This is a genomic window from Fundidesulfovibrio terrae, from assembly GCF_022808915.1.
Lineage (GTDB): Bacteria > Desulfobacterota > Desulfovibrionia > Desulfovibrionales > Desulfovibrionaceae > Fundidesulfovibrio > Fundidesulfovibrio terrae.
The window spans coordinates 754537-869879 of the sequence record NZ_JAKZFS010000001.1 but is presented as its reverse complement, the minus strand read 5'-3'; the positions used below and the strand labels follow the sequence as shown (position 1 = coordinate 869879).

The 115343-nt window shown below is 65.0% G+C and carries 98 protein-coding genes (1 of these 98 running past the window's edge); 45 read left to right on the top strand and 53 right to left on the bottom strand.

Annotated elements, in window-relative coordinates; all coding sequences use genetic code 11:
* Positions 1 to 583, bottom strand: the beginning of a protein-coding gene (locus ML540_RS04005; protein ID WP_243358678.1) for an SEL1-like repeat protein. 647 nt of this gene lie to the left of the window's left edge; only the first 583 of its 1230 coding nucleotides appear in the window; it begins with the start codon at positions 581 to 583; the stop codon falls past the left edge of the window.
* A 164-nt stretch (positions 584 to 747) separates the two neighbouring features.
* Between ML540_RS04005 and ML540_RS04000 the strand changes: the two genes are divergently transcribed.
* From ML540_RS04000 to ML540_RS18005, 8 genes are all read left to right on the top strand, one after another.
* Positions 748 to 1563 carry an AMIN domain-containing protein gene (locus ML540_RS04000; protein WP_243358676.1) on the top strand — a complete coding sequence of 272 codons (816 nt, stop codon included), beginning with the start codon at positions 748 to 750 and terminating at the stop codon, positions 1561 to 1563.
* 277 nt (positions 1564 to 1840) lie between these two features.
* On the top strand, positions 1841 to 2503 hold the full coding sequence (locus tag ML540_RS03995; protein ID WP_243358674.1) for a DUF3540 domain-containing protein: 663 nt from the start codon (positions 1841 to 1843) through the stop codon (positions 2501 to 2503).
* Between the two features lie 42 nt (positions 2504 to 2545).
* Entirely contained in the window at positions 2546 to 4801 is a 2256-nt protein-coding gene (locus ML540_RS03990) for a type VI secretion system Vgr family protein (protein WP_243358672.1), read from the top strand.
* A gap of 10 nt (positions 4802 to 4811) precedes the next feature.
* Positions 4812 to 8537 carry a DUF2169 domain-containing protein gene (locus ML540_RS03985; protein ID WP_243358670.1) on the top strand — a complete coding sequence of 1242 codons (3726 nt, stop codon included), beginning with the start codon at positions 4812 to 4814 and terminating at the stop codon, positions 8535 to 8537.
* Positions 8534 to 9595, top strand: coding sequence for a pentapeptide repeat-containing protein (locus ML540_RS03980; RefSeq protein ID WP_243358669.1), 1062 nt, complete (start codon positions 8534 to 8536; stop codon positions 9593 to 9595). Before ML540_RS03985 ends, ML540_RS03980 begins: the two co-directional genes overlap by 4 nt.
* Positions 9596 to 9606: 11 nt before the next feature.
* Positions 9607 to 10008 carry a DUF4150 domain-containing protein gene (locus ML540_RS03975; protein ID WP_243358668.1) on the top strand — a complete coding sequence of 134 codons (402 nt, stop codon included), beginning with the start codon at positions 9607 to 9609 and terminating at the stop codon, positions 10006 to 10008.
* Between the two features lie 50 nt (positions 10009 to 10058).
* A complete protein-coding gene (locus ML540_RS03970; protein ID WP_243358667.1) occupies positions 10059 to 10286 on the top strand; it encodes an avidin/streptavidin family protein in 228 nt (75 codons plus the stop codon).
* Positions 10228 to 10407: an avidin/streptavidin family protein gene (locus ML540_RS18005; RefSeq protein WP_423747874.1), complete on the top strand. Its 180-nt coding sequence runs from the start codon at positions 10228 to 10230 to the stop codon at positions 10405 to 10407. Before ML540_RS03970 ends, ML540_RS18005 begins: the two co-directional genes overlap by 59 nt.
* Positions 10408 to 10481: 74 nt before the next feature.
* On the opposite strand, the gene ML540_RS03965 is transcribed toward ML540_RS18005, so the two are convergent.
* Both ML540_RS03965 and ML540_RS03960 read right to left on the bottom strand, forming a co-directional pair.
* Positions 10482 to 11234, bottom strand: a complete 753-nt coding sequence (locus ML540_RS03965; RefSeq protein WP_243358666.1) for a hypothetical protein — start codon at positions 11232 to 11234, stop codon at positions 10482 to 10484.
* Entirely contained in the window at positions 11231 to 11800 is a 570-nt protein-coding gene (locus ML540_RS03960; RefSeq protein ID WP_243358665.1) for a C40 family peptidase, read from the bottom strand. Before ML540_RS03960 ends, ML540_RS03965 begins: the two co-directional genes overlap by 4 nt.
* 112 nt (positions 11801 to 11912) lie before the next feature.
* Here ML540_RS03960 and ML540_RS03955 point away from each other — a divergent pair, with 112 nt between their 5' ends.
* The 3 genes from ML540_RS03955 to ML540_RS03945 all read left to right on the top strand — a co-directional run bounded on the left by ML540_RS03955 (position 11913) and on the right by ML540_RS03945 (position 13292).
* The gene (locus ML540_RS03955; protein WP_243358664.1) at positions 11913 to 12689 is read left to right on the top strand and encodes a hypothetical protein; all 777 of its coding nucleotides are present in this window, start codon (positions 11913 to 11915) and stop codon (positions 12687 to 12689) included.
* Positions 12690 to 12734: 45 nt separating this feature from the next.
* Entirely contained in the window at positions 12735 to 12938 is a 204-nt protein-coding gene (locus tag ML540_RS03950) for a hypothetical protein (RefSeq protein ID WP_243358663.1), read from the top strand.
* A 138-nt stretch (positions 12939 to 13076) separates the two neighbouring features.
* Positions 13077 to 13292: a hypothetical protein gene (locus tag ML540_RS03945; RefSeq protein WP_243358661.1), complete on the top strand. Its 216-nt coding sequence runs from the start codon at positions 13077 to 13079 to the stop codon at positions 13290 to 13292.
* Positions 13293 to 13393: 101 nt separating this feature from the next.
* On the opposite strand, the gene ML540_RS03940 is transcribed toward ML540_RS03945, so the two are convergent.
* Entirely contained in the window at positions 13394 to 14971 is a 1578-nt protein-coding gene (locus ML540_RS03940; RefSeq protein WP_243358660.1) for a type VI secretion system contractile sheath domain-containing protein, read from the bottom strand.
* 145 nt (positions 14972 to 15116) lie between these two features.
* Here ML540_RS03940 and ML540_RS03935 point away from each other — a divergent pair, with 145 nt between their 5' ends.
* Positions 15117 to 16043 (top strand): hypothetical protein, encoded by a 927-nt coding sequence (locus ML540_RS03935; protein WP_243358659.1) that lies wholly within the window; start codon positions 15117 to 15119, stop codon positions 16041 to 16043.
* 199 nt (positions 16044 to 16242) lie between these two features.
* Here ML540_RS03935 and ML540_RS03930 read toward each other — a convergent pair whose 3' ends face one another.
* From ML540_RS03930 to asnB (ML540_RS03825), 22 genes are all read right to left on the bottom strand, one after another.
* On the bottom strand, positions 16243 to 18486 hold the full coding sequence (locus tag ML540_RS03930; RefSeq protein WP_243358658.1) for a glycosyltransferase: 2244 nt from the start codon (positions 18484 to 18486) through the stop codon (positions 16243 to 16245).
* Between the two features lie 17 nt (positions 18487 to 18503).
* Positions 18504 to 19247 carry a class I SAM-dependent methyltransferase gene (locus ML540_RS03925; protein WP_243358657.1) on the bottom strand — a complete coding sequence of 248 codons (744 nt, stop codon included), beginning with the start codon at positions 19245 to 19247 and terminating at the stop codon, positions 18504 to 18506.
* 42 nt (positions 19248 to 19289) lie between these two features.
* Positions 19290 to 20273, bottom strand: a complete 984-nt coding sequence (locus ML540_RS03920; protein ID WP_243358656.1) for a radical SAM protein — start codon at positions 20271 to 20273, stop codon at positions 19290 to 19292.
* Entirely contained in the window at positions 20263 to 21288 is a 1026-nt protein-coding gene (locus ML540_RS03915; protein WP_243358655.1) for a TylF/MycF/NovP-related O-methyltransferase, read from the bottom strand. Before ML540_RS03915 ends, ML540_RS03920 begins: the two co-directional genes overlap by 11 nt.
* Before the next feature lie 95 nt (positions 21289 to 21383).
* The gene (locus ML540_RS03910; protein WP_243358654.1) at positions 21384 to 22067 is read right to left on the bottom strand and encodes a methyltransferase domain-containing protein; all 684 of its coding nucleotides are present in this window, start codon (positions 22065 to 22067) and stop codon (positions 21384 to 21386) included.
* 123 nt (positions 22068 to 22190) lie between these two features.
* Positions 22191 to 22874 (bottom strand): DapH/DapD/GlmU-related protein, encoded by a 684-nt coding sequence (locus ML540_RS03905; protein WP_243358653.1) that lies wholly within the window; start codon positions 22872 to 22874, stop codon positions 22191 to 22193.
* Between the two features lie 38 nt (positions 22875 to 22912).
* On the bottom strand, positions 22913 to 23782 hold the full coding sequence (locus tag ML540_RS03900) for a glycosyltransferase (RefSeq protein ID WP_243358651.1): 870 nt from the start codon (positions 23780 to 23782) through the stop codon (positions 22913 to 22915).
* Between the two features lie 3 nt (positions 23783 to 23785).
* Positions 23786 to 25561: an asparagine synthase (glutamine-hydrolyzing) gene (asnB, locus tag ML540_RS03895; protein WP_243358650.1), complete on the bottom strand. Its 1776-nt coding sequence runs from the start codon at positions 25559 to 25561 to the stop codon at positions 23786 to 23788.
* Positions 25562 to 25640: 79 nt separating this feature from the next.
* On the bottom strand, positions 25641 to 27692 hold the full coding sequence (locus ML540_RS03890; protein WP_279343224.1) for a glycosyltransferase: 2052 nt from the start codon (positions 27690 to 27692) through the stop codon (positions 25641 to 25643).
* Positions 27689 to 28378: an adenylyl-sulfate kinase gene (cysC, locus tag ML540_RS03885; protein WP_279343287.1), complete on the bottom strand. Its 690-nt coding sequence runs from the start codon at positions 28376 to 28378 to the stop codon at positions 27689 to 27691. The genes ML540_RS03890 and cysC overlap by 4 nt, the downstream gene beginning before the upstream one ends.
* A 75-nt stretch (positions 28379 to 28453) precedes the next feature.
* A complete protein-coding gene (locus ML540_RS03880; RefSeq protein WP_243358647.1) occupies positions 28454 to 31066 on the bottom strand; it encodes a glycosyltransferase family protein in 2613 nt (870 codons plus the stop codon).
* A 29-nt stretch (positions 31067 to 31095) separates the two neighbouring features.
* Complete coding sequence (locus tag ML540_RS03875) at positions 31096 to 31782, bottom strand: acylneuraminate cytidylyltransferase family protein (RefSeq protein WP_243358646.1); 687 nt, start codon at positions 31780 to 31782, stop codon at positions 31096 to 31098.
* 105 nt (positions 31783 to 31887) lie between these two features.
* Positions 31888 to 33888 (bottom strand): hypothetical protein, encoded by a 2001-nt coding sequence (locus ML540_RS03870; protein WP_243358645.1) that lies wholly within the window; start codon positions 33886 to 33888, stop codon positions 31888 to 31890.
* Positions 33889 to 33972: 84 nt separating this feature from the next.
* Positions 33973 to 35082, bottom strand: a complete 1110-nt coding sequence (locus ML540_RS03865) for a DegT/DnrJ/EryC1/StrS family aminotransferase (RefSeq protein WP_243358642.1) — start codon at positions 35080 to 35082, stop codon at positions 33973 to 33975.
* A gap of 18 nt (positions 35083 to 35100) precedes the next feature.
* On the bottom strand, positions 35101 to 36564 hold the full coding sequence (locus ML540_RS03860; RefSeq protein ID WP_243358640.1) for a B12-binding domain-containing radical SAM protein: 1464 nt from the start codon (positions 36562 to 36564) through the stop codon (positions 35101 to 35103).
* 35 nt (positions 36565 to 36599) lie between these two features.
* A complete protein-coding gene (locus ML540_RS03855; RefSeq protein ID WP_243358639.1) occupies positions 36600 to 37331 on the bottom strand; it encodes a class I SAM-dependent methyltransferase in 732 nt (243 codons plus the stop codon).
* A 2-nt stretch (positions 37332 to 37333) separates the two neighbouring features.
* Complete coding sequence (locus ML540_RS03850) at positions 37334 to 38035, bottom strand: FkbM family methyltransferase (RefSeq protein WP_243358637.1); 702 nt, start codon at positions 38033 to 38035, stop codon at positions 37334 to 37336.
* Between the two features lie 4 nt (positions 38036 to 38039).
* On the bottom strand, positions 38040 to 39074 hold the full coding sequence (locus ML540_RS03845) for a GNAT family N-acetyltransferase (RefSeq protein ID WP_243358635.1): 1035 nt from the start codon (positions 39072 to 39074) through the stop codon (positions 38040 to 38042).
* The gene (locus ML540_RS03840) at positions 39062 to 40123 is read right to left on the bottom strand and encodes a Gfo/Idh/MocA family protein (protein WP_243358633.1); all 1062 of its coding nucleotides are present in this window, start codon (positions 40121 to 40123) and stop codon (positions 39062 to 39064) included. Before ML540_RS03840 ends, ML540_RS03845 begins: the two co-directional genes overlap by 13 nt.
* A 26-nt stretch (positions 40124 to 40149) precedes the next feature.
* Positions 40150 to 41598 (bottom strand): glycosyltransferase family protein, encoded by a 1449-nt coding sequence (locus tag ML540_RS03835; RefSeq protein ID WP_243358632.1) that lies wholly within the window; start codon positions 41596 to 41598, stop codon positions 40150 to 40152.
* Positions 41599 to 41638: 40 nt separating this feature from the next.
* Complete coding sequence (locus ML540_RS03830; protein WP_243358631.1) at positions 41639 to 43135, bottom strand: glycosyltransferase family protein; 1497 nt, start codon at positions 43133 to 43135, stop codon at positions 41639 to 41641.
* The gene (gene asnB, locus ML540_RS03825) at positions 43045 to 44748 is read right to left on the bottom strand and encodes an asparagine synthase (glutamine-hydrolyzing) (protein ID WP_279343220.1); all 1704 of its coding nucleotides are present in this window, start codon (positions 44746 to 44748) and stop codon (positions 43045 to 43047) included. The genes ML540_RS03830 and asnB (ML540_RS03825) overlap by 91 nt, the downstream gene beginning before the upstream one ends.
* Positions 44749 to 45392: 644 nt before the next feature.
* Between asnB (ML540_RS03825) and ML540_RS03820 the strand changes: the two genes are divergently transcribed.
* The 6 genes from ML540_RS03820 to ML540_RS03800 are packed head-to-tail and all read left to right on the top strand — an operon-like array spanning position 45393 to position 51026.
* Complete coding sequence (locus tag ML540_RS03820) at positions 45393 to 46244, top strand: sulfotransferase family protein (protein ID WP_341482621.1); 852 nt, start codon at positions 45393 to 45395, stop codon at positions 46242 to 46244.
* A 37-nt stretch (positions 46245 to 46281) separates the two neighbouring features.
* Positions 46282 to 46413: a hypothetical protein gene (locus ML540_RS17750; protein ID WP_279343219.1), complete on the top strand. Its 132-nt coding sequence runs from the start codon at positions 46282 to 46284 to the stop codon at positions 46411 to 46413.
* A gap of 57 nt (positions 46414 to 46470) precedes the next feature.
* Entirely contained in the window at positions 46471 to 47352 is an 882-nt protein-coding gene (locus tag ML540_RS03815; RefSeq protein ID WP_243358628.1) for a radical SAM protein, read from the top strand.
* Between the two features lie 14 nt (positions 47353 to 47366).
* Positions 47367 to 48563, top strand: a complete 1197-nt coding sequence (locus ML540_RS03810; RefSeq protein WP_243358627.1) for a radical SAM protein — start codon at positions 47367 to 47369, stop codon at positions 48561 to 48563.
* A 28-nt stretch (positions 48564 to 48591) separates the two neighbouring features.
* Positions 48592 to 49947, top strand: a complete 1356-nt coding sequence (locus ML540_RS17915) for a radical SAM protein (protein WP_243358625.1) — start codon at positions 48592 to 48594, stop codon at positions 49945 to 49947.
* Complete coding sequence (locus ML540_RS03800; protein ID WP_243358624.1) at positions 49944 to 51026, top strand: glycosyltransferase; 1083 nt, start codon at positions 49944 to 49946, stop codon at positions 51024 to 51026. The genes ML540_RS17915 and ML540_RS03800 overlap by 4 nt, the downstream gene beginning before the upstream one ends.
* Positions 51027 to 51041: 15 nt before the next feature.
* On the opposite strand, the gene ML540_RS03795 is transcribed toward ML540_RS03800, so the two are convergent.
* Together ML540_RS03795 and ML540_RS03790 are read right to left on the bottom strand one after the other, a co-directional pair.
* A complete protein-coding gene (locus ML540_RS03795) occupies positions 51042 to 52235 on the bottom strand; it encodes a radical SAM protein (protein WP_243358623.1) in 1194 nt (397 codons plus the stop codon).
* Complete coding sequence (locus ML540_RS03790) at positions 52232 to 53041, bottom strand: glycosyltransferase family 2 protein (protein WP_243358622.1); 810 nt, start codon at positions 53039 to 53041, stop codon at positions 52232 to 52234. The genes ML540_RS03795 and ML540_RS03790 overlap by 4 nt, the downstream gene beginning before the upstream one ends.
* Before the next feature lie 184 nt (positions 53042 to 53225).
* Between ML540_RS03790 and ML540_RS03785 the strand changes: the two genes are divergently transcribed.
* Both ML540_RS03785 and ML540_RS03780 read left to right on the top strand, forming a co-directional pair.
* Positions 53226 to 55019: a motility associated factor glycosyltransferase family protein gene (locus ML540_RS03785; protein ID WP_243358621.1), complete on the top strand. Its 1794-nt coding sequence runs from the start codon at positions 53226 to 53228 to the stop codon at positions 55017 to 55019.
* Positions 55020 to 55030: 11 nt separating this feature from the next.
* The gene (locus tag ML540_RS03780) at positions 55031 to 56083 is read left to right on the top strand and encodes an FkbM family methyltransferase (protein ID WP_243358620.1); all 1053 of its coding nucleotides are present in this window, start codon (positions 55031 to 55033) and stop codon (positions 56081 to 56083) included.
* Between the two features lie 6 nt (positions 56084 to 56089).
* Here the strand turns inward: ML540_RS03780 and ML540_RS03775 are convergent, their stop codons facing one another.
* The 3 genes from ML540_RS03775 to ML540_RS03765 form a co-directional block, all read right to left on the bottom strand.
* Positions 56090 to 58030, bottom strand: a complete 1941-nt coding sequence (locus ML540_RS03775; protein ID WP_243358619.1) for a hypothetical protein — start codon at positions 58028 to 58030, stop codon at positions 56090 to 56092.
* A 176-nt stretch (positions 58031 to 58206) separates the two neighbouring features.
* Positions 58207 to 58791 carry a CHRD domain-containing protein gene (locus tag ML540_RS03770; RefSeq protein WP_243358618.1) on the bottom strand — a complete coding sequence of 195 codons (585 nt, stop codon included), beginning with the start codon at positions 58789 to 58791 and terminating at the stop codon, positions 58207 to 58209.
* A 377-nt stretch (positions 58792 to 59168) separates the two neighbouring features.
* Complete coding sequence (locus tag ML540_RS03765) at positions 59169 to 62648, bottom strand: DUF748 domain-containing protein (RefSeq protein WP_243358617.1); 3480 nt, start codon at positions 62646 to 62648, stop codon at positions 59169 to 59171.
* Positions 62649 to 62736: 88 nt separating this feature from the next.
* Here ML540_RS03765 and lhgO point away from each other — a divergent pair, with 88 nt between their 5' ends.
* Positions 62737 to 63933 (top strand): L-2-hydroxyglutarate oxidase, encoded by a 1197-nt coding sequence (gene lhgO, locus ML540_RS03760; protein WP_243358616.1) that lies wholly within the window; start codon positions 62737 to 62739, stop codon positions 63931 to 63933.
* A 16-nt stretch (positions 63934 to 63949) separates the two neighbouring features.
* On the opposite strand, the gene ML540_RS03755 is transcribed toward lhgO, so the two are convergent.
* From ML540_RS03755 to ML540_RS03675, 17 genes are all read right to left on the bottom strand, one after another.
* Positions 63950 to 65116: a hypothetical protein gene (locus ML540_RS03755; RefSeq protein ID WP_243358615.1), complete on the bottom strand. Its 1167-nt coding sequence runs from the start codon at positions 65114 to 65116 to the stop codon at positions 63950 to 63952.
* 60 nt (positions 65117 to 65176) lie between these two features.
* Positions 65177 to 65695, bottom strand: coding sequence for a hypothetical protein (locus tag ML540_RS03750; protein ID WP_243358614.1), 519 nt, complete (start codon positions 65693 to 65695; stop codon positions 65177 to 65179).
* 9 nt (positions 65696 to 65704) lie between these two features.
* Positions 65705 to 66934 carry a hypothetical protein gene (locus ML540_RS03745; protein WP_243358613.1) on the bottom strand — a complete coding sequence of 410 codons (1230 nt, stop codon included), beginning with the start codon at positions 66932 to 66934 and terminating at the stop codon, positions 65705 to 65707.
* On the bottom strand, positions 66934 to 68154 hold the full coding sequence (locus ML540_RS03740; protein ID WP_243358612.1) for a hypothetical protein: 1221 nt from the start codon (positions 68152 to 68154) through the stop codon (positions 66934 to 66936). The genes ML540_RS03745 and ML540_RS03740 overlap by 1 nt, the downstream gene beginning before the upstream one ends.
* Entirely contained in the window at positions 68151 to 68546 is a 396-nt protein-coding gene (locus ML540_RS03735; protein ID WP_243358611.1) for a hypothetical protein, read from the bottom strand. The genes ML540_RS03740 and ML540_RS03735 overlap by 4 nt, the downstream gene beginning before the upstream one ends.
* 11 nt (positions 68547 to 68557) lie before the next feature.
* Positions 68558 to 69346 (bottom strand): hypothetical protein, encoded by a 789-nt coding sequence (locus ML540_RS03730; RefSeq protein ID WP_243358610.1) that lies wholly within the window; start codon positions 69344 to 69346, stop codon positions 68558 to 68560.
* Positions 69343 to 69675: a hypothetical protein gene (locus ML540_RS03725; RefSeq protein WP_243358609.1), complete on the bottom strand. Its 333-nt coding sequence runs from the start codon at positions 69673 to 69675 to the stop codon at positions 69343 to 69345. The genes ML540_RS03730 and ML540_RS03725 overlap by 4 nt, the downstream gene beginning before the upstream one ends.
* Before the next feature lie 3 nt (positions 69676 to 69678).
* Positions 69679 to 70206: a tail fiber assembly protein gene (locus ML540_RS03720; RefSeq protein WP_243358608.1), complete on the bottom strand. Its 528-nt coding sequence runs from the start codon at positions 70204 to 70206 to the stop codon at positions 69679 to 69681.
* Positions 70207 to 70211: 5 nt separating this feature from the next.
* Entirely contained in the window at positions 70212 to 70958 is a 747-nt protein-coding gene (locus ML540_RS03715; RefSeq protein WP_243358607.1) for a phage tail protein, read from the bottom strand.
* Between the two features lie 142 nt (positions 70959 to 71100).
* On the bottom strand, positions 71101 to 71883 hold the full coding sequence (locus ML540_RS03710; protein ID WP_243358606.1) for a hypothetical protein: 783 nt from the start codon (positions 71881 to 71883) through the stop codon (positions 71101 to 71103).
* Complete coding sequence (locus tag ML540_RS03705; protein WP_243358605.1) at positions 71880 to 72737, bottom strand: hypothetical protein; 858 nt, start codon at positions 72735 to 72737, stop codon at positions 71880 to 71882. Before ML540_RS03705 ends, ML540_RS03710 begins: the two co-directional genes overlap by 4 nt.
* A gap of 106 nt (positions 72738 to 72843) precedes the next feature.
* Positions 72844 to 73761: a hypothetical protein gene (locus tag ML540_RS03700; RefSeq protein WP_243358604.1), complete on the bottom strand. Its 918-nt coding sequence runs from the start codon at positions 73759 to 73761 to the stop codon at positions 72844 to 72846.
* A gap of 93 nt (positions 73762 to 73854) precedes the next feature.
* Positions 73855 to 74241: a hypothetical protein gene (locus ML540_RS03695; RefSeq protein WP_243358603.1), complete on the bottom strand. Its 387-nt coding sequence runs from the start codon at positions 74239 to 74241 to the stop codon at positions 73855 to 73857.
* A gap of 8 nt (positions 74242 to 74249) precedes the next feature.
* Complete coding sequence (locus ML540_RS03690) at positions 74250 to 74528, bottom strand: hypothetical protein (RefSeq protein ID WP_243358602.1); 279 nt, start codon at positions 74526 to 74528, stop codon at positions 74250 to 74252.
* Positions 74525 to 75115: an RNA polymerase sigma factor gene (locus ML540_RS03685; protein WP_243359643.1), complete on the bottom strand. Its 591-nt coding sequence runs from the start codon at positions 75113 to 75115 to the stop codon at positions 74525 to 74527. The genes ML540_RS03690 and ML540_RS03685 overlap by 4 nt, the downstream gene beginning before the upstream one ends.
* Before the next feature lie 89 nt (positions 75116 to 75204).
* Positions 75205 to 77529: a mechanosensitive ion channel domain-containing protein gene (locus tag ML540_RS03680; protein WP_243358601.1), complete on the bottom strand. Its 2325-nt coding sequence runs from the start codon at positions 77527 to 77529 to the stop codon at positions 75205 to 75207.
* Between the two features lie 2 nt (positions 77530 to 77531).
* Positions 77532 to 80573 carry a glycosyltransferase family 39 protein gene (locus tag ML540_RS03675; RefSeq protein WP_243358600.1) on the bottom strand — a complete coding sequence of 1014 codons (3042 nt, stop codon included), beginning with the start codon at positions 80571 to 80573 and terminating at the stop codon, positions 77532 to 77534.
* A gap of 116 nt (positions 80574 to 80689) precedes the next feature.
* On the opposite strand from ML540_RS03675, the gene ML540_RS03670 reads away from it, so the two are divergent.
* The 22 genes from ML540_RS03670 to ML540_RS03565 all read left to right on the top strand — a co-directional run bounded on the left by ML540_RS03670 (position 80690) and on the right by ML540_RS03565 (position 110325).
* On the top strand, positions 80690 to 83941 hold the full coding sequence (locus tag ML540_RS03670) for a PAS domain S-box protein (protein WP_243358599.1): 3252 nt from the start codon (positions 80690 to 80692) through the stop codon (positions 83939 to 83941).
* 385 nt (positions 83942 to 84326) lie between these two features.
* Complete coding sequence (gene dctA / locus ML540_RS03665; RefSeq protein ID WP_243358598.1) at positions 84327 to 85679, top strand: C4-dicarboxylate transporter DctA; 1353 nt, start codon at positions 84327 to 84329, stop codon at positions 85677 to 85679.
* Between the two features lie 453 nt (positions 85680 to 86132).
* Positions 86133 to 87464, top strand: coding sequence for a dicarboxylate/amino acid:cation symporter (locus tag ML540_RS03660; RefSeq protein ID WP_243358597.1), 1332 nt, complete (start codon positions 86133 to 86135; stop codon positions 87462 to 87464).
* 20 nt (positions 87465 to 87484) lie between these two features.
* Complete coding sequence (locus tag ML540_RS03655; protein WP_243358596.1) at positions 87485 to 88144, top strand: succinate dehydrogenase/fumarate reductase transmembrane subunit; 660 nt, start codon at positions 87485 to 87487, stop codon at positions 88142 to 88144.
* Positions 88145 to 88154: 10 nt separating this feature from the next.
* Positions 88155 to 90014, top strand: coding sequence for a fumarate reductase flavoprotein subunit (locus ML540_RS03650; protein WP_243358595.1), 1860 nt, complete (start codon positions 88155 to 88157; stop codon positions 90012 to 90014).
* Positions 90015 to 90033: 19 nt separating this feature from the next.
* Complete coding sequence (locus ML540_RS03645; RefSeq protein WP_243358594.1) at positions 90034 to 90795, top strand: fumarate reductase iron-sulfur subunit; 762 nt, start codon at positions 90034 to 90036, stop codon at positions 90793 to 90795.
* Positions 90796 to 90972: 177 nt separating this feature from the next.
* Entirely contained in the window at positions 90973 to 91812 is an 840-nt protein-coding gene (locus ML540_RS03640) for a fumarate hydratase (protein ID WP_243358593.1), read from the top strand.
* Positions 91812 to 92369, top strand: a complete 558-nt coding sequence (locus ML540_RS03635; RefSeq protein ID WP_243358592.1) for a Fe-S-containing hydro-lyase — start codon at positions 91812 to 91814, stop codon at positions 92367 to 92369. The genes ML540_RS03640 and ML540_RS03635 overlap by 1 nt, the downstream gene beginning before the upstream one ends.
* A 389-nt stretch (positions 92370 to 92758) precedes the next feature.
* Entirely contained in the window at positions 92759 to 93616 is an 858-nt protein-coding gene (locus tag ML540_RS03630; protein ID WP_243358591.1) for a sulfide/dihydroorotate dehydrogenase-like FAD/NAD-binding protein, read from the top strand.
* Positions 93591 to 95021, top strand: a complete 1431-nt coding sequence (gene gltA, locus ML540_RS03625; RefSeq protein ID WP_243358590.1) for an NADPH-dependent glutamate synthase — start codon at positions 93591 to 93593, stop codon at positions 95019 to 95021. Before ML540_RS03630 ends, gltA begins: the two co-directional genes overlap by 26 nt.
* 298 nt (positions 95022 to 95319) lie before the next feature.
* Positions 95320 to 95880: a 4Fe-4S dicluster domain-containing protein gene (locus ML540_RS03620; protein WP_243358589.1), complete on the top strand. Its 561-nt coding sequence runs from the start codon at positions 95320 to 95322 to the stop codon at positions 95878 to 95880.
* Entirely contained in the window at positions 95877 to 96779 is a 903-nt protein-coding gene (locus ML540_RS03615) for a CoB--CoM heterodisulfide reductase iron-sulfur subunit B family protein (protein WP_243358588.1), read from the top strand. The genes ML540_RS03620 and ML540_RS03615 overlap by 4 nt, the downstream gene beginning before the upstream one ends.
* 136 nt (positions 96780 to 96915) lie before the next feature.
* Entirely contained in the window at positions 96916 to 98889 is a 1974-nt protein-coding gene (locus ML540_RS03610; protein ID WP_243358586.1) for a CoB--CoM heterodisulfide reductase iron-sulfur subunit A family protein, read from the top strand.
* Positions 98890 to 98891: 2 nt separating this feature from the next.
* On the top strand, positions 98892 to 99359 hold the full coding sequence (locus ML540_RS03605) for a hydrogenase iron-sulfur subunit (RefSeq protein ID WP_243358584.1): 468 nt from the start codon (positions 98892 to 98894) through the stop codon (positions 99357 to 99359).
* Between the two features lie 12 nt (positions 99360 to 99371).
* Entirely contained in the window at positions 99372 to 100340 is a 969-nt protein-coding gene (locus ML540_RS03600; protein ID WP_243358582.1) for a 4Fe-4S dicluster domain-containing protein, read from the top strand.
* Positions 100337 to 101401, top strand: a complete 1065-nt coding sequence (locus tag ML540_RS03595; protein ID WP_243358581.1) for a 4Fe-4S dicluster domain-containing protein — start codon at positions 100337 to 100339, stop codon at positions 101399 to 101401. Before ML540_RS03600 ends, ML540_RS03595 begins: the two co-directional genes overlap by 4 nt.
* A gap of 13 nt (positions 101402 to 101414) precedes the next feature.
* Positions 101415 to 102245, top strand: coding sequence for an FAD/NAD(P)-binding protein (locus ML540_RS03590; RefSeq protein WP_243358580.1), 831 nt, complete (start codon positions 101415 to 101417; stop codon positions 102243 to 102245).
* Positions 102246 to 102560: 315 nt separating this feature from the next.
* Positions 102561 to 104612, top strand: a complete 2052-nt coding sequence (locus ML540_RS03585; RefSeq protein WP_243358579.1) for a methyl-accepting chemotaxis protein — start codon at positions 102561 to 102563, stop codon at positions 104610 to 104612.
* Positions 104613 to 104618: 6 nt separating this feature from the next.
* Positions 104619 to 105380 carry a hypothetical protein gene (locus ML540_RS03580; RefSeq protein ID WP_243358578.1) on the top strand — a complete coding sequence of 254 codons (762 nt, stop codon included), beginning with the start codon at positions 104619 to 104621 and terminating at the stop codon, positions 105378 to 105380.
* Positions 105381 to 105471: 91 nt separating this feature from the next.
* Positions 105472 to 106974 carry a hypothetical protein gene (locus tag ML540_RS03575; RefSeq protein ID WP_243358577.1) on the top strand — a complete coding sequence of 501 codons (1503 nt, stop codon included), beginning with the start codon at positions 105472 to 105474 and terminating at the stop codon, positions 106972 to 106974.
* Between the two features lie 20 nt (positions 106975 to 106994).
* Positions 106995 to 108137, top strand: coding sequence for a hypothetical protein (locus ML540_RS03570; protein ID WP_243358576.1), 1143 nt, complete (start codon positions 106995 to 106997; stop codon positions 108135 to 108137).
* 145 nt (positions 108138 to 108282) lie between these two features.
* On the top strand, positions 108283 to 110325 hold the full coding sequence (locus tag ML540_RS03565; RefSeq protein WP_243358575.1) for a M1 family metallopeptidase: 2043 nt from the start codon (positions 108283 to 108285) through the stop codon (positions 110323 to 110325).
* 144 nt (positions 110326 to 110469) lie between these two features.
* Here ML540_RS03565 and ML540_RS03560 read toward each other — a convergent pair whose 3' ends face one another.
* A complete protein-coding gene (locus tag ML540_RS03560) occupies positions 110470 to 111135 on the bottom strand; it encodes a DNA alkylation repair protein (protein ID WP_243358572.1) in 666 nt (221 codons plus the stop codon).
* A 35-nt stretch (positions 111136 to 111170) separates the two neighbouring features.
* The gene (locus ML540_RS03555; protein WP_243358571.1) at positions 111171 to 111425 is read right to left on the bottom strand and encodes a DUF1127 domain-containing protein; all 255 of its coding nucleotides are present in this window, start codon (positions 111423 to 111425) and stop codon (positions 111171 to 111173) included.
* 107 nt (positions 111426 to 111532) lie between these two features.
* Between ML540_RS03555 and ML540_RS03550 the strand changes: the two genes are divergently transcribed.
* Positions 111533 to 112432 (top strand): LysR substrate-binding domain-containing protein, encoded by a 900-nt coding sequence (locus tag ML540_RS03550; RefSeq protein WP_243358570.1) that lies wholly within the window; start codon positions 111533 to 111535, stop codon positions 112430 to 112432.
* A gap of 13 nt (positions 112433 to 112445) precedes the next feature.
* On the opposite strand, the gene ML540_RS03545 is transcribed toward ML540_RS03550, so the two are convergent.
* Positions 112446 to 113396 carry a hypothetical protein gene (locus ML540_RS03545; RefSeq protein ID WP_243358569.1) on the bottom strand — a complete coding sequence of 317 codons (951 nt, stop codon included), beginning with the start codon at positions 113394 to 113396 and terminating at the stop codon, positions 112446 to 112448.
* Between the two features lie 235 nt (positions 113397 to 113631).
* On the opposite strand from ML540_RS03545, the gene ML540_RS03540 reads away from it, so the two are divergent.
* Positions 113632 to 114237, top strand: a complete 606-nt coding sequence (locus tag ML540_RS03540; RefSeq protein ID WP_243358568.1) for an efflux RND transporter periplasmic adaptor subunit — start codon at positions 113632 to 113634, stop codon at positions 114235 to 114237.
* Positions 114238 to 114378: 141 nt separating this feature from the next.
* Here the strand turns inward: ML540_RS03540 and ML540_RS03535 are convergent, their stop codons facing one another.
* Positions 114379 to 114849: a DUF3124 domain-containing protein gene (locus ML540_RS03535; RefSeq protein WP_243358567.1), complete on the bottom strand. Its 471-nt coding sequence runs from the start codon at positions 114847 to 114849 to the stop codon at positions 114379 to 114381.
* Entirely contained in the window at positions 114846 to 115244 is a 399-nt protein-coding gene (locus tag ML540_RS03530; protein ID WP_243358566.1) for a winged helix-turn-helix transcriptional regulator, read from the bottom strand. Before ML540_RS03530 ends, ML540_RS03535 begins: the two co-directional genes overlap by 4 nt.
* Between the last annotated feature and the right edge of the window lie 99 nt (positions 115245 to 115343).

The following is a 115343-nucleotide window of genomic DNA, read 5'->3' as shown; positions in this document are numbered from 1 at the left end:
CGGCCTCGGCGGCCATCTGCAGCCATTTGGACGCATCCTGGATGTTGGCCGGGGTTGCCTTGCCGGAAAGAAGCATCATGCCAAGCCGGTACTGCGACTTGTGGTCGCCCTGCTCGGCCGCCTTGCGATACCAGTGTTCGGCCTGGGCCGGGCCGTCCTTGGCCGACCCGCCCTTGGCGATGAGTTCCGCCAGGGCGAATTGGGCGGGCATTTCGCCAAGCTCCGCCGATCGCCTGAAGGATGCCTCGGCCTCGCCGGGGGAGGCGGCCAGCTTGGGGCTGGCGGTGAGCAGAAGGCCCAGGTTGTAGAGGGCCTTGGCGTTGTCCTGGCGCCCGGCCAGGCGGAACCACTTGGCGGCCTCGGCGGGATTCTTGGGAACGGAGAGCCCGAAATCGTAGAGCAGCCCCAGGTGATACTGGGCGGAAGCGTCCCCGGCGTCGGCCAGGGGTTTGAGCTCTTTGAAGGCGCTGGCGTAATCGCCCTTGTTGTAGACGGCCTCGGCATTGTCTGCCCCCAAGGCGACGGCCGGGGCCAGGAGGCAGGCCAGGAGGAGGAGCCACAGTGCCGGTCTGAAGCAAGGCATTGCCGTCACCTGTTGGTTTGTGGTGTTCAAACGGTGTATCCTGTACTTCATGATGCAGATTCCTTCAATACCCGCTTGATGCTTTTCCTCTCTCGGGCTAGAGGACTGTTGCGCATGTGTATGGTTCCGGATGGGACCGGCGCGCCGCGCGAAGGACTTCGCATATGTTCGAGACCAGGGCCGCAGGATACTCCCGTACGTTCTACCTCGCCGCCGTACTGACCTGGACGGCGGCCGTGGCGTTTCTGTTCATCACGGCCGTGTGGGGCGGCTTCTACGACATGATGGAAGCCATGATGAGCGCCCGGGAGGCCAAGCATCTGGCGCAGAGCCTTCCCGAACAGCCCTACCCCGCTCCGGGAGCGCCGTCCCCGGCTGCGCCCAATCCCTTCGAGCAGCCCCAGACTCCCCAGACTCCCCGGACTCCGGCGGGATGGGTCGCATCCGAGGCGGAAAAGGGACTGCAGCACATGGAACTGCGTCTGGAAAAACGCTCCCAAGGTGAATTCGGACTGGACAAGCCCGCCGCTCCATCCCCGGCACAGATATCCAACACGGCCACCGGTCCCGTACGGCTTGAACCCGCGCGCCCGGAGCCCAAGCGCCCCGAGCCCCCCCGCGGGCAGTCCGGGCAGCCGCTGATGCAGGGGGAGGCCGGCGTGATTAAGTCCGTGAAGTACGAGCCGGGCGACGGCCGTTTCCTGATGACCCTGCAGACCACCGCCGCCCCGGACAAGGTGAGCTTCTTCTACCTGGACAACCCCCGCCGCCTGGCGGTGAACCTCCAGGGCGCGTGGCGCAACCTGGCTCCGCGCGAGACCACCTTCGCCTCGGGGCCCATCGCCCGCGCCGCGCTGGGCGAGCATCCCGACTACGTGCGCATCACCCTGCACTTCCGGGACGTAAGCGCCCCCAAGCCCGCCGACCCGGCCATCACCAAGCTCAAGGACGCCCTGGGCGTCAGCCTCACCACCAAGTAGTCTTCGGCCCTCGCGCCGCCCGCCCGAACCCCCCTGCGCGGCCGGGCCGCCCCCGTCCCCGCGTCGGCCTCCTTGCTTCCTCCTTCTGCCCTGACCAGCGCCTCTCCCGGCCCCGGACGTCTTCCGCCGCAGGCCGCGCTGCGCCCAAATCCGTGAATTTGCTTGTCCAAAAGGGCAAACCTGTCGTATGGGGGAGCCATCATCCCGGCCCCCGCATGGGAGTCCAGAGGGCTTACGCCCTTTGACAGCCGGAGGCTTTCCCACCCCAGGAGTACCGATGCCAAGCGCGAAGCCCTCCCCCGTCGCCCCGCCTTCCCCGTCGCTCGAGTACGGCCGCGTCCTGGCCTCCCCCCCCCACCCCGGCCCCGGGGCGCTGTTCGAGGTGGAGGCGTCCTTCGGCCCCCTGGCCGCAGTGCGCGCCGTGAGCTGCCTGGTGGAGCCCGCGCCCGGCGACGCGGTGCTCCTCTCGGTGGACATCGCGGGCCGCGCCTACGTGCTGGCGGTGCTCGAGAGCGCTTCGCCGGTGAACCTGGCCGTGGACGGCGACGCGAGCCTGTCGGTGCGCGGCGGGAGTCTCACCGTGGCCTTGGGCTCGGACCTCACCCTGGCCTGTCCCGGCGCCATCACCGCCGCCTCGGGAGAAATCGCCGTGCATGCGGCCACCGGCAGCGCGGTCATCGAGCGCGTGAGCCTGATCGGCCGCGCCCTCAGGTCCCGTTTCAAGAAGGTGCGCGCCGTGGCCAAAAGCGTGGACCAGATGTTCGCGCGCGTAACCCAGCGCGCCCAGGAATCCACCCGCTTCGTCGCGGAGCACGACGAGGTGCAGGCCGGGTCCCGCCGCGTGCTCGTTTCGGACCTCTGCGCCCTGCATGCGAAGAACCACTCCATGATGGCCGAGGAGCAGGTGGTCATCAACGCCGAACAAATCCACATGGGTTAGCCCCGCGCCGCCCCAGCCATGAACGATTGACCCGGAGTGCACATGGCCAGCAATGCCCAAGCGAAATTCAGCTTCACCATCCAGGGAATGCCCCAGAACACCTTCCACGTGGTGCGCTTCACCGGCGAGGAAGGCCTCTCCCGGCTCTACCGCTTCGAGATAGTGCTCTTCGCCGGGGACAAGGAGGTGGACTTCGAAAAGGCCCTCGCCAACACCGCCACCTTCACCATCAAGCGTTCCCAGGGGGACATCCCCTTCCACGGCATCCTCGAGCGCTTCGAGCAGCTCTCCCAATCGGGGCCGTACGCCTTCTACCGGGCGGTGCTCGTTCCCAAGGCGTGGTGGCTCACCCAGACGACGCACAACCAGGTTTTCCTGGACCAGAACATCGAGCAGTTCCTGACCGCCGTGTTCAAGGACGGCGGCCTGAACCCCGGCCTGGACTTCAAGATGTCGCTCCAGAGCTCGTATCCGACCTGGGATTACCTCTGCCAGTACGGCGAGACCCACTTCGAGTTCGCCTCCCGCTGGATGGAACGCGACGGCCTCTATTACTTCTTCGAGCAGGGCGACACGGGCGAGAAGCTGGTGGTCACCGACACCCTCACGGCCCACGGCCCCATGCCCCAGGGGGAGAGCTTCCGCTACTCGCCGCCCTCCTCCATGCAGGTGGGCCACGAGGAGGAGGTGGTCACGGACCTGATCCTCACCCAGCGCCGCCTGCCCCAGAAGGTGCAGCTGCGCGACTACAACTACCAGACGCCGTCGCTTGAGCTCACCGCCGAGGAGGAGGTGAGCCAGAACGGCCAGGGCGTCCACTACCTCTACGGGCTGCACTTCCTGAACACCTCCCAGGGCAAGGCCCTGGCCCAGATCCGCGTGCAGGAGTTCAAATGCCGCGAGAAGGTGTTCACCGGGGTCTCCAGCATTCCCTTCGTGCGCCCGGGCTACACCTTCAAGGTGGACAACCACTACCGCGACAGCTTCAACCAGTCCTACCAGACCATCGCCTGCACGCATGAGGGCTCACAGGAGGCCTGGCTGGTCTCGGGGCTGGGGCTCTCCTTCGGCAAGGAGCGCGACGCCCTGCTCTTCTACCGCAACTCCTTCACGGCCATCCCGGCCTCGGTGCAGTTCCGGGCCGAGCTGGCCACGGACCGCCCGAAAATCGCCGGAACGCTCTCGGCCAAGGTGGACGCGGCAGGGTCCGGCAAGTACGCCGAGGTGGACTCGCAAGGGCGCTACAAGATCATCCTCCCCTTCGACCTCTCGGGGCGCAAGGACGGCCACGCCTCGGCCTGGGTGCGCATGGCCCAGCCCTACGCGGGCGCGGGCTTCGGCATGCACATGCCCCTGCACAAGGGCTGCGAGGTGCTGGTGAGCTTCGAGGGCGGCGACCCGGACCGCCCGGTCATCTCAAACGCTGTGCCCAACCCCGAGACCGCAAGCCCCGTCACCGACCAGAGCCAGACCCAGGCCCGCATCACCACCTCCGGCGGCAACCTCATCCACTTCGAGGACCAGGACGGCAACCAACGCATCCTGCTCTCCAGCCCCACCCAGCAGACCTTCGTGCGAATCGGCTCCCACAACGATCCCGACGATTCCGGAGGCGAACCGGAAACCAACACGGAGCAGGCCCTGAGCCCGGACGGCCTCAAGCTCTACACCGGCGGGCCGCTGACCATCAAAGCCCAGGAGAGCTTCGAAATGATCCTGGGCAACAAGAACGACATCGTCGTGGGCCTCGAGACGGGCACGACCCTGGGGGCCAAGATCGACACGGTCCTGGGCGGGCTGGTGGAATACCAGTTCCCCAGCAAGCTCGCCTACTCCAGCGCGGAGATGCACCTGAAGGGCGAAATCGAAAAGGACTACGCCACCAAGACCGAACTCGGCGCGGAAAAGAACACCATCACCGCCGCCTACACCCAGATGGTGGACCAGAAGACCAAGGTCGTGAGCGACAACGTGGACATCCTCTTCGACGGTATCAGGCTCGCCAACACCAAGATCGACACCATCACCAACAGGGTGGACACCTGCGCCACCAAGCAGGAGCTGGCGGGGCAGAAGGACACCATCGCCGCCGACTACAACCAGGCCATCGCCAACAAGACCGCCACCCTGGCCTCCAAGGAGGAGGTGCTGGCCGCCAAGAACGAGGTGTCCGGGGAGGTGGAGCAGGTGCGCGGCACGCTGAACCTCCAGGCGGGCAGCATCCAGCGCATGTCCGGAGACATCACCGACCTTTCCACCAACGTCTCGGTGCTCGCGGCGGCCGTGGAGTACATATAGGACCCCGCGCATGAAGATTCTCAAGGACCCCCACCACAGCCCCATGTTCCTGCCCCTGGCGCTCATGGGAAAGATGCGCCTGGTGTGCACGGTCATGGTCTATTTCGACCTGGACGACCCGGAGACCCCTCTGCCGGACCGCGAGATGTGGCCCCAGGTGATGAAGCTTCTGCCCAGTCCCCCGGTGCTGGACCCGGGCCTGCCCAAGCCGCGCGCCGAGGTGCTGGCCGCCGGGAAATGCTTCGCTCCGGACGGCAAGGCCCGCCAGGCGGCCCAGGTGAGCATGGGCGTCGGCGGCGTGCGCAAGGTCCTGGACGTGTTCGGCGACCGCCACTGGGTGCGCGCAGGCGGAACCGTGGTGGGGGTGAGCGATCCCGCGCCCTTCACGGTCATGCCCCTGACCTGGGAGCGGGCCTTCGGCGGCGCGGGCGAGCCCAGAAACCCCAAGGGCCTGGGCATGCCCCCGGACAAGCCCGGCGAGGCGCCCGTGCCGCTGCCCAACGTGCAGTACCACGGCCAGCTCATGGGGTCACCCCAGGACCGTCCCGAACCGGCCTCGTTCCTGCCGCGGGACGTCATGCACCCCGAACGCCAGAATAAGGCCGGCACCTACGACGACACCTGGAAACGGGACCGCTGGCCCTACTATCCCGACGACCTCAACCCCGAATTCTTCCTGGGATCGCCTCCGGACCAGTGGGGGAAGGACTATTTCAAGGGCGGCGAGGCCATTGAGATCGTGAACATGCACCCAAAGCGCCAGCTCATAACCTCGCGCCTGCCGCAATTCACGGTGCGCCTGTTCATGACCCGCAAGGAAGGCCCCAAGGCCCCGCCCGAAAATGACACCTTCGAGGAAGTTCCCCTCCGCATCGACACCCTGTGGCTCTTCCCCGAGGCGGCCAAGGGCGTGGTGGTCTTCCGGGGGGTCTTCAACACCGAGCGCGACGACATGGCCGATGTGCGCTACGCCTATGTGGCCACCGAGCCCATGGGACAGGCCCCCGGCAGCCTGGAGCACCACCTGGAGGTCCAGACCAGGCGGATTGAGGCCATGAAGCCGGTCGCGCCGGTGATCCCGGACGCCAACCTCAAGGTGAACCGGGAACTGCTCAAATTCAATCGGGTCTACAAGGACATCGCCAAGATCAAGGCCAAGGCCATGGGCCAGGTCCCGGTCATGGCCCGCGAGCCCGGGGAGATGGCCGCCATGGGCAGGCAGACCATCGCCGCGAGCCTGGCCACCCTGGACTCCATGGAGGCCATGGCGGTGAAGCTCCAGGACCAGTTCGGCTGGCGGGCCGTGCTGGACCCTGCCTCCTTCGCCCCGCGCCGGGCCGCGCTTGAGGACACGGCCAAGAAGATCGACGCGGCCGCCGCCAAGGTCTCCCAGGTCAAGGCCAAGGCCGTCGCCAGGAAGGCGGACATGCAAAAGGACGCTGGCGCGCGCCTGAAAGCCGTGGCAACGCCGGGCCAGCTGGCCAATGCGGGCATCGATCCGGACAACCTCCTGCCGGACAAGGACGACGGACTGGGCCCCTGGCACGCCTCGGGGTTTCCCTTCGTGACCCGCTGCCGCCGCGCCCTTGAGGGCGACCCGGCCCTCACTTCCCGTCTCAAATCCGCAGGATTCACGACCAGCACCCTCTCGGCCTGCTGGATCGGGTACAATGCGGAACCGGCCGCCTTCGAGGGCGCGGACTGGGGCCTGCCCCGGGGCGCGTTCACCATCCCGGCGGGGCTGACCCTGCCCCGGTTCGAGGGCAAGAAACTTACGCGCATCCTGGTGCTTCCGGGCTGGCCCGGCGACCTCCGGGCCACATACCTCGCGCCCGGTTCCGACCCGGCCCCCTTGTGGCTGGCCGCGCCGGACGAGACCGCGCCGGTCATCGTCGCCGCCACCGAGCTTGAAGCGAACCTCCTGGAACAGGAAGTAGGCGACGTCTGCCATGTGGCGGCCCTGGCCTCCCCGGCCGAAACGCCGTCCCCGGCGGCGGCCAAGGCCGTGAAAACCGCGCCCGCCGTGCTGGTGGCGGCATCCCGGGGATCGCAGAAAAGTCTTTCCGGGGCCGCGCCCTGGCTGGCCCTGTCGGACAAGGCCCAATGGCTGACCCTGGCCAAGGGGGCGGACTGCCTGGAGGCCCGCGCAAAGGGCGAGGACCTGCGCGAGCTCATCTTCGACGCCTTGCCGCGCGCGGCCGTGGGCCTGCCCGAGGACGAACCCGAGCCCCCCTTCGGCCCGGCCCCGGCCAAAAAGCGCCCCGCCCTGCCCGACATCGGCGGGCTCGTCCAGTCCGCCATGGCCGAGGTCAAGGCTTTCCACCAAGCCCGGTTCGACGGCCTCAAGGCCAGAATGAAGGACATGGAATCCCAGGTGCGCGAGGCGCTGGCCAAACAGGGCAAGGACTACGACCGGATCATGGCCGAGGCCAAGGCCGCGCCGCGCACGCCCGCCGACCAGCTGGGGGCGCGGCTGGCATCGGACATCCGGGCCAAGCGCGACGCCTTCAAGGCCCAGGGAATCCTGCCGCCCGGCCAGGAAGCCGAGATGACCAAGGCCGCCGCCCAGGCCGAACAGCTCGGGGCGGACTCCGAGGCCCGCTTCCAGGAGGGGCGGAAGAAGCTGGCCGAAGCGGCCAAGAAGGTCGAGGCGGCCAAGTCCGCAAAGCCCGGCGAAGTGCCAGAGGACATGAAGGCCCAGTTCAAGAAAGCAGGCATGGACCTGGACGCCATGGTGTCCCGCACCCGCGAGGAGGTCGTGGCCATGCACGCGGCCGGGCGGACGCTTTCCGGCGCCATCCTCTCCGGGGTGGACCTCTCGGGCCTGGACCTCTCCGGCGCTGACTTCACCGGCTGCCGCCTGGGCCGGACCAATTTCACGAAGGCCGTCCTCGACGGCTGCACCTTCAACAAGGCCATGGCCCAGAACGCGGACTTCACCGGCGCGAGCCTCAAAGGGGCGCGTTTCGAACAGGCCATGCTCACCAGGACCAGCTTCAAAAAGGCCCTGCTTTCCGGAGCCGACCTGCGCCAGGCCAGCCTCAACCAGGCCGACCTCGAAGGCGCGGATCTCGAAGGCGCGGACATGCGCTTGGCCGCCCTCACCAAGTCCAACCTGACCGGGGCGGTGTTCTCCGGGGCCAGGCTCAACCTCATGGCCGTGCAGGAATGCCAGGGCGCGAACTCCGTGTGGCGCGAGGCGCAACTCGAGCGGGTGCTCATCCGCAAGACCATCCTCGACGGCGCGGACTTCACAGGCGCGGTCCTGGCCAGCTCGCAGATCCAGCAGTGCGCGGGCAGGAACGTGGTCTTCGCCAAGGCCGTGTTCAAGAAGGGCGCGTTGGCCGACTGCAGGCTGCCGGGCTGCGACTTCACAGGCGCCCAGGCCTCCACCCTTCACGTGCGGGGCTCGACCATGCCCGGGGCGGACTTCCGGGGGGCCACGCTCTCGCGCTGCCGCATCGAGAACTCCTCGCTCACCCAGGCGCAGCTCTCCGGGGCCAGCGCCCGGGGCACCTCGTTCCCTGGCTCTGACCTGGAGGGGGCCGACCTCTCGGGCTCGGACCTCCTGTTCGGATCGCTCTCCAAGACGCGCATCGTGGGCTCCAACCTGGCCGGGGCCAACTGCTTCGGGGTGGACTTCCACAAGGCCGTGGTGGGCAAGACCCGCTTCACCGGAACCAACCTCAAGATGACCGCCCTGGAAGGCAAGGCGGACCTCCTGGAGCAGCCATGACCAGACAGGACATACTGGACGCGGCCAGGGAGCGCAGGCCCGTCGTCGGGGCGGATCTCGCCGGGCTTGACCTCTCCGGGGCCGACCTCACGGGAATCCGCTTCGAGAAGGTGTCCTTCAGGAACGCCAACCTGGCCGGGGCGCACGTCAAGGACGCCGGCTTCAAGAAGTGCGACTTCTCGGGCGCCACCCTCGACGGCTGCGACCTGGCCAAGATGAACCTCTCCAAGACCGTCTTCGCCGGGGCCAGCCTCAAGGGCGCCGCCACCCAGATGACGCTGCTGGGCGGTTCGGACTTCACCGGCGCGGACCTCTCCGGGGCGCGCCTCTACTGGTCGGTGGTGGACAAGGCGTCCTTCGCCGGGGCCAACCTCACGGGCGCGACCATGGAAAAGCTCACCCTGCGCGACTCCAATCTCTCCAAGGCCGTCCTCGCCGGGGCCGCGTTCGTGAAGGCCATCCTCACCGGATGCGACCTGACCGGCGTGTCCTTCAAGGACGTGCGCTTCGAAAAAGCCCTGCTCACCGGCTGCAACCTGCAAGGCCAGGACTTCTCCGGACTTACGCTTACCCAGGTGAACCTCTCGGGATCGAACCTGGCCGGGGCCAAATTCGTCAAGGCCAGGCTCAACTACTGCCACCTGGGCAAGGCGGACCTTTCGGGCGCGGACTTCACCGGCGCGGACGGCTCCAAGTCCATGTACCTGGGGGCCGACCTCAAGGCCGCCAAACTGGCTGGCGGCGTCTTCACCAGTTCCGTGTTCTCCGAGGCCGACCTCGGCGCGGCCGACCTGTCCGGAGCCTCGCTCTTCAAGTGCGCCTTCGCCAAGGCCCAATGCCGGGGCGCGAAATTCACCGGCTGCGACCTGCGCCACGCGGACTTCTCCCGCGCGGACTGCACCGCCGCCGACTTCAGCCGCGCCGACATGACCATGGCCAACTTCCACATGATGCGAGACGAGCACGCCCTCTACGACCTGACCTTGCGCGCGCTCGTGCGTCCCACCAACAAGGACATGGCCGAGGCCGAATCGTTCCGGCCCGCCGTAAGCGCATAGGAGCAACACGCATGTTCGCACTGACCATGGGAGCCGGAATCGACTTCGCCTTCCCCGACGTGTGCCTGACGCCCATCGTGGTGCCCGTGCCCATCCCCTATCCCAACATCTCGGAGTCCATCACCACGCAGCCCGCGGCGGACAACATCACCATCGACTGCATGCCGGTGATCAACCTCATGTCCATGGGGCTGGTGAGCGAGGGCGACGAACCGGGCGTGGAACTGGGCGTGGTGTCGCACCTGGAGTCCGGCCAGACCGATTATACGCTTGGGTGCTTCACCATCTTCATGGACGCCGCGCCCTGCCAGCGGCTTACGAGCCTCACGCGGCAGAACTGCCTGGTGGAGCTGCCGAATGCGGTCGGGCTGACCATCGCGCCCAGCCAAGTGACGGTGCTGACGCTGGGATGACTGGAGAGGAAAGATTATCTTCCAACCATCTAAACTCGACGAGGTCGACCATGCCAAACTTATTTTCAGGAGTATGGATCAATCAACACGGCTCAAACCTTGAGCTCGAAGCAAAAGATGGAAAAATAACAGGCAGATTTGATTCTGGCGTGGGTGATGAAGGACAAATTCTTTGGGTTGACATTTCAGGACAGTATCTTGACGACATAATTACGTTCCATGCAAAATTTGAAAAATACAAAAACAATAGTGACATGGGCCGGACAACATACAGTTGAAAAAAACAAAGAGACAATATTAACACACTGGCTACATATCACCAACATAAGTGACGACCAAGAGCAAGACTGGATGTGGTACTCAAACCGAATAGGTTCCGACACATTTTCAAAGAGATAAAATACATAGCCACACCCTGTCATGCACCCGAGAAGAAATAAGGAATAGGTCGGTGTTCCTGGCGGCAGTACGTCCTATCTCCCCGTCTTCGTGGGCGTGGGCGGGTTGTCCTGGATCTGCTTGGCCGTGGCCGCCGCCGATTTCGGCGTGGGCCCTGTCTGCCCCTTGGGGGTGGCCGGAGCGGTGCGGGGTATGCCTTGGGGCGTCTGTTTTGGCGGCACGGGCGCTCCGGGGTCGCGCACGGGCTCTTCCTGGATGGCCAGCTGGTCCATCGGCGAAATCTGGTCCAGGCTCATGTTGCACAAGGGCGTCGGGCTGGGCAGTTCGTCCGTGACCAGGGCCTTGGCCCAGAGGAGGTCCGGGTCGTCCAGGCGCTGGTCGTCGTAGAGCCCCCAGAGCCCCGAATAGACGAGCTCGGCGCGCTGCTTGAGGAAGTCCGGCCGGTACTGCAGGATCATGAAGGGCTGGGCGTCGGAGAGCCCAACGAACACCCCCGCGCGGGTGACGCAGGTGGAGGCATCCGTGCGGGTCTTGATCTTGGCCATGTCGTAATAGCCGCGCACCTCCACCACCTTCTTGTCGTTGATGTCGTAGTAGACCTGCCAGGTGACGCGCGAGAAGTAGGAATACTTCTCCATGGCGTCCTTGACGGTGAGGGTCGCGTCGAAGGGGAAATGGGCCGCCTGGGCCAGCTGCACGTCGTTTAGGGGCATGGCCTGGGCGGACCGGACCATGAGGAGCAGCGCCAGCAGGGCCAGCGCCACGGCCTGCGTCCTGTGGGGGCGCGGCGGGGAGCAGGCGGGGGGGCGGCGGGATGAATGGGTCATCGGATCGCCTCCTGCGACGCGACGCGGCGCGCGCCGGCGAAGTTGCGGCTCCAATAGGAGCCCGAGAGATCATCCACGGCCACATGCCCGCTCGAGCGCGAACTATGGATGAACCGGCCCTCGGAGAGATAGATGCCCACATGGTCCACACGCGAGCCGCCGAAAAACACCAGGTCGCCGGGGCGCAGGCCGGAGACGGCCACGGGCTTTCCCGCCAGGAACTGCTGGCCGGAGGTGCGCGGCAGCTCCACGCCCGACTTGCGGTAGGCCCAGCTGGTGAACCCCGAGCAGTCGAATCCGGCCGGGGTGGCCCCGCCGAAAACGTAGCCGCGCCCCACCTGGGACGTGGCCAGGGCCAGGAGCCGGGCCGCGAAGGCCGGTTCGCGGGCGAACCAGGGGGGAACGCCGCCGCGCAGGATGTCCAGGGTGAGTTCCATGCCCTGGCTGTCGGAGGCGGGCCGGGCCGGGGCGGCGGCCGAGCGCGCTCCAAGCCCGAGCCCCAGCGCCGAAAGGCACGCCGAGACGATCAGAAAGCACGCCAACACCCACTTTGCACCGGTGGTCATCGAGGCAACTCCGGACGGACGGAAATTGTTGTCCTGGCCCTTGGCAATGGGCTATAGCAAAGCTTAAGACAAAGGAAAATCCTCTTTCTCAATGTTTAGCAAAGGTTGGGTCATGACCAAGAGTATCTGGGCGACCATCCTGGAAAAGGACGAGGCCAAGGGGAAGGCGCTTTTCGAGGCCATCCACCGTTACGGACTGGGCGTAAACGGCCACTTCTGGGTGGACGACCTGGACAAGATGCAATGGGCGGGGGCATTTTCCGAGATATCCAAGCCCGAGACGGCGGCATGGGTGATCCGGGGCGCGCAGGCCAGCTTCGCCGACGAGACCAAGCGCTACGGCTTGTCCATGCTGGCAGCCATGGTGCAGGCCCTGAAGGGGCACGGATTTCCCATCCTGATCATCGGCGACGCAGGGGCCGTGGACCCGGCCACGCTGCCCACGCCGCTCAAGGGGGCAGTCGCCCTGGCCGACGACGCGTCGCTCATGCCCAAGCTGGTGGCCAAGGCCAACACGCCCGTGCCCGCCGTCGCAACGCAGTACCACCTGGACATCCACCCTCTGCCGGGCCTGGGGCAATGGTTCGAGGTCGGCCCGGCCAAGGGTCACGCCTGGGCAGGGGCCATCTTCGGCACCGAGGGGGCCGAGGTGGACGCGCACGGCGTGGGCCCGCGCGGCACCGTGCCCGAGAGGGCCGTGCTGGAATACCCCATGAAGGGCGTGAAGTTCTCCATGGGCGAGAGCGCCTTCGACGCCTGGGCGGTGAAGAACTCCCTGGACGAGGGGAACTCCTATTACCTGCGGGTGAAGGGCTATCCCAAGGCCGTGGCCTTCGGCAGCCTGCCCGAGGGCGACGAGGCGGAGCTCTACGTGGTGGGGCTCAAATAGCGGCCTTGCCCGGCCTCACCCGGGCGGCCGCACGAGGAACCTGCGATGAAAAAAAACGGATACATCCTGGAGATGCGCTTCCTGGTGCCGCTGCATCTGGTGGGCCTGGCCAGGCGGGCCATGGCCCCCTTCGCAGTGGGGGAACTCACGCCCGTGGTCACCGGTCCACGGGGCAAGGGCAAGAGACGCGCGTCATCGGAAAAATGCCAGCTTACGGACCAGGAGTTGGAACTTCTGTTGCGAGGATAGCGGGGCGCCCTCCGGTCCGGGTCGTCTTCCTCATGGCAGGGCGTAACTGAGGGCTCTGGCCGGGCGTCCACATGGTATGCGGCGACCCCGGCGGGGGGCAACCGCCCGCCCGGCCCAAGGCCGCATGAGGAACCCATCATGAGAAACGACGGATACGTTCTGGAAATGCGCTTTCTGGTGCCGCCGCACCTGGCGGACATGGCCAGGCGGGCCATGGCCCCCTTCGCCGTGGAGGAGCGCCCGGCCGTGGGCGCGGATCCCGCTGGCGCGGCCCCGGGCATGCGCGCCGCGGTGGCGGCTTCGGATAAATGCCATCTCACCGGACAGGAGTTGGACCTCCTGCTGCGGGGCTGAACGCCCCCGGCGAAGCGCAAGAATCCCGCGCGGCATGGGCGCGCGACCAGGCCCGTCCAGCCCGGCCGGTCAATCCCCCGCCGGATGTCCGCTCCGTCCCCCTACCAGCCGAACGTGAAGCTCAGGCGCTCCCCGCCCATGACCTGCCGGGGCGGGGTGAAGCTTATGGTCAGCCCCACGCGCCCGTCCTTGGCTTCGGCGGCGCCCACGGTCAAGTCCGGCGGAGGCGTCTGGTCGGTCTGGTTGAACAGTTCGAACAGGGCCGCGCGCACGTATCCGGCCGGATCAGCGGAGGCTTTGGCGTCGGCCTCCGCGCCCGCCTGTTCGCGCCGGTCCAGCAGGAAGCTCACCACGCGCCCGAAAAAGAGCTGGAAGGTGAGCGATCCGCCGTCCAGGCAGGTCTGCCTGGGGATGATGGCGTAGTCCTTGCCCTTGGCCGAGAGAAGCGGCGTGATGCCCGATTCGATGAGTTCCGCGATCTGGTTCTCCCCGAATAGCCCCCGTGTGGGGGCCGGTCCCTGGCCTGAGCCGGCCACGGCCAGCTCCTCCACGCGTATTTCCATGGAGTCGGTGAAGCGGGTGGGCCAGCCGTGCCCGGCCACGCTCTTGGCGCACAGGGTGGCCAGGCCCCAGACGGGCGAGAGCCAGAGCTCCCCTGCCTCGACGAACGCAACGGGCCGGGCCGGGTTGCCCGGGCCGTAGGGGGCGCGCGTGAGAAACCGGTTTACCAGGGCGCACAGGCGCGACGCGCCAGGGTGTTCGCGCAGCTTGCGGAATTTGGCGAAGGCCGCGTCCTCCAGGGCGTGGGGCAGATATCCCAGGCGGGAGAGCTGCTCCCATCCGTCCAGGCGGAAAAAGACCGGGGAAAGTTCCACGGCCGTGGGGGCCAGCAGGGCGTCGGCGTATGCGGCCACGGCGTTCAAGAGTTCCAGGCTGGCCGGGGTGTTGTCGAAGGCGTGGTCGATGACGGTCAGATGGGGCACGTCGGCGGCCAGTTCGGCCATGAGCCCGGCCAGGGCGGCCTCCAGGGTTTCGGGACCGGAGCTGACCAGTTTCACGCGCACCCGCCCGCCCTGCTTGATCCCGGCCTTGCGGGCCAGGCATTCGGCCCCCCGCCAAGCTGCCTCACTGGCCTTGAAAGCCGGATCCGCGAAGACTGCGGCCAGGCAGCGCGAAAGGAGCGTTTCAGACTGGGCCTGCCAGGAGGTCAGGCCGCCCCCCCCGCCGGAGGGTTGTGGTGACGCCTCGGTGGCCACCATGGACAGGATGTCGTCCACGGCGCTGGACGCCTGCGGAGCCTCTCGGGCGGGGGAGACACTCAAGTCCAGCGGCAGTCCCGGCCAGGATGAGCGAATGTGCGCGGCGGCCTCGTCCGGGGCGGTGTTGGCGCTCCGGGCTGCGCGCAGGTACTCGCGCGCGGCCAGCAGATCGGCCAGATAGGGCGTGCCAGCAACAATGCCGGAGGGCTTGAAGTCGGCCAGGCGCGTGATCGCGACGGTGAGCCCCCCCTCGGGGCAGGCATCCTTGGGCACGTCGATCCAGAACCTCGGGGCCACGGCGGCCACGGCGTCGTCCAGGGAGTAGAGGTCGGCCTCGGCCACGCGGGGCTTGTAGCCCTCGGGGGCGTTCGGCGCGAAGGGGGCCAGAGCCAGGATGGTGAACGGCGCGACGCTCGGCATGAGGGCTCCTGAAGGGTACGGATTTGCTAGGCACTTAACACATGTACGGGGCCTGGCGAAAGACATTTCACCTGGTCCGGCCCAGGCAAACTTTACCCCGGCACGGTCCTTGCTTTATGAGGGCAACGCAAAGCAAGGAGCGCTTATGAAAACCGTGGACATCGCTCAGGCCAAAATAAAGCCCGTGCTCATGATCCTGACGCACCCCTTCCGGGGCGTCAAAAATCTGCTCATCACCCTGCGCTGCCTGGAGCGGTTCACCGACCTGCGCTCCTTCAAGAAAATCTATATCCTGGCCAACTGCACCTTCGGCGAGCACCAGCTGCTCATCCAGAAGTACGTGAAGAAATACGGCGGCCTCGTCCAGGACGTGCACTGCTCCCCCGCGGGACACAACCCCTGCGTGGCCCACATGCAGAACCTGGTGCACGAGCTGCATTTCAAGGACGTGGTCATGAAGATGGATGACGACATGTTCGTCACTCCGGGCTGGCTGCCGCCGCTTCTCGACGCCTACCGCAAATTCCAGAATGATCCCCAGGCGGGCATGATCGCCCCGGTGGTGCCCATCAACACCATGGGAGCCAAGGTACTCTGGGACGTCATGGGTCACCTCTACGGCGACCCCTACAAGGAACTCTGGGTGCGCGGCCCGGACATCGGCAACAACACCGCCTACCAGCAGTTCGTCTGGGACAAGGTCCTGGACGACGACCTCATTTCCAAATACCTGGCCACCGTGGACGACCCCCACCACGTCAGCACCGGTCCCGGCTCGCACCTGTCCATCAACTGCGTGCTCTACGACCATCGGGTCATGGACAAGGTCTACCCGTACAACCTGCCCGAGGAGTGGTTCCCAGACGGGGAAAAGAAGTTCGACGAGTCCATCGTCAACCGCTTCGTGCGCGAGGGCCATCTCAAGAACATCATCGTCAAGAACTCCATCGTCCACCATTACGCCTTCAACCGCGCCCAGGTGGACATCATGCAGTCGCACCCCATCGAGCGCGTGTACGACTATCTGATGCGCCTGGGCGCTCCGGAACGCAGAAAGGCGGCCGTCTCGTAGAGGCCGCGTCCGCCACCGCCTGGATAGCCGCCGGGAGTTCTTTCGGCGGCGCCATCCTGTTGGGAAATGCCGCTGGGCGTATCACGTGACGACACTGCAACCCGCCCTGTGACCCCGGGTCACGGACTGCGGCGCACCGGCTGAATCATTTGCTGCCCGGCTGGGAGAGAGAAACTCCCGCCGGGCAGTCTGCGTTGTTTTACCGTGCCTGGACAGGCTCGATGAAGAGCTGAACGGATGAGAACATGTTCCCGAGGTCTGCGCGCAAGGCCTGATCCAGGGAGCACCCACCTGGAACAAGGAGTGTCACGGCCGCTCCGGGCTTGAGCCAGGTTCCGGCGAACCCGGCCAACCGCTGCGCCTCGAAACGGTCAAAGAAGGAATCAAGGACCAGGCGTGCGGCATCAGGGCGCCGCCGAGTAAAATAATACTCCCACAGGGGTGCGTCGAACAGACTCATGGGAACTGCGACGTACCCATCCGGAAGCGCGGCCTCACCGACGCTTACGCAGAGCGGCTGCGTATCGGGGACGAGCAGAATCCGGGCCTTGGCATGGTCGGGCTTGAGTTTGACGGCCAGCGTGAAATGGTCACGCGCCTGCTCTTTCTCCCCTTGATCCAGCAAAAGCTCCCCGAGCTTGAAATGCGCCCATGAGGCCAGACTCCTGTCGAGGGCGTCCATGCCGCCAACGGCGTCGTACGCCTGCACGGCCATTTCCATGCGCCCGGCCTTGTGACACTCGAGCCCGAACCGGTACAGCGCGTCGAGCATCCCGCGCGTGAGCGTCTCGTCCCGGTCGAGCCCCTGGTACAAGTCGACGGCACGGTCCAGCCACCCCAACGCTAGGAACACGTCCATCCTCTGCCGCCATCGTTCGCCGCCCCCCCCCGTGACCTGCTGTCCTGAGGTTCCCGGCAACCCGGCCAACAAATTCATGACCGCCTCCGGCTCGAACCCGGATGCGACGAGGCGGTCAACCGCCTCCCGGGCCATGCCGGGCTCATCCAACTGCGCCGCGGCCCTGGCGATATGCCAGTCGGCGCGGGAAGGCTCCAGGCCATGCCGGGCTGCACGAGTGAAATGCACCAACGCCGTCCCGGCGTCGCCCCCCTGGAGTGCGGTCAGCCCCGCCCAGAACAGCAGCATCATGTCATCTGGATAGCGGCGAAGGTAATCGGAGATGCCCCCTCCGCCTACGGACAGCACGGGAGAGGATGCCCCGATCACGGTATCGACGGCCAACTGTTCGGTGAAATCCCTGGAATTCAGGCTCACGGAGAACTGCGGGGCGGCATGGCCCAGCGACTGCACAAAGCGGCACGCCCCGGCCGTTTCCACGCCTGGAACGCTCTCCCCGGTCTCCGGCGCGGGGAACGCCCGCTCATGCTTGGGCTGGCGCATCATCTCTTCGTACAGGCGGGAAGTTTCCCGTCCGGCTTTACCCTCGGCGTACAATTCGCGTGCGATCTGCATGGCGTTGTTTCCCATGCGCTCGCGCTCGTCCGGATGTTCGAGCAGATGTTCGACGGCCTCGCGATACTCTGCCCGCGAGCGCACGACGTAGCCGTTGACTCCGTCCCGCACCATGCGCCCGGCCCCGCCATGGGTGAAGACCACCGCGGGCAGCCCCGCATGGGCCACCTCCTGCAAAATGAGCTCGCCAGACGAATAGTTGTCCTCGCACAACGGGTAGCCGAACACGTCGGCTGTCTCCAGGAGAGGGCGGATGTCCTTCTGCTCCCCGAGAAAGTCGAAGCGCTCCAGAATCCCGCTCCGGGACGCCTGCCCCTCAAGCAGCGGGTAAGCGTCTCCCGGGCCGCAGACCGTGAACCGGGAGCCCGGAGTACGCACCGAGCCGCACAGTTCCACGAAATCCGGGTGCATCTTCACGAAACTGACGGTGCCGATGTACACCACGTTGAGCCCGGCATGCTCACGTCTGGCAACCTTGCCGAGCCGGGCGAGATCGGCCGGACAGTAGGTCATGTGCACCTTCTCCCGCCGCACCTCGGGGGGCAGTTCGTCAAACACTGGCCTGGCGTGGGCGAAGGGGCCCGTGTTCTGGATGCGGTCCGCGAAGTCCACCAGCTCCCTGGTGATGACCTGGGGAGCGTACTCCCCACCGACGTGCATGGTGACGAGAAGCCGCATCGCAGGAAGATCGGAGCGCAGGAATTCGTATATTTCTGGGGAATTCCAGAAATGCAGGTGCACGATGTCATGCTGCGCTACGACGCGTCTGAGGGTTTCCGCGGCAGGGGCATCGATGACCTCCAGGCCGGCCTCACGCGCAAGGGACCGGCTGGACCTCGGATTCGCGGGCGCCAGGCTGACCAGGCTGTGGGTACTCCCGCCCAGCCGCATGCATTGCCCCGCCTGGGCGATGAGGGCCCTGGCCCCTCCGCCGAGCGACAGTCCCTGGATGACGTTGAGAACCTTCACAATCGTCCGGCGCGCCCCTATTTCAGGGCCTCCATGAAGAGGGAGTCGGGCTTGCGCACCGCCCCGTCTGGTTCCACGTCCAGCAGATAACCGGTGAAACCGGGAATAGCCGACTCATGCGCGTCCCGCACGGCGATCTCCCTGAAACCGGTCTGACCGAGCAACACGCCGAGGGAATACCGGTCGTACATCCACTGGTGCACTTCCCCGGAAAGCCGGAATTGTCCGACGCGCAGAGGGTCCGTCACGGGGGCCGATCTGGGCCGGGGTTCGGCGGACCTCAGGGCCGCGACGCAGTTCCTCGCTTCGGAACCAACCCGTTCGAAAACGAACTCTTCCGCCGGCATGGGGTTTTTCTCCCAGTAGGCGAGCATTTCTCCGCCGGGCGCGTTGCGCACCATTTGATCGAACAACTCCAGGACGATCCACTCGTACCGCGCCATTGCCGCTTGGTTCCCGGCCACGGCTCCCTCGAGCAATTCGAGGTAGGTCCTGGCGATGCGCTCCAGGTCGGGCACGGCGACGCGAATCACTCCGTCCGGCCTGAGAACCCTGCGGCACTCGGCGAGAAATCCTGGAACGGCCGCCCTGGGCAGATGCTCCAGCACGTGCGAATGATAAACGGCGTCGAACGTCCCGTCCGGGAAGGGAAGCGGCTCCTTGAGATCATGGGCCAGCACTCCCGGCGAATGCGAAGAGAAATCCACGTTCACCCAGTCAGGATGGTGGCGCGCGCCGCAACCCAGGTTGAGAAGCTTCATGGTGGGCCTGCCGTTTCCCGTCGTCTTCCCTGCGGCCACTCTTCACCGGCCCGTGGGGTTGGGGTTGAGGATGCAGTCCGCGCAGACGGCCGGCGTGGCGGTCACGAGCTCATGAAGCCAATCCTGCACCGATCTGGAAGCCCAAACCTCGTCGAAGGAACGCCCGGCCAGGCTTGCCCTGCCGAGCACATCCGGTTCGTGCACCAGGCAGCACGGGCTGAGATAGCCAGCCGACGTGATGAAGGGATAGGTGAAGGGACGCCTGCAGTACACCTTCCCCGCCCCGAACCGGCTCGCTTCGCCGTTTTTGCGGGCATAGGCGAGCCCGGCGTCGCAGACGTCGAGGTTCGGGTAGAGCTCCTTGAAGCCGGACTTCATGGCCTCGTAAACCTGCATGGCTTCCTCGTTCAGGGCGTACTGGTTCGGCGTGTTGTCATCCACCTCCGGGCGGTAATTGGCCAGCGGCTGTATGGACACGGTCACGGGACCCAGGGCGTTGAGCTCGAGCAGGGTGGCGGGCAGGTCCGCGAGATTCTTCATGCTCAGTACGATGGATACGTTGGGGCGCGTCCTGCGGGAGACGGCGGCGAGGAGGGTCCGAAGTCTGGCCACGTCGGTTCCGGCCCTGCAGCTTTTGGCGATGTCCGGATCGAAGGAGTCCACGGAAATCACGAACCCGCTCAACCCCGATTCGAGCAGATCGAGGTAATACTGGACGGGACGGGCCAACCCGTTCGTATAGAACGTGATCGCGCCGAATTTTCCGAGCCCCTTGGCGCACGCGAGGAGTTCGAGGAACTCAGGGTGCAGCGTCGGTTCGCCAACGCCCTGGACGATCAGGGTCGACGCGGGCGGGCATTTGCGGACAATGCTCTCGAACAGTGCCACGGGCATATGGAGGTTTTCCCATGTGCCGTTGGCCGAATGGAGCGTGCGCGAGCATTCAGGGCAACGCAGATTGCAATGCGTCGTGACCTCGATCTGCAGGCAATCCAACGGACTTTGATATGGGTAATCAGCCTGCATACTGCCTCGATTCCGTCACCTCGCACCAGACCCCAGTGTCGTCGATGACGTGGAGGTCAAACCGTATGCCCCTGTCGCGTTCGAATTCATGAACCGCCTTGCTGCATCCTTCCCAATAACCGTAGTCGTCGATCTGGATGAGCGCGCCCGGAGCGTAGCGTCCTTCGAGATTCACCAGCACAGTCATGGTGGAGTCGTACCAGTCTCCATCCAGATGCAGAAACGCCACCGGGTTCAACTGCGCGCGCAGGACCGGAAGGGTGTCCTGGAACAAACCCTTAACGGTTTTGACGATGTCTGAAACTCCAAGCTTTTCGAAAACTCCCCGGACGGCCGACTCGGGTGCGGCGCACGTCCCGGCCCCCCAGCCGGTGGCCTCTGCCTGCGTTCCCTGATGCATGTCCATTTCGCCGGAGTCGGGCATTCCCTCGAACGTGTCGAGGGAGTACAACGTTCTGTCGCGCTTGCTGTGACGGGCGACAACCATCGCCAAAAGCGCGCTGGAGCCGCCCCCGGCCACGCCGCATTCGACGAAGTCACCCGGAACGTCCCTCTCGCAGACAGTCCTGGCCAGCGTGTAGAGCGACCTGAGCCGCGCCTCCCCGAGCATCGTGTAATCGCGGACCAGAGCTATCAGTTCATCGCATTCGTCCACGCCTCCGGCGGCAGGCGGCCGCCCTTGCAGCATTCCCTCCAACAATCGCGCGGCCTCGCCGTTGTCGGGGAAATGGCGCAACTCCTCCTTGAGGCTCTGCTCGGCTTCGGGCATCCGGCCCATGCGGCTGAAGGCCTTGGCCCGCAACAAATCCAGGTTCCTCACGGACAGGCGGAAGGATTTGGCCGCGACACCGAGCGAAAAGGCTTTCGGCGCGTCCTCGCGGTCCAGAGCGTCCCGCATCTCATCCAGGATGCCGCTGACGATCCGAGCCGCGTGCTCGTGGGCGGAGCCGGTTATGCCCTGCCGCTTTTCTCGGAACAGGGCCTTCCGTTGCGCATCGAAGGTCTGCAGGTCCATGTCCGTCTACTCCCCTTGATCACAGGACATGCCGCGCCCCGGCGGCGTGAGAAAAAAAGCAAAACCCATTTTAGCCCCGCGCGTCTGGGCGCGCATCAAAGCGGGCGCCGCAATTGGATCATTCCGTCCCGCCCGACCATGTCCAGATCCGGCGACACGACTTCCCACCCCGCCTTCCCGGCCAGGCGGACCATGGTGTCCTGGTCGTTGCGCGGCCACCATATCTTGTCGTCGGGCAGGTTCTTGAACTCCAAGGGCACCCCGCTCCTCTCCCAGCCGAAGCTGCCGAGCTTTTTCCAGTCGCCGTACTGGAGCACCGCGATTCCCCCCGGCTTGAGCCTGGACAGGCTGTTGGCTAGTATCACCTTGATCAGGGAAACGTTGCAGTGGCACAGCACGCCGAAGGACCAGAAGAAATCAAAATAGCCTTCCGGCACCTCGCAAAATGAATTGTCGCCGACAACATGGCAGACGAGCCTGCCCGCATACTTTTCAGGATGAAGCCATTGGCTCACGTCCTGGAAGTCCAGCACATGCACTTCCCCTTGCGGCAGAAACTCGAGCAGGGCGCGGGTCCAGGACCCCTTGCCGGGTCCGAGTTCCAGAGCCCTGGAGTCCGGCCGCAGGAAAGGGGCCATGCCTTCCATGGCCACACGGCGGTAGGACCCGCCGATGATTTTCTCCTCCTGCGCCCGGACGTCATCGGGTTCGTGGGCGAGCACGTCGCCGGACTCGTAGCCGTAATGGAATTCCTGCTTCAACCATTCAATCGTCGGCATGATCCCCTCGCATTGACTCTCTGAATTCTTGTCCGCCCGCGTACTTCGAACAGGGCCGCAACGCCCCCGCACGCGAGCGTCTTCGCGACGCGAACGGCACGCGCGAAGAGGATAACGGACATCTTAAAGGCACTGCCCCCCGCCGGTGAGGACAGGGTCGTATTTTCGCAACGCGCTGTTCTTGCGCAGCATCGACACGTATTCCTCCCGGGAGGGAAGAGCGAGCCGCTGCCTGTCCAGAATGATGCGCTCCATGTCTTCGGGGGCACTGGCGCTTTCCCATTCTTTCGTCGCAGGATTGTACAGCTTCAGAATCCGAGCCGGAACGCCTCCCACGATGCTGAAAGGCGCAACGTCAGCCAGGACGACAGCTCCTGCCGCGACGATGGCCCCCCGGCCCACGGTGAGGTTTCCGGTAATGACCGTCCCTATTCCCAGCCAGCAGTTTTCCTCCACCGTGACGCTACGCCCTGTGCTGACGCCCTGTTCGACGTATGGCCTGGTTATGTCCGCGTACACATGATCCGCGTCGGCAATGTACACACCAGGGGCGAGAAGACAATAATCGCCCAGCTCGAGCCTCCCGGCCGTGTTGAAGACCGCCCGGCGCCCGATGTAACAGTTGCGCCCGACAATCATCCTGACCTCTTCGTCACGGACGCAGACATTGAGCCAGCTGTCATCGGCCACAGTCGTCCCTTCGCCGATAACGATGTTTTTCATTCCGACGAGCTGAACGTTGTGACCGAACGAGACTCCGGAATAATAATTCGAGAGATCTTCCACCGGCTTCAGACCATTCGCCATTTTCTTCTACCTTGCAAAGCGTACATGCCCAGGAACAATCATTCTTTATATTTCAGATTCATATATTGCTTCAAGGACCCCCATGCCTCGGTGTTCACCTCGATCGCATCCGGGAGTTCTCCTATCATCCGGTCGACCACTGCGGAGTCGAAAATGGCGTCCTCGACAACGCAATGTCTCCCGCTGCCGTCGAACCCGACATTGCTGACCAGCGACCATGACGGATACAGCGTCAATCCGCCACGCATAAACACCCCCAAATACCAGCCGATGGCCCAGGAATCTATCTCACCTCGCAATTGCCGTTCGATGAAACGGTAATACAGCGGATACGTGCCATCCAGATTGAACCGCCATATCAGCTCTTCATCCTGCTTGAGCATGCGGTAGCCGGCAAGCTCGCGGTCGCGGTATTGCCAGCGGTCCTTCCAGGTGGCCCAACCCCAGGAACAGGTCAACGGCAGAAAGTACGCCTCGGTCTTTTCGGGTGGGGGCGCGGGGTGGCGGTAGCCAGAAATCTGCATGACGCGTTTTTCGTCGCGGTATCTTCGCAGCCCCAGATTCATGAAATTCAGAAAGGACGGAGCCACGACCAGATCATCCTCCACCACCACGACTCCGTCATGGACGGCGAGAATCTCGTCGACCCCGCGAGTGATCGATCCCGCGAGCCCGAGATTGGTGTCGCGCAGCACGACATGCGTCCGCCGGAACCACGGGCGGCTCTGCACCACGGCCCGGGTCGCGGATACCGCGTCAAGATCCGCATCCGTCTTGGGCCCGTCGCAATAAATGAACAATTCTCCGCTGACCGCCTCCGGGTTAGCCGCGAGAGCAGACAATGCACGCAACGCATGCTCAGGCCGGTTGTACGCGAAGAACGCTGTGGGGTATTGCGGATTGGCCACGGATCACGACCTCCCGTAGGCGTTCTGCAGCCAGGACTCGAAGACGACGGCCCGGAACAGGAATTCGTCCGAGTGTCCCGAACTCCATGCCTGCATGAGTTTCTCGCGCTGCAAGATGTTGCCGGCCAGCCAACCCGACTCGAGCAGGCCACCCGCGGATGAGATGAGGCGCTGCTTAAGCCAGGCAGGGGGCGTGAAGCCACGCTTGGGCCGGTCGATGAACTGCGCGGGAAGGACCTCGGCCAGCAAGCGTTTGAACAGGGGCTTTGTTTTTCCGGGGGCGAAGCGTTCTTCCACGGGCAGGCGGTGGACGTAATCCGCAAGACGGTTGTCGAGCAGGGGCACGCGCAGTTCTATGGAATGGGCCATGGAGAGCCGGTCGGCGAGGTGCAGGCAATTGAAAGGCAACCAGGTGGAAAGAAGCAGGTGGTACACCCGGTCGACCCCGGCCAGCCCCGGCAGCCCGAATCTGTCGGCGAGGCGGGCGTCCGCCCCCTGGAAACTGCCCAGGGCATCACGAAGGCCGAGGGATTCTATCATCTGCCGGGCCTGCGCATCCGCGGGATGGGCCAGGAACCCCGAGACGTCGTCCGAGGCGAAACGCGGTCCGTACCCCTTCGCGTCTATGGCGACGGAAAGATCGTTCCAAAAATCGTACCCGTAAAAAATCTCGTCCCCGCCGAGGCCGGAATGCAGGACCTTGATCCCGGATTGTCCCACGCGCTTGTAGATCAGCCATTGAGGAACGCTTGCGATATCCGCGACGGGTTCGTCGCAGAAGGCCATCATCTCATGAAAAGCAGGCACGGCCTCTTCCGGATCGAGGATGATGCGCTCCAACTCCAGACCCAGGCGTTTTGCGGTCTTCCCGGCTTCCAAGGATTCGTCGCAGTCCGAAACGCCCTCATACCCGGCGGTGACGACCTTCATGGGAAAGCCCAGGCGGCGGGCGTAGGTGGCGATGCCGGTGGAATCAAGGCCGCCGCTCAACATGATCGCCGAGGGCACTTCGCTCACCAGATGCTGCCGCAAAGCCTGGAAAAAGATCTCCCGGAAGGCCTCCATGTCGAAACGCCCAAGCGACGACTGGCCCGGTTCATAGGCCATCCGCCTGGATCGTTCGACCCGCAGGCCGGATTCATCGACCACCACGGAATGGGCGGGCGGCAGGCGTTTGATGCGGCGATCGACGGTATCCGCCGCGTTGACGGGGTAGCCGTAGCACAAGAATTCGAGAGCCTGGGCCGGATCGATGTCGGGGGTCAGGGACAAGGCCCGGGCCAGGGCGGAGAACTCGGAACACAAGGCCATCCCCCCGTTGCGCTCGGCGTAGTAGAGAGGCTTGATGCCGAACATGTCCCGCGCGGCGAAGACACGGCGGTTCACCCTGTCCAGAATGATGAACGCGAACATTCCGCACAGGTCATCGACGCATCGGTCGCCCTTCTCTTCGTACAGATGCAGAATTGTTTCGCAGTCCCCTTGCGTTGAAAACACGTGACCGCGCGCCTTGAGATCGCGTGAAAGCTCCACATGGTTGTATATCTCGCCGTTGCAGACCAGGACGAGAGACTTGTCCTCATTGAAGATCGGCTGGTCGCTGCCCGCGACATCAACGATGGCAAGGCGGGACATCCCCGCCCCGGCCCAAGCGTCGTTGCAGAATCCCTGGGAATCCGGACCACGGTGCCGGATATTGCCCACCAATTCCGCCAGCAGGCCCTCGCGGTCCTTGAAAGCGAAACCGGCGAAATCGACAACCGCCGCTATCCCGCACATGACGGAACCCCGGTGATAGAAGCGAACGGGCAGTTCGGGCCAGCCAGGACCGCTCCCATCGGAAGCCGAAACGAAACGCTCACGACGCGCCCCTCCCCCGCAGCTCGAACAGGCCCAACGCGGCCCACGGAGCGAGAAACCAATCGATCTTCCCGGCCTCTTCTTCCGAGCACTCAGCCCATGAGCCGTCTGGCGTCAAAGAGTGAAAGCGCGCATGCTCCACCTTAAGCGGGCTCAAGAGACGCCGGATGCGGGCGCCGCTCAAACCACGGATGACCGGCGGGACATCGCGGCTCCCCAGCGGTGCGGCGAGCCAAAAAACGCCTTCCGGCGCCAGGAGCCGGACCAACGCTGCCGCCATGTGCTCCTCACCCACCCCGTCCGGGCCGAAGAAAGCCTTGCGACCAGCGCTTCCCGGGGTCGCGAGGCAGCAGACGGCGTCAAAACTCCCTTCCAGGAACCCTGCCGCCCGGACATCACCGGCAACAGCCTCCACGCCTTCCGGGACAGACCCGGCAGGCGCGTCTCCCAGCAAAACCGACACCATGAACCCAAGCCCGCTGAGACACTCGGCCAACCGCATATCCGGACCGGCCAGGAGCAGCCGTCCGCGCCCCGGCCGCGCTGCAACCCGCCCGGCAAGCCATGTGCGCTCAAGATGCTGCACCTCGAAGCCCTCAGGCGCCTTGGCCGCCAACCAGCCGTAGAGGAGCGCGTCCTTCCAGCGATCGAACTCTTTGGCATGCGCGTTGGTCCTGTCCTTGATGGCACGCGGCGGCGCAGGCATGGCATCATTTGAAGGTCCATGCAGACCGTGCGGCGCCACTACGAGAAACGTCCCGTCGGGCTTGAGGTGCCGCACGCAGTTGGAAATGACGTCGGCAGCGGAGTGCCGCATGGCCTCCAGCGGGACGGCCACGGTGTCCGGCTTGCGGCGCTCGAAGATGTACTCCCAGAGGAAGTCGTTGCACGGGTCCATCGCAACGTGAACGAATCCTTCCGGGGAATTTTCGTCGGGAGACACGAACACCCGAAGCGGCTCACCCTCGGCGGCCATGTGGATCCGCGCCTTGTGGATGTCCGGCTTGAGCTCCAGGGCTCGCCTGAAATGACCCTGCGCCTCCAGGCGGCTCCCGCGGTCGAGAAGTATCTCGCCCATCTTGAAATGCGCCCAGGAGCTGAATCCCGGACAGCGCGAATCGAGTGCAATCACAGGCGCATACGCCTTGAGCGCCGCGTCGACGTCGCCACGTGAATGTTCGCCCAGTCCGATTGCGTATATTTCCTCGAAGGCGTGCTCGGCATCCTGCGGCAACGCCTCCAGAAGGCGCTCGAGTTCCTCCCCGCGGCCCATCGCGAGCAATGCGCGAAGCTTGTGCGACGGCAACAGATACGCCTCGACGTCACTGTAGTATTCCGGGGTCCAGATGCGCCCGGCGAGGGAACGAAGCTTCGCTCCCCAACGGCTTTCAAGGAGCGCCGTGTCGCTTTTCAGAAGCAGTTCGCCCGAGGCGCGCATCTCGTCATTGTGGAAAAAGTGAGTGATGCAGGCGCCGTGGCAGACTCTCACCTCGAAGCCCCGCTCCCAAACCTTGAGAGAGAGGTCGGGATCCCACCCAAACCGTTTGAACTCGGACGTGATGTAGCCGCACTCACGCAGGAGGGGGCTTCTGATCATGCCCATGTCCGCATACGGGACCGGTGGATATCCGAAATAATTGAGCACGAACCTTTCGCGATGCCTGGCCGAAGCGGACACGGGAAACGCTCCCAGCCCGGTGCCGGCGCCCTCGGAACTCCGCATGAAATCGAGCATGACGCGCATGGCGCCGCGAGAAATACTCACGTCGTCGTTGATCCAGGCGACAAATTCCCCGCGAGCGGCGCGGAATCCCTTGTCAAAGGCCTTGCAGCATCCCTCCAGGCGCTCCTCCAGCACGTGGACCACGTCAGGCTGGGCCTGAAGGTACTGGGTGGTGCCGTCCGAAGAGAGGCCATCCACCACCACGATCTCGTAAGGAATCCCGGCCAGTTCCCACCTGATCTCATCAATGACGGACCGCAGCAGTGCCAACCTGTCTCTCGTGGCGAAGACCACGGAAACCAGAGGGTGTTTTCCCGCTGCCCTCATACCTTGAGAAGCTCCTCGGGCAACTGGGGCAAATCCATGAACACCGTCTCCGTGGCACGGGGGGATTCACCCGCCGAGAATTCCCGGATCAGCCCGTGCTGTTTGAACCTCAGGAAGGCGAGGACTTTATCGACGCATTCCCGCACAGAGAACACGGAGGTCTCAAGCACGAGGTGCGGATCATCCGGCGCCTCGAAGTCGGCCGAAATACCTGTAAAATCTTTAATGACGCCTTCCCGCGCGAGACGGTAAAGACCTTTCGGATCGCGTTGTTCGCAGACCTCGACAGGACACTTCACGAATACCTCGATGAATCGCTCAGGTCCGATGATGTCGCAAATCATGGCCCTATCGGAAGACAACGGGGAAATGAACGAAGCTAGACACGCGACGCCTATATCGGCGCAAATCTTTACCGTTTCGGCCGAGCGGCGCAGGTTTTCCTTTCTATCCTCGGCGCTGAACCCCAAGTCCCTGGACAAACCGCGACGGATGATATCACCATCAAAGACATAACAGAGCCTTCCCGCGCGGGTTAGTTCCAATTCCAAGTTCCGGACTATGGTCGTTTTGCCCGCACCCGACAAGCCGACAAACCAGACCACCATGCCCTGGTTACCGACCAGCTGGGCTCGATCTGTCCGGGACACGTATCCTGTTGATTCATCAGCTCCAGCATTTGACATAAAACTCACCATTGCCCTTTTCAACGCGTTCAGTATGCAGCACCACACCAATACGTGCGGAAGTCGGCGTGAACATTATATTGATACGCAACGAATCCCAGCATTGTGATCAGCCAATACGACACGCCGGCTGACGCCAAGAACATCCATTCCCCTGACAAACATCGGACCGAGGTCAGCACTGTGCAACATATTGAAGTTAAAATCGAAAATTTTCAGGAAATGACGCAGCGGTGCCGAGCTGCTAGGAATCTTCTCCATGGTAAGAGCTACAATATTATTGTTCACCCTGTCGTATTCAATAAGTGAAGGAAAAATAGTATCTTCGCTTGAATAATATTTTATTTTTCTATTTGATAAATTGATTTTTGCATACACACTTTCACGCAGCACGGCAATATATACATCTGAATCACTGCACTTAAAATCTGACGCACCTGCAATTATCTGATGCTGATGCACATCGACAACATCAAAAGAATACTTATCGATTTCGTATATCAATCCGCACGCGTAATCAATAAAGAAAAGACTTTTTTCATTACCGTGCAACCGCGCCAGCGCCTGCGGATTATGGAACTTATTTTCATCAAAGAACACTCTTGCCTCATGCTTCCCGTCCTTGTGAAAAACATCAATCCCTGTCCGCTGCCCAGCCGCATCAGCATAAAACATGGTATACAGAAAATCTCGGCGCACATCGAACCATACGCCACAATAGGACGCCTCATTATAACTGATATCCTGCCATGCCCCGCTATCCAGGTCCTTTGAAAACAGCCCAGGCTTCATCGCCTTTGAATGAGCATACATAAAAAGCGTCGACACCCCATCCGATGTCAGTATTTGCGGAGAAACCGGCAATGCCTGCTCAGGAACCTCAACCATATGAATGTCTTTGCGCTTGCGCCCGGCACCACATTGATCCACATCAACGCGCGATCTCGCATCGCGGATCGCCCTGTTGCATATACCGACTTCCAGTTCAAGAAATTCATTCAGCAACGCACTGCATTGCACTCTTCTGGCTTCAACAATTGCATCGACCAGACAATTCTCGCCTCCCCGAAACTTACCCGCGGAAACCATTGCCCGAATATTATCGCAGACCCAAACTGATTCGGACAACACGCCAGCGACAGGTTCAAAATCCACAGAGGCCTGAAAACCGCCATCCTCCCCATGCGCAAGCGAAGGCAAATCAACACTTGCAGCTCCGCACAAGGCACTCTTGTGCCAGGCCACGAACCGCTCGAGGCCCGCGACATCCGTAATCGCCCTCGCATCAGGGCGCCCCTCTTCCTGTTGTCGGGAATCGGTCTCGTCTGCCGGCATGGCCGAAGCGTCGCCCGCACTTGGCGCGAAGCCTTCCCGGCGCGACAAGGCATCCGGGCTCGTGCCGCAACTGGCATTGCTCTCGGCCCAAAGAACGTCCAGGGGCGTACGGACCTTGATACGCTCATCCCCGCCCAGGGAGAGCATTCGCCAGGAACGTCCTAAATCTCCCAAGGCCTGAAGCCTTTCGACAGTCCCCCCGAAGACGGCGTCATCGAGAACCGCCAACTGTGGAAAATCCTGACGGTTGCACAGCAGCCTGCCGGATTCCGGCTCCATGGGACGCTTTGTCACCGGGTCGATCGCCCACAAATCGGACCCCGTGATATGCTCGATATAATCATGAGTCCCGTCGCTCGGCTGTTCCAAAAGAACTCCAAGAAATCCATCAACGAACGCCGGTTGGACAGGCAGGCGTGCGCTCCAGACGCCAGCTGGGACCTCCTGCTCTATGACGGCCCCCAATTCGTTGCCGACGAACGGCCAAATTCTCAGTATCCCGTGCCCGCCCCCCCCGCTCGAGCTCGAAACCGTGACGGCGCCGGACTCACGACGGATCATGAGCAGCGGACAGGCGTCACGGCCCAAAGCGCTCCGAGCCGCGTCAGCGTCGGTTGACGTCCCGGCCGGGAAAAGCCTGCGCGCCGACCAGGGAGACTCCCACAGCAAGACCTTTCGCCCCTCGCTCAAAGCCCGGAGCGGATCAAGCACGCGGCGCATGCCGGCCATTGCAGCCCGGGGATGGGAATCGACCACGTAGGCCGCCGTCTCCTGGCCCCAGACATCCGCCCCTCGCCAATCGAAATAGAACTTCGAGCTGACAACGCATTCGTCTTCGACGCAGAACCGGCGCAGAATGCTCGACGCCTCGGATTGAGGCTCGAGGAACACGTACATGTCGACCAGGGAAATCCGATGCACGTTGAACAACTGCAAAGGATGGTCGCGGACGTTTTCGAACGTCGCGAGGCCGTCTGACGCATCCGAGGCAAGCAAGGAAACGCATTCCTCGATCGTATCAGTGGACATGAAGGGGTTTCTGCAGTCCAGAACGACGACCCGTGAATCCAATTCGACCTGTTCATGCTTCAATAAATAGGAAAGCGCCCGCAATACCCCGTCATGATACGAAATATACTGTTCTTCGCCAGCAGGTTCGTACTCCACGGCTATCCCGGCAGACTCCAGGCGGGACTTCATTTCGCTGTCGGTCGTGAACACGCGAAGCGCGAAGCGTCGCACGGTGGCGAGCCTCTCAGCGAGATGCAACAGCAGCGGCTTTCCGCATACCTCAGTGAGCAATACGGACGCGTCGCTTTCCGATGAAGGGATAATGGGAAGAACAAGCAGCATGCACGACCCTCTACAATGACAAATCCCGACTAATTCAAGCTGAAGTCGAAAAGCCCCGCTTGTATCACCATCTCCGCATACCGGAAATCAGCAGGAGTATCTATGTCGATCAGCATCACCGGGTCTTCGACGTGATAAATGTACGCCCCTCTGGGAGACGACAACACGTTATATCCAGAAAAAATATTATATATCTTGAAGTATCGCATCCCATTGCGATCAATGCGCACGCTGTTCGCCGTCCCTCTAATTTTATCCTCTGAATAATATGTCTTATCCCCAGCGACATTCTTTGCCGTGAGAACATTCTTGTACCCATCACATAACCGTGAAACCATATGGTCAATGAACCTTGGCGTCCTGAACGGTGATGTCGGGAAACAAAAGACTACGCTATCCGGGACATATCCTGAATCACTCAATTTCGACAAAGTATATGCGAACGAGTCGTCAAGATTGCTGCAATCTCCGGCCAGTTCCTTCGGGCGCAGAAAAGGCACATCCGCGCCGTATGACCGCGACACTTCGGCAATCTCTTCATCTTCTGTCGACACAACAACCCGGGTTATCAGATTGCTCGCCAATGCCACTTTGATGCTATATGATATCAACGGCTCGCCGCAGAGAGGGAAAAGGTTCTTCCGGGGTACGCCTTTCGAGCCGCCTCGCGCCGGTATTATGGCGAGGACTTCCCGTCGCTTGGATTGGTTGTTCATGCCGCTTCCCCACGAAACAGTTATGACGTGACTTCACCGGTCGACACAGGTTGCCGGGGCTCGTGCACTTTTGCTGCCTATTTTTGCAAAAAATACGCCACTCTCTCACTCGCTTCCCGACACCGTCCAGCCGCCCAGCTTCTCTAAATACCGTGAAGCGGCCAAATGGTGAGGCGACTGCGCGGGCTCACTCAAGAATTCGCGCTTCGCCTCGCCCAAAAGGCCCATTTCGTAAAAAATCTGCCCCCGCTTGTGGTGAATCCCGTAAAATCCCGGAGCGAGCCTCGACAACTCGTCGAGTACCCCGGCGGACTCCTCGTAGAGACCCGCATAGCGAAGCACGTCCGAGAGGTTCAGGCGGTAGGAGTGCTCGGATGCATCCAGCGCCAAGGCTTGGCGGAAAGCCGTCGCTGCGGGGGGGTGAGCTCCGGCCTGGGCCAGCAACGCGCCAATCTTTTGCCACGTGGGCGAGGACAGGACACCGCTCTTACCGGCAAGAGCCAGCAGCGGCTCGACTCCGACGGCTGCGTCGCCTGCAATTCCCCCGGGAATGATTCCCAGCGTGGACTTCACGGCTTCCACGACCCCGGAACCGTCGCCTTGCCTCAGCAATTCCGCCGCCGCATCCAGCCGTACGCGCACGTAGAAATCCAGCTCATCCCCTCCCCCCGACGCCAGGCAGGACGACAACACGGAGGAGCAAGCCCGCTCATCCCCCAGAGAGGAGAGCACCATGGCCTTGCGGAAGAGGAGCGTGCCGTTTCCAGGGGACTCGGCCAAGGCGGCTTCCATCTGCGCGAGGGCGGCCTCGTCCTCGCCGCGAAGATGGAGGTCCAGGGCCGAGTGCATGGCCTGAAACGCCGCAGGCTCGGGCACCCTGTCCGCCAGCAACGCTCCGAGTACGTCCTCGCCGCTCCCGAGGCCCAGGGCCTTGTCTAATTGAGCCACGCGCGCGCGCTCGGAGAAGAAGGACATGAAGCGCCGGATGCCGCTCGTTCCGCCGATGCGTCCCGGAGCCAGGAATTCCAAGAAGGCCCGCTCGTAGGCCGCGAATCTGCCTGCCTCGAAAACCCGCCCCAACCCGTGGTCCGCCACGCGCCTGGCCATGAGGCCGTTGTCCGGGACGAGAGAGGGCTTGCCGTATTCCAAAGCCATGAACTGCAACCCCGAGGAACCGTAATGGCATACATAGGGAAGCGGGAGGAATGTCGTGCGCGCGTGGGCGAGCGTCATCCTGAGAAGCCCCTCCGGCACGAACCCCGTAAGGACGAAGGCCCGTCCCTCTGCCGTCAGCCGGGTGAGAATCGCGTCGATCTCGAGGTCCTCCCGGCACGGCAGGCGCTCGCCCAGGACGACGCAGCACGCCTGTGGGTGCTCGGCCACGAGGCGCAGCGTCCATACGGCGTTCTTGCGCGCGTCGAACTTGCCCAGGATGGGGATCACCGGGCCCGTGCCGCCGTCCAGGAACGAACGCAGACGCCGGGCCTCCTCGGGTTCGGCCTCGACCAGACCTCCGGAGGGCTCGGAGTACATGTCGGGAAGAAAAACCAGATATCGCTCCTCAGGATCGACAGCGGCCGCGTGGTACTCGTCGAGAGTGCAAATCGCGCTGAAGGGACGCCGCTCTTGGATGAGCGTATCGAGCCGGGCCGCGTAGGCGTCCTTGAACCCCAGGTAGTGGTCCCGGTGCCCGAAGGTCACCACCCCCACCGTGGGGGAGCGGAAGGCGAAATCCGGGTCGAGGATGCCCACCCCCTCGTGCAGGAAGTCATCGGCGTTGAGGAGGATGGTGGCGTCGGGAGCGAGCGAGCGCTGCGCCACCAGGATGTCCTCGGCCGCCCTCGCGAGAAGCTCGGGCTTGGCCCAGGCCGCTTCCCGTTGATCCATCGCGGAGCCCGGCGCCATCTCCAGGATGTCCACCTCCCGCGAGGAGGCGAAACGCCTGGCGTAGCCGGTGCCGGCAAGCCCACGGCCCATGAGGGTCACGTGAAATCCCCTGCTCAGGGCCCACTGGGTGATGTTCGCCGCATAAACCAGGAAGTGCCCGTAGTTGAACAGGTTATGGAGGAGCAGGTGCTTTCTGGCTCTCGGCCGGGATTGGTTCATGTGCCCATCCGGATTGCGCGCCTTGTGGAATCGCCCGCTCCACCGGCCCGGGAGGATGTCCCGGCGTGAAGCAGTGCGTAGCACTCACGCATTTCCCGCGAAGCTCCTGATCAGGTTCGCGACGTATTCGATCTGTTCGCGCGACAGTTCCGGGTACATGGGCAGGGACAGGATCTCCCCGGCCAGCCTTCCGGCCACCGGAAAGTCCTGCGGGGCGGCCCCCAGATGGGAATAGGCCGTCAAGCTCGGCAGGGCGATGGGGTAGTGCACCCCCGTGGCCACCCCGTGTTCGCTTAAGAAAGCCCGCAATCCGTCCCTGTTGCGCACGCGCACCACGTACAGATGGTAAACATGCCGCCTGCCCGGCAGAGCCACCGGACGGACGACGCCGGGAATCCCCGCCAGGAGTTCGTCATAGGCTCCGGCGTTGGTCCGTCGGGCCTGCGTCCACTGGTCCAGGTATTTGAGCTTCACGCCGAGCACGGCGCCATGCAACCCGTCCATGCGCGAGTTGACCCCCTCGAACTCGTGGTCGTATTTCCCCCGCCGCCCATGGTTGGCGAACATGCGGCACCGGCCGGCCAGCTCTTCGTCGTTGGTGACGATGGCCCCCGCGTCGCCGTAGGCCCCAAGGTTTTTCCCCGGGAAAAAACTGTAGCAGCATGCGTCGCCGAATTCGGCCAGGGGCTTCCCGCCAAAGGTTGCGGCATGGGCCTGGGCGCAGTCCTGCACGATCTTCAGGCCGAATTCGCCGGCAAAGCCCCTGACGGCGTCCATATCCATGGGCTGCCCATAGAGGTGCACCGGAAGGACGACCTTGGTCCGGGCGGTGACCTTGGCACGCGCATCGGCCAGGTCCATGTGGTATCCGGCCTCTTCGGCATCCACAAAAACCGGCCGTCCGCCGCACATGCTCACCGCCTCGGACGTGGCGACGAACGTGTTCGCGGGAACGAGCGCCTCGTCCCCCGGGCCGAAACCGAGGCTCTTGAGGGCAATGAACAGGGCGTCGGTCCCGTTGCCCACGCCGATGCAATGCTCCGCCCCGCATGATTTGGCGAAACACTTCTCGAACGCCGCGACATGGGGGCCCAGAATGAAGGTGCGCGTTTCGAGCACCTCGGTCACGGCGTCGGCGATTTCCTGCTTGATGCTTTCGTACTGCGCTTTCAGATCAACGAAGGGTATGGTCATGACTGTTCCATGCCGCCTTTAGGGTTGCGTCTTGAAGTACTCCGTTTCCAGGAAACGGACGCCCTCGTTGTCGGGCTTGCGGAATATCTTTCTCAGGCGGCCAGCCGGGTGGGCCTCGCCTTTTGCGGCCTGAAACGCTGCCTCGATTGCCGCTTTGTGCTCAAAAAGGCTCTCTTGGGTCATGGTATCGAGCAGGATATGGGCTTCATACGTGTCGAAATCCAGGAACTCCTTCTTTTCCGGGCTCTTAATCAGGCCAGCGCCCAGGCATTGTTCGTAAAATGGCGTTCCGGGGAACGGAGTGGCCACGTACACCGAGGCCAGGTCCAGCCGGGATCCCCGTCCTCCAAGGTATTGCGCGAGTTCGTCGAGCGATTCGTGGGTTTCGCCGGGCATGCCGATGACGAAGTTTCCCAGGGTCAGGAGCCCGAGATCCTTGCACCAGGTGATGACCCGGTCCACATGTTCCAGATTCAGGTTCTTGCGCATGACGGTGTTGCGCATATGTTCGCTGGCGTGCTCGATGGAAAGCGAAAGCCCGATGGCTCCAGAATCTTTCATGCATTCAAGCAGCTCGCGAGTGATCTGGTTCATGATCAAGCTGCTGGGGAAGGTCAGGCGCACATCGAGCTTACGGCGCACCACTTCACGGCAGATAGTCGCCAGGCGCTCCGGCACGACGTTGGCCGCGTCATCAAAGATGGACACCGTCTTGTAACCCAGGTCTGTGACAACATGTTCGATCTCGTCGGCCACATCCAGGGGGTCGCGTCCGCGCCACTTCTTTCCGGACATGCTGTGCACGCTACAAAACGAACAGTGCCCAGGGCAGCTGCGCGAGGTGATAACCGGCATGGCCACACCATCCGCATGGTAGGCCTCGTGGCGGAGAAGATCCCTGGCTGGCCAAGGTATGGCGTCAATATCATTCTGGAAAAGCGTCTTGGGATTGACGCATATCTGCCCGTTTTTACGGTAGGCCAAGCCGTCCACACCGATAAAATCCTGCCCTCCGGCTCTCATGCGCCGCAGAAGCTCCAGGAAAGACTGCTCCCCCTCACCCATGATGAGGAAATCAGCCAGGGTGTTTCGCAGCATGTATTCCGGCATGACAGTGGCGGCGGCCCCTCCCAGGACCACGGTCACTTCCGGAAAAGCCTCCTTTATGCGCGAGACCATTTCGCGGATGCGCGGGGTCTGGCTGGTGAAGCCGCCGATGCCCACAACGTCCGGAGAAAAGCGACGGATCCGCTCCAGGAGCTGTTCGTCGTCAAGCCCGTACGCCTGATGCGTTTCGCGGTAGGGCCTCACGGCGTCCGGTGCCTCCGCCACGGTGTCGAGTATTTCCACAACGTGTCCGTGGGGACGAAGCGTACCGGCCAGATAGCACAACCCGATGGGGGGACACATCCTGCTCTGCAGGACGAAGCCCTTGCGCACCAGGATGTTGGGCTTTACCAAAAAAATTTTTTGAATTTCCATGGCCTTAGGATCCATGCACCGTTTCCGAGGTGCCGCTAGGGTGCGGAGGGAGAGGCTTCCACGTAGATCAGGCTGGCCAGCTCCGGGAAGAGTTTGCCCAACTCAAACAGGGCGTCCACCATGTCCTGCGTCGGGTTGAGGGCTTCCATCTGCTCATCGCTGAAAGGTTTGAGGAAAAAGCAGAAACTCTCCCGGACCGTGTACCCGCAGCCCGTGAGTATGGCCGTCAGGGACTCCTTCGTGTAGCGCCCGGACTGCATGAACATGCGGTTGCGCTCCGAGACGCCGGAAATATCAGGGATGAGCCCCATCAGAACACCCATCCGGCGGTGCAACGAAAGCATGTTGGGCACGGTGAGATGAAGGCTGCCGCCCGGGACCAGCCACGACTTGAGACGCCTGAGGACCATCTCCGGGTCGGCAAGATGGTGCATGGTGTTGGCCAGAACCACCGCCTCGTAGGGGGAACCCGGGGTGAACTCCTCGAACATGCTGTTGTGCACCAGCACATCATCGCCGAAACGCTCCCTGGCTTGCCGGGAGAAGATCGAGGACCCCTCCACAATCTCCAGCTCACGGGCCGCGGAAAAGAGCAGGGGCGAGATCACCATGGTGGAGCAGCCCATCTCCAGGACGCGCTTGCCTGCCACGCGGGGAGCGATGATTGTTCCGGACTTGTGCACGTAATGCTGCCAGAATCCACACCGCTCGTACTGGAGGGCCTGGCTGTCCAGTTCCTCCATTCTGCTGCCGGGATCGCACGCCATGGTCAACGCCTCACCGCCCACATGGAGCCGTAGCGGATGTCGTACTTGCTCGGCAGGTAGGCGTGGTCCACATCGTACCCCCCACGGGCGAACATCTCCAAGAGTTCCTCTTTCTTGTGGTCGCCGAACTCGTGGAATTCCACGGCGAAGACCTTGACCCGGCGAAGCGTGTCCACATCGGCGGCCAACAGGATGTCGAACTCCCCTCCCTCGCAGTCGAGCTTGCACATGTCGATTTCCCGGGGCTCTGTGGGGAAGGCCTCGGCCAAGGACAGGCAGGGGATCTCGAAGGGGATCACCGTGTTGCTGGCGTAAACATTCACCCGTTCCAGATAGGGGCTGTGCCCGCCGCTGTGGGCCTGATTGCGGTAAAGAGTGATGCTGCCGGTTTTGGCGCCCACGGCCAAATTGCGTGCGTCCACGCAGGAGACGTCGTTCTCGCGCAGGTTGCGCTCGAAAATAGCGAAGTTGTCCGGCATGGGCTCATAGGCAATCACCACGGAACCGGGGGCTGCGTGGGTGGCGGCGTAGAGAGAAAAATACCCGTTGTGCGCACCGATATCCACGATGCAGGCCTCGCGGCCAGCCGGGAAATGCCGGGCGTAGACCCCGCCCTCCCATATCTCCTTGAGGATGGAGAGGTCGTGGGAGTCGGGGCGGTACAAGAGGGCCAGCTTGCCGATGTGATGAGTGCTCAGTTCCATGTGTTCATCCGAAATTGCGGTATAAAAGGTTGCTCGCCGCAAACACCGCGCTTTCCGGAACGTCCGGCCGGGTGAGGATGGCGGTGAGGCCGGAAAGGGTCTCCCGAAGGACCGCCTCCTGGGCGCTGTCATGATTCTGCGGCAGCCAGCGGTAATAACGGACCGGCGTAGCGTTTCCGCCGAGCCCCTCCTTGAAGCGGATGAGGCCCGGATTGGACTCTGGGCTCAACCCCATGTCCAAATATTCCAGGCCGCGTTCCCTCCCCCGGCGCATGACCTCCCAGAGAAGCAGGTTGTTGGGGCGCATATCGAGGTACTCTGTGTCCGAGACGCCCATCTTGTCGTAGAGCGAGTTGCCGTGTTCAAGGATGCATGCCGCAGCCACGGGCCGGTCGCCCAGGAGAGCGAGCCAAACAGCCCCGTGTCCCTCGTTCATGAACCGGCTGTGCAATTGCTCGTAATACCCGACAGGCTGGGGCAGGATGCCGAACTTCTGCCGCCTGAGGTCGGTCAGCATGCGGTAAAACGGCTGCAGGGCATCCACTGAAGTGGCTTCTTCCACCCGCAGGCCGCTACGCAAGGCCTTGTTGACCCCCTTGCGAAACGCCCTGGAGGTCCTGGTCCAGAGCTCCTCGTCCGTGGCGTTCAAGGGAATGCGGTGGCAATCGCCCCGGCGCATGACCGTAAACCCGAGGGGTTCAAGGCGAGGGACCTCGCCCAGGATTTTCAGAACGATCTGGCGGGTTGGATAGGTTTTCTGCAAAAGCTCGGCCGCCTCCGCCACCCCCTCCGGGGAAGAGCAGGTCACGTAGTCACAAAAAGGCAGGGATACTATGCGGCTTCCGAAAAGATCCGTGATCCGGGCGAAAGGCAGGAGCAACGTGTCCACACCGCCCCGACGGCGTACCACCGCTTCGAATTCGAAGTTGTATTCCGCGCGAAGCGTCGCGATATAGCTGGTGGAGACGAAAACGTCCGCTGCGGTACGGCTTCCTTCCCACGGCACGATCAAGAGGGAAGACGGTGTCACTTCATCCACTGGGAATCCCCTTTCAGACTGCGCTGGGCATCTTCCAGCACACGCACCACGTCGAGGCCGGACTCTCCGCTGGTCAAGGGATTTTTTCCCTCCCGTATGCATTCCACGAAGTGCTGACATTCAAGGGCCAGGGGCTCCTGAAAGCGCAGATGAGGTATCCGTATCTCCCCATAGCGGTTCTCGAAATGGAAACTGGCGAAACTTTCTATGTCCGGTAGATTGCGAACTATGTTCTTCTTGTCGATACCCTTGTCGTACAGGGTGATCTTCGATTCCGAGGAGACGTCGTCGTAGACCAGCATCTTTTTTGAACCAACCACCACGATACGCCGCGTCTTGACCGGGTCCAACCAGCTTACATGGATGTGAGCTGCAGAGCCGGAAGAGAAATCAAGTGAGCTGAAGACCACGTCCTCTATGCCGTCCTGCAGGAAGGTGAAGCCCTTGGCCGTCACCCGCGTAGGCGTCTCGCCAAGCCAGTAGTGAATGATGGAGATGTCATGGGGAGCCAGGTTCCACCATGCGTTCACGTCGTCGCGCACGCGGCCCAGGTTCAGCCGTTGGGCCAGAATGTAGTATATCTCCCCAAGTTCGCCGGAATCGATGTACTCTTTGACACGGCGGACCGCCACGTTGAACAGGAACGTATGCCCAACCATGAGGATGCGCCGCTCCTGCCGCGCAAGGTTCACCATCTCCTCGGCCTCGGCCAGTGTGGCCGCCAGAGGCTTCTCCACGAAGACGTGCTTGCCGTTTGAGAGAGCCCGCATAGCCATCCGGTGGTGGCCCGAAGCCGGCACGGCCAGGATCACGCCGTCGATTTCCGGATCGGACAGAACCGAGGCCGCCTCGGTAGTCACTTTCACATGGGGGTATTGCCGTTTGATCTTTTCCAGGCGAGCCGGGTCTTTATCGCAGACCGTCAAGCTCCCGACCCCTTCCGCCTGGACGAAGTTGCGAATGAGGTTCGGCCCCCAGTAGCCTGCCCCGATCTGGGCCAGCCGAAGGGGGCGCTCCACGGGTTCGAAGGGAGTGACGGATTGGGGCATGCTGGAGAAACCTCGTAGTTCAATCGTTAGTGCAGAAGGGAAGAGAGCAGCGCGCGAGCGCGGTCATTCTCCGGATGTGCGGCCACTTCCAGACGGGCTTCCGCCTCGGCACCGGCTGCATCGCCCCGGGCCATGTGGAGAAGCGCGCGGCAATAGCTCCGATCCAGGGCCTCCACGCCCGTGGCGTCGACAATGCCCAGGAGTTCGCTGGCGAGCCCCGCATCCCCTGCCTGGGCCGCATTCACGGCCAAGGACAGGATATATTTCACCAGCCCAGAAAGCTTCGGAGAAGCCTGCCCCTGCGAGTTCTTTCCGGCTTCGCCGGAAAGACGTTGGGCTTCTTGGCGCAAGGCCGCCGGATCGGCTGGGAAACTTGCTTCCGGCTCGGACACCATCTTTCGCCGTACGAGAGCGTCGAAGGCACGCGCCCTGCGGTTCTGGGAATAGTCCCTCAGGCATCGGGCCTGGCCTCGTGCGGCGATGCGCTCGCGCTCTTCGGGATGGGCCAGGTAGTAGTAAATCTTGTCCAGCATCTCTTCGGAGTCTTCGAAGGTCTCGACCTCCTCGCCGGGCTTGAAAAACGCACTGATGTTCCGATGGCGCTCCGTAAGCAGGAACGAACCGCAGCCGGTGGTCTCCAACACCCTCATACTCGGGGCTTCATTGACGGAAAAATCGATGCCCGCGTTGAGGATGATCCGGCCTGAGGCGAGAGTTTCGTACATGTCTCGTCCCCAGCGCGGGCCATGGTCGTGCCTGGCCAGCCCCTCGGGCATGGCCTCCGGGGTCGGAGCGAGCATGAAGAACGCCAAGTCGAAATCACCTCGAGGGCCAAGACGGGCTTCGGCAATTTCGCACAGTAAATTGCTCCTGAAGGAATGCGCAGGGGTGAAGGAGCCGCAGAATACTACGTCATGCCGTTTGGGTATGCCGCGGACATGTTCGGCCATGAAGGCTGCAAACCCGGGTATTGCGTAAATAGCGTCGCCCGCGCCCCGGCTCCGGGCAGTATCCAGGCACGGGCTCCAGGCTGAAAGGATGGCGTCGAAGTTCCTCCAGTCCACGCTTATGGGGATACTGGCGCAACGCCAGCCCAAAACCAGCCGGGGCTGCCTGGGCAACATCTTCAGGAAGGCATTGTCGTAACTTGTGGGGTCCAGCAGGTAGAGGACGTCGGGATCGAAGGCCGCGACCTGGGCTGCGGCAAGCTCTTTCACCCCTCCAGGCCAGTTCGGGAAAGCGATCCCGTTCTCCAGACACCAACGTTCCTGCAAAGGGCGGCTGTTCACTACGGAAAATGTGGATTCGTACCCAATTTCGTTCAGATACGGAGCGATGATATGGCCGCCCCCAAAACCATCCGCGATGATGGCTCGCTGGTGATCGGCATAAGACATCTCCAGCACGTCGGGATGCTCGCGGTAAAAGGCGTCCAGGTAGCCGTCGTAAAAGGTCGTAAGCTGGAAGAAACGCATCAGATTGAGTCCAATTGAGTCGTCATTGTTTAGTCGTGCGTCAGCACGTCCTTTCGGCCCCGGACATCATGAGCTGAGAGAAAAAACATCTGGCCCGGTCGTTTTCGGGATGGGCCAGCACCTCTTTGCGGGCTGCCCACAGGCTTCCCTCGGCGTCGCCTTCGGCGTCCAGGATAACCGCCCGGCAATGCTCCAGTCCGAAAATGCCGGGGCCGGCCAAGGCTTCAGCTGCGCCGAGAAGCTCTCGAGCCTCGCTGGGCTTCCCTCCTGCGGCCAGCTTTTCGGCCTGCTCCAGGAGGTCGACTGCGCGACGCGCCCCATCAGGCCCGAAATCCGTTACGCCCTCCGCAGAACCGAGCTCGTTCCGGATGAGCCGGTCCAAGGCCAGGGCGCGCCTGGGTTGGACATAATCCTTCATGCAGCGTGCGTGCCCTCGAGCGGCGATGGCTTCGCGTTCCTCGGGGTGGGCCAGATAATAGTAAATTTTGTCCAACATTTCAGAAGGGCTGGAAAATGTCTCCACCTCCACTCCGGGCTCAAAAAACACCTCGATATTATGCTGCCTCTCCGTCAGTAAAAAGGCTCCGCATCCTGTGGCCTCGAACAAGCGCATATTGGGGCCCTCGCCTCCTGGGATGTCTATGTTCGCATTGACCACAATCCGTGCCGAAGCCAATGCTTCGTACATATCCGTCCCCCAACGGGGACCATGATCGTGCATGGCCACCCCGGCGGGTATACGTTCAGGAGTAAGGGGATGTATAAAGAACGCGGGCCGCAAGTCTCCTCTTATGCCCAAAGGAGCTTTGGCGATTTCGGTCAGCAGCGCACTGCAGGTCCCGTGCTCCTGGGTTAGCGGGCCGCAGAACACCACATCGTGGATTTTGGGCACGCCGCGCACTTTGTCGGCGATGAACGGGGCGAAGCCGGGGAACGAATAGACGGCGTCGCGTGCGCCCCTCTCCCGGGCAATGCGCAGGCAATGCCTGCCGGAGGACAGGATCGCGTCGAAGAGGGTCCAGTCCACGTCCGGCGAAATCCGGGCCGCTCGCCAACCCAGCACCAGGCGGGGCAGGGCAGGCAGCGTCCGCAGAAAACGACTGTCGTACCCCAGGGACTCGGAGAGATAGAGGACGTCCGGAGCAAACGCCGCCACCTGCCTGGCCGCGAGCTCCTTTTCCCCCTCCGGCCATGCGGGGAAGGGCTCGCCGTTCTCCCGGCACCAGCTCTCCTGCAGAGGGCGGCTGTTGACGACGGTGAAACCGGCCGCGTGCCCCAAGTCTGCGAGATAGGGCGCCAGCAGATGCCCTCCTCCGAAACCATCCTCCATCAAGGCCCGGAGATGATCCTGATACGCCATGCGCGCCACTTCCGGATGTTGCAGGTAGAAGGCGTCCAGATAGCCGTCGTGGAATGTCAGAAGCTGAAAAAATCTCGCCATGGCTTCTACCTTGTCACGACGATGTCGCGGGTGATGAACATCATCTGCCAGAGAACCACGTTCATCCTGGTCCAGACATTCAGGGTTTCGCCCCAATCGGCCATTGTCCAGGCCTTGTTGGAGGTCTTGTCCACGATGCGCGCCCGTAGGGCCGGGCCGTCCCAATGCGGGCTTTCGAGGAACATGGGCGAGGAGGTCACCTGCTCGATGAGCGGAGCCAGTCCGCCGTTGAACCACTCTATCATGGGGGAATTGAACCCGAATTTCGAAAGGCGCGTCCTGTTCTTCTCAGGCATTATCCCGCGCAGTGCGTCGCGGAAGATCCGTTTCGTGTATCCCTCACCGATCTTCGAGCGGGCGGGAAGCCCCATACAGAACGTCACGAGCCGCCAATCCATGATGGGCATGCGCACTTCTATTCCATGCGCCATGGAGCAGCGATCGTAGTTGCGAAGAATCGCCGGCAGAAGATTAGTGTGGAAGTCGGCTTCGATGCGGGCGTTGACCTCGTTCATGGGGAAATCGAGGTACCATGTGTAGCCGCACAGGAGTTCGTCCCCGCCGTGGCCGTCGAGAGACACTTTCGTACCACCTCTGCGCATCTCGCGGTAGAGGGCCCAACCCGGCACGGCGATGCCGTTGTACACCTCTTCCATGGCCCAGGTCGATTCCAGGACATTGTCGAGCGCTTCCCGGGGCTCGAAGGTCCAGTAGGACGGACGCGCCCCCACATGCCTGACCACCTCGTCCGCGTACTCGCGCTCGTCGATCATGGTGCCCGGGAATGTGGCGATGTACGTGCGCTGCCAGTCCTCCGGGCAGCGGCCGAGATCATGGTCTGGCCTGTGGCCTTGCAGCCAAGCCATGGCCGAGGCCACCGCACTGGAGTCCACCCCGCCGCTCAGGCACGTGCCCACTGCGACGTCGCTGCGCATGCGGATTCTGACGGCATCGAAAAACAATTCCCGAAAGCGCTCCACCTGCTCTTCATAGCGTCCGGGTATCTCGGGAATATGATCGTGCGTGTTCCACCAGCGCCTAACGGTCCGGGTGCCGTCTGGTCCGACACGGAGGCAATGCCCCCCCGGGAGCCTGTGGACTCCGGCGAAGAGCGTCTGGGTGGTGGTCCCCTCATAGGCTCCGGGACTGGCCAGCAGCATCGGCACGAGGGATTCGTTGCATTCGGGGTCGTACCCGTCCAACTCCGGGAATGCCTTGAGTTCGGAGGCGAAACAAAAACGCCGCCCCTGGTCGAGGTAGTACAAGGGCTTGATGGAGAAGCGGTCACGGGAAAGGAACAGGCTCCTTTCCAGGGGATCCCATAGGGCGAAGGCCCACATGCCGTTGAAACGCTCCTGGCAGGCGTCCCCCCACTGGGCGTATGCGGCGGCGATCACCTCGGTATCGGTGTCCGTGCGGAAACGATGCCCCAGGGCCTCAAGTTCTGCGCGCAACTCCAGAAAGTTGTAGACCTCTCCGTTATAGGAGATCCAGAACTCCCTGCCGTCCGGCCCCGCGTAGCGCATGGGATTGGCGCCTGCCTCGGACAGGTCGAGGATGGCCAGGCGGCGGTGTCCGAGCCCGATGGGGCCGTCCAGGTGCGTGCCCTTCCCGTCCGGCCCGCGGTGGGCCAGGGAATCCGTAAAACGCACGAGGGCTTCTGCCGCCACCGGGCCAGAGAAATCGTAAATCCCCGCTATGCCGCACATACCATCACCCTTGCTAACAAATCATTCGCCGAGTTAACAATCACGACATGGGAAAGCTAGCAAAACATATGCCTATGGGAATCATTTCGGACGGATCGAAAAAATCTTAAGGCCGAAGGCGCTTCATTCCCGGGCTTTCGCAGGTCCACGGCCATGCAAGCCTCGAACACCGCCACCCTGAACGTTTCTGCCGGGTCCAACATCATTCAGTAACCGAATGATTCATTTGCGGCAAAAAACTCCCCCTGTCGGCCGGCCTCCCCTCGTCAAGCGAGAACCCACCCCAGACCACGTATTCCAAAGGCAAAAAGGACAAACGGGAAAAGACGGGCTCCCGGGAGGATGCCCGCAGCAAGCCCTGTCAGGCGCTCCATGCCTGTGGAGGGATGAATGCCCCTGGGCGCGGGTGCCCCCCTCCCCCGGACCGCCTCAGTTCCGGCCCGGCAGACCTGAAGCAAATGGCACGGTTCGAGCAAACAAACAGCGGGTGAGGCCACGCCATCGCCGGGAATGACTCTGGGCATGACGCGTCAGGAAATTGAGCGCGTCCGTGGTCATTGATTTCATACCGTGATTGATGGACATTTGTCCCTCGTTCGATTGGCGGCGCAGGCCATTGCGTGTCAGTGGCCCGGCAGGAGGGAATGCCGGGTACTTATTCCAAGTTCCAAGCTGAAGGTGGTTTTATGGAACAGAGGTACAAACCGATCTTTATTGCCGGTTACGCTCGCTCAGGGACAACACTGCTCCATGCTTTGATATGCACGTCCCCCGACACGAACCCCTTCGTGAAGGAATGCAGCTGGCTTACAAAACTCATTGAAGCATACGCCCATGGCCATGCGACATTCCATGTGCATACGAATGGTTATTTCAAAACCCTGGATGATTTCACTTCGTACAACGTGACATTGATAAACGGAGTTCTTTCGGATTTCTGGACAGGCTTCCGCAAGCCGCGCACCTTGGTGCTCAAGGACCCGGAGTTGCTGGCCGTGGCCCCGGAAACCTGTGAACTGATCCCGGACGCCACCCTGGCTGTGCTCGTCAGGGACGTGCGCGACGTGGCGGCATCCCAGGTGGTGAGGATCCGCAAGCAAAGAAACGATCCCGGCTGGTACGACTCGGGCTACGTGCACGAGCAGGCAAACCGCTATGCCCGGCTCTACGGCCGCCTGATCGACTCAGCGCCGGCGTTGGCCGGGCGGGTTGTCTGCATCCGTTACGAGACCCTGGTCCGCGAGACCCCCTTTTCCGAATTGGAATCCCTGCTCGGCATTTCCGGTCTCGACGCTCCCAGCCTCTGGCGGCGTTCGGACTTTGACATCACGGACTTCAAGAATGACGAGGCGTACTCCAAGCTGTTCGGAACCGCGATTTCCGCGTCCAACATCGGCAGATACCTCCCCATACTGACTGAGGAGGACGCATCCGGCATCGAGCGGGTCATGCAGGACGCGGAGAAGCTCTTCACGCTGTACCCGAATATCTCGTGACACCGGGATGACTCCCCGAACCGGACAAGGAGGCCGGATGCATCCGCCCTTCGACCGGCGGCCGCCTGAGCGAAAGGCCGGGGGATCGCTGGACCCATGCGAGGCCCATTTCCGGGGAATATTCGTCTCGGACGCGGTGAACGAGGACGCCGGGGTCCTCTGGAGCTGAACCCTGGCCTTAAGGCACAGGAATTGCTAGATTCGCCGCATCCCAAGGGGAGGTCGTATGATTGCGCTCCATCAAATGAAGATCATCCAGATCGACATCACCAACGCCTGCGTGAACAAGTGCTCCAACTGCACCCGGCTCATCGGCCATCATCGCAAGCCTTTTTTCATGGATTTCGAGACGTTCAAGCAGGCCGTGGACTCTCTCGTCGAATTCCCCGGCATGGTGGGCACCATCGGCGGCGAGCCCCTGCTGCACCCCGAATTCGAAAAGTTCGCCCGCTACCTGGAGCGCCGGATTCCCGACAAGAAACGCCGGGGGCTGTGGTCCACCATCCCTAAGCAGTACAGCGCCAGGTATGGCGAGCTCATCAAGGAAGTGTACGGAAACCTCTACCTGAACGACCACTCCATCGATGCCATCCTGCACCAGCCGGTGCTGGTGGCGGCCAAGGACGCCGTGCCCGACCCGGTGAAGATGTGGAGCCTCATCGACAACTGCTGGGTGCAGACCTACTGGTCCGCTACCATCACCCCCAAGGGGGCCTTCTTCTGCGAGGTGGCCGCCGCCTTCGACATGCTCTTCGACGGCCCTGGCGGCTGGCCCGTCACGCCTGGCTGGTGGAAGCGCGAACCGGGCGAGTTCACGGAGCAGAAGGAGCGCTGGTGCCCGCGCTGCGGCTGCGCCATCCCCCTGCCCAGGCGCAAGTCCACCGAGGAGGTGGACGACGTGAGCCAGGGCAACCTGGGCGAGCTTACGCGCATCGAGTCCCCCAAGGTTCGCAGGCAGCGCATCGCCCTGTTCAGCGGCGAGTGCATGCCCGAGGACTGGAACCCCCACCCCAACTGGTACATGTCCGAGGTGGAGGAAGAGGCCCAGTACCGCAAGCGCATCGCCGACCGCCTGGGCGGCGAGGGCGACCCGGAACAGACTTCTTGAACAAGGATCGACACATGCCTGCAAACGGCAAGGGATATTCCACCACCACCCGGCGCGTGCTCACCCGCCGCGGCGTCCTGTGGCTCGGCCAGACCTGCAACCTGCGCTGCCACTTCTGCTATTTCCAGACCCGGATCAGCACCAGCGAACATCCGGACCATCCCTTCATGAGCCTGGACAAGGCCAAGGGCATCTGCTCGACACAGCGCGAGCACTACGGCAACACGGCCGTGGACATCCAGGGCGGCGAACCCACCATCTACCCGGACATCGGCGCCCTGGTGGCCCATTGCCGGCAGATCGGGCTTCTGCCCACGCTCATCACCAACGCCATCGTGCTGGACAAGCGCGAGCGCTGCCAAGCTCTCAAGGATGCCGGACTGCGCGACCTGCTGGTCTCCGTGCACGGCCTGCGCGAGGACTACGACCGCGCCGTGGGCCTGCCCGGCGGCTCAGCCCGCCAGATGAAGGCCCTGGAAAACCTGGTGGCCCTGAACATCCCCTTCCGCTTCAACTGCGTGCTGGCCAAGTCGGTGCTGCCGCACCTGGCCGAAATCTCCCGCCTGGCCGTGGAAAGCGGGGCCAGGGTGGTGAACTTCATCGCCTTCAATCCCTTCGAGGACCAGCAGAAGGGGCAGCGTTCGGGCCAGGACGTGCCCTGCTACACTGAGGTTCGCGGCCCCCTGGTGGACGCCCTCGACTACCTGGAGGAAAACGGCCTGGAGGCCAACGTGCGCTACCTGCCCCTGTGCCAGGTGCCGGAGCGCCACCGCAAGAGCTTCTACAACTTCCAGCAGCTCCCCTACGACCTGCACGAATGGGACTACGCCTCCTGGTCCTGGACCGGGCGCAACCCGCAGCGCAGGCAGGGCGGCGACCTGGAAGCCCCGGTGACGCTCAAGTGGGCCAATTCCCGCTCCAAGCTTTTCGGCCACGAAGGCTACCTGGAGGACGCCTCCGTAAGCCGTGAGGACGAATACCGCCACAGCGCCTACGTGCGCGCCCGCGAGCACTGCGGCTACAAGTTCGCCCCGGCCTGCGAGTCATGCGGGCTCAGGGGCATTTGCGACGGCTTCCACGGCGACTACGCCTCCCTGCACGGCGCGGACGAGGCCCAGACCCAGCGGATTCCCCTGGTGGACGATCCCAAGTTCTACATCTCCCGCCAGGTGAAGATCGTGGAGGACGAAGATGCCGCTTGGGCACGGTAGTCCGGCGCGGCCCGGCGGCGCGGGCAGAGTGACCTATCTCTCGGATACAAGCAGGCTCCCTGCGTCCGGGAAGCTTCTGATCTACGGTTCGGGCGGGCGGGGAAAGCGCCTTCTCGCGGATGTCCGCGCGCTCGGGAGCGGCCTCGATCCCATCGGGTTTCTGGACTCCTTCAAGTCCGGGAGATGCGAAGCGCTTAAGATCCATCCCGTCGACGAACTGCCGGAGCTTCAGCGCGTCCATGGCGAGGAGCAGATCGTCATCGTCGTGGCGTCGACCTTCCACAGGGCCATCGAACGGGAGCTGCGGACCAGGGGAGTCGACGCATTCCACGTCTTTCTCGAACCGGCCGAAACCATTGCCTATCTGGACGCTCCCGAGGAAAACATCGTCCGGCTCCTGGGCATCATCGCCCACCCCTTGAACGCGCCGCCCCAGGCCACTCGCGTGCGGCAAGGCACCTGTTGGAGATGCGAATCGCTCTCGGGATTGTACATGCGCCCCACGGGTTTTTCCCTGTGCTGCTGGATGCCCGACTTGGTCCGCGCCGATGCGCCCTTGCGGGCCCTTGAGCGGCTCGGGCGCATCAGAAAGCTCCTCGTGGAGGCCATCGACAGAGGCGAATGCGGCTTCTGCGCATCCTGCCCGGAGCTTGCCCCCGAACACGGCGTGAACTCTCCGGACGCGATCACGCTTCTGCACATGGACACGAGCACCGCCTGCAACCTGGCCTGCTCCTACTGCAACGTGAAGGACATCCACGCCGGCTGCGATTACGACCCGGTGGAGGTATACGACCTGCTCCGCGACCAGGGGCTGCTCGCCCCCGGCTACCGCTTCGACTGGGGCGGGTTCGGGGAGCCGACCATCAACCCACACTTCGCGCACATAACCGGAAAGATGCTCGCCGAGGGCGCATCCGGTTTGGTGTACACCAACGCCCTGGTGCGTTCTCCCTCCATCGAGCAGGGGCTGCGGGAAGGCAGGCTGCGCATTGTGTGCAGCATCGACGCCGGAACGCGGGAGACGTACAGGCAGGTGCGCAACGTGGACGGGTTCGAGGCGGTCTGGAAAAACGTCGAAACCTACGCGGCCTTGAACCCGCAGCAGGTGCATCTGAAATACATCGTCACCACCCAAAACGCCGGAGCCGAGGAAACCGACGCCTTCGTGGATCGTTGCGTCCGGGCCGGAATACGCAATGTGACGATCTCCAAGGACTTCTTCGAGAAGCGCACTCCGGACGCGGTCCGGGAAGGTGTGCGCCGTCTCGCCCTGGAATGCGCGCGGCGCGGGCTTACGTACTCTTTTCTGGGCACGGCTATCAGCCCGGCCTTCATCCGCTCCCTGAAACTGAACCACCCCGCCCCGGGCAGGAAAGCATGACCACCACGACGCCGTCCCTCCAACTCGGCCCCACACTCGCGGACCAGCGCCTGGACCGGGCCGGGATCGCCAAGCCCCTGGTCTCGGTGATCGTCACCAGCTTCAACTACGCCCCCTACGTGGTGGACTGCCTGCGCTCCGTGGCCAGGCAGAGCTATCCCCACTGGGAATGCATCGTGGTGGACGACCGCTCAACGGACCAGAGCCCCGCGCTCATACAGGAGTTCGCGGCCTCGCCCGAAGCCGGGGGGCGCTTCTCGCTGGTTTCGCACGAGGCCAACTGCGGCCAGATGGAGGGCTTCAAGACCGGGCTCTCCCGGGCCAAGGGCGTGTTCGTGGTGCTCTTGGATGCCGACGACGTACTCTTGGAGGACTTCCTGGAGACCCACGTGAAGGCCCACCTGGGCCGCAAGCCCGTGGCCATGACCAGCACCAACCAGTACCAGATCGACGGCGCGGGCCAAGTGGTCTCGGGCGAGCACCTGGACCACATGTCCAAGGGGCAGTTCCGCTACGTGCGCAAGACCACCTTCCAGCGCGGCTTCTGGATATGGGCCACGGCCAGCTCCATGATGTTCAGGGCCGACACCCTGCGGCTCATCCTGGAGGACCAGCCGCGGTCGTTCCGCATCTGCGCGGACTACTACATCGCCCACTTCGCCAACCTGATCGGCTACTCGCTGCTCATCCCCACCATCCACGGCTGCTACCGCCGCCACGGGGAGAACAACTTCGGGTCCAACCCGGTGCTCGGGGCCATCAACTCCGTGGGGTGCATGAGCAAGCACCCGCCCCACGCCCAGTTCAGGCAGGCCATCATCGACCATATGTTGGCCAACAAAGCCCGGTTCAAGCCCATACTCGGGCGCAAGGACTTCGTGACCATGCTCTTCCGGGTGGGCACCTGGGCCGAGATCAGGGCCGCGGCGAAGCTCCATCCGGACGTTCTGCCCGGTCCGGAATGGAAGCTGTTCGCCCGCTACGTCCTGTTTAGGCTCTCGCGCCTCAAGCGCGACAAGACCCCCTGGGCCGCCAAGCTGGAGGTCGTCGATCCGGCGGAAATCCTCCCCGGGGAATAGGCCGCACCCCCCGCTTCAACCGGCCAAGGCCGCGCCGAGAGCCTTGCGGACATCCACGTCCGGGGTGAGCTTCACCGCGAAGGCCCGGGCGTACTCCATTCGCGCGCGCAGAAGAGGGCCCGAGAGATCCATGCTCGGAAAGGGCATGAACTCCGCGTCGCCGTTTCGCTCCAGGTACTTGGGGTCCACCCCGTCGCAGGCGGGCAGGGCCGCGCAGGAGGCGCACTTGGCCGGGAACACCGTGAAGCGCTCCCCGCGCATGCCCATGAGCCCGGTCCCGTTGGGCAGCCTCTCCTCAAGCGGCGCGAAGGCGAAGCGCTCGCGCACCCCCGACTCGGGAATGGGCAGGATCTCGGCGCAGTAGGCGGGCTCCCTGTCCGGGTTGCAGGCCCTGTTGCGCCACTCGAAGGGATCGTAGGGCAGGCCCAGAAGACCCACCACATGGCGCGTGAGCCCCGGAAACACGCACAGGGGCACGTAGCGGATGTTCACGGCCACGCCCGCCCCGTCCAGGATCTCCACGGCCCGCGCGATGCGCGGGGCCACGTCGCGGTAGCGGGCCTGCACCCCGGCGGCCCGGTGCCTGGAGTTCCACTCGTGGTAGGCGTTGAACACGATGAAGTTGTGCACGTAGGTGAGGCGCCTGGCCGACTCCCTGGCGATGTCCTCCAGGTGGTCCAGGTTGCCCTCGAAGATCACCGAGTTGGCCCCGTAGGCAAATCCCCGCCCCTCCAGCTCGTCAAGCACCCCGGACAGCCTGTTCCACGAACCGCCGGTGAAGCTCTTGAAGCGCTCCTCGTCCACGGCGTGCATGGAAAAGAGGAAATCCGTCAGTCCCGCGTCCAGAAGCCTGTCCAGCAGGCGGTCCCTGCCGGTGAGCAGCTGTCCCAGGGTGATGATGCGCCCCTTGAGCCCCAGGCTCGTGCCGTGGGCCACTACGTCCGGCATGTCCGGGTGGGCGCAGGGCTCGCCGCCGGTGACGTCGTAGAAGCCGAGTCCCTGAGCGGCGAAGGCGGAAAGGATCGCCTTGCAGTCCCCCCCCGGGCGGAAGGCGGCCTTGCGCAAGGCCCCGAACTGCGAATCGGTCTTGTCCCAGTAGCTGTAGTAGCAGAATTTGCAGGAATGCGGGCACTTGAGCCCCACGTCCAGGACGCCCCTGGGGCTGAACCGGCCGGGCTCGTGGAGGTAGACGCAGGAGTCGCCGGTCATCGGTTGAAGCCTCCCCCGGCCAGCCACTCGCGGGCGGCCATGACGATGCGCTTGGATTCCCCGATGAGCCGCTTCCAGTTCTCGGGAGCGTGGATGTGCACCTCGCGCCCGGAGGAGTGGTCGCGCTTGGCGAAGAGGGCCTTGGGCACGTGCACGAAGCGCGCCCCCCCCATGGCGAAGCGCTGGAACAGCTCGTGGTCGTGGGCCAGCAGCGTCTCGTCGTAGTAGCCGTGGCGCTCGTGCAGCGCCCGGCGGTAGAGCTTGGCGTCGCCGCACAGGTACCAGTCGGCGAAGGAGCGTTCAAAGCTGTAGTCGGGCAGGTCGAAGCGCCGGAGCACCCGGAAGGAGTCGTCCACGATGAGCATGTCGGCGAAGGCGAAGTCGGCCGGGCCTTCTTCCAGCGCCCGGACGAGTTCGGAGAACATCTGAGGCGCGCACCAGTCGTCCGAGGGCACGTAGGTGCAGGCCTCTCCGGTGCAGGTCCGGAATCCGGCGTTCAGGGCCGCCGCCAGTCCCCGGTTGCGCTCGAAGGTGATCACCGTGATGGACCGGCCTTCTTCGGGGTAGCGGGGATGGTGCATGCGCTCAAGGACGTCTTGCCCGGGATCGTAGCAGCTGGCGAAGGAGGCCTGGTCGGTCTCGCGGTGGGCGAGCCAGTCCCGGATCACGTCGCCGGTGCCGTCGGTGGACCCGTCGTCCACCAGCACGATCTCCAGGTCGGGATGATCCTGGAACCAGAGGGAATCCAGGCAGGCGGAAAGATACCGGGCCTGGTTGTATGTGGGGACCACTACGGAGACTTTCATTGGCCGGTCCGGGTTGGAAGGTTGCCGCGAGCGCCCGAAAGGGCGGACGTGGCGCAGGGTACGGCAAAGACTGCCCGCGCGCAACGAAGCGCGAAATTGATGCACGCCCCGTGCCCGCGCGACACTCCCCCCGGGGGCCGCCGAGGTTGCCCGCGCAACGCGCTTGCGCTATAGTTAGGGGCGTATGAAATCCTTGGCGGTGTTCGATCAACTTGGGCTCCTGGCCCTGAGCCAGGCCGGGGCCGGAAGCTACACGCCGGGCGCGCGCCACGCCTTTCACGCCCACAACCCCCTCTGGGCATACTGCAATCCCGCCCTGGCCCGCCCTTTCGCCGGTGGATCGGAAGGCGATTTCGGCCCCGAGGTGTTCGCCTTCCCGCCTCCGGACACGGGCCTGGACGAGGCCATGCGGCGCACGCGCCTGCTGGTGTTCCTGGGCGCCCAGCGCACACCCGAGCTGCAGGCGGCCCTGGCCCGCACCGATGGCGTCTGCCTGATTTTCGAGCCGGACCCCGAGCGCATGGCCGCTTTCCTGGACGACGAGAAGCCCTGGGAACTGGCGGGCAAGGGAGTGTTCTTCGTGGCGGGCGACCCGGACCGGACGCCGAGCCCCCTCCTGCAGATACTGCCCGAGAACCTGGCCTCGCTGGGCTATCCCCTGTTCTTCGCCTGCGAGGGGCTGCCGGAAGCGCTGCCCGGCTACGTGCGCCGCGTGGAGGAGGTCCTCGAGCTCTTCTACTACCGCAACGTCATCTACACCCTGGACAGCCAGGACAACATCCGGGGGCTGCCGATCCGCCCCCTGGTGCGCAACGCCGTCTACGACCGCTACAAGCACCTCTACGAAAACCTCGCGCCCTGCCTGCGAGGCGGGGAGCTGAGCGACCTGCTCGGCGCGCTGACCGGGCACACCGCGATCCTGGCGGCGGCCGGGCCGGCGCTCACGGGCCAGATCGAATTCATCCGCGCAAACCAGGACCGGGCCGCCGTCATCGCCGTCAACAGCGCCCTCAAGCCGCTGCTGAAGGCCGGGATCGAACCGGACTTCGTGATCATCAACGACACGTCCATGGACTCCGAGCCAACCCTGGCGGGCCTCCCCGGGCTCAAGAAGGCTCGGCTGGTCGCCCATTGCCTGTCCACCACCGGCCAGGGCGGATTCGAGCGGGCCTGGTTCTTCGGCAATTTCCCGGGCCAGCCCTTCCCCAAGCGCGATTCGCTGCTGCTGCACGGCTCGGTGATCACCACGGCTTTCGCCCTGGCCGAATACATGGGCTGCTCCAGGGTCTACCTGGCCGGGGTGCAGCTGGCCTCCCCCGACCCCCTGGCCATGAACTACTCCAAGGGCAGCCAGCACGAGGCCCACGCCTCCGGCGTCAACGAAATGACGCTCACCCACCGCTGGCCGCAGCTCTATCCGGCCACCGCCGCCGACGGCAGCCGCATGTTCACCACCCTCAATTTCTTCGACTCCGCCCAGTGGTTCGCGGACCGCATCCGCATGGCCAACATGGAGGTGGTCAACCTCACCCCCTCGAGCATCCTCCAGGGCCCGGGGATCGCCTTCGATCCGGCCCCGGTCCTGCCGGAGGATCCGGGGCTGGCCCGCAACCTCGACAGCATCTCCTCCACGGATTTCAGCGCGCGGCGCGAACGGGTCCTGGACTACATCCGCCAGGAGCTGACCCTGTGGAAAACCAAGCAGCGCGCGGCGCGCCAGGCAGGGGAAAGCTTCAGCTCCGCCGCGGCGTTCATCGCGGCCAGCGACCAGGACAACACATCCTTCATGCTCCAGCGGTTCGCGGACTTCGACAACACCCGCTTCCATACGGCCTTCTTCGAAGGCGCGGATGAAGGCAGGCGCATGGAAGGCGCGCGGTACTTCCTGGGGTACATGGACCGGATGTGCGAGGCGCTCCTGAAGATTCTCCTGGCCCAGCACAAGCGCGTCCAGGCCCTGCCGGGGCGCCCGGAGTAAACGGGAGGGACATGCTGGACGACATCCTCAGGACGGCCTCGGCCAGGCCCTTCAACCCCTTCGAGGAGGAGCTCCCTGGGGAGTTCGTGGTCTTCGGCACGGGAGCGCGCGGGCGCAGGTGCAGGCGCAGGCTCGAGAGCATGGGCATCCGCGTGCCCTGCTTCGCCGACAACAACCCCCGCCGCCAGGGGACGAACGTGGACGGCCTGCCGGTGACGGCTCCGGCGCAGATCGCGGTGGGGGCGGCGGTCCTCATCTGCAGCTTCGCGCACCAGGCCATCTTCGCGCAGCTCTTCTCCATGGGTTTCAGGAACCTCTACCGCGACGACCTGGCCGAACGCCCTCCCCTGCGCCTGCTGCGCGAAAACGCCGGAGCCATCGAGCAGGTGCTCGCGTCGCTTTCCGACCGGGATTCGCGGGACACCTACGCGGACGTTCTGCGCCTGCGTTTCCACGGCACGCCCCTGCCGCGCCTTTCCGATTATCCCATGTACGGCCACCCCCTGGTGCTGGCCCGGAGCGGCGACTGCATCGTGGACGGCGGAGCCGCCTCGGGCGACTCCATCGCCCTGTTCAGGAGCCAGGCAGGGCCGGACTGCCGCATATACGCCTTCGAACCCACGCCCGCATCCTTCCAGGAGATGGTCCAGGCCGTCGAAAAAGCCGGCCAGGCCAACGTCCATCCGGTGAACATGGCCCTGTGGAACCATGACGGCCAGGTGGGTTTTTTCGAGGCCTTCGCCATGTCCCACGGCAACAGAATCGGCGGGGAAGGCGGGATCACGGTGGATGCCACCACCCTGGACAGCTTCGTCGAGCGGCGCGGCATCGACAAGGTAGACCTGATCAAGCTCGACATCGAAGGGGCCGAACTGGCCGCCCTGGAAGGGGCGCAACGGACCATCCGCAGGTTCAGGCCCAGGCTCCAGATATGCCTGTACCACAAGCCCTGCGACCTGTGGGAGCTGCCGCTGTTCGTGCGCGAACTCGTTCCAGGATACCGCTGCTTCGTGGGGCATCACTCGCACGAGCACCTGGATACGGTGCTCTACTGCCTGGCCTGACGAGGGCTAGGAGAACCGCGAACGCAAAAGGGCCGCCAGACGAGGCCTGCGCGCAAGGGACCTGATCCAGCCGGGGCTCGCTGCCACGCACCCCTCCAGCCACAGCCCCCCGTCGCCGCCGTGCCCGGGCGTCGAACCTCCCAGCCAGGCCGCCGCAACGTCCAGAATCCCCAGCCCGCGCAGAAGCGGGAGGTCGCGCTCATCCTGGCCGGGCAGCCCGGCCACGGCCCTGGCCTGTCCCGGTTCGGGGGATGCCAGGAAGCGCCTCAGGGATTCCACCGCCGTCTCGCGCAGGGCCGACACCGTGTCCTCGCCCCATCCCGAGCGCACCAGGCTCTCCGCGTAGGCCAGCACCGTCTCCTGCACCTCGCGGGTCTGGGCCGCCCCCTGCGGCGTGGGGCCGAGCACCGGAACGACCGTGCCGCCCTTTCGTTCGTAGCCCAGCACCCGACCGTGGTCGGCGCGGGTGAACACCCGCTCCAAAAGGGCCACATGCTTGAACAGCAGGCTGTCCAGGGAGCCGGGCACGGACTGGGCCGCGCGCTCGATGAAGAGCGCCCTGTGGGCCCCGGCCTCCATGCGCCCGAGCCGCACCCCGGTGAGCCCGAAATAATATCCCGTCACGTCCACGCCGCGCGCGGCCAGCACCTCGCGCAGGGCCCGCTGGGTGGTCAGGGTCCAGCCCATGTCGGCCACGGCCAGCACCGGGCCTTCGAGAGCTCCCTCCTGCTCCAGGTAAGCGAGCATGAGCTCGCGGGCCAGGGCCGCCTTCCCGGCCAGGAGCCTGCGCGCCCCGCCGTCCTCCAGCAGGGTCCACAGCCCGGCCAGTCCGGCGTCGTCCAGGGGATGGTCGGAGAGGAGCGCGGGCATGCTCCTGCCCACGGCCTGCAGGAGTTCCTCGGGCGTGAGCGAGAGCTTGGCCAGGAGATCCACCGGCCTTCGCGACTGCCCGGCCGCTGCCAGCCAGGAGAATTCTTCACGGTCGAGCCCGGCCAGTCCGGGGGCCATCCAGCAGGCCAGGGAGCCCATGAGGTAGCGCGGCTCGGGGCCGTTCACCGCCGGGGACAGCACCTGGGCCAGCCGGTGCAGGACCTGCCCCTCGCGGGCCAGGAAGTACAGGCGCGCAAGCCCGGCGCGCGCGGCCTCGTCCAGAGTCCAGGCCACGAAGGCCGTGAGCACCGGGGCCACCACGTCGGCGGCCAGGGCGCGAAGCCCCGCAAGCTTCGCCTCAGGCTCGTCGCGCAGCCGGGCCAGCCTGCTGGCGGCGACGCTGCGCGACAGGGCCGGGGCACAGTCGCGGTGCAGGCGCAAGAGGTGCTGCTCGTGGCTGGTGAGCACCGCCTCGGAGCGAAAATCCGTCTTGATGCCCATGGAACGAGGCCGCTTGTAGTCCGCAGCCGAATCCGGGCCGGTGTGCACCAGCTGCCCGGCCTCCAGGCCCTCGGCGGCCAGCACCAGGCTGAAGAGCTGCCCGCTGGCTTTGGTCTTGCCCGTCTCGCCCGCCGAATAGATCTCGCCCGCGAAGCCGTTGGCCTCCATCATGCGCCGAAGCGCCGGGCCCGGCAGGATGGAGTCGGTAATGTACACCACGCGCTCGCCCTGCCCGATGAGTCGCCGCACCTGCCTGAGCACCGGCGGGACGGGGCTCACGGAGTGGACGCAGAGGTCCAGCTCGGAACTTTGCGCCAGATCGGGGTCCAGGCCCCAGGGGTTGGCCTTGGGAAAGCGCTCGTAGACCAGCCCGAGGCCCGCCGCCTCCAGGCCCAGGTCCTTGCGGGCCTTTTCCTCGGCCAGGAGGCGCAGGCGCACGAACTCGTGTAGGTCCTCGCGGCTTGCTGGCCCCGGCAGGATGCGGGCGGCCAGGGCGAAGAGCAGGTCGGTTGGGCGCACGTAAAGCCTGGCCAGGCAGGTGTCGAACACGGCGAAGGAATGGACCAGCGCGGACATGAGTCCGTGCTAGCAGACAAGGCGAAGCCTGGGCAAGAGCGTGGGCTCTGGCGGCCGTTCCCGGCGCGTGCGGGGGCATCCCGGGGCCGCAACGGCCTCCGGCATCACCGGACGCGGGCCAAGGGTTCCCTGGGGCACGCCCGCCAACGTGGATCACATCAGAATGTCCCCGCCTGCTAGCGGCGTCTTCTCCTGAAACCGGCTCCGGCCACGCAGGCCAGTCCCGAGCCGAGCAGAATCATGGAGACCGGTTCCGGCACGGCGCTCGTGAGCTGGCCGCGGATCTCGCCTCCCGGAAAAACGGAGTTGTGGATGTTCACGTAGGCCGTCCCGGCGGCCAGGCTCGCCCCGAGCGCGGCCTCGGCCCCGGCCGCCGTTCCCCCGTTGCCCGAGAGGAAGCTCAGAGTGTAGATCGACGGGTCGCTGGTGTCGAACGTGTGGTCGTAGGTGCCGCTGGTGGTTCCGAACGGGAAGCCGGTGAAACCCACGGCCACCGCGGCGTTGACGCCTGGTAGCGCCGGGCTGTGGATATGCGCCGCGGTGGCCGGAGCGAGCAGGCCGGAGAACGTCTCGTGCACGATCAAGGAGTGGGCGACGATGTCGAAAAACACCCGCGCGAATCCCGTGGCCGGAGACGCGTTGGGTGGGACCTCGCTGGTCCCGTTGAGAGATGCGTCGTATTCGATAAGCGCCGCGAAACCATTGGGCGCGGCCGCCATCAGGACGAGCACGGCCAACAATGCCTGAAGGATACGGATCATGGCGTTCCTCCTCTCGCCGCGCGTCGCGGCTTGGGGGGCTCCGGACAAGCAGGCCCTCTTTTGCATGAGAACGGTTTTGCGTTATCCCGCGCACGCGCCAGAACATCCTGTCGGGTAGAAAGGCGTTGCAGCAAATCGCATGCCCTTCTCCTGCGAGGAGGAAGCCTGTCGCAAAGCCATGATTTCATAGTTTATTCCTGACAGCCTCATCCAGCCGAAACGGAATTGCTGAACACGGTCTGGAAATTATTCCGACACCGCGCAAGCCGTCAGGGGCAATACGGCATCATTCCGCCATGTTGGCAGGGTCGATCAAGTGTAAACCCTTCGCGGGCACCAAGCCCGGCCGGACGCGCACCGACGCGGCAGCCCCGGAGCTAGTTGGTCAGGGTCACGTCCGCCCGGGCGGCGGGCGCGCCCTCCATTTTTGGCGGGTGCAGGAAATCCCCTGACATGGGGAAGATTCGGCTGTCGGGCAGGCCGCCCTGGGTGGTCAAAACCCCCCGCACGGCCTCCCAACGCGCCCGGGCCAGGCCTGCCCATTCCTCGGCGCTCGGAGCCTTGGACGGAGCGGGAGCGGCCTCGGCGGGCTGGGCTTCCTTGGCGGGCCGACCCTTGGTGGCTTTGGACGCGGGCGTGGCAGGGGGCGCGGGCGGAGCCTTGGCCGCGAGGGCCCGGGCGAAGGCGTCGGCCTCGGAAGCCGGGTCGGCGTAGGCCAGAACCTCAAGCTTGAGCATGGGCCGCTTGACCAGCACCGCCGCCAAGTCGCCCAGAAGTTTTTTGCCATCGGCGGTCAGTTCCGCCGTTCCCGGCGTGAAGCCCACGGCGGCCGTGCGCCCACCACCCTTGGCCACGTTGAGGAAGGCCAGCGGGGAGAACAGGATGCGTGCGAAGGCCCCGGCCATGGCCGTGGAGATCACGTCGCGCAGGTCCGCCTTGGCGTGGGTGAGGTCTCCCTTCACCGGGATGTCCAGGTCGATGACCCCCTTGGCGTCCGAGAGCAGGCTCACAGCCAGGTCCAGGGGCACGTCCTTGCCGCCCGGCTGGCCGGACTTGCGACCGAGTTGGATGCCCATGGCCACGATCTTGTTCTTGAGGTCCAGAGATTTGGCCCCGGCCTTGTAATCCAGCTTGAGTCCAAGCTTGCCCCGGTTGATTGGGAAGCCCGTGAACTTTCGGCTCACCGGCGACAGCTCGCCCAGGTCGAAATTCTCCAGCGTGGCGCGCATATCCAGCATGGGGGCGTCCGAAACCCATCCGGCCTGCCCCTCGGTCTGGAAACGCCCCGAGTGGCCGAGAACGAAGCTGCCTGCGAGCTTGGCGGGCTGGCCCGGCCGCACGTCGGAAACCGTGAGGGCGATATCGGCTATCTGGCCGGACAGCGCGGGATCGAACCCCTCGGCGGTGACGTCCACCTTGCCGCCCCGGATTTCGATCCTGTCCACGCCATACCCCGGCAACGGCACGCCCTGCTTGGCCTTGTCCTGCCCGGAGGCCGTCTCGAAGGGCAATACGGGCTTGCCGTCCTTGTCCAGGACCAGGACAAGCCAGGGTGAGTCGAGCACCACGCCCGCCGCCTTGAATTCCAGGGGGGACAGGGTCGCGGAGGCCCCCTTGACCGAAAGCCCGGCCAGCGAGGCCCACGGCTCGTTCCCGCCGGGGCGGGCCAGCTTGAGGTCCGTGAGCGACGCGTCGCCCGTGAATGATCCGGACGGGGCTGTCTGGCCCAGCGACAGCACGGCCTGGCCGGACAGCCCGGCCCTCCCCGAGAGCACCGCCACGGGCAAGCCCGGGGCCAGGCGGGACAGCTCCGCCAGGGGCAGACTCGTGAGGTTCACCGTGAGCGAGGCCCCCGGCTCCTTCGGCCTCAATTCGCCCGAGAGTTCGAAGGGGGCCTTGGCGTCCCCCATGGGCAGCGCCCCCTTGACCGACACGGCCAGGGGCTTCTCCAAGGACGATGAGATATTCTTCACAGCCAATTCGTCCAAGTCGACGCGCTGTTCGATTCTTCCCGCCGCGTCCTGGTATTCCGCCGAAAAATCGGACAGTCCCAACTGGTCCACCAGGACCGTCCAGGGGCTCCCTGCCTGGCCTCCCCCACCGGCTCCGGAGGAGCTGCCGGAACCGGCCGGGAGAATCTCGAGGGCCGGGAAGGCCCCCTTCTCCCCTCGCGCCAGAGCCGCTCCGCCGCCGCTCAGCCTGACTTGTCCCAGCAAAACCTTGCGTGCGTCCACGTCGGCGTCGATTCCGGTCACGCCCACGGTCCCGGCGCTGAAGAGCGGTTTGGCCTGCCCCTCGACCACGGCCTTGAAATCGTGGATGTCCAGGCCGCCCTTGAGCTTCGGTAGGAAGCGTCCATCCTTTTCGTCCACGGAATAGGCGAGGTCGAATCCCGCCGTCCCGGCCAGGGCCAGCTTGGGCATCAGGCGCTTGAGCAGGGGGAAGGGCTTGGCCAGATCCGCGCCCTCCATCACAGCCTTGCCCGTGAGCCCGGCCGGGCTGTACGAGCCTGCGGCGGTGAGGGCGAGACGCTTGAAATGGTCACCCGCGGCTTCCACGGAGAGCGACTCCAGAGCGGCGCCCTGCGTATCGAGGCCCTTGAGCCCCGCCTCGACGTCCGTCAGGGCCAGCGAGATTCCCAGACCCTCGTCCACAAGATCCGCCCGCCCGCCCTTGAGCCGTGCCTCAAGGACGCGCAGGCGCGGAGCCGGTCCGGATTCCTCTCGCGGCCGCTCGCCCGAGGGGGGTTGCAGCATGGCCAGCAGGTCGACGATGCCCGCCTCGTCGCGCCTGATTCGCACCATGGGCGACTGCGCCACCACCCGCTCGACCGTCACCGCGCCCGAGGCGGGATCGAAGGACGCGCCCTGCACGTCCAGGCTTTCCAGCTCCGCCGCGCGCTCGTCCCCGTTGCCCAGCGCCACCCCGGCGATCCTGGCGTCGCCGTCCACGAACGGCAGGCCTGGCTGACCCTTCGCGGGCAGCACCACCCGGACACGGACGCCCGCCTCGTCCATCTTGAGGTCCAGCGGGCGGGCAAGCGCCAAAAGATAGGGGGTGTAGTGCCTGAACACCACATTCTTGAGGGTCAGGCGGGCTTCGGCTTCGGGAGTCTGGCCGGAGAGGTCCGCCTTTACCGAGAGGGTGAGATTCGATTCGTTGAGCTGGCCGCCTGAGCTGAATATCTCCCGCAGCCCGGGCTGGTCGCTGGACAGGGAATCGATGAAAAAGTGCAGATCCCTGACCTCCTGACGGATTCCGGTGCGCGCGTCGTCGAAGGACACCCTGCCGTCGGTGATCCGGACGTCGGACAGCGAGAACAACAGCCCCGCCGGAACAAGCTCGAACGTCTGAGGTTGCGGCTGCGCGGACGGGGCGGCCTCGGGGATCAGGTCGGCGATGTTGAGACGGCCCTGTCCGTCCCTGGCCAAACGCACGGTGGGGTTCTCCAGGATGAAGCGGCTGACCGCCAGCCTGCTGCCGGCCAACTTCGACGGGTCCAGGTTCAACTCCAGCCTGGTGAACCCGGCCAAGGGTTCGCCGCCGTCCTTGTCCATGATGGAGAGGCCTGAGGCAGTGAGGTCGAAGGTGAAGGGGTTGAGGCGAAGGGAGTCGAGCCTGATCTCGCGGCCGAGAGCGCGCGACGCCTCGTCCTGCAGGTACTTCTGGACCAGAAACGGCGCCACGACCGAACCGGCCAGCGCCATCAGCAGCACCCCGTGCGCCAGCACCAGGAACCCCAGCGCCGATGCACCCAAGACCGTTCCCAGGCCCGTGGATCGCAGCTCCCCAGCCGCATGACGGATGCGGCTAAGCCAGGCGTCCACCGAGGACAAAAATCCGGATGTGGAGGACATGACCGTCCCATAGCACAAAAAAGACGCCGGCGGGAATAGCCGCTCGCCGTGTCTTGATTTTTTCATCAGCCGAGCCCACAATTCTTTCATGAAGCACGCGGATATCGTCATCGCCGGGGCGGGAATCATTGGCCTGACCCTGGCCAGGGAACTGGTGTCGCAGGGAGTGAGAGTGTTGGTCCTGGATAAGGAGGACCGGCCCGGCAAGCACGCGTCGGGACGCAACTCGGGCGTTCTGCACGCGGGCATCTACTATTCGCCTGGCAGCGCCCGGGCCGCCACCTGCCTGGCGGGAAACAGGCTCATGCGCGCCTACTGCAAGGAGCGCGGGCTGCCTCTCACGGAATCGGGCAAGGTGATCGTGGCCAAGACCGAGGCGGAACTGCCTGTGCTGCGCGCCCTGTATGAACGGGCAGTGAACGCCGGAGCCGAGGTGAGCCTGGTGGACCAGGCCCGGCTCCGCGAGATCGAGCCCCACGCCCGCACCGTGGAGCAGGCCATCCATTCGCCCCTGACGGCGGTGGTGGACCCCAAGGAAATCCTGAAAAGCCTGCGCGCAGACCTCCGTGCCAGCGTCTTGGCCGAGGTGCGCCTGGGCGTGACGGCCCTGGGCCCGGGAGGCAGACGAGTTCTGTCCACCAGCGCCGGGCCTGTGGAGTACGGCGCCCTGGTCAACGCCTGCGGCGCGTACGCGGACAAGCTGGCCCACCAGCACGGGCTCGGGTTGCGCTACGTGCTGGTGCCCTTCAAGGGCGTCTACCGTAAGCTGCGTCCCGAGGCGGCTCACTTGGTGCGTGGGAGCATCTATCCCGTGCCCGATCCCTCCACGCCTTTCCTGGGCATCCACTTCACCCGATCCGTATACGGTGACGTATACATCGGCCCCACGGCCATCCCGGCTTTCGGGCGCGAGAACTATGGCGTCCTGCAGGGCCTCGACGCCGAGGCCCCGGAGATCCTCTGGCGAGACGCCGTACTCTTCGCCACCAACCCGACTTTCCGGACTGTTGCCCTCTCAGAGCCGCGCAAGTACCTGTTCCGCCATTTCTTCGCCGACGCGGCCAAGCTGGTGGATTCGCTCAGGCCCGAGGACGTCGCGCCAAGCCCCAAGGCGGGCATACGGCCACAGTTGGTAGACGTGGTGGCCAACACGCTGGTCATGGATTTCCTGACCGAGTCCGGCGAGGCGGACCTGCACGTGCTGAACGCCATATCACCGGCGTTCACCAGCGCCATGGCGTTGGCCCCGGTCCTGGCGGACAAGGCCATGGCGCTGGCGGGGTAGGAAGAAAGAGCGGGCGCTACCAGCCCATCTGGCCGAAGGTTTTGGTCACGACCGAGCCGGCGCCGCCAGCGTTCTGGTTCAACGTCGCTACACCGGCTGCACCTCCGTTGGCTCGAACCGTTCCGTTGTTGGTGTATGTGCCCCCGTAGATTAAGGAGACATGACCGCCACCTGACGAGCCGCCTGGGGCGAAATAATTCGTGTAGCTCGTGTTGACTCCACCCTGCTTCCCGTCGGCCTCGATCAAGCCCCCCAAGCTAATGAGGATATTGCCCTTGCATATGACGTAAAGGCAACCTCCCGTGCCACTCTGTCCGACAGAATTAGAGCTACCGGCCACCTGGATTACCCCAGGTGTATTCCCCGCCCCGCTGCCCGAAACCCAGTTGGAGGCATTATCGGCGATCGCCATCCCATCACCGCCTTTACCACCGTAGTCATCGGCATTCGGATCATAAGGATAGTTGAGGCCATCTCCATTGGTCTGCCCGCCACCCCCCGCCCCCCCACCCCAAGGCCGGCCAGATCCTCCGCGCGAGGTCTTGGCGGCTGTTGTCGCACCTGCACTATGAATGCACCCAGGAGCCCCCGCTCCAGCCCCACCGTTGATTCCTGCCGCTCCAGAGGTCGCTTGGTAATTTGTCGTGCCCGCCTGGGGCACTTTTCCGACCCCACATCCGGCCGCCGACAACAACACCATGCCTCCCGCCCAAGCCGTGGCGCTCATGCCGTCGATTTTGCCCCAATCGTCCCACAGCCAGCGGTCGATGATGGCGTAGCCGTTGCTCCTCAGGCTGGCCAGAACGTCCCGCTGAGACATGCGCTTCGAGGCCAGCGTTATCCTGTCCGGAATGAGCATGTCATAAAGCCCCATCTTCGAGTGTCCGGCGGCCCCCCGGGCGGTCATGGACAGGTCGCCGCCGGAGCTTACGGTCAGGTTGCCGTCCACCAGCAAGAGCAGACCCCGGCAACGGTACTGCGTTGTGAGTTGCGCAGAGATGGTAAGGTTGTTGTATCTGCGCGCCACCATGGGGCCGTCCTGCACGCAGGGTATTTGTGCCGCCATGGATATCGCGGCGTCTCCCTGGGAATCGTAATAATCGAAGATCCCCTTACCGACGAGCAGATCGCTTTGCCACGCCTGCACGCCTTGCGGGGGCGATTTCACTGAATAAATGCTCATGCTTCCTCCTCGGCATGAAGTCTGTTGTCGTGCCTGCGCACCCGCCCGGGCGGGTGCATGTCAGCACCCCAGAATCTCGGCCTTCCTGTCGTCGGTGATGTAGTGCATGGAGGCTAGGTGTTCGACGGACTTGATTGTCCTGGGGTCGTCCACGCGGATCGATTCGGCCGCGCGGTACTCCTCCCAGAACAGGCCCACCACCGGGTCGGTAGCCTCCAAAGCCTTGAGCTGGACCTTTTCCTCGTCGGTGAAGCGGTTCAGAAACTCCAGTTTGGAGTACTCCACCCGCCGCACGGGAGCGGGCGGCACGGGAGGATTGTCGATGAAGTCCAGGCATTCGGCCCAGGTGCCTACGGGGGATTTGACCCGCGTGGAGCCGTCCTCGCCCGTGACCACGATGGCCGGGTAAGCGCTGAAGTTAGGGCAGACGCCCACGGCCAGGGCGTGCTTGGAGACGATGCGCACGCCGCGCCCGCCGTGGTCGATAGTGACGTCGTTTCCAACGGGTTCGCCGCCAAGCTCCTGGACGATGGCGCGGGACTCTTCCACCTGTGCGCTATGAAACAGAGTGATTTCCATGTGTTATCCTTATTGCCACGCAGTTCCCATCTGCGCGAATGTTTTGGTTACGACGCATCCGGCACCGCCGGAGCCGCCGTATGTGCTCCCTACTCCGCCTATTCCACCAGCGGCCTGGACGGTTCCGGCGGTCGTGTAGGATGGAGTGATGATTGAGATATGCCCGCCTCCGGACCCTCCTCCGCCTGGGTATCCAGAGCCCGCGCCCGGACCGCCAACTCCGCCCGGCATCCCGTTCGCCTCGATTTTGCCGCCTGAGAGGATGTTTACGGCTCCAAAGCAGATGACCACCAGCTTTCCACCGCACCCACTTCCTCCCTGGTAGCAAGAGCTTTGATTCCCGGGCATTCCACCAGGACTTCCGGCTCCCCCGCCACCGCCACCGTACTGGGTGCCTCCTATCTGCGAACCAAGCCCGGTATACCTATTTGGCGCCCCGCAATAAGATGCCCCCCCGCAAGCGCCGGGGCCGGAATACGGAGAAGACGCCTGCCCGTCCGCATGGTTGACTCCGTACCAGGAATCGTAGGCAGCTACCCCGCCGCCAGCAGAACCGCCGGAATACGGACATCCAGCGCCCGTGGCCCCGCTACTAGCGTTGCAGTTGGAGTTCCATCCTCCACCTTCTCCGCCACCGCCAGTGCCTCCATTCATGCCCGCATTACCCGCACTGCCACCATTGCCGCCGATGACCCTCCCAGGCTGTCCAGCGCCACATCCAAGAACGGAAAGAAGGGCCACCTGCCCCGGCTGGCTCACGGCCAGGTTGAACCCGAACAACTTGCTCACCAATGTCTGCCATGTCCCCTGATCCCATGGGGCGATCCCCTGGGCCCGGATGATGGCCAGAGCCTGGGCCTTGGAGATCAGGGAGGACGAGAGCGTGACCTGATCGGGGATCAAAAAGTCCGTGAAAGGGAAGAACGGGTCGTCGTTGGTGAGAACGCGCGCCCCTTTCCCCGTCATGCTCAGGACGCCACCGTTTTGCACGGTTAGGTTGTCGCAGATGACCGTGAGGCCCTTGCAACGGTTCGTGGCCGTCAAGGTGGAAGATAGGACGAGGTTCCCGTACCTGACCACCTTCTCGGGGCCATCGATGAGGGTGGCGATCTGCGTGGGGCTTGAGATCGTCACGTCCCCAGCGGAGTCGTAGAGGTTCTTGATGTTCTTGCCCACGGGCACGATGTCGGCCCAGGGGACGATGCCTGTCTGGGCTTGTTTGATGGAATAAATGCTCATTACATCCACCCCAGGTCGGAGAATGTCTTCGTGATGACAGAACCGGCGCCGCCAGGGCCACCCGTTGAATATCCTCCACTGCTGGTTCCTCCAGCCCCCCCTGAAGCCTGGACAGTGCCATTGTTGGAATAGAGAGCAGCCAAGGGAGTGACGATCGAGATGTGTCCGCCACCGGAGCCTCCCCCTCCGCTGTAGACCCCGGAACCACCGGCGATGCCGTTGGCCTCGATTTTCCCGCCGGATTGGATGGTGACAGTCCCAAAACAAATGATGGTCAACTTCCCGCCGCACCCGCTTCCGCCTTGGCCGGTATCGTTTGCGGCCGATCCGCCCGGGTTGCCTGCCCCGCCGCTTCCGTAGCTTGCTTCAGCGAACTGCGTGTACTGGCCGCCCCAGTTATTGTACCAAAAAATGCCGCCCCCCCCTCCTGGGCCGGAATACTGGGAAGAGGCCTTTCCGCAGGAACTGCATCCGCCATACCCGCCGGCGGCCGAGGCCCCGCCGGAGCCAGAACCTCCGGCATAAGGGCAGCCGGCCCCGGAGTATCCAGCCCAGACCGTCCCGCTGCTCCAGGCAGCCCCAGAACCACCGCTTCCGGTCCCACCATTTACCCCTGCGGTCCCACTTCCGCCTGCTGCGCCGCTGTTGGCGCACCGCCCTCCGTTAACCCCGATTCCACATCCAGACGCCAACATCAGCGCCAACGTACCGGTTTGACTCACGGACAAGTTGAACCCGTACAGGGAAGAAACAAGGTGCTGCCAAGTGCCCTGGTCCCACGGAGCGAATCCCTGCGCCTTGATGGTCGCCAGGGCTTGAGCCAAGGTGATTTGACTTGAAGAGAGCGTGATCTGGTTGGGAATCCTGAAGTCCACGAACGGGAAGAAGGGGTCGTCGTTGGTCATAACCCGCGCCCCCTTCCCGGTCATGTTCAGGGTGGCGTTGTTCCTGACTGTCAGGTTGTCGCAGATGATGGTCAGCCCCTTGCAACGATTTGAGGCTGTCAGGCTCGTGGCCGTGGTTCCGTCGCCAAGGGTCAGGTTGCCGTAGCGCACCACCTTCTCGGGGCCGTCCTGGAGCGTGGCCACGGTGTTGGCCCCGATGAGCGTTACGTCGCCCTGCGAGGCGTAGAGGTCCTTGAGCGACTTGCCCACAGTGATGGCGGACGCCCATTGCTGCACGCCCGCCCCGCCCGGCTGTTTCACCGAGAAGAGGCTCACAGCGGAGCGCCTTCCATGATCAGGTCGATCTTGAGGGTGGCCGTGACCGCGGTCTTGGCCCGCACCCTGAGCTTTTCGCCAGGGGACAGGGTCATGGCGTTGCCCAGGTTGAGGTCGGCCAGGAGATCCTTCCACACAGCGGTGCCGTTGGTGCCGGACCCGGCCGGGACCTGCGACTCGCCGATGATGTAGTCCGTGCCGCCGATGGAGCGCGCGAACTGAAGCGTCACCGCGTTGGTGTCGGAGCTGGCGGCCCGCAGACGGCCGCACATGACTCCGTTCCCGCCCGGCGAGGCGGTGTAGAAGTCCACTAAAGACGTGCCGGTGGCGTTGGCCAGGGACAGGGCTCCGGTGATGGCCGGGGTGCCCGGGAAACTGGGATGGCTGCTCATCGATATCTCTCCTAGTACATGAGGCAGTTGTAGTTGGCGGCCAGATAGAGGTCCGAGCCGCTGGACGAGGCCGAAGGGGCATTGCGCGGATCCTGGCCCACCCAGAGCTGGGTGCATTGGCCGGTCACCGCGAAGCCCTCCACGGTGATGATGGTCCTGGAATTGGCCGCGTCGTAGACGGCGTCGGCCACGTAGCCGAAATTCCCGGAGGGCAGGTCGGGCTTGAGCGCGCGGCCCAGGGAGGCTGTGGCCGCGCAGTCCCCGGCCACGGCGGCCTGTGTGGACGAGAGCATGGTGACCGCGCCGGGAAGCAGGGTCCAGGCGTCCTCCACGTTTATGAGCCCGAGCGATGCCCGGTCCAGAGTCTGCCAGGTGGCGTCGCCACGCAGGAACTTCTGCTGCTCGCCGGCCAGGGGAGCGGGCGCGACGCCAGCCGACCCCGCCTGGGAGGCGCTCGCCCCGCCCAGGGCGTCTACCCCGAGCCTCAAGGTCTCGTCGCCGCCGGGGACGAGTACCGTCTTATTCAGGGGCGCGGACACTCCCAAGGCCGAATCCAGGACGCTGGCCTGCGCATCGTTTTGCGTAACCTTGACGCTGCCCACCGCGACAAGGGCGGCGTCGCGCGCGGCCTCTGCCACGCTGGAGGCCGCCTGGGCCGAAGCGGACGAGGCCTGGGCCTGGGCCTGGGCGTCCGTTGCCGTGGCCGAATAGGCCCGGCAACGCTCCAGGGCGCTGAACTGGGCGGTGGACCCCACCGCCGCCGGGGTCGAGAGCACGATTCTCTTCACCACAGCGCTCATCTGCTCACCTCCGGGGAGACGGCCACCTTGCCCTCGGCCAGACGCTGCACGGTGCCGTCCGGGGCGGTGAGCTCGCAGTCCCAGACCCCGAAGGGCTTGGAGAGGGCCGCGGTCTGGGCCGCGCCCAGCTTGAGGGACACCAGCCCAGGCGTCTCGTTCAGGGTGCAAGCGAACACGGCGGCCGGGCTCGTGTCGGCGTAACGGTAGCGCACCTGGGCCGAGGCCGAGTAGCCAGAAAGAGCCATGGGATTTCCCGCGTCGTCCTGGCACTCGATTTCCAGGGCCAGGGTCGCGCCCTGGTCGATCTTGAGGTCGTAACGGTAGGCCATGGTCTACTCCGTGGGGGCCAGGGGCCAGGGTTTGTCGGTGTTCCAGCCGGCGGGGTAGTCGCGTAGCTCCTGCCGGTAGGCGGCCCAGGCGGCCTTGCTCGGGCCGGACAGGGGCGCATCGGCGAGCTGCGTCCAGTCGCAGGAAGCCAGCCGGGCGGTGCGCTCACGGCGCACCAGTGCGAGCCGCAGAGACGGGTCCTCCAGCCAGGCGTCGCCGGACCAGACGTGGCAGTCCGAGGGCGGGGGGGTCTCCACCCATCCTTCGGGGAGGGCGCCCAGGCTTATGACTGCCCGGGGTTTTCCCGAGACGGTGTCGTAGGCCACGGTTCCGCGGCGGTCTTCGGCGAGGGTCCATTTCGAGCCATCAAACATGGGCACGTAGCCGGGACCGGCCGCCGGAGGAGCCTTGTCCGTGGAGCGGGCCGGGCGCAGGTAGTTGGGCTCGCCTCCCACGAAGGGGCGAGCCGGGGACAGGGCCGGAGACACGGGGCCGGTGTAGACGCCGGACTCATCGTAACAATAGAGAATCATTATTTTTACCTCCACTTGACGCAGTACATGACCGCCGTGTTCACGGGCCGGGTCTCGTTGCCCCGGGCACGGCCGTAGTAGGGGTCGGCGTCCAGCGAACCGACGTTCTTGTCGGTGGTATGCGTGAAGTCCGTGGTGCCGTAGTTGTACGGACCATTGTCCCAAGCCTGGCAGTCCACCACTCCGGTGCCGCCACCGGCCGTGCCCACCACGCCGCCGATGGGATGGCAGTGCTTCTTCATGATGTCGGCCTGGGTGGAGCCCACGTGGTCGCCTCCCGTTCGCACGGCCGCATCGGGATCCAGCCCGCGCCCATGGTCCCAGCCGCGCAGAAACTGGCCGCGCAGGTCGGGCAGCTTGAAGTTGGAGGGGCTTGCGGCCAGACCGAAGGCGTTGCCTATGGCGGCGTACAAGCTCTGGTAGTCGGCGATGGAAAGCTCGGAGCCGTTGCACTCCAGCCAGTTGCTCCCCGTGGGCAGGGTCTCCAGGCCGAAGGGGGCGATCATGCCGATGGGCAGGTCTGCCAGGGTACCGGGAAGCTGCCCGGCCTGGATCTTTCCCGAGGCGTCCAGGCGAGGCACTCCGCTCGGCTGGTCGTACTCGGACTGGTTGATCTTCAGGGACAGGACGGCCTGAATCTGGTTGAGCCCGTCGAAGGCTCCGGTCAGGTCGGCGTCCAGGTCCAGGACCGCCTGCTTGACCGAATCCCCCGAGGGAGAAGCGTCGATTACTGTGGTTCGCGTATAAGCCATGGTCTCTCCTTGCCAGGTGAGCGCAATAATACGCAGAGACCGATGGATTTCACCCCACATAGCGCTATGTGGGTAAAAAGTTGAAATTATTTTTGTGAACTGAAAAGAAGCTATTTCAGGGCATTAAGCAGAAACAACGGGATCAGGAGAGCGGATCGGGGGAGAGCCGCCGGTAACAGGCGGCCTGAAGGCAGGCAAAACACCCCATCTGGGCGGGCAGGCCCACCACGATGGTCAGGAATTCGAGCAGACCCTGGGGACCGTCGGGAAAGACCATCCCCACCATCCATCCGGCAAAGGCGCTCACTCCCAGGGTGTAGGCCCCGGAGGCGAGACCAAGCAGGGCCAGCCGCCCTCGGCAGCCTCGAGCCATGGCCGTGGAGACTCGCCAGGAGCCGCGAGCGTGCAGGGAAAGGCCGGTCAGGTAGAGAAACAGGCTCCTGGCCATGGCCGCCTGGGCGGCCAGGAAGGCCAGAACCAGCGAGAGGGCGGCCCAGTCCGCCTCCGGCATGCCCTCCGGAGACAAGGCGTCCAGGACCAGCCACACTGCCGTAGCGGGCAGGACGCCCACGGCCGCCGCAACGGCCAAGCCGCGCGCGTAGCGCCAGGTGCCGGAGGGGAAAGTCAGGGCTGCTCGGACGGAAGGTGGCTCGCCGGGCCAAAGGATCAACCGGTGCACCCGCACGCAGAAGGCGCAGAACGCGACGGCGAAATAAAGGAGAAACGCCGCCGGGGCGCCCAGGTACACGGCCGGGATGTCCGGAAACAGAGCCACGGCGGCCGTGGCCGCCAGCCCCGCTGCGGTGACGGGGGCGCTCCAGGCGAAGAGCCGGAGCGAATGCCTGGCCGAGAGGGCCAACGCCTCGGCGAAGGTGGACAGCACTGCAAGCCGCCCGGGCGGCAGGCACGGCCCGCCGCCGCTCACGCGGCGTCTTCCCCGGAAGTTTCGGACCCGGACAGGCCCTGGCGCAGCCGCCGGTAGATGACCGCCCCGGCCGCCGAGGAAACGATGAGAGTGGCGAAACCGAGCAGGTAGCTCGCCGGGATGAACCACCAGCCCTCGGACGCGGACTTCCACCAATCCCAATCTCCCCCCACGTACGACAAGGCGTTGAGGGCGTGCTCCGGGGCCCAGACCACGGCCATCACCGCCACCATGCGCCAACGCGCCTTGCGGGCCAGGGCCATGAACGGCCCGGATTGGAAGAGGAGCCCCTTGCCCCCCAGGGCCACGTCGGGGAACGCCAGGATCACCCGGGGCGCGAGCACGGCGTAGAGAAGTCCCAACAGGACGATCATGCCCGCCGCCGGGGCCAGCGTCCGGACCAGCTCCGGGGCGGACCCGGCGAAGCCGCTCTTGAGAAGCGGCGCGAAGAGCATCACCGCAATCATCACCCCCGGCCCGAGCACGGCCACGAACAGGCACATGACCCGGATGTAGGCCCACAGGTAGGTCCAGGTCCGGCCCTGAATGAGCTCCAGCCCGTAGAAGCGGCCCGGGGATTCATCCAGCAGATATTTGCGGTACACCCTGAGTTCCAGGGGCACCCTGATCCACAAGAGGACGCAGCCCAGAAGCATCAGCAGGGGCAGGAAACCCGGCGCGGCCTCGCTGGGATCGGCCGACGCGGGCAGCAGGTAGTGAAAGGCCAGGCCGTAGCCCAGGGGCGCGAGCGCCCACGTGGCTATGGACCGGATATTGGCGGCCGTGAAGGCCAGGCTTTCAGCCACCACGGCCAGCGGCGAAAAGCTCCAGGGAGCACGAAGGCTCTCCCCCATGTGTCAGCTCCTTTGCAACGCGCGGCCGGCCGGAACATCCGGACAGCCGGGCGCGAGGCGTGCGGGTTGCGGTTTCACGACGGATGGGAATCGTGGCCGGACGGGCTCACGCTCCGCCCGTGCCGGGGAAATCCCCGGGCTCGTCCGGGGCGGCATTCCGGACGGCGGGCGTTCCGGACGAACCGGAGGTGCCGGAGGGCTGGTTCCCCGGGACGGGCTCTGCTCCGCGCGGGTCCGGCAGGCCGGCCAGGATGCGGTAGGCCACTGCAGGCACCGCCGTGGCTGTCACGTAGCTGAAGAAGCTGAGCAGTATCTGCACGGGGACGAAGGCCAGCCGCACCATGCCGGACTTCTGCGCCCCCATGGCCGAGGCCGCGAATTCCACCACCTGCCCGAGCACGCCGAAAAGCGCGGCGGTCAGGAAGACGCACGCGAACAGGCGCAATTTCCGGTGCGCGCCCAGGTTGTAGGCCCTGCCCAGCGACGGTTCGCGCTCCAGCGCAGCCGCCGGGTAGACCAGATTGAGCGGCGAGGTCAGGATGAAGAAGGCCAGCACGAGCACCACAGTGAGGGCCACTGCCAGGACGACCCTGGAAGAGTTGCCGTCCTGCGTGCCGGAGTGCGCCACCAGGAGCACCGGCAGGGCCGAGATCGCGATCCCAGCGAGCTGAATGAAGCCGACGATGATGGCGTAGGCCAGATATCTGAGGCCCACGGACGAAAACATGGTTTCCAGGTAGCCCACGGGCTCGACGCGCCCGGCCACGGCCAGCTGGTTGACCCGGATGGCGTAGGGGGTCCAGGCCACCAGGCAGAATATGGCGGCCGGGAGAAATCCCATCCACCAGTAGGGGAATCCCGCTCCGCCCGGAGGCTGCAACCACAGCCCCAGGCCGAAAGCGGCCCCCAGGGCAGCGGCGGACAGAAAGAATGGGATGAGCGCCCATTTGGAGAGCGCCCCGATATGCAGGCCGAAGACGGCCATGGCCTGGCCGATGGTGGAGAAAACGGGAAGATTGGGCATCTACGTCCGCCGGGTTCCGGTGTGGGGATTTTACGCATGGTGACGAAAATCCCCCGCCGCGTCAAACCCGGCGGAATATCTCTCGGCAGGCGATCATTGGCCGTAGAATTTCTTGCGGCGTTCCTTGGCCTTTTCCAGGAAGGCCGTGAACTTGTCCTGCTGCTCCGGTTCCAGCAGAGGCCGTATGCGCTCGGCTCCTGCCTTGAGGGCCACGTCCTCCCCCGAGATGCAGGGGATGCGCGACTCGCGTATGCGGGCCAGGGTGTCCTCGATGATGGGCCGGATCTCTTGCTTCTGTTTGTCGGAAAGCTTGAGGGCGAAATCCATGCGTTCCAGGAAGAAGCCCGCCGCACCCAGCTTGTCCATCCTGACGAGGGGGGCCAGACGCATCTTGCCGTAGAAGGCCATGGACACGCCTCCGGTCAGGAGTCCGGCCAGAAAGATTCCGATCGCCGCGAAAACGAGCCTGCGCTTGTTCATCTCCTCTCCTAGAACCCGGCCCAGGGATGCCCTGAGACCAGAAGGGACAACTCGGCGGTGTAGCCCGCCTGCCACAGCCATATCCAGGCCAGGCCGAGCCCCAGCGACGCCGCGCCGCCGCCCGCCATGAGCGGAACCGCCACCCGGCGCACGAACCAGCCGTCCAGGGCCTGTTCGGCGCGTTCACGCACGTGGGCCATCACCCGTCCGGCGAACCCGGGCGGAACGGCCGCCACGGGCCTTGAAGACACCACCTTGGCGCAGATGCGGTCCAACCTTTCCTTCATGGCCTCACTCCCTGACCCAGCAGGCTTTCGCACTTGCGGGCCATTTTCTTGCGGGCGCGGTGCAAGCGCACCTTCACCTTGGATTCGCCCCAACCCAGCATCTCGCCGATCTCGGCCACGTCGTATTCCTCGGCGTAGTAGAGCTCCAGGGCGATGCGGTCCTCCGGGCTCACTTCCTCCATCAGGGTCTCCACCAGCTTGGCGGCCTCCCTACGTTCGGTCATCTCCTCGAAGCGCCGGGAGGAATCCTCCAGCATGGCGTCTTCCAGCCAGGCCAGCTCCTCGGGGCTGGAGAAGTCCACGCCGCGCTCGGCCCGCCTGGAGTTCTCCCGCCAGAAGTCCGCCGAACGCCGCAGCGCTATGGAGGACAGCCAGGCCTTGAACCGTTCGGGCTCGCGCAGCTTGGAGAGGTTCTGGTAGGCGTCCAGCAGGGCCTCCTGGGCCGCCTCGGCCACTTCGCTGCGGGGCAGGTGGCGCGACAACAGGCGGAAGAGATGCTCCTGATGCGCGCGCACCAGCACCTCGAACGCTTCCGTATCTCCAGCCAGGACGCGCGCTACCGCTTTCGCGTCCCCCGAGGGGGTCATGCCCACGTGAGCCTCCGCCCAGTGTGTCGCCGCCGGTGCCCCCGGCGGTTACAGGAGGAAGTCGAAAAAAAATGGAAGCCCCCGCTCGGTCAGGATTCGTCCTTGACCGGCGCCTGGGCGGCCATGCCCCATTTGGCCCGCAAGTGCACGCGCCTAAGCGGCCTGACCAAGGCGAACACGGCGTGGCGCTTGGCGCGCAGTTCCTCGCGGGCGGCCTCGCGCTGGGCCTCCTCGCTGCCCTTGGGCTTGTACTTCACCTTGGCGCTCTGGAAGGCCACGGTGATCTTGTTCTCCTGCAGGAGCTGGTCGATGTCCGCGGCCAGCTCGGACTCCACGCGGTACTTGTCGCGGAAGTCGGCGATCCAGACGTAGAGTTCGAAGTCGAGACCCATCTTGCCGAACTGGCGCAGCATCACCGACGGTTCCGGATCCCTCAGCACCAGCTCGTTGGCCAGGGCGGCCTGCTCGAGGATCTTGCGCACCTTCTTGATCTTGGTGCCGGGCACCACGCTTACCGGTATGGTCAGGCGGATGCGCTTGTCCTGGTAGCTCCAGTTGATGATCTCGCCCTTGAGGAAGCTGGAGTTGGGGATGATGACCATGGAGTTGTCCAGGGTGCGCACGGTGGTGTTGCGCACGGACACGGCCACCACCTCGCCCAGGGTCTTGCCGGTCTGGACCACGTCCCCCTTCTTGATGGAGCCGCCAAACAGGATGATCAGGCCAGAAACGAAGTTGTTGATGATGTCCTTGAGCCCGAAGCCCACGCCCACGGACAGGCCCGAGGCGATCCAGGTGAGGCCGGTGAGCGGCAGCCCCAGGATGTGCAGCACCGCCAGCAGGAACGTAAGCCAGGTGACGTAGGAGAGAAGCGTGGAGAGGGTGTGGGCCAGGGCCTGGTCCAGGGCCTTGCCCGAGAAGGTGGCCCGGTCGAGCCCGGCCGGAACCCAGGCCAGCATGAGCCTGGCCGCGAAAAACATCAGCGCCATGACGGCCACCGCGTCCAGGGACACCTTGACCGGGCCGAGCGAGACCTCCAGGGCGAACACGTAATCCAGGAACCCTGGTCCGCCCATGAAGATGAGCACCCAGCTCAGGTAGGTGACGTAGAGCACGGTCACGGCCAGGGGGTAGACGTAGCCGGTCCAGATGCCGCCCAGCTCCTGCAGCCAGGCCTTGAGGGAACCCGCTGCCGCCCGCGTGAGCGTGAACATGAACCATGCCTGGGCCAGCACCACGGCCTGGGGGCCGAAGCCTGAAAGAGCGGCCAGGGAGAGCGCGGCGAGCGCGGCGCCGGTGCCCCGCGCTCCGGCCCTCCAGCGGTTCCATGCCGCCAGGGCCAGAAGGGGCGCGCCGCCCACGCAGAGCATCTCCGCCGGGATGTCGGCGGCCTGAGCCAGGCACCCGGCCACGTACAGGAGCAGCAGGAAGTCCAGTTGATTCCCCGCCTGCCTGTGCCGCACCAGGAGCACCGCTCCCCATGCCGCCACGCTGACCAACGCCAGGTTCAGCATGTGGCTCGCCGTGTAGGGGACCTCGAGCGTGACCAGGTACAGGGACACCCCAAACGACAGAAGCGGCCAGCCCAGACGCACGCGCCGCTCCTGTGAAACGCCCATGCGCCGCGCCGCGCCGGCTCCGGCAAAATACAGGAGCAGCCAGGCAGGCAGGCCGAACAAGGCGAGCTCAGTCCATTCGGTCCAGGCCAGCACCGGCAGGAGGAAACGGGGATAGTCCTCCCGCCAGGCGCCGGCCTGGTTCTTGAGCAGGGCGATTCCGTACCCGTCCAGGGGGGGATGGGTGCGCCGGAAATAGTGCTCGGTCAGCACGCGTATGTAGTCGGTCCTGAACTCGCCGCGCAGGCTGTCCAGGTTCTGGCGGAACTGGGCGAACTGGCCGATCTGGGCGTCCACTTCAGACTTGATCTCGTCCACGTCCTTCTTGATGGCCTTGAGCTTCGCCGTGGCCGGGGCAAGGGCGGCGATGGTCTCGTCGTTGTACTCGTTCTCGGGGCCTTTGCGCCTGATTTCCTTGAGGGTGGCGTTGTCCTCCTTGATGCGCGAGAGGTGCGCCCTGGCAAGGTCCAGGTAGTGTCCGCTCAGTTCGAAATCCCGCCTGATGCCGGAGGTGTGGGCCACGAGGGTCCGCAGGGCCCAGGGGGTTCTCCCGGCCACCCCGCGCAGGATCGACACCTGCGTGAGCTTGTTGTCCATGCGGGCCAGGCTCTGCTGGGCTTTGGCCATGATGTTCGGCAACTCCGCGCGTATGGCCTCCACCTCCTCGGCGCGGCGGTCTAGGTCGCGCTCGATGCCCTTGAGGACCTCCCTCCAGGCCACGCCGCCCTGGGCCAGGCAGGGGACGGCCCCGGCCAGAAAGACGCAGGCAGTGAGAACGGCAACGCTCAAGCGCCTCATGATCACCTCCAGTCCTTGATGGAGTCCAACATCGGCACGGGCCTGTCCATGAAACGGACGCGGAAGTCGTTCCCGGCGGGCCCCGTGAGGCCGAGCGGGAAATCGGCGGCGGGCAGTTCCACCGTGCCCACGGATCGCGCGTCCAGCGACGCCTCCAGCCACATGCGGTCGGCCGCGCGCGCGTGGGACCAGAGCTGCGCGTCCTCGCCGGAGAGCTCCACCTTGAGCATGAAATGATTCACCGGCCTGGAAAAGTCCAGCACCGCGGCGTGCTTTGCGAACATCTGGCTCCAGGAGGCCAGCCCGCGCCCGGTGAATTCCTCCAGGGGAGTGAAGGTCTGCCCCTCGTCGGTGGAATACGACAGGCGCACCACGTTTTTCCCGTCCGGGGAGCCCACCACGCGCGGATACCATTCCAGGCGCACCCGGCGCACGGGCAGAGCCGACACGAACCGGGCCGTGAACGAGCAGGGGCGTTCCTCCCGGCAGGTCAGGCCGCCGTCGTTGTCGGCGTCGGGGGAGGGTCGCAGGTTGTCCTGGGAGTCGAAGTCCAGGCCGGCGTAAGCCCCCTTGGAGAAGTCCGGCGACCAGATAAGCCTGCCCTCGCCGCCCGGGTTCAACATGAGCACCGAGCCGCGCGGCGCGGCCACGGGGATGGCCAACCTGGAACCCGCCACGGCAAGCTCCGGCGCGTTCAGGCGCCCCGCGAGCACCACTCCCCGGGCCGTGAACGCGGTCCGGTTCGAGACGTCCCGCCGCGGCAGGGCGTCGGAAAACGCCAGCGGCGGATCATAGAACTCGGCGGCCACCGCTCCCGAGGAGTCCCGCAGTCGGTACACCGGGGCCAAACTCGGATGTTCCCGGCGGAAGCGGTCCAGGTCGTCCGGGGTTCCCAGGGATGTTCCCGGGGCGGACAGGCCCGCGACGGCCCCCTGGCCGGGAGCGAAGGCGTAGAGCCCATCCAGGCTGGCCGCGCCCGGCCGCCAGGGCCGCACGCGCCCGTTGGCCATGAGGGTCTCGAGTTCCAGCGCCGGCGGATCCGGCCGGGGAGCGCTTCCGGGCTCGCACCGCACATCGAGCTGGAAATCGTCCACGAAGAGGTAGCCTTCCTCCTTGCCGGGCGTGATGGAGAGGCGCACGGAGAATTCCCGCCCCCCGCCGGCGAACCCGGTCAGGTCCCAGGTCTTGGCCTCCCTGGCGCAGGCACCGTAGATGGGTATCTCCTCCAGGGGCTCGCAGGGCTGGCGGGACAGGGTTCCGTCCTTCGCGAGAAAGTCGTCCAGGGAGATCGCCCCCGCCTCTCGCAGGGACTCCGGGGACGCGCCCGCCGCGAGGCCGATCCTGGCTTCGGTGCGGCTGGACGGATGCCTCTTGTAGAGCACGCCCGTGACCTTGGCCGAGATGGACCGGACCCGGACGCCCTCGGGCAGAACGAACCGGTAGACCGCCTCGCCGGGCCTGGACCAGTCCGAGGGCAGGAGCACGCCGAGCCGCCGGTCCGTGGAGGCGTTTCGCAGCGAGTGCGCGTCCCGGCGCAGCGCAAGCCCGGAGAAGTCGTCGGAGTAGCGGAAGCGCCCCTGGCTGTCCGGCGTCACGGCCAGCGGGGAACGACCAAGTTCACCCCGCAGGCTGAGCTGCGTGCCGAAGGGGCCGAGCGTGAAGCTCTCGCGCCAGAGGTCCGGCTCCGGAAACCCGGCAATGCGCGAGTCCAGGGAGTTCTCCAGGGTCAGCACGCGGTGGTAGCCCGGGGCGGCCCTCTCGCCGGAAGAGGTGAACACCCCGGGGAGATACCAGTTCATGGCGAAGCGTTTCGTGGCCCGTTTCCAACCCTGCACGTCCAGGGAGTCCGCATCGCCCGCATGGGCGTACAGCCAGTAGGCCACGTCGCGGTCGTAGCTGATAGAGCGGGCGTAGTATTCGGGCAGGCGCAAGAGGCCCGGGGCGCTGGCCCACACGCACAGGAGGCCGCCCAGGGCCAGCCCGGCGGCCCTCTCGAACCGCTCGGGAAGGAGCCTCGGCAGGGCGTCGGCCCCCAGGCCCGCCGCCAGGACCAGAAAGCCGAACACGTTGTAGAAGTGGCGCGTGGACAGCGCCTCGCTCATTTCGGAGCGGCTGGTCAGGAGGGTGGCCGCGGGAAGCCCGGTCCACAGCGCCAGCAAAGCGAGTTCCCTGAAGCGGCGCACGGCCAGGGCCGCCACGCAGCCGGCCAGGGCCAGAAGCGGCAGACCGGCCCATCCCCAGGCCGGGGTCTCGAACACGTGGCTGACGAACCCGCCCGCGAACTCGAGGACCTTGGCGAGACTCATCCTGGCCATGGGGTCCGCTCCGGGATTGTAAAACATCTCCCGGATGAAGCCCACGGCCGGGACCCAGGGCAGGCACAGGGCGGACACGCCCAGGCAGGCCCAGGCGAAATGCCGGACGCGGCGCTGCCAGCCGGGCGCGCGGGCGATCGCCTCACCCGTCAGCACCGCCCCGGCGAAGGCGATCTGGGCGGCCAGGCTCGGAATTCCCAGGAAGGACGAATAGACCATGGCCGCGGCGCAGGGGACGAAGGCCCACCACAGGCGCGACCGCCCCCGGCACACGGCCTGGTAGAGAAAGTGCAGCGCCCAGACGGACGCGCCAAAATAGACGCCGTAGGTCTTGATGGACCTGGCCGCATCGATGGAAAAGAGCGACAGCGCCGCAAGCAGGGCCGAGAAAAGGCCGGCCCTCGCCCCGAACAGCCCTGCTCCCAGGCGGAAGAGGCCCACGATCGACAGCATCACCGCCGCGAAGCTGACCAGCCTCGCCGCCAGGCTCGTCCGGGACACGGCTAGGGCCGCATGGACGAGGGCGTACTGGAGCGGGGGCTGGTAGTCGTGGAAGGTCTCGGTGGGGCCGGAATACATCTGGGCGTGGAACATCCCGGCAAGCGGCATGAGCCCGCGGCTCAGGTTGAAGTAGTCGTCCTCCCACAGGGCTGCCCGGTCCAGCTGCCAGAGGCGCAGGCCCGCCGCCACGGCCAGCACGGCCACGAGCAGCAGAACGGACGTCTTCACGCTGAAATCTTTGCGATTCATATGCCCCGAGCTGTGACAAAGCCCGGCGGCGTTGTCAAAGCCTCTTGCCAGGGGGCCGCCCCGGGCTTAACCAATGCGGCGGGAGAGAGTCCGTAATGTCCTTGAGCAGCAATCTCGACCTTCTCGAAGCCATCGACGCCGGCATCCTGGTGGTGGACGTCGCGAGCTACGTCATCGAACATGCCAATCCCAAGGCATTGGAGCTTCTGGGACGCGCCGAGGGGGAGGTGGTGGGCCGGGCCTGCCACGGGCTGGAATGCCTTTGCGAGCCCGAGAAGTTCCCGCCCATGGACCTGACGGCCCAGCTCCCGCCCCAGGAGCGCATGCTCCAGGGGGCCGAAGGCACGCGCATGCCCGTGCTCATCTCGGTGCGGCCCCTGGACACCCCCAAGGGCCTCAAGAGCATCATCACCTTCACCGACCTCACCCCGCTCAAGCAGGCCGAGCGCAAGTATGCCTCCTTCTTCAAGAACGCCGTGGAGGGCGTGTTCCAGTCCACGGCGGACGGGCGCTTCATGGCCGTGAACCCGGCCCTGTGCGACATCCTGGGCTACGCCAGCCCGGAAGAGCTCATAGGTTCCCTCACCGACCTGCGCACCCAGCTCTACGTGGACCCTGCCGATCGCGACTACCTTCTGAACCAGCTGGAGGCCCAGGGACGCATCACCGGCTTCGAGACCCGCTTCCGGCGCAAGGACGGCGGGGTGCGCTGGATCAACACCAGCGCGCGCCAGGTGCGCGACCACAACGGCAGGCTTTTGTACATCGAAGGCCTGAACATCGACATCACCGAACGCAAACGCGCCGAGGAGGCTTTGCGGGAAGCGGAGACGTCGCTCCGGGAATCCGAGGAAAAGTTCCGGCGCACCTTCGACCAGTCCCCCATCGGGGCGGCCATGCTCTCCCTGGACTGGACCTTCATCCGGGCCAACGAGACTTTCTGCCGCATCACCGGCTACGAGGAGGAGGAACTCCTCGGCAAGAACATCATCATCCTCTCCCACCCCGACGACGTGGAGGGAGCCCTGGACCGCTCGGCCAAGCTGCGCGGCGGGATGATAGAACACTACGAGCTCGACAAGCGCTACATCCACAAGAGCGGCAAGGTGGTCTGGGTGCACCTCTCGGCGGGGCTGTTGCGCGACGCCTCCGGCAACCCCAGCTACTACCTGCCCATGGTGCAGGACATCACCGAGCGCAAGGAGGCCGAGGACAAGCTGGCACGCACCCAGGCCCGGCTCCAGGCCCTGCTCACCAGCTCTCCGGCGGTGATATACTCCCGCCGCCCCGTGGGCGAGCTGGAACTGACCTTCATCTCCGACAACGTGGAGGACCTGACAGGCTTCACCCCCGACGATTTCATCAAGGACCACGGCTTTTGGCTCTCGCGCCTGAACGCCGACGACGCCCCCATCATGGAGGCCGAGCTGCGCCTGCAGCTGGCCATGGGCCAGGGCACCCGCGAATACCGCTTCATCAACGCCCAGGGCCTAACCCGCTGGATACGCGACCAGTTCCGCCTGGTGCTCGACGACCTGGGACGCCCGGCCGAGATCGTGGGCTACCTGACCGACGTCACGGCGCGGCGCCTCATCAAGGAGGCGCTCGAATCCAGCGAGGCGCGCTACCGGGCCATCGTCGAGGACCAGACCGAGCTGGTCTGCCGCTTCCGCCCCGACGGCACCATCACTTTCGCCAACGCCGCCGTGGCCAGGTATTTCGGCAAGTCCAAGGAGGAGCTCCTGGGTTCGGTCTACATGGCCGGGCTGCCTCCGGACGAGGCCGAACTGCTGGAGCGCCACCTGAAATCCCTGTCGCCGTCCAACCCAGTAGGAGCCATCGAGTTCAAGCTGGACACCCCAGGCGGCGAGGAGCGCTGGCTGGCCCGCAACGACCACGCCCTCTTCGACCATCAGGGCAGGCTGATGGAATACCAGTCCGTGGGCCGCGACATCACCGAGCGGGTCATGGCCGAGCGGGCCTACGAGAAGGTCATGGACGAGAAGGAGCGCCTGCGCCTGAACCTTGAGGCCGTGTTCCGCTCCATCCCGGACGCCATCATCGTGGTGGACACCGAGATGAACGTGCTCCAGACCAACCGGGCCCTCTCCGAACTGTGCTGCATCGGCTGCGAGTCCGCCCACGGCAAGCATCTGCACTTGGTGGCCGGGCACTGCAAGCGGGCCTGCTTCGAGGTGATCTCCACCACCCTCAAGACCCGCGAGCCGGTGCAGGAGTACCGGGTGGAGTGCAAGGGCAACCGGCCGGGCCAGACCGTGGTCATCAACTCCTCCCCGCTCCTGGACCCGGAAAACAACTTCGTGGGCGCGGTGCTGGTCATACGAGACATCACCCGCCTGGCCGACCTGGAGAAGCGCCTCACCGACCTGCACGGCCACCGGGGGCTCATCGGCAAGTCCAAGGTGATGCGCTCCATCTACGCGGTGCTGGACCAGCTCTCCGAGGTGGAGTCCACGGTGCTGGTCACGGGCGAATCCGGCACCGGCAAGGAGCTGGTGGCCGAGGCCCTGCACTACGGCGGCCCCAGGGCCAAGAGCCCCCTCATCAAGGTGAACTGCTCGGCCCTGTCCGAAAGCCTTTTGGAGAGCGAGCTCTTCGGGCACGTGCGCGGGGCCTTCACAGGGGCCATCCGCGACAAGGTGGGACGCTTCGAGGCTGCTGAGGGCGGCACCATCTTCCTGGACGAAATCGGGGACATCTCCCCGCGCATCCAGCTGAACCTCCTGCGGGTGCTGGAGCGCAAGGAGTTCGAGCGGGTGGGCGACTCCAAGACACGCCGGGCCAACGTGCGCGTCATCGCGGCCACCAACGTGGACATGCTGGAGAAAATCCGCCAGGGCCTCTTCCGGGAGGACCTCTACTACCGCCTCAAGGTCATGGTGATCCACGTGCCGCCGCTGCGCGAGCGCACCGAGGACATCCCGCTTCTGTGCGAGCACTTCCTGGGGCTCTTCAGGGCGAGCTTCGGCAAGCACATCGCCCGGGTGGGCGAGGAGGTCATGCGCATCTTCATGACCTACCCCTGGCCCGGCAACGTGCGCGAGTTGCGTTCCGCGCTGGAGCACGCCAGCATCCTGTGCCCGGGCGGGGAAATCCTGCCCGCCCACCTGCCCCCGGAGCTCACGCGAGGTCCGGCCCCGCGCCTTGCTGTCCCCCAGCGCCACGCCAGCCCCGCCCCGGAGCGTTTCCTCCAACGGGGGCTCTCGCGCGAGGACATCCTGGAGGCCCTGGAGCGCTCGGCCAACAACCGGGCCAAGGCCGCGCGCCTTCTGGGCGTGGACCGGCGCACGCTCTACCGCAACATGGAAAAGTTCGCCATCCAGTAGCCTGGTTTTCCCTGCCCCACGCCGTGCCCCACGGGGGCGCGACGGCCTGAAAATGCGCCGCAGGAACTCCTCAGGCGGCCTTCCGGCTTCTCCGAGGGCATTTTTTGTCATCCGCATTCCCATTTTGCCACCGTTTCTGGCCGGTTAGCCCCCTCCCCCTCATTTTCTCCTGTTATTGTGGCGGACTCTGTGCTAACCTTTCAAAACAGACAGGTTCAGAACCTTTTCGAACCGGCGCCCTCCCCGCCGATACTCAACTTTCAAGGAGGATACGTACACAACCGACCGACTGCTTCTCGACCCGGACACCGGCGCGCCCGGTACTCTGCGGAGGTCCGCACCCAACGACAACAATCGTTTCAGCGCGATCCAGGAGACAGGAAAAATGGCAGGCAAAAAGATTTACAAGACTTTGTATTTCTGGGTTCTTTTCGGCATCGCCATGGGCATTCTCATCGGCTTCATTCCCCAGACCAAGCATTTCGCCTCCGGGCTCGAGCCCCTGGCCAAGACATTCATCAAGATGGTCAAGATGGTCATCGCTCCCATCATCTTCTGCACGGTGGTCACCGGCATCGCCAAGATGGGCGACATGGGCAAGGTGGGCCGCGTGGGCCTCAAGGCCATGCTCTATTTCTGGACAATGACCCTTTTCGCCCTGGCCATCGGCATGGTGGTGGTCAACTTCACCAAGCCCGGCGTGGGCATGGACGAGTACGCCGCCAAGATGCAGGCCGACGCCGCGCAGGTGAAGAAGGTCGAGGCGTACGCCGGCGAGACCAAGAAGCTCTCCACCGTGGAATTCCTCACCAACATCGTTCCGGATTCGGTGGTGGGCGCGTTCTCCAAGGGCGACATCCTCCAGGTCCTGTTCTTCTCCATCCTCTTCGGCACCGGCCTCTCCGCCCTGGGCGACAAGGCCAGACACGTCACGCAATTCATCGACGAGTTCGCCAAGGGCATCTTCAAGGTCGTCCATTACATCATGTACTTCGCGCCGTTCGGCGCGTTCGGAGCCATGGCCGTGGTGGTGTCCACCCAGGGGGCGGACGCGCTCCTGGCCCTGGGCAGGCTGATGATCGACGTCTACTCCACGTGCCTGCTGTTCATCTTCGTGGTGCTGTGGATCGTGTGCAAGCTGGCCGGGTTCTCCCTGTGGAAATACCTCAAGTACATCTCTGAGGAAATCCTCCTGGTGCTTGGCACCTCGTCCTCCGAGGCGGCCCTGCCCCGCATGATGGCCAAGATGGAGAACGCGGGCGCCGACCAGTCCGTGGTGGGCCTGACCCTGCCCATGGGCTATTCCTTCAACCTGGACGGCACCTGCATCTACCTGACCATGGCGGTCGTGTTCCTGGCCCAGGCCACCAACACCCCCCTGACCCTGGCCGACCAGCTCTACATGATGTTCGTCCTGCTCCTGACCTCCAAGGGAGCGGCGGCGGTCACCGGCGGCGGCTTCATCACCCTGGCCGCCACCATGGGCTCCGTGGGCAACATCCCCATGGCCTCGCTCACCCTGCTTCTGGGCGTGGACCGCTTCATGTCCGAAGCCCGCGCCATCACCAACCTGATCGGCAACGGCGTGGCCACCCTGGTGGTCGCCAAGTGGGAAGGCGCGCTGAACGAGAAGAAGCTCCAGACGGTGCTCGCGGGCAGCCTCTCCAACGGCTACGCCGACGACCCCGAGGACATGCTCATCGCCGAGCAGCCCAGCGGCAAGAACGACAAGGCCTAATTACCGAGCCTGCAAAGCGTAACGCGAGACCGGTCCGTATATGCCAGCCGTACGGACCGGTCTTTTTTGTCCCGTCCCCTTGTTCCGACGCCCCGACCATCACCGCACACATATGTGGCGCACGCCACACATGTGTGGCGTGCGCCACATGGTAGCGCCACACCACCGAGGGAGCACCCACTGCCTGCTCCCGTCCGCCCGCAAACCATAAACCCTCTTCTGCAAAGGACTTCCCAGGCGCCCACCCAAGAGGCGCAAACTGGCACGCTTATTGCCTCAAAGGGAAGTCGCCCGACAGGAACCAGCATCACGCAACCCTAACATGGTCTTTCGAGGCTGAGGCATTTCAGAGAACACCGCCCCCCTCCGGAACGTATCCGGCGGCGCGGCGGCCAAAGAGAGGTCGGTCGGAACATCCGTTTTCAACAGCAGTGCGACTCGAGGAGTGGGACAGTGGAAGGAAAGAAGTTTTACCAGACGTTGTATTTCCAGGTCATCGTGGGCATCGCCATCGGCATAACCCTCGGATTCTTCGCGCCCCATCTGGCCAAGGATCTCAAGCCGATCGGCACGGGCTTCATCAAGCTCATCAAAATGATGATCGCGCCCATCATCTTCGGAACGGTCGTCGTGGGCATCGCCAAAATGGGCGACATGAAGAAGGTCGGCCGCGTGGGCGTCAAGGCCCTGCTCTACTTCGAGGCCGTCACCACCCTGGCCCTGGTCATCGGCTTGGCCATGGTGCACCTGATCGCGCCCGGCAAGGGAATCAACGTGGACGTCTCCCAGCTGGACACCCACGGGATCGCCCAGTTCACCTCGGGCTCGAAGCATCTGAGCACCCTGGACTTCGTGATGAACATCATCCCCAACTCCGTGGTGGACGCCTTCGCCCGGGGTGAGATTCTCCAGGTGCTGCTGTTCTCGATCCTCTTCGGCTTCGGCCTGGCCCATATGGGCAAGCAGGGCGAGAAGGTGCTGCACTTCATCGACGAGTTCACCCACGGCATGTTCGTGGCCATCGGCTACATCATGAAGCTCGCGCCCCTGGGCGCCATGGGCGCCATGGCCTTCGCCGTGGCCAGCTTCGGCGGCGGCACCCTCACCGGCCTTCTCAAGCTCCTGGCGGGCGTCTACCTCACCGCCTTCCTGTTCGTCTTCCTGGTGCTCGGCACCATCGCCAAGCTGAACGGATTCAGCCTCTGGAAATTCATCAAGTACATCAAGGAAGAATTCTTCGTGGTCATGGGCACCTCCTCCTCGGAAACCGTGCTCCCCCGCCTCATGGCCAAGCTGGAGAACGCCGGGTGCGCCCAGTCGGTCGTGGGCCTGACCATCCCCACCGGCTACACCTTCAACCTGGACGGCACCAGCATCTACCTTACCATGGCGGCCGTGTTCATCGCCCAGGCCACCAACACCCCGCTCACCTTCGGGCAGGAAATGACCATCCTGGGCATCCTGCTGCTCACCTCCAAGGGCGCGGCCGCAGTGGCCGGCGGCGGCTTCATCTGCCTGGCCGCCACGCTCTCCACCGTGCCTACCCTGCCTGTGGCGGGATTGGCCCTGCTCCTGGGCGTGGACTGGTTCATGGCGACCTGCCGGGCGCTCACCAACATGATCGGCAACGGCGTTGCCACGATCGTTGTGGCCAACTGGGAGAACTCTCTTGATAAAAACCGGTTGAAATGCGTTCTGGACGGCGATTATGAACTGGAAGCCGAGCAGCCGGAAGAAGTACTCGTCATGGAACCCGCAGTCGGTTGCAACAAGACCGACGCCTAACTCAAGGGAGGAGGAAGTAAATGTCGATCCCGTCCATCGCCACCCACAAACCCGTGGTCAGCTGCAGGTGCGCGGCCTATCTGGACTGGTTCCAGATGCTGTCCGGCGCATGCCTGGTCATGTTCATGTGGGCGCACCTGTTCCTGGTCTCAAGCGTGATCATAGGCCCCGGCGTCATGAACGCCATCGGCCACTTCTTCGAAGCGACCGGCATGGCCCAGGTTGGCGGTCCCGCCATCTTCGCCCTGTTCCTCTTCCACTTCGTGCTGGCCGCGCGCAAGATCCCCTTCACCTCCAAGGAGCAGGGCGTCATGCTGGCCAACGCCAAGCGCATGCACCACTCCGACACCTGGTTGTGGGTCGTCCAGGCCGTCACGGCCATGATCATCCTCCTCATGGGCTCCATCCACATGTGGGTTGTGCTCACTGACCTCCCCATCACCGCGGCCAAGTCCGCCGCGCGCGTCCAGGGCGGCTGGTGGATGCTCTTCTATCTGGTGCTCTTGCCCATGGTGGAGCTGCACGTGGGCATCGGCTTCTACCGCATCATGGTCAAATGGGGCGTTATCGACAGCAAGGGGCGGTTCGGCTTCAAGAAGAAGGAGAACATGCTCACCGCCATCATGATCGGCATCGGCGTGCTCACGCTGCTGCGCTTCTGGTTCCTGGCAATCAAATAAGGATACCGACATGCAGATATTCCAAACCGACCTCTTGTGCATCGGCGCGGGCCTGGCCGGCGAGCGCGTGGCCATCGAGGCCGCGGACAACGGCTTCTCCGTCATCTGCCTCTCCCTGGTCCCGGCCAGGCGCTCCCACTCCTCGGCCGCCCAGGGCGGCATGCAGGCGGCGCTCGGCAACTCGGCCATGGGCGAGGGCGACTCCCCGGATGTGCACTTCGCGGACACGGTGAAGGGCTCCGACTGGGGCGCCGACCAGGAATGCGCCCGCATCTTCGTGGACACCGCCCCCATCGCCATGCGCCAGATGGCCTTCTGGGGCGTGCCCTGGAACCGCGTGGTGCCCGGCGAGGCCACCTACTACAAGGGCGGCAAGCCGTTCACCGCCTTCGAGAAGCCCGAGAACGAGGGCCTCATCCACTCCCGCAGCTTCGGCGGCACCGCCAAGTGGCGCACCTGCTACACCTCGGACGGCACCGGCCACGCCGTGCTCTACACCCTGGACAACCGCGCCGCCCAGATGGGCGTCGAAGTCCACGACAAGACCGAGGCCATCGCCCTGATCCATGACGGCGAGACCTGCATGGGCGCCATCGTGCGCTGCCTGAAGACCGGCGAGCTGCGTGCCTACCTGTCGCGCGCCACGCTGATCGCCACCGGCGGCTACGGACGCATCTACCGCGAGTCCACCAACGCGGTCATCTGCGACGGCGGCGGCCACATCGCCGCCCTGGATACCGGCGTGGTGCCCATGGGCAACCCCGAGGCCATCCAGTTCCACCCCACCGGCATCGTGCCCACGGACATCCTGGTGACCGAAGGCTGCCGAGGCGACGGCGGAACGCTCCTGGACGTGAACCAGTACCGCTTCATGCCGGACTACGAGCCGGACAAGGCCGAGCTGGCCTCCCGCGACGTGGTCAGCCGCCGCATGACCGAACACATGCGCAAGGGCCTGGGCGTGAAGAGCCCCTACGGCGACCACCTCTGGCTGGACATCCGCCACCTGGGCGAAAAGCACATCACCACCAAGCTGCGTGAAGTGCAGGAGATCTGCGAATCCTTCCTGGGCGTGGACCCGGTGCACCAGCTCATCCCCGTGCGCCCCACCCAGCACTACTCCATGGGCGGCGTGCGCACCAACAAGGACGGCGCGGCCTACGGCCTGAAGGGCCTCTACTCCGCGGGCGAAGCAGCCTGCTGGGACATGCACGGCTTCAACCGCCTGGGCGGCAACTCCCTGGCCGAGACCATCGTGGCCGGCATGCACGTGGGCGGCAAGGTGGTGGAGTTCCTCTCTGGCACCGAGACGGTCATCAAGACCGAATGCATGCGCGACGCCTACCGCAAGCAGGAAGACCGCATCCGGGCGCTCATCCACGGCACCAACGGCCGCGAGAACGTCTACGCCGTGCGCAACGCCATGTTCGACACCATCATGAAGGGCGCGGGCATCTTCCGTAACGGCGCCGACCTGCAGGAAAGCGTGGACAAGCTCTCCGAGATCCTGGTGCGCGCCCGCAAGGTGGGGCTCAAGTCCAATGGCCTTGGCGCCAACCAGGAGCTGGCCATCGCCCTCAAGATCGAAGGCATGGTCAAGCTGGCCCAGTGCGTGTGCTACGCGGCGCTGAAACGTACCGAATCGCGCGGCGCGCACACCCGCGAGGACTTCCCCGAGCGCAACGACCGCGACTGGCTGAACCGCACCCTGGCCACCTGGGCCAAGCCCGAGGATGTCCTGCCGACGCTCAACTACGAGCCCTCCACCACGGTGTTCGAGATTCCCCCTGGTGAACGCGGCTACGGCGGCGGCAAGATCATCCCCATGGACACCCCGCCCAAGGCCACGCCCAAGGGCAAGAAGGCCTAGGGAAGGCAAGGAGCATACAATGGCCAGAATGCTGAAATTCAATATATTCCGGTACAATCCGCAGGACCCCAACTCGGTCCCGCACATGCAGAGCTTCACCATCGATGAAACCGAGTCCATGACGCTCTTCATCGTGCTGAACCGCCTGCGCGAAGAACAGGACCCCTCGCTGCAGTTCGACTTCTGCTGCCGCGCCGGCATCTGCGGGGCCTGCGCCATGGTGGTCAACGGCCGCCCGGGCCTGGCCTGCCACACCAAGACCAAGGATCTCCCCGACGAGATCACCCTCATGCCCCTGCCCATCTTCAAGCTGGTGGGAGACCTGTCCGTGGACACCGGAACCTGGTTCCGCGCCATGTACAAGAAGATCGAATCCTGGTGCCACACCAAGAAGGTCTTCGACCCCACCGCCCAGGAAGAGCGCATGGACAACGCCGTGGCCGAAGCCATCTACGAGCTCGACCGCTGCGTGGAGTGCGGCTGCTGCGTGGCCGCCTGCGGCACGGCGCTGATGCGCGAGGACTTCCTCGGAGCCACGACCCTGAACCGCGTCGCCCGCTTCATGCTCGATCCCCGCGACGAGCGTACCGAGAAGGAATACTTCGACATCATCGGCACCGACGAGGGCATCTTCGGCTGCATGGGCCTCCTGGCCTGCCAGGACGTGTGCCCCAAGTACCTGCCCCTGCAGGACGTTCTGGGCAAGCTGCGCAAGAAGATGGCCTTCGCCGCCGTCAACAACTTCCTGCCCAGTTTCCTCAAGCGGGAGATCAACCTGTAGGTCCTTATTCAATCGGCTTCGCGGGCCGCACCACTGCCAAGGGATGCCCGCTTACGAGCCATGAACCGAGGGAGCGCCGGGGGAGAACACACCACCCCCGGGTCCGGTGGGGATTAGACCCCGGACGGGGCAGGGGGCTAAAAGCCCCCGCCCCGGCCCCCCAAAAAGGGAGATGCGATGCGTACGATTCCAGCGCAGACGATCATCGACAAGGTGGCCGAGATGTGCATCGCGGCCAACCGCGAACTCCCCGAGGACGTCCTGCGGACCTTCAAGGAACGCCAGGCCGCCGAGGAGAACCCGGCAGCTAAGGAAACCTTCCGCCAGCTTCTCGAGAACGCCGAGCTCTCCAGGGAGACCGGCCTGCCCCTCTGCCAGGACTGCGGCCTCGCCGTGTTCTTCGTGGAGATGGGCGAGGACGCCCACGTGGAGGGCATGAGCCTCCGCCAGGCCATCAACGAGGGCATGGTCAAGGGCTACAAGGAGGGATACCTGCGCAAGTCCTCCTGCGATCCCTTCACCCGCAAGAACACCGGGGACAACGGCCCCGCCATCATCCACTTCGACCTGGTCCCCGGCGACAAGCTGAAGATATGGATGATGGCCAAGGGCGGCGGCTCCGAGAACATGAGCCGGGTCATGATGTTCCCCCCGGCCGCCGGATGGAAGGGCCTTCGCGAGTTCATCATCAACCGCGTGGCCGAGGCGGGCCCCAACCCCTGCCCCCCCATCCTGGTGGGCATCGGCATCGGCGGCAACTTCGAGCTGGCGGCCATCAACTCCAAGAAGGCGCTCCTGCGCGACATCGACGACAAGCATCCCGATGCCGACATCGCCAAGCTTGAGGAAGAGGTCCTGGCCTCCATCAACAAGCTCAACATCGGGCCCATGGGCCTGGGCGGCAAGACCACCTGCCTGGGCGTCAAGATCATGGTGGCCCCCTGCCATCTGGCCAGCCTGCCCCTGGCCGTGAACGTGCAGTGCCACTCCGCGCGGCACAAGGAGGTCGTGCTCTAATGGCCGAATATACCCTGACGACCCCGCTCACCGACGCGGACATCGAGAAGTTGAAGTCCGGCGACGTGGTGTACATCACCGGCACCATCTACACCGGCCGCGACGCCGCCCACAAGCGACTGACCGATTCCCTGGACAAGGGAGAGGCCCTGCCCTTCGACCTCAAGGGCGCGCTGATCTACTACGTGGGACCGAGCCCCGCGCCTCCGGGACGCCCCATCGGCTCGGCCGGGCCCACCACCTCCTACCGCATGGACACCTACGCCCCCCGCCTGCACAGCCTGGGGCTCAAGGGCACCATCGGCAAGGGCAAGCGCAGCCCGGAAGTCAAGGACGCCATGGCCAAGTACAAGGCGGCCTATTTCGGCGCCACCGGCGGCGCCGGCGCGCTGCTGTCCCAGGCCATCAAGGCGGCGAAGGTCATCGCGTACGAGGACTTGGGCCCCGAGGCCATCCGCGAACTCACCGTGGAAAAATTCCCCCTGCTCGTGATAAACGATTGTCACGGCGGGGAACTTTACACCACGCCTAACCTGGAGGCTGCCCTGGCGGGCTAGCCGGTCCACCCGAGGGGGCCGGTCCGCCACACGCCAACCCGGCGGACCGGTCTTCCCGCAAGAGGGCGAACGCTCGCGCTTTTGCGGGAAGGCTTGACTCCCTTCTCCGAGGCTGGCTGGCAGGCATACAATGCCTTCGGGGATTGGCTGACAGGGTGTCTTGCATTCCGCGGCGCGCGCGGGGAAGCGTTTGGGAGGACGCCCCCCGCGCCGCCAAAAAGAGCCGCGTGGCTTTCTCCCCGCGCCGTTCCCGTGCTTGACCGGACGCTCTACCGGACGCACTTAGGAATGCGGGGAAACGAAAACCGCGAAGCTCCCACCGGCAAGTCCTACCGTCGCAGGAGGAATTGCCGCCGCCCTGACGAAGAGACCGCCCAAGGAGTTAGGAGATGCCAAGCAGGATTTTAAAGAAACGAAGCCTCATCCCGGGGCAGACCAGCGAGCTGACCCTGGAAGCGCCGCACATCGCGGCCAAGGCCAAGCCCGGAAATTTCGTCATTCTGCGCGTGTGCGAGGGGGGCGAACGCATCCCCCTGACCATCGCCGACACCGACAAAGAGGCCGGGACGATCACCATCGTCTATCTCGTTCTCGGCAAGACGACCGCCCATCTTGAAACCCTCAAGGAAGGCGAGGAAATCCTCGACCTCTGCGGCCCCCTCGGAAAGGACACCGACATCCACAAGCTGTCCGGCCCCGTGATCTGCGTGGGCGGCGGCACCGGCATCGCGGCCATGCACCACATCGCCAAGGGGCACCACATGGCCGGCAACCATGTCATCGCCATCATCGGCGCGCGCACCAAGGACCTGCTCCTGTTCGAGGACGAGCTCAAGCGCTTCTGTCCCGAGGTGCTGGTCTCCACCGACGACGGCTCCTACGGCCACAAGGGCCTGGTGACCGAGATCCTGGAAGCGCGCCTGAAGGCCGACCCCACCATCGGTGAGGTCGTGGCCGTGGGCCCCGTGCCCATGATGGCCGCGGTGGCCCGCACCACCAAGCCGTTCGGCGTCCATACCACGGTGAGTCTCAACTCCATCATGGTGGACGGCATCGGCATGTGCGGCGCCTGCCGGGTGAGCGTGGGCGGCAAGACCAAGTTCGCCTGCGTGGACGGCCCCGAGTTCGACGGACAGCTGGTGGACTTCAAGGAGCTCTCCAGCCGCCTTTCGGCCTTCAAGGTCATGGAACAGATTTCCTACGAGGAGTTCAAGAAGAGCCATGTCTGCAAATGCTCCTGCCGATAACAAGAAGGTGAAGACTCCCCGCACGCCCATGCCGGAACAGCCGGCCGCCGAGCGGGTGAAGAACTTCCAGGAAGTGACCCTGGGCTACACCCCGGAGATGGCCGCCATCGAGGCCAGCCGGTGCATCCAGTGCAAGAAGCCCCTGTGCCGCAAGGGCTGCCCGGTGGAGATCGACATCCCCGGCTTCATCAAGCAGATCGTCGCGGGCGACCTGCACGAAGCCTACCGGGTGCTGCGCGAAACCAACTCCCTGCCCGCCGTGTGCGGCCGGGTCTGCCCCCAGGAGACCCAGTGCGAGGGTTCCTGCATCCTGGGCAAGAAGGGCGAGCCCGTGGCCATCGGCCGCCTGGAGCGCTTCGTGGCCGACACCTACATGGCCTCCGACGCCTGCGAACAGCTCACCGGCGACCACGCCTGCTCCCTGGAGCGCGAGGGCCTCAAGGTGGCCTGCATCGGGGCCGGGCCGTCCAGCCTCACCGTGGCCGGATACCTCTCGGCCCAGGGCATCAAGGTGCACGTGTACGAGGCCCTGCACGAGCTGGGCGGCGTCCTGGTCTACGGCATCCCGGAGTTCCGCCTGCCCAAGGCCATCGTGCGCAAGGAGATCGACGCCATGCGCGCCCAGGGCGTGGAGTTCCACACCAACTGGGTGGGCGGCAAGACCATCACCGTGCAGGACCTCCTGGACCAGGGCTTCAACGCCGTGTTCATCGGCGTGGGCGCGGGCCTGCCCAAGTTCCTGCGCGTGCCCGGCGAAAACCTGATCGGCGTGTTCTCCGCCAACGAATACCTCACCCGGGTGAACCTGGGACGGGCCTACAACTTCCCCGAGCACGACACCCCGGCCTACACGGGCAAGAACGTGGCCGTGTTCGGCGCGGGCAACGTGGCCATGGACGCCGCGCGCACGGCCAAGCGCCTGGGCGCGGAGCGGGTCATGATCGTGTACCGCCGCACCGAGAAGGAGATGCCCGCCCGCCTGGAGGAGCTCCACCACGCCAAGGACGAGGGCATCGAGCTCATGTGCCTGAACGCCCCCGTTGAGCTGGTGGGTGACGAAAAGGGCTGGCTCAAGTCCCTCACCGTGCAGAAGATGATGCTGGGCGAGCCCGACGAGTCCGGCCGCTGCAGCCCCATCGCCTGCGACGGGGAGTTCTGCGAAATCCCCTGCGACATGGCCATCATCGCCGTGGGCACGGGCTCCAACCCCCTGATCGGGCAGTCCACCCCGGGACTTGAGCTCAACAAGTGGGGCTACATCGTCATCAATGAAGAGACGGGTGAAACGTCCATTCCCAATGTGTTCGCGGGCGGCGACATCGTCACCGGCGCGGCCACGGTCATCTCGGCCATGGGAGCGGGACGGCGCGCCGCAAAGGAGATCGCCAGGCGGCTCATAGGCTAAAAGCGTAACGGGACGGCCTCTCCGGACCGCCTGGCGAGGATGCTAGGCGAGCGGGCGAGAGCGAACGGCATGTACGACGGGTGGTCCGTCGGCATGTCTTCGATCCGCGCCAGGCGTTTCCGAGGGGTCGTCCCGCCCGAAAAGGGACAGTCTAAACGTACATCTGTCCAGTCTTGCATGCCGCCCGTTCCTCTCAAAGGACTTGCGGTGGATTTGCCATGACTGTAAAGAATACGTCCCCACACACTGGACGCTTCAAGCAAGCATCTTATCCTTAAACAGAGGTTGAGTTGGGCCTATGAACGTCATCTCTCTCACCGCCTCCCGGGACCTGGATTTCATCGCCCGGGTGGAGAAGGAATCCGGACAGAAGGTGAGCCTGTGCTACCAGTGCGGCAACTGCACCGCCGGTTGCCCCTACACCTTCGTCTACGACATCCCCGTCCACCAGGTCATGCGGCTTCTCCAGGCAGGGCAGAAACAGACCCTGCTCTCTTGCCGCTCCATCTGGCTGTGCGCCACGTGCCAGTCCTGCACCACCCGCTGCCCCAACAACATCGACGTGGCCCACGTCATGGACACGCTGCGCCACATGGCCCGGCGCGAGGGCCAGGACACCGAATACGGGGTGAAGTCCTTCGTGGACAGCTTCCTGGAGTCGGTGGAGAAGAACGGCCGGGCCTTCGAGATGGGCCTCCTGGTGAGTTTCATCATGAAGACCGGACGCTTCTGGACCGACGTGGACCTGGCCCCCAAGATCCTGCCCAAAGGCAAGCTTTCACCCCTGCCCCACAAGGTGAAGAACCCGGCGGCCATCGCCAAGATATTCGAGCGGTTCCGGCAGGAGGGCCACAAATGAGCACGCGGCTGCGTTACGCCTACTATCCCGGATGCTCGGGCCTTGGCACGTCCAAGGAATACGACACCTCCACCCGCGCGGTCTGCCAAGCCCTGGGCATGGAACTGGTGGACATCCCCGACTGGAGCTGCTGCGGCTCCTCCCCGGCCCACACCGTGGACCACCGCCTCTCCAGCGCCCTGGCCGGGCGAAACCTGGCCCTGGCCGAGATGCTGGAAGACGTCCGCGCCATCATCACCCCCTGCCCCAGCTGTCTGACCAACCTGAAGACCGCGGCAGTGCGGATCAGGAAACCCGAGTTCGCCGCCGAGGTGAACAGGCTTTTGGACAAGCCCGTGAGGAACACCCTGCCGGTCAAGTCCGTGCTGCAGGCCATCATCGAGGACGTGGGCGTGGACGCCGTGCGGCCCAAGGTGTTCAAGTGGCTCACGGGGCTGAAGCTCGCCCCGTACTACGGCTGCATCATGAACCGCCCGCCCGAGATCATGGAGTTCGACGACCACGAGAACCCCGTGGCCATGGACCAGCTCATGGAGGCCGTGGGGGCCGAACCCGTCGCCTTTCCCCTCAAGGTGGAGTGCTGCGGCGCGTCCTACGGCGTGGCCCGGCGCGACATCGTGCAGACTCTTTCGGGCAAGCTCTTGGACATGGCGGCGCTGAACGGCGCCGACGCCATGGTCACGGCCTGCCCCCTGTGCCAGATGAACCTGGACCTCAGACAGGACCAGATCAACTCGGCCAACAAGACCAGCCACAACATGCCGGTGTTCTACTTCACCCAGCTCCTGGGCCTGGCCCTGGGGATCGGCGAGAAGGACCTGGGCCTCTCCAAGCTCTGCGTGAGTCCCAAGGCGCTCTTGGATTCACTGGAAGCCAGGGCGGAGAGGAAGGCTGGATAAGATCAGGAAAAGAAAGGCGGAAAAGATGCCTCCGGCGGCCAAAGGGAGTTCCTCCCTTTGGAATCCCGTTTAGGGGGCTTGGCAAAATGCCAACCGACGTCGGACGGGACCGGCCCGTCAGGAGAGCGGTGAGAATATGAAGATCGGAGTTTTCGTCTGCCATTGCGGCTCCAACATCGCGGGCACCGTGGACGTGGTGAAGGTGGCCGAGGCCGCCAAGGCCATGCCTGAGGTGGCCTTCGCCTCGGACACCATGTACGCCTGCTCGGAACCGGGCCAGGAAGGCATCGTCCGCGCCATCAAGGAAAAAGGCCTGGACGGCGCCGTGGTGGCCTCCTGCACCCCGCGCATGCACGGCCCCACCTTCATGCGCACCGTGGCCCGCGCGGGCCTTAACCCCTACATGTTCGAAATGGCCAACATCCGCGAGCACGTCTCCTGGATCGGCAAGGACAAGGGGGCCAACACCCGCAAGGCCATCGACCTGGTGCGCATGGCCGTGGCCAAGCTGGCCCAGAACAAGCCGCTCTACCCCAAGAGCTTCGCCATCAACAAGCGGGTCATGGTCATCGGCGGCGGCGTGGCCGGCATCCAGGCCGCCCTGGACTGCGCCGACGGCGGTCTGGAAGTGGTGCTCGTTGAGAAGACCACCTCTATCGGCGGCAAGATGGCCAAGCTGGACAAGACCTTCCCCACCGTGGACTGCTCCAGTTGCATCCTCGGCCCCAAGATGGTGGACGTGGCCCAGCACCCCAACATCACGCTCTACGCCAACGCCGAAGTGGACGACGTGTTCGGCTACGTGGGCAACTATCAGGTGGAGATCCGCCGCAAGGCCACCTACGTGGACTGGAAGAACTGCACCGGCTGCGGGGCCTGCATGGAAAAGTGCCCCAGCAAGAAAAGCCCGGACCCCTTCAACGAGAACGTGGGCAAGACCACGGCCATCAACATTCCCTTCCCCCAGGCCATCCCCAAGAAGGCCGCCATCGACCGGGCTTCCTGCATCCGCTTCAAGACCGGCAAGTGCGGCGTCTGCGCCAAGGTCTGCCCCACCAAGTGCATCGACTACGAGCAGCAGGACGTCATGGTCACCGAGGAAGTGGGGGCTATCATCACGGCCACCGGCTACGACCTCATGGACTGGACCGTCTACGGCGAATACGGCGCGGGCCGCTACCCGGACGTGATCACCTCGCTGCAGTACGAGCGCATCCTTTCGGCCTCCGGCCCGACGGGCGGGCACATCAAGCGCCCCTCCGACGGCAAGGAGCCCAAGACCGTGGCCTTCATCCAGTGCGTGGGCTCGCGCGACAAGTCCGTGGGAAGGCCCTACTGCTCGGGCTTCTGCTGCATGTACACCGCCAAGCAGGCCATCCTCACCAAGGACCACATCCCGGACAGCCAGTCCTACGTGTTCTACATGGACATCCGCGCCCCCGGAAAGATGTACGACGAGTTCACCCGGCGGACCATGGAGGAATACGGCGCGCAGTACATTCGCGGGCGCGTGTCCATGGTCTACCCCAAGGGCGACAAGATGATCGTGCGCGGCGCCGACACCCTGGCCGGAACCCAGGTGGAGGTCGAGGCCGACCTGGTGGTGCTGGCCGTGGGCGCCGAAGGCGCGGCGGGCTCGGCCCAGCTGGCAGAGAAGCTTCGCATCTCGTACGATTCCTACGGATTCTTCATGGAAGGGCATCCCAAGCTCAAGCCCGTGGAGACCAACACGGCCGGGGTCTACCTGGCCGGGTGCGCCCAGGGGCCCAAGGACATCCCCTCCTCGGTGGCCCAGGGCAGCGCGGCCGCGGCCAAGGTGCTGGGGCTCTTCTCCAAGGACCAGCTGCAGAGCGACCCGCAGGTGGCCAAGGTGGACCTCAAGCGCTGCGTGGGCTGTATGAAGTGCGCCATGACCTGCCCGTTCGGGGCCATCAAGGAACTCGAGCAGCGCGGCGAGATGAAGGTGCAGGTCATCGAGACCGTGTGCCAGGGCTGCGGCCTGTGCACCTCCACCTGCCGCCAGGGAGCCATCCAGCTCCAGCACTTCACCGACAACCAGATCCTGGCCGAGATCAACGTCCTGCTCGAAAACCAGCTTGAGGAGGCCTAGGCATGGACAAGGAATTGCGCATCGTAGGCTTTCTCTGCAACTGGTGCTCCTACGGCGGGGCGGACACGGCGGGCGTGGGCCGGTTCATCCAGCCCACGGACCTGCGCATCATCCGCCTCCCGTGCTCGGGGCGCATCGATCCGCTCTTCGTGCTGAAAACCCTGATCGGCGGCGCGGACGGCGTGCTGGTTTCGGGCTGCCACCCGCGCGACTGCCACTATTCCGAGGGCAACTACTACGCCAGGCGCCGCCTGGAGGTGCTCAAGCGTTTCCTTCCGGTCATCGGCATCGACCAGGGGCGTTTCGAATACACCTGGGTCTCGGCCTCGGAAGGCCAGCGCTGGCAGCACGTGGTCACCACCTTCACCAACCAGATCCACGCCCTCGGCCCCATCCAACGCATCGGCAAGGACGCTCAGGCTAGGGCCTGCGCCTTCGGCAGAACCCTTGAAGTGGACATCCCGGCCTAGGCGGAGGACATCATGCCAGTACTTGAAGAACTCAAGGCCCAGATAGCCAGGCGGCTCCCCGAGCTCGACATGGTCATCGGCTGGGGCCACGGATACGACTGCCTGCACCGCACGCCCGTATTCATCGAAAACGCGGCGGACATCGAGAAGCTGGTCTTCGACCCCCTGTGCGTGCACAACCTCTCCACCTATCTCACCCGCTACGGCAGCGGGAAAAAGATCGGCGTGGTGGTCAAGGGCTGCGACAGCCGCTCGGTGGTGGAACTTCTGCAGGAAAAGCTCATCAACCGCGACAACATCGTGGTCTTCGGCCTGCCCTGCGAGGGCGTGGCCGACCTGGGCAAGGTCAAGCGCGCCCTGCAGGAACAGAACCTGGACATGGGCCGCGTGAAATCCGCCACCGTCGAGGGCGGCAAGCTCATCCTGGCCGTTTCCGGCAAGGAGGTCGCCCTGGCCCTGAATGACGTGCTGGCGGACAAATGCGGACGCTGCCGCTACCACAACGCCGTCATCCACGACGAATTCGCCGGAACCCCGGTGGAGGGACAGGCCCAGGACGCCTACGAGGACCTGGCCGCCTTCGAGAACCAGACCCTGGAAGAGCGCATGGAGTTCTGGCGCGGGCAGATGGAGCGCTGCGTGCGTTGCTACGCCTGCCGCAACGCCTGTCCCATGTGCGTGTGCCGCGACCACTGCATCGCCCAGAGCCGCGACCCCAACTGGGTGAGCCAGGGCGACGGCCTGGAGGAGAAGTTCTTCTTCCAGATGATCCACGCCATGCACCTGGCCGGGCGCTGCACCGAGTGCGGCGAGTGTGAGCGGGCCTGCCCCGTGGACATCCCCCTGCTCCTGCTCAAGCGCAAGCTGGGCAAGGAGATCCAGGAATTGTTCGACTACCGCGCCGGAACCGAGCCCGAGGTCAAGCCGCCGCTTCTGGCCTTCAAGGTCGAGGAAGACAACATCAACGAGAGGGGCTGGTGATGGCCGCCAAGTTTCTTCCCGCGGACAAACTGAACGAGTGGATCGCCGAACTGGCCGAATCGCGCCGGGTTCTCGTGCCTGTCACGGAGCAGAACGCCGTGGTGTTCCGCCCCTATGCCAAGGACACCGAGCCCGTGTTCGGCCGCCAGGCCAACGTGCCGCCCAAGGCCAGCATCTTCCCGGCCTCCGAGCGGCTCATGGCCTTCACCTACGTCAAGAACCCCGAGGACCTGGGCCAGGTGGCCGTGGAGGTCCAAGAAACCATCGAGCCCGAGCCCACGGTGGTTTTCGGCGCGCGCCCCTGCGACGCGCGCGGCTTCACCGTGTTCGACCGGGTGTACGACGGCAAGAAGGTCCAGGACCCCTACTACAAGGCCCGGCGCGAAAGCACCCTCTTCGTGACCATGGCCTGCGACGATCCGGAGAACGCCTGCTTCTGCCACTGGGTGGGCAGCTCGCCCTCGGACCCGGAAGGCTCCGACGTGCTCCTGACCCCCCTCGAGGGCGGCTTCCTGGTGGAGGACGTGTCTAAGCGGGGCAAGGAGTTGCTTTCGAGCAAGCTCCTCTCCGACGGCTCCAAGAAGGTCAAGGAGGCCCGCGCCGCTCACGCCGCGGCCCTGGCCGCCCTGGGCGAGGCATGGAGCCCGGCCGAGGCCCCGGCAAAGCTCATCGAGAAGTTCGATGACATGGGCTTCTGGGAACAGGTTTCCGCCAAGTGCATCAGTTGTGGGGCCTGCACCTACCTGTGCCCCACCTGCTACTGCTTCAACGTCACCGACGAACGCAAGGGCATGCGCGGCGAGCGCATCCGCACCTGGGACAACTGCATGTCCTTCCAGTTCACCCTGGAGGCCAGCGGCCACAACCCCAGGCCCACCAAGGCCCACAGGCTGAAAAACCGCGTCGGCCACAAGTTCAGCTACTACCCGGACATCCACGGCGGGGCCATCGCTTGCTGCGGCTGCGGCCGGTGCATCAAGTTCTGCCCCGCCAGCGTGGACATCCGCGAGATCGTGCGCCTGTCCGTGGAACGTCCCGTAAGCAAGCCTGAAAAGCAGTAGGGAGCCATACTCCATGACTTCAAATCCCTATCTCCCCGAGATCGCCACCGTGGTGGAGACCATCCAGGAAACTCCCACCATCAAGACCTTCCGCGTGAAGCTGAACAACCCCGAGCGCATGAAGGCGTTCAGCTTTCAGCCCGGCCAGGTGGGCCAGCTCTCCGTGTTCGGGGTGGGCGAATCCACCTTCGTCATCAACTCCCCGCCCACGCGCATGGACTATCTCCAGTTCTCGGTGATGATGGCCGGGGAAGTGACCTCCAGGCTGCACTCGCTGAACGCAGGCGACCAGGTGGGCGTTCGCGCGCCGCTTGGCAACGCGTTTCCCGTCGAGGCCATGAAGGGCAAGAACGTGGTGTTCGTGGGCGGCGGCATCGGCATGGCCCCGCTACGCACGCTGCTTCTGTACATGCTGGACAAGCGCAAGGACTACAAGAACATCACCCTGCTCTACGGCGCGCGCAGCCCCGAGGACATGGCCTTCCGCTACGACCTGGACGACTGGACCACCCGCAAGGACATGACCACCGTGCTGACCATCGACCGGGAATCGCCGGGCTGGCAGCACAAGGTGGGGCTCATCCCCAACGTGCTCCTTGAGATGAACCCCTCGCCCAAGAACACCGTGGCCGTCACCTGCGGCCCGCCCATCATGATCAAGTTCACCCTTCAGGCCCTTCTGAAGCTCGGCTTCAAGGACGACCAGATCATCACCACCCTGGAGAAGCGCATGAAGTGCGGGGTGGGCATCTGCGGACGCTGCAACATCGGCACGAAATACGTGTGCGTGGACGGCCCCGTGTTCACCTACGCCCAGCTCAAGGAGCTCCCCAACGAGCTGTAGGGCCGCCGCTGCGGCGCCACGCCCCTGGAATCATGCGCATCGAGCGACACACGCCCGCCTGTTCCGGAGCCTTCCGAACGGCACCGGACGGCGGGCGTTTGCTTCGGGATCGCCACCGCAGCCGGGATGACGAGACGCTTTTTTTATGCAACACTAAATACATGAATCGCTGAACATTCATTCTCCCAAATGGGTGTGCGGTTCGCGTTGAAAGCCGGGCGCAAGCCCGTATCGCCTGCCAGGACGTTCCGCTCGGGTATGGTTTGAACGCCGCCATCAGGCGGCCCCGTGCATCTCATACGTGGAGGTCTTGCCATGAGGCTGACGTTGAAGGCCGCTTTCCTCGCCCCTGTGTTGCTTGTCGTCACCGCCGGGCTGGCCGGGCTTGTCTGGTTGGGAGCCAACGCCACCCGCGACTCCGCCCTGGCCATGATGCGCTCCGACCTGCCCACCATCGCCCAGGCCATCGTCAAGGACGTCTCCGACTCCATGCGCTTAAAGACCCAGGCCCTCACCACCTGGACGGATATCGCCGTGGTCAAGGCGTCGGCCGCGGGCACCGGCGACCAGGAGTCCTTCCAGAAGCGCATGAGCGCGACCGTGACGGGCATGAAGGAGCTGGGCATCGACTACGTGAGCCTCTACGACGCCAAGGGGGACCTGGTGGGCTCGAGCCTCCCCGGCTCCCTGGCCAAGGCCAACATGGCCGACCGCGACTATTTCAAGGCCGTCACCTCCGGAGGAAAAACGTCCTTCATTTCCAAGGCCATCGTCAGCCGCATCTCCAACAAGGAGGTGCTGGTGGTGGCCGTGCCGGTCAAGTCGGCCGAAGGCCAGATCACGGGCGTGCTCACGGCGGCCGTGGACCTCAAGGCGCTCACGGGCGCGGTGTCCTCCACCAAGATCGGCTCCACCGGGCACGCGCTCATCTTCGAGCCGGACGGAACGGCCATCGCCCATCCCGATCCGGCCCAACTGCTCAAGGCCGATTCCTCCAAGAACGATCTCGTGCAGCAGGCCCTGGCCACCAAGGGCGACGCCCTGCTGACCTCCGCCGACGGACGCCTGGCCGCCGTGGGCAAGGACCCCTTCACCGGATGGACCTACTGCGTGCTGGCCCCCATGGAGGACATGTTCGAGCAGGTGCGCGGCTCCATCAACCGTCAGGCCCTGCTGGCCGCCCTGGTGACAGTGGTGCTCACCGTCGCCATCTGGCTTCTGTCCGTGAAGGTGGTCACCAGCCCCCTGACCCGCTGCCTGAACTTTGCCAAGGCCGTGGCCGGGGGAGATCTGAAGAAGGAAATCCAGACGGAGACGGTCTGCGTGGAGCTCAACGGGATGTCCCTTGCCCTGGGCGAGATGGTCTCCACTCTCAAGGCCAACCTGGCCAGCATCGCGGAAAAGGAAAGCCTGGCCCAGGCCGAGGCCGAAAAGGCCCAGGAGGCCCTGCGCCAGGCCGAGGAGGCCGGGTGCAAGGCCGAACGCTCCCGCCTGGAGGGTCTCCTGGAGGCGGCATCCCTGCTGGAGGGCGTGGTCAAGGGCGTGAACGATTCCTCGGAAATCCTGACGAGGCAGATGGACGAGGCCGTGCAGGACGCCCAGACCCAGCAGGACCGCACCTCCGAGACCGCCACGGCCATGGAAGAGATGAACGCCACGATCCTGGAGGTGGCCAGAAGCGCCCAGGATGCGGCTTCCCAGACCGGGCTGGCCAGCGAAAAAGCCAACGGGGGCCGAAGCCTGGTGGAGCAGGCCGTCACCGCCATCTCGGGCGTGGACTCCCTGGCCGGGGAACTCAAGAACGCCATGGACGCCCTGGCCACCCAGACCAAGGCAGTGGACCAGGTGCTCACCACCATCTCCGACATTGCCGACCAGACCAACCTGCTGGCCCTGAACGCCGCCATCGAGGCCGCCCGCGCGGGCGAGCACGGGCGCGGCTTCGCCGTTGTGGCCGACGAGGTGCGCAAGCTCGCCGAGAAGACCCAGACCGCCACCAAGGAGGTCGGGGCCACCATCGCCTCCATCCAGGGCGGAACCCAGGACAACGTCCAGAAGGTGGAGCGCATGGCCGGAGCCGCCACCCAGGCCAGCTCCCTGGCCAGGAACTCCGGCGGGGCCCTGAACGAGATCGTCTCCCTGGTGGAGACCGCCTCGGACCAGGTGCGGGCCATCGCCACGGCCAGCGAGCAGCAATCCGCAGCCAGCGAGGAGATCACCCGCTCCGTGGACGAGATCCGCGAGTTGGCCGGACGCATCTCCCAAGGCATGACCCGCTCGGAGGAGACCCTGCGCGAGCTGGAATCCCAGAGCGAGTCGTTGGAGCAGGTGATCGGGCAACTGCGCGGCAACCAGCTGGAAGCGTAAGGTGACATGCTGGCGGAGATACTCGAATACCTGGCGACCCCATGCCCGCCGTGGGGACGCTCCCTCGGGTACCTGAAGGAATCCATAGCCATTTCAGCCAGGGCGCGGCGATGCCGGGCCGCCTGGCGCGAGCATCTGGAAAACTGCCGGGCCGCCGTGCTTGAGGCGGCCCGGACCTGCCCGGTTCGCGGCACCGCCGTGGTCCTCGGCTCCGGGGCGATCCTGGACATTCCCGTGGAGGAGCTCTCCGCCATGTTCGGGCGGGTGGTCCTGGCGGACCTGGTCCACCCATGGACTGCCCGGCTTCGCGTACGCAAGCTCGCGGGCGTCCAGCTGGACAGCGTGGACGTGACCGGCGCCCTCTCCGACGTGGCCGCCGGTCGCATGCCCGTCCCCGCCACGCCGGACCTCTACCGGAACCTTGCTCCCGACCTGACCGTCTCGGCCAACATCCTCTCCCAACTGGCCCTTCTGCCTGTGAAGCGCCTCAAGGCCGCCGGAAAGCACACGCCCGAGGACCTGGCCGGGTTCGCCGCCCGGCTCCAGTCCGCGCATCTGGAGTGGCTGCGCGGCTTGCCCGGAGTCGTCTGCCTGCTCACCGACACTTCCTGGAACGACGGCGTCCGCGAAGGCTCCCTGCTGGAAGGAATCGACCTGCCCGAGCCGCTACGCGCCTGGACCTGGAACATCGCCCCCCGCCCCGAGGCCTACCCGGACCGGGACGTGTCCCACCGGGCGGGCGCGTTCGTCCTCTCGCGCCCCAGCTGACTTTTTTCCGCCTTTTTCCCACATAGCGCTATGTGGGTATACTTCCGCCAACGCCTGGAGATAATGCCCCCGACCCTGGCAAGGAGGGTACGTGGCAAAAGTCTCCGTGAAACAGCAAAACATCTCCCCGGCGGTCATCGCCTTCGACGGCGGGCTCAACCTTGCCGACAATCCGGACGCCCTGGCCGAAAACCAGCTGGCCGACGCGTCCAACATGTTCTACCCCGACGGGCGCACCATCCTGACCACGCGGCCGGGGTTGGTCCACGCGGCCGGTCCGCCCCGCGGCGGGGCGGGCATCGTCAAGCTGCACTGGTTCGAGAAGGACGCCCTCACCGGCATGCTGGTGGCCGCCACCGCAGACGGCAAGCTCCACCGGCTGGACGAATCCGGCCAATCCCCGACCTGGAAACAGTTCGCCGAACTGGACCAGGCGGACATGGTCCCGAGCCTGGCCACCTTCCACGGCAAGCTCATCATAGCCGACGGCGGCCCGCACCTGCGCTCCTTCGACGGCGAGGCCCTGTCCACCCTGGCCGGGTCGCCTTCGGCCACGGCCGTGGTGGAGATCGGCGGACGCCTCGCGGCCAACTCCGCCCAGGACATGGACGGCGTGGCCTTGTCCGGCCCCTACGACGAGACCGATTGGGACATCGACCAGGGCGGGGCGGTGTTTTTGCGCGCCGGATACGGCGACGGGCTGCGCGTCACCGGCTTCGGGGTCATCGGGCAGGACCTGATCGTGTTCAAGTCGGGCGATTCGGGCAAGCGCATCATGCGCCTGCAGACCGCCGGGGCGAGCTCCGGCTGGTCGCTCAGCCAGCTGTCCAAGAACCTTACCGCCCACAGCGGGCACGCCGTGGAGTTCGTGGGCAACGACCTCCTCTTCGCCGGGACCGGCGGCATCATGAACCTGGCGGGCGTGCAGCAGTACGGCGACATCCAGGTGGGCGGAGCGGGCTATCCGGTCAACCCGGCCTTGAACGGCAAGAACGTGGCCGAAATGCGCCTGATGCCCAAGCTCGGGGTGATGCTGGCCTTCATCGAGGGCGACTCCCAGGTGCTGGTCTACCACCCCCACAACCAGGCGTGGACCCGGTTCGACTTCCAGGGGCTGTTTCTGGCCAGCGCCTGCCAGGCGGGCGAGCGCGTATTCCTGGCCGGACAGAACGGTCGGCTCTACCGGCTGGGACTAGGCGAATCGCGCGACGAGCTCTCCCCCGGGAGCTTCGCGGACATCAAGGGTCTGGCCAGGACCCGGGTGTTCACTTCCCAGGGCGAGATGGTCCTGCGCTCAAGCCGCCTGAACTTCGAAGCTCTCACGCCGGGCCAGGGCAGGCTCCAGGCCCTGGGTTCCGACCAGGTGAGCCCGGTGACGCTACTGTCCTGGACGGCCAATCCGGGGCTCGGGAAGCTCTCGGACGCCACCGCCCCCCTGGCGGACGCCTCCCAGCCCCTGGGAACTTCAGCCGAAACACGCAACGTCTCCCGCACCCGTTTCCGGGACGCGGCCCTGTCCTTTCAGATCACAACCACCAGCGGCCGCGTTCGGCTCAGGCAGTGCCTGGCCGAGACGGCCATGGTCGCCGGATAAACACTTCGAGGAGAATCCACATGAGCTATCAAGGACCTTCCACTTTCGGGCTGATCGCATCCCACAATATCGCTGCCGCCAACGGCGTGGACCCGTACAAACCAGCCAAGTTCCTGGACGACAACCAGTGGTGGGGCAACAAGGCCCAGGCCCCGGTGAACACCCAGTGGACCGCCCCCAGCTACCAGAACTTCAACTACCAGAAGTACGATTCCGGCGGCTCCGATCCCAGCTACAAGACCTACGGCCCCTCCGCGCCGCAGTACAAAGGCTTCGATGGCGGAGACTACGACCGCTACGAGCTCTCCGTGCGCAACCCCGGCGAGCAGGCCGCGCAGCGCGCCTACGACAGCGCCAAGCGCGACCTGGCCGACGCCTATTCCTCCCGGGGCATGTACGGCTCCAGCCAGTACACCCGGCAGATGGACACCCAGGTGAACCGCTCCTACATGGACGCCCTCAGCAACAACGCGGCCAACGCCGCCACCCAGCGGTACAACTTCCAGGCCCAGGACCAGCAGTACGCCCAGCAGCAGGCCATGGCCGAATGGCAGGCCCGCATGCAGGAGAACAGCGCCGCCAACCAGATGGACTACAACGCCTGGGCTAATCGCCTGGCCGAGAACGAGCAGATGAACAACATGCTCTACCAGGACAACGCGGCCGACAACGCCTGGAACTGGCAGGCCAGCACCGCCCAGCGCGACTGGAACGACTCCCAGGCCATGCGCCAGGTGAACTACGACAACATGCTGGCCCAGAACCGCCAGGACTGGGACATGCAGCGCCTGCAGTGGGACACGCAGCAGAACGACGCCGCCTGGAACCGCACCTACGGCATCTGGAGCCACGTGGACCCGGAAACCGAGCACTACGAAAAGAAGCTCCTCAAGCAGCAGGCCACCGCCGCGGACAACAAGTCGTCCGGCACGGGCGGGCTCATCTCCTCGATTGGCGGAACGGTTGGTGGAGCCCTGAGCATGATTCCCACCCCATGGACACAGGCCATCGGCGGCGTCCTTTCCATAGGCAGCAAGATGGCGGGCGGCATCGTCGACGCTTCGGAGCGCGGCGACACCGGTTCGATTTTCAGGTCCATCGGCGGAAGCATGCCCGGGATGATGAATTCGTTCAGTTCCCTCGGTTCTCTCTTCGGCAAATAGAATTCAAACGTGAACTCGGCCGAAATATTGCCGAGCCCATCCTCTGAAGTGCTCGCGCTCCGGCTCATGCCGGGGCGCGGGCACCCTCCCTTCCAGGCGCTCCCCACCGCTTCCTCGCGGGGCCGATCCGGAGTACAGAGTCCCCATGCGAACCCCAATCCCCGTGATCCTGGCCGTCCTTCTCGCGTTCGCCCCCTGTGCGGCCCTCGCCGAAGCCGCTAGGCACTCCCTCGACGCCTCGTTCGATCTCCCGGCCAAGCGTCTGGCCGTCACCGACATCGTCGCGCTCGTCCTCGGCACGCCACCTCGCCTGACCATCGAACTGTCGTCACGAGCCACGGGGCTTGCCATCACGGCCGACGCCAAACCCGTCCGGTTCGCCCGTTCGGGCACATCCGTGACCCTGTCGCCGCCTCCCGGCGCGCGCGAACTCAGGCTCCACTACACGCTCCCCCTGGACGCTCCGCCCGCATCCCTGCCCGCCACCACCGACAACCCCGGAGCCGACGCCTCCGACGCCGCCTGCGGACCGGATTGGGCCATGCTCATGCCCGCAAGCCTCTGGCATCCCGTCCTGGAGGGTGGTGAAAACGCCTACGCCGTGCGCGTGTCTGCTCCGTCAGGCATCAAGGCCGTCACTCAAGGCTCGCTTTCCGGGTTCGCCGAAGAACCGGGGCGCACCGTGAGCGCCTGGGACATCCCCCGCCCCGAGGGCAGGCTCGGGCTCTGCCTGGCCCGGTACGACTTCCAGGAATCGCGCGTGGGCCCTGTTCCCGTGCAGACCTTCCTGCTGGAAGGCTCCGCCCGCTTGGCCCCGGTCTATCTGGAGGCGTCCGCCAGACACCTGCGCTTCTACAGCGACCTGCATGGCCCGTACGCCTTCGAGAAGTTCGCCGTGGCGGAGAATCCCCTGCCCACGGGCTACGGATTCCCGTCGTACACCCTGCTCGGCTCCCAGGTGCTCGCCCTGCCCTTCATCCCCGAGACCAGCCTGCGCCACGAGATCGCCCATTCCTGGTGGGGCAACGGCGTTCTGGTGGATTACGACCGGGGCAACTGGTGCGAGGGCCTCACCACCTACGTGGCCGACTACACCGCCCAGGCCGAGCAATCGCCACAGGCGGCCCGGACCTACCGCCTCAAGACCCTGCGCGCCTTCGCCGACCTTGTCCGCGAAGGCGGCGACATGCCCCTCGACCGCTTCGGATCGCGCTACTCACCGGCCAGCCAGGCCGTGGGCTACGGCAAGACGCTTTTTGTGTTCCACATGCTGCGCGCCTTCGTGGGCGACGAGGCGTTCTTCCAGGGGCTGCGCCGCCTCTACGCCGACTCTCTTTTCAAGCCCGCCTCCTGGGAGGACATCCGAAAAGTCTTCGCGGGAATGCCCGGCTTCGACGAGCCAACCTCCCGCGCCTTCTTCTCCCAGTGGCTTACCCGCACCGGCGGGCCGCGTCTGAAGATCGCATGCGCCCAGGCCGCGCCCAACGGGACTGGCGGGACTGGCGGCTACACCCTGCGCGCCACCGTCACGCAGGAAGGCGATCCCTACCTGCTCAATCTCAATGCCACCGTGGAAACTGACGCCGGACCGGTTCGGACGCCCTTCATCATGGATGGGGCGTCCAAGGAACTCGCGCTGGACGTTCCCGGCAAACCCTCGCGCCTCGTCCTGGACCCCGGCGCGGACTGCTTCCGGATGCTCGCCCCCTCCGAGGTGCCTCCGTCTGTGAACACCGTGAAGGGGAGCGGGAACCTCACCGTCGTCATGGCCGCCTCCGCCCCCGAGGCCCTGCGCCAAGCCCTGCCGCGCCTGCTGGCCGGGCTCGGGCAGGAAAAGGCCCGCGTGGTGGAGGAAGGCGCCCTCACGCCCGCCAAACTTGAAACGATCGCGAAGGGAGGACTGCTGGTGGTTGGAGCGCCCAGCGCCCGGGTGCCGGGCTTTGCGGACGCGCGCCCCAAGGCCCCCGGCGCGGACACGGTGTTCGCCGTCCTGCCCCGTACCGGCGGCTTCACCGCCGTGTTCCAGGCCAAGGATGGAGCGGGTATTCAGGATGTGGCCACGGCTGCGGCCAAAGTGACGCACTACGGATCGTACGGCGTGCTCGGGTTCGACAAGGGGCGAAACGTGGTCAAGGACACGCCGGAGCCGCCGGAATCGCCCATGATTTGGGAATTTCAGGAAAGATAAGAGATTGAGGGCGCCTCCGGCGGCCAAAGGGACCAGTCCCTTTGGAAACCCTTATCGCTTCGCGGGACTCGTGAGAACGTATTGGCAGGGATCGCCTGCGCCAAGTGGCCGGGACGCGCGAGTCCGAAAAAATCGCTTAAACGTTCAGGTCCCCTCAAGCTCGCGCAACGCATCCCGCGCAACCCACCGCGCAGTCTTTGAATCGAGCTCGAGCAGCCGTCGGGCCGTCGCCACGGCCCGGCCCCGCAGCACGGCGTTCCTCTTGCCTATCTGCCGCAAGGCCCAGTTCACGGCCTTCTTCACGAAATTGCGCCCGTCCGTGGCGTAAGCCACCACGAATTCGAGAAAGGGCAGGAAAGCCGCGTCCGGAGCCGCCTTGTCGTGCACGGCCAGCTGCGCCATGAGCGAGAAACCGGCCCGGCGCACGAACTCCGCCTCCCTCGCCGCCCAGGCCACGGCCAGCTCCCAGGCGTAAGGAGTCTTCACCACCAGCTTGTTGCAGAACTGGTCGGTCACGTCCCACGAATCCAGATCTTCCACCCAGCGCCCGAGTTGCTCGGGGCCGGCCTGCCTCGGGTCCTCCACCATGCAGGCCAGAATCCGCGCCTCGTGCGCTTGGGTGTCCCAAAGCGCGATTGCCAGGGCGTGGTCGCGCCTGTGCTCCCGGGCCAGGGGCCGCAGAACGGCCATGCTCACGCCGCAGGCGCGCTCCACGTTGATACCGAACCGGGCCATGCCCTGGCGATTGTGCTCGCTGCCGAGCGTCCTGAGCCTGTCGAGTATGGCCGCGGCCGCCGAATGCCGATCCATTGGAACCTCCGGCAGACTGCGTGAGCGACGCTGCACTATGCTGCCTTGTCGTTCCTACCACAACGGGGGCAGGCGCTGAAGCCCCTGGGGCAGGTGGCGTGCTCCAAGGAAGCCTTTCTGTCGGGCAGGCCACCGTCGAGGATGATCCGGATGTCCTCGCGCTTGATGCCGATGTCCTGGAGCTGGCGATCGCTCATGGAGGTAAGCGTCTCCTCGAGTTCTCCCCGCTTGAGTCTTGCTTGCAACCACTGCGTGATGCCGCGCCATGGCCGGGTTGAAACGCCGTTCATACGGACCTCCCTGGTGTTGACTTGCACGCGAATAGACGCCAGAGAAGCGCATTAGACAAACGAATTGTATTAATACACTGAATAAGTTTAGCTAATGCGAGGACGGCATGAACCTGCCCGTGGATTTCCTGCGGACCTTCGTACGCGTGGTGGACCTGGGAAGCTTCACCCTGGCGGGACAGGACGTGGGCCGGACCCAGTCCGCCGTGAGCCAGCAGATCAGGCGCCTTGAAGAACAGGTCGGGCGCCTGCTCTTCGACCGGTCCGGCCGCGAGCTCCGCCTGACTCCTGCGGGCGAGGCGCTCCAGCCCTACGCCCGCAGGCTGGTGAAGACCCACGACGAGGCCGTCTCCACGCTGTCCGAGCCGGACATGACCGGCCAGGTGCGCATGGGCATCCTGGACGATTTCGCGCCGTACTATCTGCCGCCCATCCTGGAGGCGTTCGCGGCGGACCATCCCCGCGTGCAGGTGGACGTGCGTTGCGAGTACAGCAGCCGGGCGCTCATCCGGCTGCTGGAGAGCGGCGAACTGGATCTGTCGGTTGATTCCGGGGCGGCGGCCACGCCGGGATCGAGGATCATCGGGCGCGATCCGCTGGTCTGGGTCGCCTCGCGCAACCATCTGGCCCACGAGATGAACCCCTTGCCCGTGGCCGTGTTCGACAAGAACTGCCTGTACCGGCAATGGGCGCTGGCGGCGCTGGAAAAGGCGGGGAAGCCGTTTAGGATATGCTACACCAGCCCCAGCGTGAGCGGGGTGCTGGCGGCGGCCGTGGCCGGTCTGGCCGTGGCCCCGCTGGGGCTCAGCTCCGTGCCGTCGGAGATGCTCATCCTGGGGGAGGAGCACGGAGTGCCGCCCCTGCCGGTCTCCTTCATCATGCTTACGCACCGGCCGGACGCCCCCGGCCCGGTGAAACGGCTGGCGGCGGCCGTGGAGGCCGGCCTGAACGAGGGCATGGCGGGCAGGCGGCTCAGGATGCCCAAGCCTCAGGCCTCGGCCGGGTAGACAGCCTGGTTCGCTATCCCAGAAAGTAGTAGCCCAAGGCCACCACGAGCAGGCTGGCCGCCCGCAATACCTGGTTGTATACGATGAGCTTGGCCGCCAGGGCGGGCCGGAAGATGCCCGCGTAGTACGGGAACTGATGGCGGAAAGCCCGCATGGGTGTTGAAAGCAGGTTCCCGAGCATGAGCGCCAGCACGACCTCCTTCACCGGCAGTTCCCCTCCGTGCAGAAGCGCCCCGGCGGCAGCCAGCCCGGCCGTGAACTCGGCGACCATGCCGAACATCACGATGGACGCCGCCTTGGGCGAAAGCCAGTCCATGAAGCTCAGGTGATCCGCGATGAACTTCTCGGCGGCCGTGAAAAATCCCCAGGAATTTAGCGCCACCATAGCCGCGTAGATGGGCGCGGTGATCAGGCAGATCTTGGCGATGCGCTTCTTGAAGCGCCGCCAGCTCTTGTGCAGGGCCTCGCGCCAGGTGGGGCCCTTTTCGGGCAGCTGGCATTCCACGCAGCCCTCGGGAATCGGCGGCAGGATCACGCGCCCGGCCAACACGATGCCGAGGGAGCGCAGCATGGCCGCGCCCAGGGTCATGCCCACGTAGATGGCCGCCGCCGTGCCCAGAAAGGGCACCGTGACGAAGATCATGGTGGGCAGGTGCAGGAAATAGGTGGGCAGGGAGTTGAACAGGTTGGCCAGGACCAGTTCCCGGTCGGTGAGCCTGCCCTGCTGGTGGGCCTCGGAAAGCATGGTGTTTGCCGCCAGGCCGGAAAAGAAGGCCATGGAAAAGCTTGCGCCGACCACGTCCTGCATGTGTCCGGCCCGGATGAGCGGCCGGGAGAAGCGCGAGAGCAGCCTGGTCCAGTTGAGGGCCTCGATGAGGTTCGCCACAAGCAGGCTGAGCGAAAGCGATCCCAGTATCTTCAGGAGCGGCCAAGCCATGGAATGCCAGATGGTGTGCATGGTCATAGGGCGGCCATATAGCGACTCAGAATCCGTCGGGCAAGGAGCTCCCGTCGTCCTCGCAGCCGCAGTCTTCGCTTATGTCCGGCGGAGATTCGTCGAAATCCTCGTAACCATTCGGGGGGTCCGGGGTGTCTTCCTTGTGATCCGCACCGCGCGGATCAGGAATCGACGTGGGGCGTGGCGGGTTTGCGCGCATGCGCCCACGCTACACGACACCTTCAGCCGGGAGAACCCTACAATGAACGCATGGAAGCGACTGATGGCCCCGGGCTTTAGCGGGCAAAGCGTGGGACGCGCCTCGCAGGCCGCTTTCGGGCTCGTGCTCCGGGCCTGCATGGCGCTGCTCCTGGCCGCCTGCGCCCAGGAGCGCCCCTCGGTCAAGGGCCTGTTGCAGGTCAGCGCGCAGCCCGTGGCCCAGGTGGCGGCAACCTCTGGCGAACAGGCGGCCCTGGCCGGGCTGGAGGCGGCGGGCGACGGGAAAAACACCTGGAGCAGCGCCACCAACCTCCCTCTTGAACTCGGGTTGGACATCGCCCGCAACGGATATACCCTCCGGGACACCCTGGGCATGAACGGGCGTCCGACGCCGACGAGCAGTCCAGTGACTCTGTCCGCCGTTCCCCTGCACGCCCTGGCGCGGTGCACCGGCAGCTTCCAGTTCACGGTGCACGTGGTCGCGGAGAAGGACGGCCGGGCATACGCCCAGGCGCGTACCGTCACCGTGGCCCAGGTGGCCGGGGACATGGTCACGATCCTCTCGGGCGTCAGGCCTGGAGAACTGGTCATCACCAGCGGCACCACCCTGGCCACAGACGGGCAGGAGATACGCTACACCCGCAGCTGACGCGGGCACGCGGGACGCGCGGCCTGCAGGCCATGGTCCCGGTTCGAGAACGATCGACCACAGCAAGGCGGCCGCGCCGGGATTCACCCGGCGCGGCCGCTTCCACTTTTGTTCGCAGGGAGGCCGAGTTGCCGGTCCGGCCTACTCCCCGGCCACCGGAACGCCCCGGCTGGTGAAGGATATCCCCTGCTGGCCGCTGGTGCCGATCATGACCGCCTCCACCAGGAGCGGGCTGGCCGGTTCGGAAGAGTCCCAGCGGACCACGAAGTTGGCTCCCGAGCCGCCCGTCGTATCGGTCTCGCCCACCACGTACTCCACCGTCATGAGCGGGGTCAGGCGTAGCGGCTTGTCCAGATAGCGCCTCACCAGCTTGCCCGAGGTGTCGAAGTAGTCCACGGAGGTGACGGTCACGGCGCGCTTGGTGTCGGTGTTGCGCACGGACAGGATGATGGTCAGGTCCAAGGGACGGGTCTTGATGCCGTGGTAGATGTGGGAATAGCAGGGCACGTAGAGGGTCTTGCCCTTGGAGAGCTCGGCGGCGACAAGCGGCCCGGCGAAGAGCGACAGGGTCAGCGCGGCGAGGATGGCCGTCTTACACAGCGTGCGGGTCATGATTCCTCCGGATGGTTCGGTTCGGACGGGACGGCCGGGGGCTGCCTGAGCCGCCCCGAATCGTCAAGCAGGTGGGTGGCTCCCCACTGGCGAAGATCCTCGATGAGGGGACGCAGCGTCTCCCCGAGCGGCGTCAGCCCGTATTCCACGCGCGGCGGCACTTCCGGGAAGACCACTCGCGACACAAGCCCCTGGCGTTCGAGTTCCCTAAGCTGCGTGGTCAGCATGGTCCGGGTGATGCGCGGCACGGCGCGCTGCAGCCCGGCAAAGCGCACCGGCTGGCAGTTCATGAGGTGATAGAGGATCACCCCCTTCCATTTCCCCCCGATCACGGAAAGCGTGGCCTCCACGGGGCAGCCCTCGTGGCAGCCGGTGAACTGGTGCCTGGTCTTCATGGCTCTACGGTACGATACATGGTACTGCGTCAGATAATTCTGCGTTCTTGCCGTTTGTTTGGAACCGACTATCATCTGCTCAAATCGTGGGCAACGCCC

What these genes read in the sequence shown, in the direction of transcription:
- ML540_RS04000 (WP_243358676.1), top strand. Translation starts at nt 748, where the DNA reads ATGTTCGAGACCAGGGCCGCAGGATACTCCCGTACGTTCTACCTCGCC.
- ML540_RS03995 (WP_243358674.1), top strand. Translation starts at nt 1,841, where the DNA reads ATGCCAAGCGCGAAGCCCTCCCCCGTCGCCCCGCCTTCCCCGTCGCTC.
- ML540_RS03990 (WP_243358672.1), top strand. Translation starts at nt 2,546, where the DNA reads ATGGCCAGCAATGCCCAAGCGAAATTCAGCTTCACCATCCAGGGAATG.
- ML540_RS03985 (WP_243358670.1), top strand. Translation starts at nt 4,812, where the DNA reads ATGAAGATTCTCAAGGACCCCCACCACAGCCCCATGTTCCTGCCCCTG.
- ML540_RS03980 (WP_243358669.1), top strand. Translation starts at nt 8,534, where the DNA reads ATGACCAGACAGGACATACTGGACGCGGCCAGGGAGCGCAGGCCCGTC.
- ML540_RS03975 (WP_243358668.1), top strand. Translation starts at nt 9,607, where the DNA reads ATGTTCGCACTGACCATGGGAGCCGGAATCGACTTCGCCTTCCCCGAC.
- ML540_RS03970 (WP_243358667.1), top strand. Translation starts at nt 10,059, where the DNA reads ATGCCAAACTTATTTTCAGGAGTATGGATCAATCAACACGGCTCAAAC.
- ML540_RS18005 (WP_423747874.1), top strand. Translation starts at nt 10,228, where the DNA reads ATGCAAAATTTGAAAAATACAAAAACAATAGTGACATGGGCCGGACAA.
- ML540_RS03965 (WP_243358666.1), bottom strand. Translation starts at nt 11,234, where the DNA reads ATGACCCATTCATCCCGCCGCCCCCCCGCCTGCTCCCCGCCGCGCCCC.
- ML540_RS03960 (WP_243358665.1), bottom strand. Translation starts at nt 11,800, where the DNA reads ATGACCACCGGTGCAAAGTGGGTGTTGGCGTGCTTTCTGATCGTCTCG.
- ML540_RS03955 (WP_243358664.1), top strand. Translation starts at nt 11,913, where the DNA reads ATGACCAAGAGTATCTGGGCGACCATCCTGGAAAAGGACGAGGCCAAG.
- ML540_RS03950 (WP_243358663.1), top strand. Translation starts at nt 12,735, where the DNA reads ATGAAAAAAAACGGATACATCCTGGAGATGCGCTTCCTGGTGCCGCTG.
- ML540_RS03945 (WP_243358661.1), top strand. Translation starts at nt 13,077, where the DNA reads ATGAGAAACGACGGATACGTTCTGGAAATGCGCTTTCTGGTGCCGCCG.
- ML540_RS03940 (WP_243358660.1), bottom strand. Translation starts at nt 14,971, where the DNA reads ATGCCGAGCGTCGCGCCGTTCACCATCCTGGCTCTGGCCCCCTTCGCG.
- ML540_RS03935 (WP_243358659.1), top strand. Translation starts at nt 15,117, where the DNA reads ATGAAAACCGTGGACATCGCTCAGGCCAAAATAAAGCCCGTGCTCATG.
- ML540_RS03925 (WP_243358657.1), bottom strand. Translation starts at nt 19,247, where the DNA reads ATGAAGCTTCTCAACCTGGGTTGCGGCGCGCGCCACCATCCTGACTGG.
- ML540_RS03920 (WP_243358656.1), bottom strand. Translation starts at nt 20,273, where the DNA reads ATGCAGGCTGATTACCCATATCAAAGTCCGTTGGATTGCCTGCAGATC.
- ML540_RS03915 (WP_243358655.1), bottom strand. Translation starts at nt 21,288, where the DNA reads ATGGACCTGCAGACCTTCGATGCGCAACGGAAGGCCCTGTTCCGAGAA.
- ML540_RS03910 (WP_243358654.1), bottom strand. Translation starts at nt 22,067, where the DNA reads ATGCCGACGATTGAATGGTTGAAGCAGGAATTCCATTACGGCTACGAG.
- ML540_RS03905 (WP_243358653.1), bottom strand. Translation starts at nt 22,874, where the DNA reads ATGGCGAATGGTCTGAAGCCGGTGGAAGATCTCTCGAATTATTATTCC.
- asnB (WP_243358650.1), bottom strand. Translation starts at nt 25,561, where the DNA reads ATGTGCGGGATAGCGGCGGTTGTCGATTTCGCCGGTTTCGCTTTCAAG.
- ML540_RS03890 (WP_279343224.1), bottom strand. Translation starts at nt 27,692, where the DNA reads ATGAGGGCAGCGGGAAAACACCCTCTGGTTTCCGTGGTCTTCGCCACG.
- cysC (WP_279343287.1), bottom strand. Translation starts at nt 28,378, where the DNA reads ATGTCAAATGCTGGAGCTGATGAATCAACAGGATACGTGTCCCGGACA.
- ML540_RS03880 (WP_243358647.1), bottom strand. Translation starts at nt 31,066, where the DNA reads ATGCTGCTTGTTCTTCCCATTATCCCTTCATCGGAAAGCGACGCGTCC.
- ML540_RS03875 (WP_243358646.1), bottom strand. Translation starts at nt 31,782, where the DNA reads ATGAACAACCAATCCAAGCGACGGGAAGTCCTCGCCATAATACCGGCG.
- ML540_RS03870 (WP_243358645.1), bottom strand. Translation starts at nt 33,888, where the DNA reads ATGAACCAATCCCGGCCGAGAGCCAGAAAGCACCTGCTCCTCCATAAC.
- ML540_RS03865 (WP_243358642.1), bottom strand. Translation starts at nt 35,082, where the DNA reads ATGACCATACCCTTCGTTGATCTGAAAGCGCAGTACGAAAGCATCAAG.
- ML540_RS03860 (WP_243358640.1), bottom strand. Translation starts at nt 36,564, where the DNA reads ATGGAAATTCAAAAAATTTTTTTGGTAAAGCCCAACATCCTGGTGCGC.
- ML540_RS03855 (WP_243358639.1), bottom strand. Translation starts at nt 37,331, where the DNA reads ATGGCGTGCGATCCCGGCAGCAGAATGGAGGAACTGGACAGCCAGGCC.
- ML540_RS03850 (WP_243358637.1), bottom strand. Translation starts at nt 38,035, where the DNA reads ATGGAACTGAGCACTCATCACATCGGCAAGCTGGCCCTCTTGTACCGC.
- ML540_RS03840 (WP_243358633.1), bottom strand. Translation starts at nt 40,123, where the DNA reads ATGCCCCAATCCGTCACTCCCTTCGAACCCGTGGAGCGCCCCCTTCGG.
- ML540_RS03835 (WP_243358632.1), bottom strand. Translation starts at nt 41,598, where the DNA reads ATGCGTTTCTTCCAGCTTACGACCTTTTACGACGGCTACCTGGACGCC.
- asnB (WP_279343220.1), bottom strand. Translation starts at nt 44,748, where the DNA reads ATGTGCGGCATAGCGGGGATTTACGATTTCTCTGGCCCGGTGGCGGCA.
- ML540_RS03820 (WP_341482621.1), top strand. Translation starts at nt 45,393, where the DNA reads ATGCCGGGTACTTATTCCAAGTTCCAAGCTGAAGGTGGTTTTATGGAA.
- ML540_RS17750 (WP_279343219.1), top strand. Translation starts at nt 46,282, where the DNA reads ATGCATCCGCCCTTCGACCGGCGGCCGCCTGAGCGAAAGGCCGGGGGA.
- ML540_RS03815 (WP_243358628.1), top strand. Translation starts at nt 46,471, where the DNA reads ATGATTGCGCTCCATCAAATGAAGATCATCCAGATCGACATCACCAAC.
- ML540_RS03810 (WP_243358627.1), top strand. Translation starts at nt 47,367, where the DNA reads ATGCCTGCAAACGGCAAGGGATATTCCACCACCACCCGGCGCGTGCTC.
- ML540_RS03800 (WP_243358624.1), top strand. Translation starts at nt 49,944, where the DNA reads ATGACCACCACGACGCCGTCCCTCCAACTCGGCCCCACACTCGCGGAC.
- ML540_RS03795 (WP_243358623.1), bottom strand. Translation starts at nt 52,235, where the DNA reads ATGACCGGCGACTCCTGCGTCTACCTCCACGAGCCCGGCCGGTTCAGC.
- ML540_RS03790 (WP_243358622.1), bottom strand. Translation starts at nt 53,041, where the DNA reads ATGAAAGTCTCCGTAGTGGTCCCCACATACAACCAGGCCCGGTATCTT.
- ML540_RS03785 (WP_243358621.1), top strand. Translation starts at nt 53,226, where the DNA reads ATGAAATCCTTGGCGGTGTTCGATCAACTTGGGCTCCTGGCCCTGAGC.
- ML540_RS03780 (WP_243358620.1), top strand. Translation starts at nt 55,031, where the DNA reads ATGCTGGACGACATCCTCAGGACGGCCTCGGCCAGGCCCTTCAACCCC.
- ML540_RS03775 (WP_243358619.1), bottom strand. Translation starts at nt 58,030, where the DNA reads ATGTCCGCGCTGGTCCATTCCTTCGCCGTGTTCGACACCTGCCTGGCC.
- ML540_RS03770 (WP_243358618.1), bottom strand. Translation starts at nt 58,791, where the DNA reads ATGATCCGTATCCTTCAGGCATTGTTGGCCGTGCTCGTCCTGATGGCG.
- ML540_RS03765 (WP_243358617.1), bottom strand. Translation starts at nt 62,648, where the DNA reads ATGTCCTCCACATCCGGATTTTTGTCCTCGGTGGACGCCTGGCTTAGC.
- lhgO (WP_243358616.1), top strand. Translation starts at nt 62,737, where the DNA reads ATGAAGCACGCGGATATCGTCATCGCCGGGGCGGGAATCATTGGCCTG.
- ML540_RS03755 (WP_243358615.1), bottom strand. Translation starts at nt 65,116, where the DNA reads ATGAGCATTTATTCAGTGAAATCGCCCCCGCAAGGCGTGCAGGCGTGG.
- ML540_RS03750 (WP_243358614.1), bottom strand. Translation starts at nt 65,695, where the DNA reads ATGGAAATCACTCTGTTTCATAGCGCACAGGTGGAAGAGTCCCGCGCC.
- ML540_RS03745 (WP_243358613.1), bottom strand. Translation starts at nt 66,934, where the DNA reads ATGAGCATTTATTCCATCAAACAAGCCCAGACAGGCATCGTCCCCTGG.
- ML540_RS03735 (WP_243358611.1), bottom strand. Translation starts at nt 68,546, where the DNA reads ATGAGCAGCCATCCCAGTTTCCCGGGCACCCCGGCCATCACCGGAGCC.
- ML540_RS03730 (WP_243358610.1), bottom strand. Translation starts at nt 69,346, where the DNA reads ATGAGCGCTGTGGTGAAGAGAATCGTGCTCTCGACCCCGGCGGCGGTG.
- ML540_RS03725 (WP_243358609.1), bottom strand. Translation starts at nt 69,675, where the DNA reads ATGGCCTACCGTTACGACCTCAAGATCGACCAGGGCGCGACCCTGGCC.
- ML540_RS03720 (WP_243358608.1), bottom strand. Translation starts at nt 70,206, where the DNA reads ATGATTCTCTATTGTTACGATGAGTCCGGCGTCTACACCGGCCCCGTG.
- ML540_RS03715 (WP_243358607.1), bottom strand. Translation starts at nt 70,958, where the DNA reads ATGGCTTATACGCGAACCACAGTAATCGACGCTTCTCCCTCGGGGGAT.
- ML540_RS03705 (WP_243358605.1), bottom strand. Translation starts at nt 72,737, where the DNA reads ATGGGGGAGAGCCTTCGTGCTCCCTGGAGCTTTTCGCCGCTGGCCGTG.
- ML540_RS03700 (WP_243358604.1), bottom strand. Translation starts at nt 73,761, where the DNA reads ATGCCCAATCTTCCCGTTTTCTCCACCATCGGCCAGGCCATGGCCGTC.
- ML540_RS03695 (WP_243358603.1), bottom strand. Translation starts at nt 74,241, where the DNA reads ATGAACAAGCGCAGGCTCGTTTTCGCGGCGATCGGAATCTTTCTGGCC.
- ML540_RS03690 (WP_243358602.1), bottom strand. Translation starts at nt 74,528, where the DNA reads ATGAAGGAAAGGTTGGACCGCATCTGCGCCAAGGTGGTGTCTTCAAGG.
- ML540_RS03685 (WP_243359643.1), bottom strand. Translation starts at nt 75,115, where the DNA reads ATGACCCCCTCGGGGGACGCGAAAGCGGTAGCGCGCGTCCTGGCTGGA.
- ML540_RS03680 (WP_243358601.1), bottom strand. Translation starts at nt 77,529, where the DNA reads ATGAGGCGCTTGAGCGTTGCCGTTCTCACTGCCTGCGTCTTTCTGGCC.
- ML540_RS03670 (WP_243358599.1), top strand. Translation starts at nt 80,690, where the DNA reads ATGTCCTTGAGCAGCAATCTCGACCTTCTCGAAGCCATCGACGCCGGC.
- dctA (WP_243358598.1), top strand. Translation starts at nt 84,327, where the DNA reads ATGGCAGGCAAAAAGATTTACAAGACTTTGTATTTCTGGGTTCTTTTC.
- ML540_RS03655 (WP_243358596.1), top strand. Translation starts at nt 87,485, where the DNA reads ATGTCGATCCCGTCCATCGCCACCCACAAACCCGTGGTCAGCTGCAGG.
- ML540_RS03650 (WP_243358595.1), top strand. Translation starts at nt 88,155, where the DNA reads ATGCAGATATTCCAAACCGACCTCTTGTGCATCGGCGCGGGCCTGGCC.
- ML540_RS03645 (WP_243358594.1), top strand. Translation starts at nt 90,034, where the DNA reads ATGGCCAGAATGCTGAAATTCAATATATTCCGGTACAATCCGCAGGAC.
- ML540_RS03640 (WP_243358593.1), top strand. Translation starts at nt 90,973, where the DNA reads ATGCGTACGATTCCAGCGCAGACGATCATCGACAAGGTGGCCGAGATG.
- ML540_RS03635 (WP_243358592.1), top strand. Translation starts at nt 91,812, where the DNA reads ATGGCCGAATATACCCTGACGACCCCGCTCACCGACGCGGACATCGAG.
- ML540_RS03630 (WP_243358591.1), top strand. Translation starts at nt 92,759, where the DNA reads ATGCCAAGCAGGATTTTAAAGAAACGAAGCCTCATCCCGGGGCAGACC.
- gltA (WP_243358590.1), top strand. Translation starts at nt 93,591, where the DNA reads ATGTCTGCAAATGCTCCTGCCGATAACAAGAAGGTGAAGACTCCCCGC.
- ML540_RS03620 (WP_243358589.1), top strand. Translation starts at nt 95,320, where the DNA reads ATGAACGTCATCTCTCTCACCGCCTCCCGGGACCTGGATTTCATCGCC.
- ML540_RS03615 (WP_243358588.1), top strand. Translation starts at nt 95,877, where the DNA reads ATGAGCACGCGGCTGCGTTACGCCTACTATCCCGGATGCTCGGGCCTT.
- ML540_RS03610 (WP_243358586.1), top strand. Translation starts at nt 96,916, where the DNA reads ATGAAGATCGGAGTTTTCGTCTGCCATTGCGGCTCCAACATCGCGGGC.
- ML540_RS03605 (WP_243358584.1), top strand. Translation starts at nt 98,892, where the DNA reads ATGGACAAGGAATTGCGCATCGTAGGCTTTCTCTGCAACTGGTGCTCC.
- ML540_RS03600 (WP_243358582.1), top strand. Translation starts at nt 99,372, where the DNA reads ATGCCAGTACTTGAAGAACTCAAGGCCCAGATAGCCAGGCGGCTCCCC.
- ML540_RS03590 (WP_243358580.1), top strand. Translation starts at nt 101,415, where the DNA reads ATGACTTCAAATCCCTATCTCCCCGAGATCGCCACCGTGGTGGAGACC.
- ML540_RS03585 (WP_243358579.1), top strand. Translation starts at nt 102,561, where the DNA reads ATGAGGCTGACGTTGAAGGCCGCTTTCCTCGCCCCTGTGTTGCTTGTC.
- ML540_RS03580 (WP_243358578.1), top strand. Translation starts at nt 104,619, where the DNA reads ATGCTGGCGGAGATACTCGAATACCTGGCGACCCCATGCCCGCCGTGG.
- ML540_RS03570 (WP_243358576.1), top strand. Translation starts at nt 106,995, where the DNA reads ATGAGCTATCAAGGACCTTCCACTTTCGGGCTGATCGCATCCCACAAT.
- ML540_RS03565 (WP_243358575.1), top strand. Translation starts at nt 108,283, where the DNA reads ATGCGAACCCCAATCCCCGTGATCCTGGCCGTCCTTCTCGCGTTCGCC.
- ML540_RS03560 (WP_243358572.1), bottom strand. Translation starts at nt 111,135, where the DNA reads ATGGATCGGCATTCGGCGGCCGCGGCCATACTCGACAGGCTCAGGACG.
- ML540_RS03555 (WP_243358571.1), bottom strand. Translation starts at nt 111,425, where the DNA reads ATGAACGGCGTTTCAACCCGGCCATGGCGCGGCATCACGCAGTGGTTG.
- ML540_RS03550 (WP_243358570.1), top strand. Translation starts at nt 111,533, where the DNA reads ATGAACCTGCCCGTGGATTTCCTGCGGACCTTCGTACGCGTGGTGGAC.
- ML540_RS03545 (WP_243358569.1), bottom strand. Translation starts at nt 113,396, where the DNA reads ATGACCATGCACACCATCTGGCATTCCATGGCTTGGCCGCTCCTGAAG.
- ML540_RS03540 (WP_243358568.1), top strand. Translation starts at nt 113,632, where the DNA reads ATGAACGCATGGAAGCGACTGATGGCCCCGGGCTTTAGCGGGCAAAGC.
- ML540_RS03535 (WP_243358567.1), bottom strand. Translation starts at nt 114,849, where the DNA reads ATGACCCGCACGCTGTGTAAGACGGCCATCCTCGCCGCGCTGACCCTG.
- ML540_RS03530 (WP_243358566.1), bottom strand. Translation starts at nt 115,244, where the DNA reads ATGAAGACCAGGCACCAGTTCACCGGCTGCCACGAGGGCTGCCCCGTG.